The organism is Mycobacterium sp. RTGN4 (genome assembly GCF_033804635.1).
GTDB lineage: Bacteria > Actinomycetota > Actinomycetes > Mycobacteriales > Mycobacteriaceae > Mycobacterium.
Window position 1 is genome coordinate 57,672 of sequence record NZ_JAPZLB010000002.1, and the last position, 115,343, is coordinate 173,014.

Consider the following 115,343-nt stretch of genomic DNA (forward strand, 5'->3'; position numbering starts at 1 on the left):
GATGTCGGATGAGTCTTGTTGCGGCGCAGCCGATCGAGGCATGCATTGACGACGATGCGGTACAGCCAGCTGCTGACCGACGCGTCGGATCGAAACGTTGGCGCGTTGCGATGTGCCGACAACATCGCGTCCTGGAGTGCATCGGCGGCGTCGTCGCGGTTGCGGCTGGTGATGTGCGCGAGCCGATACAGCTGCCGATGGTGACGGTGGAACAGCGCCTCGAACGCATACTGGTCGCCCGCGACGTGCGCCCGCAGCAACTCCTCATCCGACTGGCTTGGATCAGCGTGCCCCCGATTGCTTCCCACAGCCGAACGATAATGAGCTCACAGCGCACTCCTAGACACCAATTTTGCCCGCTAGGTCAGACAATGCCGGTGACCTGCGCAGACGGCGGTGTCGAGGCCGCCGAAGAGCTGGGGACAGAGCCGGCTGAGCGCTCAGGAGGTGGACTTGAGCGTGATGTCGGAGATCGCCGTCTCGCTCTTTCCGTCGACGTTGCCTAGCGTCGTGATCCACACCAGCACATACGACGTGGGTTGCGCATTGTCGATGGTGATGGTGTTCGGACCCGTCTTCATGGGCGCCGGCTGCGTCATGGCGGTGGTGTCCTCCAACGACGCGGGAGTGGCCGAGTTGGCAGACCGAAGCTGGATGAACGTGCCCGTGCTGTTGAGGTCGAGTGACACCGACGCGAGCGTGGTGGGCTGCGGCAACTGCAGGATGAGGCCGACCCCGCTCTTGAAGCCGGGGAACGGCACCGGATCGCTATACGTGTCCGTCTGCCACACCGTCGCCGAGTTGCCGTCGATGGCGTTGGCGGCCTGACCCGGGTTGTCCGCCTCGCCACCAGGCGAGAACACCACGGCCTTAACGGGTTTCACAACGCCGGTGTTCGCATTGGACCCGGACCCGGCGCCGGCGCTACTGGACGGAGCATTGAGGCCGAGTTCGTCCTTGTCGAGCGACCCGCCGACGTCGCCGAAGATATTGCTGAGCACCGACGCCAGTACGACGAGCGCGACGACGATGATCGCACCGCCTACGGAGAGCCCGATGATGAGCGCCTTACGCTTGCGGGCCTGTTCGTCGGGGTCGGAGGTGGGGGTTGCGCGGAAGCGTTCCGGCGGGTGGTCGGGCTCGTCGATCGGCGCGATGAGCTCGGTGCGGTCGGCGACGGCGGTGGCCTGTTGCAACAGATTGAGCAGCGTGGGAGCGCTCCGGATACCGCCGTTGTCCTGGACGGCCCGCGCGGCCGCCGCAGAGATCTGGAAGGGGATGGATCGGTCGACGGAGCGCGGCTCGACCGGCTGGCCTGCCGCGTCCAGGTCCGCGGCTTCCATGCCGCTGCGGACCCCGGACTCGGGTAGCGGCCAGCGGTTGATCAGAAGTGCGTACAGCGCGGCGCCGATGCCCTTGATGTCGTCTTCCGGGGTGGCCGTCGAGAGGGTGGCAGGGAACGCAAGTGCGACGTCACCGTCGACGCTGACCCGCACCCGGCCGGGATGGTCGATCGACAGGGCGACACCGGACCGGTGCGCGGCCTCTGCGGCGGCGGCGAGCGATTGAATCGCGCGGGCGCCACCGATGGCCGACGGGGCGGTCTCCGCGACCTCGGCCAGCGATCCGCCACGGATCCACTCAGACACGATCAGTCCGCCCGACCCGGTGTGCGCAACGTCGAGCACCCTGGCGATGCCGGGCTGCTCGATACGGCTCAACTTCATTGTGCGGGCCAGGATTTCGGCGAGTTCGTGCTCGGGCAACACGGCATCGGGGTCGACGAAAGTCAGCGCGACCTGCCGGTCGTAGGAGATGTCCATGGCATGCCAGAACTGCAGGTGCGGCGGCCCGCCGTGAAAGACAAGCAACCGGTAGCGGCCACCGGCGATGGTGGCACCGGGGATCAGGTGGACGTCATCGTCTTGCGTGGCCGTCTCGAGCGGAGGCTCGTGCGGCACGTCGAACGCCAACGCTTCGCGGGCGGGGTCGGCGCCATAGTCGGAGGGCGGACGATCGGCCACCGGATGCGACGGCTCGTCGGGCACGTCGGGGCGGAAGTCGTCGGCGGCCGGGGGGCGAGGGACGTCGTTGGCTGGGGGACGAGGCAGGTCGGCGGCGGGCGAACGTGGGACGTCGGCAGCCGGGGGACGGGGGATCCTGGTAGTCGCGCCGCTCTCGGATCCAGGCCCGCTTGCGGAGTCGTCGGTCACCGCTGGCCCCTTCCGCATCATCACCTCGGCAACCTCTGCCGGAGTGTCGCGCCGCTCGACCGCCGGACGTTGCCGCAGGTATAGCGGACGCGTGATGTCATCAGCGTACGGCAGGGGCGGCAGGCCAGGAGGCCTGTCGGAGACTCCCATCGGTTGGGCCGTCACGGAGTGGGTTCCGGCCCCGCGAGCGAATCGCCGCCGAACGGCCTCCACCGCGGCGTGCGCGTCGGGGACCCGCGCGGCCCACAGCACCGCCCCGACGATGGGCAGCATGATCAACCCGATCACCAGCAGCCGTAGCACCGAACCACCGCCGCCGAACCGCGTCGTCAGCGTCTCGAGCCCGAATAACCTGTCCACGACATACGCGGCCAGCCCCGCCGCCAGCGAACCGGAAATGGTCACCAGGATCGTGCGAATGACCGATAGCTCGATGAGCCTGCCGCCGGGTGGCTTGAGGACGGCGCGCAGGACGACGTGGCCGACGACGGCCCCGGCCAGGAAGCCCAGTCCGTTCGCCAGGCCCAGGTAGCCCGCAACGAGTTCGGGGTCGTCGGTGAGGTGCGGAGCAACCAGAGAGCACGCGATCTTGACGATGGTGATGACGACGATCAGTGCGATCGGGGTCCACGGTTGTTCGCGGGCGTAGAAGACCCGCAACTGCAGCAGCACCAACGCGTACGGGATCAAGGTGAACGCCGACAGCGAGATCGCGGTGCCGAGATAGCCGGCGTCGACCGCGCCGAAGTTGCCGTAGGCGAACAGCGCGCTGCCAATCGCGGGGCCGCCGACGGTCATGAACGCGACGATCGGGATCAGCGTGATCATCGTCAGGCGCGTCGCCAACGCCAGGTCGGCCAGTACCGCCGGGGTGTCGTCGGCGGCGGCGTTGCGTGACAGCCTCGGCATCACCACGGTCAGCACCGTCACGCCGATCATGCCGAACGGCAGCATCAGCACAAGCCACGTGTAGTTGTAGATGGCCGGCCCGGAAGCCGCTGCGGTACTTGCGATTTGGTTGCCGACGATCAGCCCGGCCTGACTGATCAGCACGTAGAGCACCATCGCGGCGGCCATGGCACCGAACTTCTTCAGCCGGTCGTCGAGCCCCCACAGCGGGCGCAGGCTGATCCGCTCGCGGCGAATCGCGACCAGCAGCACCGCGGCCTGTGCGAACACGCCAAGCGTGGTGCCGAGGCCGAGCACCAGCAGCTTGGCATTGCCCATCTCGACCGGATTCACGGAGAGCTCGCCCGGCACGGCCAGGTAGACCAGCAGCGTCCCGATGGCCACCACGTTGTTGAGCACCGGCGCCCAGGCCGGCGGCCCGAACACGTTGCGTGTGTTGAGGATGGCCATGAACACCGACGACAGCCCGTAGAAGATGACCTGCGGCAGCAACAGATAGGCGAACGCCGTGGTCAACGACCGGTTCACCAACGGGTCGTCGCCGAGCATGAGCCGCACCAGCAGCGGCGCGGATGCCACCGAAATCACGGTGGCGACGAGCAGCAGCACCGTCGCCAACGTGACGAGCCGACGGACGAACGCCGTTCCGCCGTCGGGATCGTCGCGCTCGGCGCGCGCCAGCACGGGCACGAAGATGGCCGTGAACGTCGCCTCGAGCACCAACGCGGCCACCAGGTTCGGCAGCTGATTGGCAATCGAGAACGCACTCGACAGCGCCGCACCGAGGATCGCCGCTAGCAGGACGATACGGATGAACCCCGTGATCCGGCTGATCAGCGTGGCGAACGCCATGCCCCAGGACCGCGACACCACCGCAGCGTCGGAGAGTTGTTGCGGTCCGGGTCGCCCGGTCGCGTTCACGAGTCGTCCGGGGCGTGGGCGATGGCGGTGTCAAGCGGATCGGGGGGAGCGGGCGGATCAGCCGAACCCGACGTGTTGCGCGGACTCGGCCGGTCCAGATCAGCGCGGTCGGGCTGGCCGCGGAACCGATGCCACAACCGTCGCCCGGCGAGTAGCACCAGCACTGCGCCCGCCGACAGCGTGATGAAGAAGAGCACCTTCCCGTACGCGTTGGAGTGCACCGAGAGGCGAACCGGATCGCCGAGCGGCAGCCCGTCGGCGGTGCGCAGTGACACGTCCACGGCCACGCGTTGGGTGAAGTGCACTTCGATCGGGACCCGTAGCGGGAGGAAGCCCGGCGGCAACTCGAGCTCGCCCATGTCGGTCACCGTCATCCCCGGCGGGGCGTCGATCGCGAGTCGCACCCGGATCGGGACAGGCAGATCGTTGCGCAGCGCCAACGGCAACGGGCTGCGCTCGGTCGCCAAAGTGTAGGAACCGCCGGGGTTGACGACGGTGACCGCGTGGAACAGATCGTTGACGGTCGCGGAGGTCGTGTGAATTCGTTGCTCCGCCAACCCGTTTCGCGTGTCGGCCGGTACCGACTGGCTCAGCGCGCGCAGCATGTCCTCGCGTAGCGGCGCCGTGTACTGAGTACCGGTCAGCCCGGTGCGGGGGTCGACGGTGAGCGCCGCCGTCAGCCCCCAGAGCCGGCCGGTCGTGCCTGCGATGTCGCTGACGATGCCGTCGCTGAAGCGTGCGTTCGGGTTGCTGGAGGGTTCGTCGGGCGGCGGCACGACGTCCCGCGGGGGCACCGCGGTGCTCTCGGCGATGACTGCCGTCAGCGGCCGCGGCATCGCCAGCCCGGCGTGTATCGACGTCGCCACCGCGGTCAAAATCGCCTGGGCGTCGTCCGGTGCCAAGTCCCACATCAGCGGCGGCATCAGCAGCTGCGTGCGCGGCTCAGCATCCGGGCTCAGCCCGCGCCACAGAGTGGCGGCCACCGCGTCCTGTCTGCGCGCGACGTCGGAGTCGTGCTTGACGGGGACGGCGAGCGCCGAGGGCAGATACGTCGGCACCGTCGGCTTGCTGCCAGCGCCTGCGAGGGCCGCCCCGACGGTTGGGTCGAACGGCGCCGCGACCACTTCAGGGCTGTACCGATGGGTGGCCGCGTCGATGAGTGGAGGCCCGCCCCTCGCGGAGTCCTGTTCGGTGACCTCGCCCGCGCCGATCGCGACAGTCTGGCCCTGCGCGGACTGCTGAGAGAGCAGGTCGACGACCGGACCGCTCAGCGTTCCGTCGCCGAGCAGCGTGGCACCGCGGACCGACTTGATGCCAAGGATCTGATCCACGATGTCCGCGGGGTCGTTCGTCGCGATGGAGCCCAAGCCGGGGTCGCCCACGCGCTGGAGTGCCGACAGGTCGGCCTGCGCATAGACGGTCGGTGTCACGCACATCCGCTGCGCCAACGCCCTGAGCCGGTTCATCCAGCCGATGGCCGCCTCCTGCCCGGTGCCAGGATGCGACGGCGAGCCGAGCCCACCGGCGGGATCGTCGTTGACCACGTAACCGGGCGTCATCGCGTTGACGGTGACCAGCAGGTCGGGGTCGACCGCCAGACACATGGCGCTGCGGACCTCGCCTCCGGGGTCGACGGGCGCGCTGGTTGCGAAGTCCGCCGCGGCCAGCAGCGTGTCCAGCCGACCGCCGCTGGCCAGCGACGTGGCCAGGTCGTCGTCGGTCAGTCGGACCGGAGTGGTCCCACCTGGCACCCCGGCGGCCAGCCGAGGCCTGTCGGCCAGCGGCCAGAGCATCGTCACGCGTGTCGGCTGAGAGGTGTCGGGCGCAACGACCGCCGAGACGGGATCACCACCTGCCTTGAGCGGGTCGGGCGGCACGCCCAGCACAGGCAGCAGGAAGCGGGCGTCGTCCAGCCGGGCCGGCGCACCGTAGTCAGGCGTCCCGTTGACGTTGACGAGCATGGGGTAGACGCCGGGCTCCGCGATGTTCAACGACGGCCGGTCCTGCGAACGCACGGGATACGACAACGCGAACGGGAGCTTCTGACCCTGACCCAGTTCTGGCGTCATCGTGATGAAGTCTGCGACCGCCTCGTACTGGTCGACCGGACCCGTCAGGTTGGTGCGCAGTCCGGCAGGCGTCGTGACGGCGGGGGCGTGTTCGAGGCGGATGATCACGTCGCGCACCGGTCGGTCGCCGACGTTGGTCACGGTGCCTGTGACGGTGACGACGGACTCGCTCGTCGTGGTGACGACGTCCGGGGTGACCCGGTCGATGCTGAGTTGGAGGAAGGGTGCGGCCCCGGGTTCGCCTGCGGCCGCAGGTCCCGCGCCTGGCACGGCAATCAACGTGACAAGTGCGACGGCGGCCAACACGCGCAACCCGGCTGCCCAAACCGTCGGTCGACGCCTCATGGGCCTTGGCCGCGACCGTTCGCCCGTCGCCCGGGCTGGGGTGGTGCGGAGTCGTCGGGCCGCCGGTTGCGGGTGTGGGAGTGCGTCTGTGGGCGCCGCCGTGGCGAGGTCTGCGGCAGCGGAGGCAGCGCGCTGGTGCCGCCCTCGTGAAGCTTGTCGATCAACTCGTCGGCCACTTCCGCGAGCTTGCGTTCGTCGGCGTACGCCAACCGCGAGGGGAGATCGCGCAGTGGTACCCAGGCCACCTCGCTGACCTCGACGTCCTCGTCGGAGAGCTCACCACCTAGGAATCGCATCAGGTAATGGTGCACGGTCTTGTGGACGCGGCGCCCCTCAGTGACGAACCAGTAGTCGATGCTGCCGAGCGCGGCCAGTACGTCGCCCTGGATGCCGGTCTCCTCCGCGACTTCGCGGATGGCCGTCTGCTCGGCTGTCTCGCCGAGTTCGATGTGTCCCTTCGGCAGCGACCAGAGCACGCGGCCACGGCGATCCGTGCGTCCGATGAGGGCCGCCACCTGGCCGTCCTTGGGGCCGTCGAGACCGTCGATGACGAGTCCACCTGCAGACGTCTCATGGACGGTGCGAAGGCGGGTCGGCGCCTGGCGTCCCGGTCGTGGACGGGGGATCGGTGTGGTGGGAGGGCCTGCGCCGTCCTCGCCTGAGCCTGCCGCGACGGGGTGGTCGCCGTTGACGGAGTTCGGGTTCTGCAGGCCTGCCTCGGGCGGACCGGCGGAGCGTCGGCCGCGGCGCCGTCCCCGGCGCCGTCTTGGTTTGGCCCGTTCGCCCTCCGACACCCAAGCGATAGTAGCTGCCACTCGCGTTTCTCCCGCCTTCGCACTGGCCGCGACGCACTACCTATGCCGAGTCGTTACGGTGCTGTGAGCCCAGCGGACACAGCGCTGGACGGCTGATGGAAAGATCAGCGCACGTGCCGAACGACTCCCATGCCGATGCCGCGCAGTTGGCCGCGGCCGCGGTGGCGCTCAACCAGCACGCACCCGTGCTCGGAGAACTCGGTCGTTTGTTTGCCGATGCGGGTCATGAGCTGTACCTCGTCGGGGGCAGTGTGCGCGACGCACTGCTCGGCCGGCTGGGCACGGACCTCGATTTCACCACCGACGCGCGGCCCGCGCGCATCCAGCAGATCCTCGGCTCTTGGGCTGACGCGCTGTGGGACACCGGTATCGAGTTCGGCACCGTCAGCGCCTCCAAGCGCGGTGACCACCTCGAGCTCACGACGTTCCGCGCCGACTCCTACGACGGCGTGACGCGCAACCCGGAGGTCCGGTTCGGGGATTCGCTCGAGGCCGACCTGGTGCGCCGCGACTTCCGGGTGAACGCCATGGCGGTGCGCATCGTGGCGACCGGATTCGACGAATTCCTCGACCCGCTGGGCGGTTTGGCGGATCTCGCGGCCGGCGTGCTGGACACCCCGGCCGCGCCGGAGGTGTCATTCGGCGACGACCCACTGCGCATGCTGCGGGCAGCGCGGTTCGTCGCCCAACTCGGGTTCACGGTTGCGCCGCGGGTACGTGAGGCGCTGGAGCGCATGGCACCGGAACTCGGCCGCATCACCGCCGAACGGGTGGCAGCCGAGCTGGACAAGCTGTTGCTCGGCTCCGACCCGGTCGCCGGGCTGGATCTGTTGGTGCAGACGGGGCTCGGTGCGGTGGTGTTGCCGGAGGTGGGCGCCATGCGCATGGCCATCGACGAGCACCACCAACACAAGGACGTCTACCAACATTCGCTGACGGTGCTGCGGCAGGCGATCGATCTGGAGGAGCCGCTTCCTCAGGGCGGCCCGGATCTGGTGCTGCGCTGGGCGGCACTGCTGCACGACATCGGGAAACCGTCGACCCGTAAGCACGAGGCCGACGGAGGGGTGAGTTTTCATCACCACGAGGTCGTCGGCGCGAAGATGACCCGCCAGCGGATGCGCGAGCTGAAGTACTCCAAGCAGATGGTCAGCGACGTGTCACAGCTGGTCTATCTACACCTGCGCTTCCACGGCTACGGCGAGGGCAGGTGGACGGATTCCGCGGTCCGAAGGTACGTGACCGACGCTGGCCCGTTGCTGGCCAGGCTGCACAAGCTGGTCAGGGCGGACTGCACCACCCGCAACCGGCGGCGGGCGCAGCGGTTGCAGGCCGACTACGACGACCTGGAGCATCGCATCGCCGACCTGGCCGCCAGGGAGGACCTGGCCAACGTGCGGCCTGACCTCGACGGCAACGAGATCATGAAGCTACTCGGCATTCCCGCGGGTCCTCAGGTAGGCGAGGCGTGGAAGTTTCTGAAGGAGCTTCGGATGGAGCGGGGACCGCTGAGCCACGACGACGCCATCGCCGAACTCTTGAGTTGGTGGAACGCCAGGAGCTAGCCGCGCGTCAAAGCAGGTATGGATTACTGCCTTGGTAATGGAAGTGGCGACGCGGGCATCTGGTCGGCAGAGCTGGATCTAGACACCGACGGCGACGGGGACTTCGACGCCGTCGCGCTCGACTTCGACGGGGACGGCCGCATCGACGACGCCATCGCCGATCTCGACGGTGACGGGCACGCCGACCACGTGCTGCTGGACCTCGACGACGACGGACTCGATGAGGCGATCTTCACCGACGACGGCTCGGGGACGTGGGCGGTCAGCGTGGAGCGGGGCGGGCAGCTGAGGTGGTTCGGATTGGACGGCGTCGAGTCGACCGGTGGCCCGGTAGTGGACTTCGACGGCGATGGCGTCTCCGACGACCGGCTGATGGATGCGAACCGCGACGGCTTGGCCGACCGGGTGCTGACGGGCGAACAGGCCTACGTCGACACCGACGGCGACGGACGTTGGGACGTCAAGCTTTCCGATTCCGATTCCGACGGTGCGGCCGACGCGGCTAGCGCCGTCTAGCTGCGCCCGGAGCCGGGTGGCCCCGCGAACGCCTGCGCGATGGTCAGCCAGCGTTGCGCGTCGGGGCCAACGGCCGTCACATCCAGTTCGGCGTGGGGGCGGCGCTGTGTCACCAGCATGCAGAAGTCCTCCGCGGACCCCGTCACGCGTTGCGCCGCGTCGGAGGGACCCCACGACCACGCCGCGCCGTCCGGGGCCTGCAGCTCGACCAGAAATGGCTCCGCGGGCGCGGGCAGCCCGTTCACCGCGAAGGCGAAATCCCTTGTGCGGACACCGATGTGGGCGATCGACTTCAAACCGGGACTGGGCGCCCGCTTCATCCCGAGCGCATCGGCCACATCCAGGCCGTGGGCCCACGTTTCCATCAGCCGCGCGGTCGCCATGGACGCCGCGCTCATCGGCGGGCCGAACCACGGCAGCTTGCGGCCGGCTTCCACGCGCAACAGTTCCTGGTGCAGCTGCGTGCGCGTCTGCCGCCACGCGGCGAGCAGTTGCGCCGGTGGGGTGACGGAGAGTTCCTCGGCCCCGTCGTCGACGAAACCGGTCGGGTTCTTGGCGGCCAAGGTGAGCAATTCGGCGAAGCCGGCTTCATCGGTGACCGCGACGACGGCTACCCGGTCGGTCCAGTGCAGGTGCGCGATCTGGTGGGCGATGGTCCAGCCGGGCGCGGGCGTCGCAGTCTGCCAACCCCGTTCCGGCAAGGCGGCGACGAGCGCATCCAGTTGGTCGCTCTCCGCAGCAAGCTCGGCCACGATCGACTCGGCACCAGCCATGGCGTCACCCTAGCGGGGCTTAGGAAGCGCGCGTCGGCCGACCGAAGCGTGCGCGGCGAGCCCGACGAGGTAGACGATGCCACCGGCGATGACCAACGGCGGGCTGTGCCCGTCCGCTGGTATCACGGCCGCACACGCGGTGACCGAGCCGACGAAGGCCAGCCAGAACACCGAATCCTGAACGGTGAAGACGTGACCGCGAAGAGCGTCGTCGACGTCGAGCTGCATCGCCGAGTCTGCACACAGCTTCACCACCTGGCCGGCGGCGCCGAGCAGGAATCCGCAGGTGACCATGACGGGAAGTTCGAGCCCGGCCGCGGCGAGTTGGATGAACGCGGCCAGCACCAACGCGACATTCACGGTCGCGTACCTGCCCCAGCGCCGCACCGCGGCCGGGGTGAGGAAGTTCGCAATGAACGCACCGGTCCCGGCGCCCGCGGCGAAGAGCGCGGCCACGCCAAGACCCGCGACGCTGGCCGAGCCGGTGTGCCGGAGCAGCACCAAGATCAGGAGCGTGTTGATGCCGAACACGATGCGGTGCGCGACGACACCCGACAGGGTCGCCGCCACGGTCCGCACGCCGAGCGCCGTCCGCAGCCCGTAGCCCCAGCCGGTGGCCACCGCGTATGCCACCGAACCGTGCACGGCCCGGGCTGTGTCGTCGGGTCCGAGCACGTGGGGGGCGAACCGCACGGACAGGAACCACGCCAGCGCTACCGGCGCCGCGGCAAGGAAGATGACTGTCGCAGAGCCACTGTCGCCCGCTCCGAACAGCCAGCGCGGCACCAACATGAAGATCGCCCCGATGAACAGCGCCCCCGCCCCGGTGGCGTTCTGCACCGAGTTCATCTCGACCACCTGATCGCGGTGCACGACGTGCGGCAGTGCCGCCGACAGTCCGGAGGACACGAATCGGGTGAAGCCGTTGACGACCAACGCCCCGAGCAGGATCCACCGGTCGCCGGCCCCGAACGACAGCAGCAGTGCCACCGCGACCATCAACACCAGCCGGGCCAGGTTGGCGCCGATCATCACGCCGCGCCGGTCCCATCTGTCGAGCAGCGCCCCGGCGAACGGGCCGAGCAGCGAATAGGGCAGGTACAGCACTGCGAACGAGCCGGCGATCTCCCACGGACTGGTGGCCCGATCGGGATTGAAGAGCAACGCGCCCACCAGTCCGCCCTGGAACAGCCCGTCGCCCAGTGAACTCACGGCGCGCAGTTCCAGCAGTCTGCGGAATTCGGGCAGCGCACGGATCGACCGCCACAGGGCGATGGGGGCGCGGGGGCCGGCCACTTGGGGTCCGCTCTCGTTCGAGGGTGCGTCGCGTTGACGGGGAACCCGACCCAGCCTACAAATATCGGCAAAACATGCCGGCTTGGCCGCGCCTGTTCGCGACGACGGATGCACCCTGGTGTCATTATGGACGGGTGGCGCATTCAGACGACCCGGAGGACTACATCGCTCCTGCCACGCACCGGGTACGCGCGGGCACGCTGCTGTTGGCCAACACCGATCTGTTGGAGCCCACGTTTCGTCGCAGCGTCATCTACATCGTCGAGCACAACGACGGCGGCACCCTTGGCGTGGTGCTGAACCGGGCCAGTGAGACGGCCGTCTACAACGTGCTGCCGCAGTGGGCGAAGCTGGCCAGCAAGCCGAAGACGATGTTCATCGGTGGGCCCGTGAAGCGGGATGCGGCGCTGTGCCTGGCCACGGTTCGGGTGGGCGTCGACCCCAACCAGGTGCCCGGGTTGCGACACGTCCAGGGCCGGATCGCGATGGTCGACCTCGATGCCGAACCCGAGTCGATCGCGCCTGCCGTCGAAGGGCTCCGCATCTATGCGGGTTACTCAGGTTGGACCATCGGCCAGCTCGACGGCGAGATCGAACGCGACGACTGGATCGTGTTGTCGGCCATGCCATCCGACGTGCTCGTCGAGCCGCGGGTAGATCTGTGGGCGCGGGTGTTGCGCAGGCAACCCTTGCCGCTGTCCAAACTGGCGACCCACCCGATCGACGTTAGCCGCAACTAGCTCACGACCCTCTGGTCATCGCGCCGACTTCTGCACAGTGGTCGCTCACTGAGGGCTCCGCGACATCTTCGCTGCGATCGCCGCGCACACGATCAGCTGAAGCTGGTGAAAGATGATGAGCGGCAACATGATCAACCCGGCCCCCGAACCGAACAAGACGAGCGTCATGGGCAGCCCGGACGCCAGGCTCTTCTTCGAACCGCAGAACAGCAACACAATCGTGTCGGCCCGGTTCAGCCGGACGAGCCGGGCGGTCCCGACCGTCACTCCGATCATGATCGCCAACAGCACCGCGCACACCGCCACGACCGCGAGCAGTCGCCACACGCTGACCGTGCCCCAGACGTGCTCGGTCATGCTCAGCGAGAACGCGGTGAAGACCACCAACAGGATCGAGCCGCGGTCGAAGGTCTTCGTCACCACCGGGTGGCGTTCGACCCAGCCTGCGAGCCAAGGCCGCAGCAGTTGCCCGACGACGAACGGCAACAACAACTGAGCCACGATGTCGAGCACTGCCGTGCCGTCGACGCGTGGCGCGCTGCCGGTGTGCACCAGTAGCACCATCAGCAATGGGGTGAGTACCACGCCGAGCATGTTCGACACGGTGGCGCTGACGATCGCCGCGGGCACGTTGCCGTGAGCGATAGAGGTGAATGCAATGGACGACTGCACCGTCGACGGGACGAGGCACAGCACCAGCACACCGGTGTACAGGCCGGGGGTGAGCACCGAGGGGACAAGCGCACCGGCGGCAAGGCCCAGCAGCGGGAAGGCCACGAACGTCGCCGCGAGCACCAGCAGATGTAGCCGCCAATGGCGCAGCCCGTGCCACGCCTCGGTGGGCGAGAGCCGGACCCCGTACAGCGCGAACAGCAGCGCGATCGCGACCTTGGTGGCGACGGCGAGCGCATCGCCGAACGATCCCGAGGCAGGAAACAGCGCGGCGAGTCCCACCACGGTGAACAGGGCGAGCAGGAATGGGTCCGCGGGCAACCGCGTTAGTCGGCCGGGCATGGAATCCGCGGGCGTCGGTCAGTCAGGTCAGTGGCAGGACAACGTGCAGGAGGCGCACGCGCCGGAGCCGGAGCAGCTGGCCGCCGCCTCCCGTTGCGCCACGATTCTGGCGTTCTGGTAGCAACCGGCCGCGACCGTACCGACCGCGCCGACTACGCACACCACCAGCATCAGGACGCCGGTGTGCGGCGGAGCGGCCAAGGCCACTGCGCCACCGGCTGCCAGCATCACGGCGGCCGCGAGTTGGGTCGGCGCGACGGCGCGCAACACCTGGCCGACGGGATCGCCCGCACGCGGCCGCGTCAGGGACCAGAGCCCCAGAGCAGCGGTCACGGCCGCAGCGCAGAGACTCAGCACGGCAGCGATCAGCATGCGGCTCACAATACTGAGCCGCCCGCGGTCCGTCTTACCGCGGTAAGGCCACCACCTGATTGAGCGGCTGGCCGACGCCCGCGGCGGCTGCGGCGGTGGCCGGCGGTCCGGCAGCAGGTGCTGCCGGCGCGGGGGGCGCGGGGGGCGCGGGGGGCGCGGGGGGCACAGCCCCCGGCACGCTGACCCTGAACCCGTTGACGATGGCGTCGGTGGCGGCGCCCGCGGCCACCGAGACGGTGGCGCTGGTGGTCACCGACAGTGTCACCAGGTACTTGTCCGGGCCGACCGTCGCCAGGACGTGCCTGCGGGAGCTGTTGAGCGTCAGGTTGTTCTGGCGGTAGGTGCCCTCGATGATCGACGACGGCATGCCGCCGAAGTCGCTGAGCGAACCATCGGTGGGGCGCCAGGCGGCCTCTTGCTGGCTGTCGATCAACCCGTGGCTGATGGCTTCCTTCGGGTCGAAGTCACCGTGCAACTTGTAGACGACCAGCGCGGCGTTGGAGGTGTACAGCCCGTCGCCCGCTCCGGCGCGGTCGGCGAGGACGGCGAAGGCGTCGGGCACGTTCGGATCGGGCACCTGCGTCCAGCCGGCAGGCATCGGAAGCACGATGTTGAGCGCCTTGAAGTCGGCGACCTTCTGCGGCTCGAGCGTCACGTTCTTGCTCTTCAGGAAGTCGACGATCGTGACCGACGAGGCCGGCACGATCGTCGAAGGCGCAGGAGCGGGTACGGCAGGTACGGCTGGTGCGGCCACGTTCAGCCCGGCAGGTTGTGGCACGCCCGCGGCGGGTGCCGTGGCGAGTTGGCCCGGCGCTTGCGGCATCCCGGCCTGGACGGTGACGGTCTGCGTGACGGTGGCGGGGGCGGGCAGCGGAGGCTGGGGCAGGCCAGGTTCGGCCGAGGCAGTGGTACCCGCGAAGCCGACGACGCACGCCACCCCCGCGGCCATACCTCCTGCTAGAAGTCCCCAACGGCGGGTGGTCTGGAACATCTGTCGGCGGTCCTTCCGAGCTCTCGGGGTGGATTGCGGGCTCATGTGCCCTTGCTCAGGCGCCGACTGTATCCACGGTGAACTCCTCGCCACTAGGCCCGGGGACGACCTGCAACCATGCGCTGACCGGTCTGCAACGGAACCGAGACCAAGACGGGGCCGACGTCGGCGATTCGGCGCCCGAGACCCCGTTGACTACCCTGTTCACGTGACTGATGGGGACGCCGTGGAGCAGGTCCAAGACCTCCCGCAACACCGCTACGGCGCAGAGTTGGCCGGCGAGCTCGAACGAACGTGGCAGGAGGAGTGGGCCCGGTTGGGCACGTTCCACGTGCCAAACCCGGTCGGTTCGCTCGCGCCGCAGGACGGGTCGGCGGTGCCTGCCGACAAGATGTTCGTCCAGGACATGTTCCCGTACCCCTCGGGCGAAGGCCTGCACGTGGGGCATCCGCTCGGCTACATCGCCACCGACGTCTACGCCCGCTACTTCCGGATGACGGGGCGCAACGTATTGCACGCATTGGGGTTCGACGCGTTCGGCCTGCCCGCCGAGCAGTACGCCATGCAGACCGGCACCCATCCGCGGACCCGCACCGAGGCGAACATCGTCAACTTCCGCCGCCAGCTTGGCAGGCTGGGACTCGGGCATGACGCGAGACGCAGCTTCTCCACCACCGACGCCGACTTCTACAAGTGGACGCAGTGGATTTTCTTGCAGATCTTCAACGCATGGTTCGACCCGGAGCTCAAACGGGCCCGCCGCATCGATGAATTGATCGCCGAATTCGACTCGGGCGCAAGGACACCGGCGGACGGCCGAGTGTGGAAGCAGCTCGATGCGGCAGGCCGCGCTGATGTGGTCGACGGCTACCGGCTGGTCTACCGGACGGACTCGATGGTCAACTGGTGCCCGGGCCTGGGCACGGTGCTGGCCAACGAAGAGGTCACCGCCGACGGCCGCAGCGACCGGGGCAACTTCCCGGTGTTCCGAAAGCGACTGCGGCAGTGGATGATGCGCATCACCGCGTATTCCGACCGGTTGCTGGACGACCTCGACGTGCTGGATTGGCCCGACAAGGTCAAGGCCATGCAGCGCAACTGGATCGGCCGTTCGATGGGTGCCTCGGTCATGTTCTCCGTTGGTTCGGCACGCGACTCCTCCGACGTCGAGGTGTTCACCACTCGGCCGGACACCTTGTTCGGGGCGACGTACCTGGTGCTCGCACCCGAGCACGAACTCGTCGACGGGTTGGTCGCGGGACAGTGGCCGGAGGGCACCGACGAGCGCTGGACGTTCGGTGCGGCCTCGCCCGTCGAGGCCGTCGCGGCCTACCGGGCGTCGGTCGCGGCCAAGTCGGATCTCGAACGGCAGGAAGGCAAATCGAAGACGGGTGTCTTCATCGGCGCCTTCGCCACCAACCCGGTCAACGGCGCGCACGTTCCGGTCTTCATCGCCGACTACGTGTTGGCGGGATACGGCACCGGCGCCATCATGGCCGTGCCCAGCGGCGACCAGCGCGACTGGGAGTTCGCGACGGCGTTCGGCCTCCCGATCGTCGAGGTGGTCAGCGGCGGCGACGTCACGCAAGGCGCGTACCACGGCGACGGCGTGCTGGTGAACAGCGGCTACCTCGACGGGTTGAGCGTCGCCTCGGCCAAGGAGGCCATTGTCGCGCGGCTGGAGGCCGACGGCCGCGGGTACGCGCGTATCGAATACAAGCTGCGCGACTGGCTGTTCGCCCGCCAAAGGTATTGGGGTGAACCGTTTCCCATCGTGTGGGACGACGAAGGGCGGGCTCATGGGCTGCCCGAGTCGGCGCTGCCGGTGGAATTGCCCGACATCCCGGACTATGCGCCGGTGCTGTTCGACCCCGACGACGCCGACACCGAGCCGTCCCCGCCGCTGGGCAAGGCCACCGACTGGGTCAACGTCGAACTCGACCTCGGCGACGGGTTGAAGCACTACACCCGCGACACCAACGTGATGCCGCAGTGGGCGGGCAGCTCGTGGTACGAGCTGCGCTACGCCGACCCGCTGAACTCGCAAGAGTTCTGCGCCAAGGAGAACGAGGCCTACTGGATGGGCCCGCGGCCCGCCGAGCACGGGCCCGACGACCCCGGCGGCGTCGACCTGTACGTCGGTGGCGTCGAGCACGCGGTGCTGCACCTGCTGTACTCGCGGTTCTGGCACAAGGTGCTCTTCGACCTGGGACACGTGAGCTCCCGCGAGCCGTTCCGCCGGCTGGTCAACCAGGGTTACATCCAGGCGTTCGCCTATACCGATGCGCGCGGCAGTTACGTGCCCGCTGCGGAAGTCGTTGAGCGCGAAGGCAAGTTCTTCTGGCCGGGTCCCGACGGCGAAGTCGAGGTGGCTCAGGAGTTCGGCAAGATCGGCAAGAGCCTGAAGAATTCGGTGTCCCCCGACGAGATCTGTGACGAGTACGGCGCCGACACGCTGCGCGTCTACGAGCTGTCCATGGGCCCGCTGGAGGCGTCTCGGCCATGGGCCACCAAAGACGTCATCGGTGCTCATCGCTTCCTGCAACGAGTTTGGCGGGTGGTCATCGATGAACAGACCGGCCTCGAGCGGGTGTCCGACCACGAAGCGGTCAGCGATGAGACGCTGCGGCTGCTGCACCGAACGATCGCGGGCGTCGCCGAGGACTACCCGGCGCTGCGCAACAACACCGCGGCCGCCAAGCTCATCGAATACACGAACCACCTGACGAAGGAAGGGGTTTCGGCCCGCGCCGCCGTCGAGCCGCTGGTGCTGATGGTGGCGCCGTTAGCCCCGCACCTGGCGGAGGAGTTGTGGAAGCGGTTGGGCCACGACACGTCGTTGGTACACGGGCCGTTCCCGCAGGCCGACCCCGCCTTCCTGGTGGAGGACACCGTCGAGTACCCGGTTCAGGTCAACGGCAAGGTGCGCGGACACATCATGGTGGCCGCCGACGCGGACGCCGATGCGCTCGAGGCCGCCGCGCTCGCGGACGAGAAGGTCGCCGCGCTCTTGGCTGGCGCCACGCCGAAGAAGATCATCGTGGTGGCCGGCCGCCTGGTGAACATCGTCCTCTAGCGATTTCGGCGCGCTTTTCGGAGTTCAACCCGGAATTCCGCGCCGAAATCGCGAGGGGGGTTAGAGCGGCGGGGTGCGCGGCGGCGGCGTGCGTCTTTTGGCAGTGGCCTCGATGGCGGACCCGTAGCGAAGCAGCGCGACGTCGTCATACCCGCGACCGGCCAGCGTCAGCCCGACCGGCATGCCGATGTCCGCCATCGTGCCCATCGGGACCGTGACCGTCGGGATGCCGAGGTGACGAATCGCCAAGTTGCCGTTGGCCACCCACACCCCGTTGCGCCAGCCGAGGTCGGCGGACGCCGGATTGACGTCCATGTCTGCCGGCCCCACGTCGGCCACCGCGGGGAAGATCACGGCGTCCAGCCGCAACTCGTCCATCCACTCCTCGAGGTCTACCTGCCGGGTGCGCTCCAGCCCCTGCACGCCCTCGGGAATGGAAGGGATGGCGAGGTAGGAGTCGATGGGGTTGGCTCGGATGAACGCCGGATACTCGGCGATGTCGTCGTCGAAGCCGTGGTAACGATCGGCCAGTGCGCCCGGCGGATGCGGGAAGATCCGGCTGCCGTCGACGTCCGCCAGCCGGCGCAGTGCGGGATCGCCGTTGGCGGTGAGGAAGTCGTCCCACGCCCATGCCGAAAGGTCCACAAGCTCGCGACGCAGGTACTCGGCGCTGACCAGGCCGCGGGTCGCGATGGTCGGGGCGCCGGCTCGGTCGCCCTCGTAGTCACTGACGACGGGGAAGTCGACGTCGATCACCTCGGCGCCCGCGGCGAGCAGGTCGCGTCGCATTGCGTCGAACAACTCCAGCACCGACGGGCGGGTGTCGATGCGTTGGCCGGTGGGTCCTCCGATGCCGGTGGCGCCAACGCCTGCGTCGACGTCGGTGTTGACGTACATGCGGGGCACGCCGAACCGCTTACCCGCCAGTGCTTCTCGACCCGCGGCGAGCGCGGGGTACGACGGCGGCCGGACTTCGTCGACGCGTGGAATCGACACCCACGGCTGCGACCGCCAGAAGTCGCCGCGGACGTCCGGGTCCTCGGACACGACGACGTCGAGCACCTCGAGCAGATCGGCCATCGAACGGGTATGCGGCACAACGACGTCCATCGTCGGCACCAGCGGCCACCCGCCGCGCGTAGAGATAACGCCCCGTGATGGCGTGTAGGCACACAGGGCGTTGTTGGAGGCAGGCCCGCGGCCCGACGACCAGGTCTCCTCGCCGATGCCGAACGCGCAGCACGACGCCGCGGTCGCGGTACCGGAGCCGTTCGACGAGCCCGATCCGAACGGCGCGGTGAGATACGCGGCGTTGTATGGGCTTTCGGCGCGACCGTAGAGGCCGCGCTGCATGCCACCGTTGGCCATCGGCGGCATGTTGGTCAACCCGATCAGGACTGCGCCCGCCGCGCGAAGGCGTTCGACGACGTATGAGTCACGCTGGGCGACGAGGTCGGCGAACGCTGGGCTGCCCGCCGCCACGGTCAGGCCCTTGGCCAGGTAGCTGTCTTTCACCGTGTACGGGATGCCGTCCAGTGGGCCGATGGTCCGGCCCGCCGCGCGCCGCTCGTCGGAGGCGGCGGCGTTGGCGCGCGCGCCCGGATCGAGCACCACCACGGCGTTGAGCTCGCCATCGAAAGCCGCGATGCGGGCCAGGTACGCCTCGAGTAGCCGCAGGGCGGTCACGTGCCCGCGTTCGAGCGCGTCGCGAAGGCCGGCGATGGATGCCTCGTGCACCTCGAACGTCATCGGCGCTACCTCGGTCTGACCACTACTTCGTGGACGTGCGCGTCGGGCGGAGCGTTGACCGCTTGCGCGACCATCGCCGCCACGGTCTCGGGCGCCAGGAACTGCTCGGGCACGTAGTCGCGGCCTTCGTAGGCGATCAGGTCCTCTTGCATGGGCGTCGCGATGCGCCCAGGATGTATCGACGTCACCCGCAGGTCGGGCTCGTCGGTGCGCAGCGAGTCCGCGAACGACCGCAGCGCAAACTTGCTCGCCGAATAGGACGCCAGGCCAGGGGACGCATTGATGCCCGCGCCCGAATTGATGAAGACCACCTGACCGCGTGCCGCGCGTAGCGCCGGAAGCAGCGCGAGCGTCAACGCCACCGCGCCGACGACATTGACGGCCATCGTGGCGCGCCACTCGTCGACCGAAGACTCTGCGACCCGGCCCGGGTACGCGGCTCCGGCGTTGTGAATGAGCACGTCGAGTTCGACGATCGGTTCGACGACCGCTTCGATGTCGTCGGGATCAGCCAGGTCGATCGGCCAGGTGGTGGCCCCGAACTGTGCGGCGACGGCATCGAGCCGTTCCGACGGCCGGCCTGCGAGGAACAGCGTGTGGGTGGGCGCCAGCGCGGCGGCGATCGCCTTGCCCAGCCCGCCGGAGGCACCCGTGATCAGTGCTGTTTGCACGGGAATTGACCCTACCGACCTGCGTTCTCCGCGCCGACGCCGCATCATTGAACCAATGCCACCCGATCCCAGCTTTGCGCCGACACAGCTCGCAGCCCGCGCTGCCTACCTGCTGCGGGGCAATGACCTGGGCGCGATGACCACGGCGGCCCCGCTGCTATACCCGCACATGTGGAGTTGGGACGCGGCGTTCGTAGCCATCGGGCTGGCCCCGCTGAGCGTGGAGCGCGCCGTCGTCGAACTGGACACACTGCTCTCGGCGCAGTGGCTCAACGGGATGATCCCGCACATCGTCTTCGCCAACGGGGTCGACGGGTACTTTCCCGGGCCCGCCCGCTGGGCGACGTCGGCGCTCGCGGCCAACGCGCCACGCACCCGCCATACCTCTGGAATCACCCAGCCGCCGGTGCATGCGATCGCCGTGCAACGGATCCTCGACCACGCAAAGACGCGTGGACGGTCGACGCGCGCGGTCGCCAGTGCGTTCCTCGACAGGCGGTGGCCCGACCTGGTGCGCTGGCATCGCTGGCTGGCCGAGGCGCGCGATCCGCAGGCGCGCGGGCGCGTCACGCTGTACCACGGCTGGGAATCCGGGATGGACAACTCGCCGCGCTGGGACAGTGCGTACGCGAATGTGGTGCCAGGCAACGTGCCCGAGTATCAGCGCGAGGACAACAAGATCAACACCGACGCCACCCAGCGCCCGTCGGACGTGGAGTACGACCGCTACCTGTGGCTGCTCGAGGAGATGAAGTCGGTGCGCTACGACGACGAACTCCTGCCCAAGGTGATGAGCTTCCAGGTCGAGGACGTCTTCGTCTCGGCGATCCTGTCGGTGGCGTGCACCGTGTTGGCCGAGATCGGCGAGGACTACAAGCGTCCCAACTCCGACGTGCGCGACCTCTACGAGTGGGCCGAGCGGTTCCGCAGCGGAGTCGTCGCCACCACTGACGAACGGAGTGGTGCCGCAAGGGATTACGACCTACGGGCGGAGAAGTGGGTGGCCACCGAGACGGTCGCCCAGTTTTCACCGCTGCTGTGCGGAGGGCTCCCGCACGACAGGGAGCGCGCGCTGCTGCGACTGCTCGAGGGCCCGCGCTTCTGTGGGCATCCGGACCTGAGGTATTCGTTGATCCCGTCGACGTCGCCGGTCTCGCGGGACTTCAGGCAGCGCGAGTACTGGCGCGGACCCGTGTGGCCGGTCATGACGTGGCTGTTCTCCTGGTGTTTCGCCAGACGTGGCTGGGCCGAGCGCTCGTCGATGCTGCGCCGGGAAGGGCTTCGTCAGGCCAGCGACGGCACGTTCGCCGAGTACTACGAACCGTTCTCGGGGGAGCCGCTGGGCAGCATGCAGCAGTCGTGGACCGCCGCAGCGGTACTGGATTGGCTGGGCTAGCGGCCGTTCGGTAACCGACGGCCCCTCCGCCGTACAATTCGGCCTGTGGCGACACGACGCGGCCGGCCGACGCAGGCCGAGGCGAAGAAACTCGACCTCGCGGTCCGTGAGGCCGCCGTGGCGACGTTCGTCGAAATGGGTTATGCCGGAGCCAGTATGGAGGCGATCGCCCGCGCGGCGGGCATCACCAAGAGGTCGCTGTACGCGCGCTACGCCGACAAGCGCGCGGTGTTCGCCGACGTGATCCCTTGGGCGTTGGCCCGTTACACCGACGACGGCGTGCCGGAGCACGTCGACGACGAGGACGTGGAGACCGCGCTGCTCGCGCTCGGCCGGGCGTCGTTGGCCCGCGCGACGCATCCGCAGAACGTGCGACTCAAGCGCATCGCATTCAACGAGGCAGCCTCGTTCCCCGAGTTCAACGTCTCCGCCGAGTCGATGATGTGGGCGGGCCGCCTGCGTGCGGCCACCGAGGTGCTACGCCGCTACGACGAACGCGGCGCCATCAAGATCGACGACCTCGAACTGGCCGCCGAGCACTTCCTGGCGATGGTCGAGGCGGTGCCCGCCCGGATGGCGGACTTCGGGGTCTTCCGGTCGAAGAAGCAGCAGGAGCGCCATCTTCAGTACGCGGTGAAGCTCTTCCTCCAAGGCGTCGTGCCCCGCTAGCTGCCCGAGATCGACTGACTCGCCAGGTAACCCTCCAAACCTTCGCGGCCGAGTTCGCGACCCCAGCCGCTGGCCTTCATCCCGCCGTATGGGGCGAGCGGATCCATGATGTAGCCCTCGTTCACGCCGAACGATCCGGCGCGCACCCGCGCGGCGATGCCCAGCCCGCGCTCGGAGTCGGCCGTGAACACCGCTCCTGCCAAGCCGTATTCGGAGTCATTCGCGATCGCGACGGCCTCCGCCTCGTCCGAGTAGGAGATGACGGTGAGCACCGGTCCGAAGATCTCCTCGCGGGCGATGCGCATGTCGTTGTCCGCGTCGGCGAACAGCGTCGGTCGGACGTACCAGCCGCGGTCGACGCCGTCGGGCAGCGCGCTGCCTCCGAGCACCAGTCGGGCGCCTGCGCGCTGGCCGTCCTCGATGTAGTCGCGGACGGTGGCCTGTTGGCGCTTGGCCACCAACGGTCCGAGCTGCGTCGTGGGGTCGGACGGGTCGCCCACCGTCAGCGCGGCCAGTTCGGCTTCCAGCGCGCCGACGAATTCCGTTGCCCGCGAGGCAGGTACGAGCACCCGGCTCAGCGCGTTGCACACCTGGCCGCTGTTGGCGAGGCTGGCCATCTGGATCGCCTTCGCGGTGGCGGCCGCGTCGGCGTCGGCGAGCACGATGGCGGCGGACTTTCCGCCGAGTTCGAGGGTGACCTGTCGCAGGCCCGCAGCGCAGGCCATCGCCACCTGTCGCCCGGCTGCCGTCGACCCGGTGAACGACACCTTGTCGACGCCGGGGTGCGACACCAGGTGGGCGCCGGCCGCGCGATCGCCCGGCACCACGTTGAGCACGCCGGGCGGCAGGTCGACCGACGCCACGATGTCGGCGAACAGCAGGGCGTCGAGCGCCGACTCGGGAGCCGGTTTGAGTACGACGGTGCACCCGGCGAGCAGCGCGGGGATGACCTTGCCGATGGTGAGGAACTGCGGCATGTTCCACGGCACGATGGCGGCCACGACACCGACGGGCTGCCTGACGACGCGAATGTCGTTGCCGTAGAAGCCAGGTCGGGCCTCGTCCCACGGATAGTCGGTGGCCACTTGGGCGAACGCGGCCATCGCCGTCAGCGGTAGGCGGGCCTGGACGTGCTTGGCGAACGTGATCGGCGCACCGATCGTCGCGGAGATCAACTCGGCCAACTCCGCCCGCCGCTCCTTGTATGCGGCGGCGAGCCGCTCGACGGCGGCGATGCGCTCACTTGGCGTCAGCCGCGGCCACGGGCCCTCGTCGAACGCTGTCCTGGCAGCTGCGACCGCACGGTCGACGTCGGCGGGTGCGGCCGCGGCGGCGTGCCCGATCACCTGCTCGGTGTGCGGTGAGATGACCTCGATGACGGCGTCGGTGCTCGGTGCGACCCACTTCCCGTCGATGAACAGTTCTCTGCGTTCGTACATCTGGTCTCCTTGAGTTAGGTGCAGCGTCCGCCGTTGACGCCGACGATTTGTCCGGTGATGTACCCGGCCTCCTCCGAGACGAGGAACGAGCACGTCGCCGCGATGTCCTCGGGGAGGCCGATGCGCCGGACCGGAATCCGCGCGGCGATGTCGTCCACCGTTCCGCCGAGCAGGCCTTGGGCCTCGGCCTTGCGCAGCATCGGGGTGTCGATGGAGCCCGGCGGGACCACATTGGCCGTGATGCCCTGCGGACCGTATTCCAGCGCAAGGGTTTTCGTCAGCCCGTTGACCGCGGACTTGGCGGCGACGTAGGCCGCCTGGAACGGTGAGCCGGAGTGGGTGCTCGACGACGAGATGTTGACGATGCGGCCCCAGCCGGCCTCGAGCATGTCGGGCAGCACCGCCTGGGTGACGTGAAAGACCCCGTTCAGATTGACGTCGATGACCTTGGCCCACTCGTCGGGGCGGATGTTGGTGAACTTGCGAAACGAGGTCATGCCCGCCGCGTTGACCAAAATCGTGATGGGTCCCAGCGCAGCCCGGACGGCCGTCAGGGCGGTGTCGAGTTCGGCCCGGTCGGTGACGTCCGCGGTAAAGCCGAAGTCGGTGTCAGACGGCGTCAGGTCGATGGTCGCCACGTGGTTGCCGTCGGCCCGCAGCCGGTCGGCGATGGCTCGCCCGATGCCAGAGGCGCCGCCGGTGACGAGCGCGGTCTTCATGCCCAGGCCTCCCGCCCCTTGACGTGCGTGCGCCGCAGCATGCGGTCCGAGGCCGGGTCGTACGGCAGCGCGCGGTGCAGGACGCCGGTGTTGTCCCACAGCACGGCGTCGCCTCTTGCCCAGTCGTGCGCGTGGCAGAACCGCGACTGCGTCGCCCACGCGAGCAGCTCATCGAGCAGCTCCCGGCTCTCGGCCGCGGGTACGCCGACGATGTGGTCGGCCGTCGCGCCGATCACCAACGAGCGCCTTCCGTCGCGACGTTTCCACACCAGTGAGCTTTCGTGAGTGGGTACGGCGCGCCAACTGGCCAACTCGGCGTCGGTCGGTTCGGGGTTGACCTTGAGTTGGGCGGCCGCGAAGCTGTGCACGACCCTCAGCCCGTCGTACCGCTTGCGTTCGTGGGCAGGCAGATTCTCGTACGCGGCATAGGTATTCGCGAATTCGGTGCCGCCGCCCTCTTCGGAGAGCCTGCGCCCGGTCAGCATCGTCGCGCTCGAGGGGACGTCGCTGGTGGTGTCGTCGAGGTGCCAGTTGAACGCACCCTTGAGGTATTCGGCGAGCTTGTTGACCTTCTTGTCCATCGAGATGGTGGACAGTTCCGTGCCGCCTGCCGTTCCGCCTTCGCCGCCGAACTTCCTGCTGAACGCCAACTGTGCGTCGTCGTCGAAATGCGCCCCGCGGATCAGCAGCACGCCGCGCCACTTGAGCGCCTCTCGGCACTGGGCGATCACGGCGTCGGCGAGCAGATCGCCCGGAGCTCCGAAGTCGACGAGTTCGGCTCCGAGTTCCGCGCTGAGCGCGATGGTTTCGGCCATCTGGAGCAGCCTTTCGGTCGGTGCGGCGGCCGTGGTGGCACCGTGTCACTTCAAATATACTCATGCGTATACTTATGTGGCAATCGCGGGTTCGGTACGGAAGGGCGTGGACGTCACATGGGCCAAACTGACGGCACCGGCCGCCTCGACGGCAAGGTCGCCCTGGTCACGGGGGCCGGGTCGGGCATCGGGTGGGCCACCGCGAAACTATTTGCCGCAGCGGGGGCGCGGGTGGTCTGCGTCGACGTCAGTGGTGCGGAAGCGGATATCGCGGACGCCATCGGCGACCGTGCCGTCGCGGTGCACGCCGACGTCACCAGCGCGGTGGACGCCCAGCGCATGGTCGACGTCGCCGTCGAGCAGTTCGGCGCGCTCGACGTGCTGTTCAACAACGCGGGCATCGGCGCGCCTGCGGCCAAACTCGCCGACACCGACGAAGAAGTGTTCGACCGGCTCGTCGCGGTGAACCTCAAGGGCGTCTTCCTCGGAATGAAGTACGCGATTCCCGCGATGCTGCGGTCCGAACGGGCGGCGATCATCAACACCGCGTCCGCCTCCGGGCTGGTGGGCTGGAAGGGGTTGGCGTGCTATTCCGCGGCCAAGGCGGCCGTGGTGCAGATGACGAAGTCGGCCGCGCTGGACTACGCGCGAACGGGCCTGCGCATCAACGCGATATGTCCCGGCATGACTTACACGGGACGGGCGGGCGCGGCTCCGGACGCTGAAATTCCTTCTGGCGCACACCTGCCGACGCCGATGGCCCGCTGGGGGGATCCGGCCGAACTGGCTGCCGCGGCGCTCTTCCTGGCCAGTGACGAGGCCTCCTTCATCACCGGTGCGGCACTTCCCGTCGACGGTGGGTACAGCGCCAGCGGGCCGATGCTCGCCAGGAAGCCATGACGCGCGCCGCGGTGATCACCGGCGCAGGCAAGGGCATGGGGGAGGCCATCGCCCGCAGGCTGGCTCGGGACGGGTTCGCCGTTGCCATCCTCGACGTCGACACCGAAAACGCTGAACGCGTCGCCGCGGACATCGCGGCGCAGGGCTACCCGGCGCTCGCCGTCGGCGGCGTCGACATATCGGACCGGCAGCAGGTGAACGCGGCGATGGAGCGTGTCCGCAGCAGGCTCGGCCCCGTGCTGGTGCTGGTGAACAACGCAGGCATCACCGGATTCAAGAAATTCCTCCACATCACCGACGAGGCGTGGGATCGCATCCATGCCGTGAACCTGAACGGCACCTTTTACTGCACGCAAGCCGCGCTGCCCGACATGATCGCCGAAGGGTGGGGCAGGGTCGTCAACATCTCGTCGTCGAGCGCCCAGGGCGGCCAGGAATTCATGGCGCACTACGTGTCGTCGAAGGCGGCGATGATCGGGTTGACGAAGTCGCTCGCCCACGAATTCGGACCCATGGGGATCACGGTGAACACGATCCCGCCCGGGTCCATCGTGACCCCGATGATGGAGGGCTCCGCCTCGGACGGGTTGCTCGGCGACCTCGACGAGTTGGCCGCGCGACTGCCGGTACGCCGACTTGGTCAGCCCGACGACATCGCCGCGGCATGCAGCTATCTGTGTTCTGACGAAGCGGGTTATGTCACGGGTCAGATCATCGGAGTCAACGGCGGTCGCGTCACCTGAAATTTAAATATACAAAAGCGTATACTTAACCCGGAATCACGGGTACGCTCACCAACGTGGACAGCCAGCCATTCCGCTTTGCGATCCAGGCGACCAACGCCTCGGGCGGCCGCGCGTGGCGCGAATTCGTCACCAAGGTAGAGGATCTCGGCTACTCAACCTTGTTCCTCGCGGATCACTATCTCGGGCCGGGGCCGGCGCAGAAGGCGGCGCACACCCCACGACAGGACCTGGCTCCGATCGCGGCGATCGCGGCGGCGGCGGCGCACACCACCACCCTTCGGCTCGGCTGCCGCGTCTTCTGCATCGACTATCACGTCCCCGCGGTACTCGCCAAGGAGATCGCGACGCTTGACCTGCTGTCCGATGGCCGGCTCGAGGTCGGCATCGGAGCGGGCTGGAGCGGCGTCGAGTACGAGGCGATGGGGCTCGAATTCGATACGCCGGGGCGGCGCATTGCCAAGCTCAAGGAAGTCGTCGCCCTCGTCATGGCGCATTGCGCGGGCGACGAGCTCGCCATCACCGGAGACTACGTCAACGTCAACGGCTACAAGGGAACTCCGGCTTCAGTTCAGCAGCCTCACCCGCCGATCATGATCGGCGGAGGACGCAAACGGGTACTGACCTACGCCGGCCGCGAGGCCGACATCGTCAGCATCAACACGGTGCCGTTCGCACTGCGCAACGACGACGGTCTGACGCCCCAGGAGGAAGCCGAGCGGCGGTTCTCCTACGTCCGGGCGGCCGCCGGTACGCGCATCGGTGACCTGGACATCGAGAGCTCCCCGTACTTCGTCTCGATCAGTGAGTTCGCAGACGGCGCGGCAGGCGCCTACGACCGGATTGCCACCAAGACGGGCATGGCCCTCGATGTGCTGCGCGGCCATCCGAACGTGCTCGCCGGCTCACCCGACACGGTCGCCGAAACCCTGCAGGAGCGCCGAGAAACCTTCGGCATCAACTACGTCACCGTCCAACAGAACCAAGCCGAACGATTCGCGCCCATCGTGGCGCGACTAGCCGGAACCTGAGCAAGGAGAGGACCACCATGGCCAAGCGATCGAGGTTCACCGAATACCAAAACAGCTATGCCAACTACAAATTCGAACTCACCGAGGACGGCATTCTGTTCATGCAGTGCCACACCGACGGCGACAGCCTGGTGTGGAGTTGGAAGGCACACGACGAGATGTCGGACGCGTTCGCCGACATCGCGGGTGACCGCGAGATCAAGGTGCTGATCCACACCGGCACCGGCGAGAACTACAACGCCAACTGGGGGCTTCTGCCCAACGGCGAACCGCCTGAGGTGCCCATCTACCAGGCCATGCCCGATACCCGTGGGCTGAACAAGCTCGACGAGAAGGCTTGGTACGCGCGACATTTGATCTTCAACGTGCTCGACGTCGACGTGCCGATGATCAGCGCTGTGAACGGGCCCTGCAACATGCACTCCGAGGTGCCGATCATGGCCGACATCGTGCTGGCCTCCGAGGACGCCTACTTCCAGGACGCCTCGCACTTCCCGCGCGGCCAAGTGCCCGGTGACGGCCAGCACGTCATCTGGAGCGTCCTGGCTGGGCACAACCGGGCCCGTTACTTCCTGCTCACCGGCCAGAAGGTCAGTGCTCAGGAGGCCAAGGAGTGGGGCGTGGTCAACGAGGTGCTCCCGAAGGACCAGCTGCTCGATCGCGCCTGGGAACACGCGCGCGAACTAGTCAAGCGACCGCCGCTGACGCTGCGGTACACCCGCCAGCTGTTCACCAACCCGCTCAAGCGCGCGTTCGTCAACGAACTCGGACACGGCCTCGGCCGTGAGACCTATGCGCAGCGGGCGTTCTTCCCCTTCGGCGGCGAAATGGAGCCACTCGACCGGCCGTGGGACCAACAACCCTGGAGCAACGGACAACTCACAGACAAGGGAGCCAAGCAATGACGAGTATCCAACAGAAGCTCGCCACCGGGCGTGGCAAGTACACGCCCGAGTACCCCGAGCTGGGCACCGGCCCGGTGAACTACGAGGACTCCATCTCCGAGGAGTTCTTCGTCGCCGAGCGCAAGGCGGTGTTCGAGCAGAACTGGTTGTGCATCGGCCGCAGCGAGCGGTTGCCGAAGAAGGGTTCCTTCTTCACCCGTGAACTCCCGGGCGGACTGGCCTCGATCGTGGTTACCCGTGGGCTCGACGACAGCGTGTATGCGTTCCACAACGTGTGCGCGCACCGCGGCAACAAGGTGGTGTGGCAGGAGCATCCGGCCGAAGAGCTCTCGGGCACCTGCCGCCAGTTCTCCTGCAAGTACCACGGTTGGCGGTACGGCCTCGACGGCGGCGTCAGCCACATCACGAACGAGGGCGAGTTCTTCCACCTCGACAAGAGCAAGCTGCAGATGCCGCCGGTGCACTGTGACGAGTGGGCCGGGTTCATCTTCGTCAACCTGGCCAAGGATCCGGAGCCGCTGCGCTCCTTCCTCGGCGAGGGCCTGCTCGAAATAGAGAAGTACCCGTTCCACCTCATGACGCAGCGGTACGGCTTCTCCACCCGCATCAAGGGCAACTGGAAGCTCGCGGTCGACTCGGTGTGCGAGTGGTATCACCCGCCGTATGTGCACGGACGATTCATCGACCCCGACGTCGCCAAGGCCGAGCAGTTGGTGCCGCCCATCGACTCCTATCACTACGACTTGTTCAAACCGCACATGCTCACGTCGGTCCCCGGACCACCGCAGCTCAAGCCGCGGGAGCCGGGGAATGCCGGGGCGGCGCGCCAGGAGCAGAAGTGGGTGTACCGGCTGTTCAGGGCGGGCCTCTTCGGACCCGACGACGTCCCGGACATCGGCCCGCTGCCGGAGTTCCTGAACCGTGGTGACATCGCGTCGTGGGGTAACGACCAATTCTGGGTGTTCCCGAACATCTCGATCCAGATGTGGGCGCGCAACTTCTACATCACCTACACCTACTGGCCGGAGACGGTCGACACGCACATCTACGAGATCGACATCTACTTCGTTCCGCCGGCCAATGCGCACGAACGGCTGGCGCAGGAACTGGTGGTGGACAGCACGATCGAGTTCGCGATGCAGGACGTCAACACCATCGAGGCCACGCACTCGGCCCTGAAGACGCGGGCGCAGGACACGTTCTTCCTGAGCGACCAGGAGTTGCTCATCCGGCAGTTCCACTCCGTCATCCGCGAAACCGTCGCCGCTTACCAGTCGGGAGAGCCCAAGTGACCACCGAACACTCACTGCCCGAGGGCTTCTCGGAGCTCGAACCGTACGTCGGGGACTGGGCGCTGGCCACCCGCAAGGAACGGTATGCCGCACGCCTGGACCGTCCGTTCGACGACCTCGTCGTGTTCTACGACGCGGTCGCTCCCCGCGCGGAGGAGGCCATCGCCTATCTCGACGGGCTGAACATCAACGCGCTGCCTGCGGACGCCACCAGGCTGCTGCACCTGTTGTACTCCTTCATCCTGGTGTCGTACGCGGTGAACGTCTTCCACCAGAACAGGATTCCGGATTCGGGCGCCGCGTTCTTCGACATGGTCGCCGAACCGGCGGTGTGAGCGCGCTCAGCGGACTGCGGGTCGTGGACGCCGCCACACTCGCCGCGGGGCCGCTGGTCGCCACCAACCTCGGGGAGTACGGCGCCGAGGTGATCAAGGTGGAGCAACCCGGTGTCGGTGACCCGCTGCGCACCTGGGGGGCTCGCCGCGAAGGCATCGGGTTGGTGTGGAAGAGCGTGAGCCGCAACAAGAAATGCGTCACGCTCGACATGCGCCGGCCCGAGGGCAGGGAACTGCTCCACGGATTGCTCGCCGAGAGCGATGTGTTCGTGATCAACACCCGACCGAGCACGCTCGCGCGGTGGGGCTTGGACTATGACTCCGTGCACGCGCGGCATCCGCGACTGGTCATGCTGCACGTGACCGGCTACGGCGCGGACGGGCCCGCGAGCGACCGGCCGGGCTTCGGCACCTTGGCCGAAGCCATGAGCGGTTTCGCGCACGTCACCGGGCAGGCGGGTGGGCCGCCGACGCTGCCACCGTTCATGCTCGCGGACGGTGTCGCCGCCCAGTACGCCACCCACGCCGTCATGACGGCGCTCTATCATCGCGACGTCCACTGCGCCCCAGGGCAACTCGTCGACATCAGCTTGATCGAACCACTGGCCCGGCTCGTCGAACAGGCCACTCTGGCCTACGACCAGCTCGGGCAAGTGCAGGGCCGCACCGGAAATCGCGCCGACGCCAGCGCACCGCGCAACGCTTACCGAACGTCTGACGATCGCTGGATCGCCATCTCGAGTGCGTCCTCCAGCGTGGCGGCCAGGGTGTATCGCGCCATCGACAGACCCGACCTCGCGGAGCGCCCGGAGTACGTCGACCCGATCCCGCGCCAGGAGCGGGCCGACGAGATCGACGCGTTGGTGGCGGCCTGGATCGGCGCGCATACGCTTGAGCATGCGATGAAGGTATTTCTGGCCGGAGACGTTGCGGCCGCACCGATCTACGATGCGCAGCAACTGATGGGCGACGAGCACCTACGCGCACGAGGCACTTGGAAGAAGTTCGAGGATCCGGAGCTTGGCGCGGCGACCGTACAGGGCACCGTCGCGAAGTTGAGCGAAACGCCCGGCCGCACCAAGCATCTCGGGCGCCCACTCGGCGCGGACAACGACACCGTGTACTCCGAGCTACTTGGCCTGAGTGCTGACCGGCTTGCCGAACTCCGTGCCGCAGGCACCATTTAAGGATGGTTATGACCCGAAGTCGTCCGCGCAGAAGCGAACTCGCGACCCCGGCGAGCAACGAGCACATGTGCGAAGTGGCCGCGAAGGCGGGCGCCGACCTGGTGTTCCTCGACCTCGAGGATGCGTGTGCCCCGGCGGTCAAGGAGTCCGCGCGCGCCACCGCAGTAGCCGCGCTGACTGAACTGGACTGGGGCGACACCATCCGGGCGATCCGGATCAACGGCCTCGACACGCCATGGTGCCACGGTGACATCGTCGAAGTGGTCACCGGAGCCCGCGACGCACTGGACGTCATCATCATCCCGAAAGCGCTTAGCGCACGCGAGGTCTGGTGGGTCGACGTATTGCTCACTCAGCTGGAGACCCAGCTGGGCTTGACGCGCCCGATCGCGCTGGAAGCGCTGATCGAGGAGGCCGAGGGGCTGCTGAATGCGCAAGAGATTGCGCGCTCGAGCCCTCGCCTCGAGGCCATCATCTTCGGCGCGGGTGACCTCTCGGCGTCGTTGCGCGGCCGGGTGGACGGAAACTTCCAGCCGGTCGGGGACTATCCGGGCGACTACTGGCATGCCGTGCGTGTTCAGGTGTTGGCGGCGGCCCGCGCGGCGGGCGTCGCCGCGATCGATGCGCCGTACCCCAGTTACCAGGACGGAGCGGGTTACCGACGGGCGGCGACGCACGCGAGTCAGCTGGGCTTCGACGGCAAGTGGGCCATCCACCCCGATCAGGTGCCCATCGCTCACGAGGTCTTCACGCCGACGGCGGAGGAACTTTCCGAGGCTCGCGCCATCGTCGCTGACTACCGGCGCGCGGAGGCTGAGGGCATCGGGGCCGTGGGTCGGGAGGGCAAGCTCGTCGACGCCGCGCTGATGCGGCACGCCGCGAACGTGCTTCGGCGGGCAGTGCCGCCGGAGGCGGTGGAATAGCAGAAGCCGCCGGACTAGCTCTGAGTTTGCTCGGCCAGTCGAGCCAGCGGCGCCAAGGCCTTCGCCAGGGTGTCGCGCTCCTCGATGGTCAGATGGCTGAGCATCGCGGCCAGCGCGGCCCGACGGGTCGCGAGCGCCTCGCGGTGTTGGACCAGACCCCGCGGGGTCACGTCGACGAGCACCGCACGCAGGTCGGAAGGGTCGCGGGACCGCTTGACCAGGCCCAGCTTCTCGAGTCTGCGGATGGCGACCGTGGTGGTGGGCGTCCGGACGCGTTCATGGGCCGCGAGCTCGGTCATCCGGATCGGGCCCTGGTCGAGCAGGGTCAACAGGATCGACAGCTGAGCCAGCGTCAGGTCAGCGCCGCCCTCGGGAGCGTTGCGATTGGCGTCGGTGCGCCGCAGTACCGAAAAGAGCTTGGAGAGCACCTGTTGGAGCTCGCCTGCGAGCTCGGTGACCTGTGGCTCGGTTTCGACCATAGTTTGGCAGTCTAACCTGTCGGCGCCTGCCAGAAGCTGAATGCGTCGGGTTTATAGCACCTGTGAAAGGAATCGCTGGAGTCGCTCGGTTTCGGCCGCCTCGAAGATGTGCTGCGGCGGACCCGACTCCACCACCTGCCCGCGATCCATGAAGACCACGGTGTCCGACGTCGACCGGGCGAAGCCCATCTCGTGGGTGACGACGACCATGGTCATCCCGTCGGCCTTGAGCTCGGCGATGAGCGCCAGGATGCCCTTAACCAGTTCGGGATCGAGGGCCGAGGTCGCCTCGTCGAAGAACATCAGCTGGGGTGACATGGCGAGCGCGCGAGCGATGGCGACGCGCTGTTGCTGCCCACCCGAGAGCGTGGCGGGACGCGCATCGGCCTTGTGCCGCAGGCCAACTCGCTCCAACTGCGCGAGCGCGAGTTCGCGGGCCTCATCGGCGGAGAGCTTCTTCAGCTTGCGAGGCCCGAGCGTGACGTTGTCGAGCACGCTCTTGTGGGGGAAGAGGTTGAACTGCTGGAACACCATGCCGATGCGCTGCCGAAGTTCGTCGGGGTCGTCCTTGAGCACCGATCGCCCGTCGAGCAGAATGTCGCCGCTATCGGGTTCGTAAAGCCGGTTCAAGGCGCGCAACAGGGTCGACTTACCGGAACCGGACGGCCCGATCACGGCGACGGTGGCGCCCGCGGGCACGTCTACGTCGACACCCCGCAGGACCTTGTTCGTTCCGAACGCCAGGTGAATGTCCTTGCCAGTCAGGGACACCGGCTCGATGCGCGTGGGCGGAGCCGTCTGTGACGGTGCGGACATCAGCTCATCTCCTGGGTTGCGGTCGGGGCCAACGGATCCTCCGGCTCGGCGACCGTCCTGCCCCGCCGCAGCCTGGCGTCGATGTAATTCACCAGGTGCGTCAAGGGGATGGTCAACACCAAGTAGAAGAGGCCCGCCGCCACCAGCGGAGAAAGGTTTCCGGTCTGCGCGTTGAGGTCGCGGCCGACCTGGAACAGCTCGCGCTGGCTGGCGATCAGGCCGAGGAAGTACACCAGCGACGAGGCCTTCAGCAGCGAGATGAACTGGTTGACCAAAGCAGGCAGTACGCGGCGGATGCCCTGGGGCACGACCACCAGCCGCATCGACGACGAATAGCTGAAACCCAGTGCGCGCGAGGCCTCGAGCTGGCCTGCCTCGACACTCTGGATGCCGGAGCGCAGGATCTCCCCGATGTAGGCCGCCGCCATCAATCCGAGTGCCGCGATGCCAAGGGGGTAGGGGTTGTTGCCCGTGAGACCGCCGACGATCGGTCCGACGCCAAGGCCGATGATCAAGATGATGACCACTTCGGGCAGTCCGCGGAAGACGTCGGTGTAGACCCTGGCCGGCCAGCGCAGCCAGCGGGCCCGGGAGATGCCCGCGACGGCCAGCAGCAGGCCGAGCACCAGGCCGATCACGCTCGCACTGACGGTCAGGATCAGCGTGTTCGGCAGGCCCGTCTTGAACAGGTCGGGGATGGCCTTCTTGTAGAGCCCCCAGTCGAGGAACGAGTCCTTCAGTTGTCGCAGTACCGATTTCGGTGCGACGGCCGAGTTGTCGGCCCCGGGTTCCTTGCTTGCGGCGATCGCCGCGAAGTCGGGAAGCACCGGCGCGGGTGCGGCCTTGCTGCCGGGCTTCCAGCCGGGCGGTAGTGCACGCGGCACCCAGTCGGAGTACAACTTCGCCCACGTTCCGTCGGCGATCACGGCGTCGAGCCCGGAGTTCAGCGCGTCGATGAGCGGCTTGTTCTCGTTCGCGACCGCGTAGGCGACGAAGTTGTCGAGGCTGAAGGTGTTTTCGACGATCTGCGCGGCGTCGCCCGACTTCACGGTGCCGACCGCCTGCTGCGACGGCGCCACCCAGGCGTCGATCTGGCGCGTCTTCAGGCTGGCGTAGACGGTGTTGTAGTCGGGGAACTTCACCGGGTCGAGATGCAGGGTGTCGACGACGTAGGCCTCCTGCACCGTGCCCTGCACCACGCCGATGCGCTGCCCGGGGGCCAGCTTGTCGAAGCCGGTGATCGGTGAGCCGGGAGGGACGACCAGCGAGAAGTAACCGAAGTCATAGCCGTTGGTGAAGCCGACCGTGCGGCGCCGGGCGTCGGTGGTGGTGATGGACGACGAGCCGACGTCGAAACGGCGGGCCGCCACCTGTGCGAGCAGACCGGAGAAGTCGGTGCCGACGAAGTTGATCTTCAGCCCGAGCTTGTCGGCGATCGCCCGCAACAGTTCGTTGTCGAAGCCCGTGAACTGACCTGCGGCGTTGATGCAGATGCTCGGTGGGGCGTCCGACAGCGTGCCGACGGTGAGCACCCCGGGGGTGCCGAGGCTGAGCGTGTCGAGCTTCACCGAACTCAGCGGTTGGACACCCGGGGTCGTGTACTTGTCTTCGCCAGGACCCTTCGCCGCCGATGCGAGGTTGGTCGGTAGCGCGCTCGCGCTCTGCACGCCGGGCGGCGCGCACTGGTCGTTGTCGGCGCCTGCCGGCGGGGCCCAACCGAGCGTGACGACCAACAGGGCCACCAGCGTGGTCACGGCAGCCTTGAGTAACCGCGTCATCCTGGCAACGTATCGGTCGCCGCGGCCGCGTCGAAGCATTGCGCTCATTCAGAGTGTGTTCGGCAGCGCATGCGTGTTCGAGCCGGGACCAAGCACCCGGCGGCGGACCAACTCGGCGAGCATGATCCGGCCCATCACCTCGGAGCGGCCGGTGCACGCCGCGCGCGCGCCATCCGGATCGCGATCGCGGAGCGCCGCGAACTCATCTTCGTAGTACTGAAGCAGTTCGCGGTGGTTGTCCTGGTAGGTCGACCAGACGGCCGGTGGCATGAAGATCTGAGATGCGCGGATGGCGGCGCTCAGCCGGGGGCCTGCGTGCGCGTCGTTGATCTTCTTGCGGAAGCGCCTGGCGTGTTCGGGAAAGACCCGCGTACCGGCGCTGCTGCGCAAGCCCTTCAGCTGAATATCGAGGTCCTCGAGCAACTTCGGCGTGGGATTGGCAGCCGCATGGGCCGACGCCGTGCCGTTCAGCACTCCGTACAACTCATGGTGTTCGAGCACCACGCTCTCGTCGAATCGTGCGACGTAGGCGCCCCGGTGGTAACGCGTGGTGAGCACGCCAACGTGCTCGAGCTGGATCACGGCCTCCTGCACGGGATTTCGGCTCAGTCCCAGCTGCTCCGCGATCTCGTTGCGGTCCAACCGATCTCCGGACCGCAGCTTGCCAGTCAGGACCAGGTTCACGACGTGCGAGACGACCTGGTCCTTCTCTTTGACACCGTAGTTCTTGGGCATGCCGGGGAGGAGTCTCTCACGGTTTTCACAAATTTCGACGCGATCCTCCGATTCGAGCTAGCCGCCCGCGCGCTCGTCACGCCATCGGCAAAGGGCTTCGGCGTTGCTCAGGTCGTAGTCGGGGCCGTTGACTCCGACGGTCAGCAGGCTGACGCCGAGTCCGACGAGCGCTTCGGCATTGGCGAGCAAGGCCGCCTTACCCTCGCCGCGCGCCACACCACTGTTGTTCTCCACGCCGGCCGACCGCTCGATGGTCGAGGGATCGCGGCCAAGATCGGCACAGTGCTGGTCGAGCACCGTGGCTTTGCCGGGGTAGGTCTCGGCAGTCGTGAAGCCGTGCCACATGGTGGCGTACTCGGCGACCAGCCGCAGCGTCTTGCGCTCGCCCTGTCCGCCGATCAGGATCGGGATGTCGCGTAGCGGGGCGGGGTTGAGCTTCGCCAACCGCGACACGATGCGGGGCATCGACACGGCAAGGTCATCGAGTCTGCTACCGACGGTGCCGAACTCGTAGCCGTACTCGACGTAGTCCTTGTCCTTCCAACCCGAGCCGATGCCGAGGATCAGCCGCCCGTCTGAGATGTTGTCGACGGTGCGGGCCATGTCGGCCAGCAGTTCCGGATTGCGGTAGGAGTTGCAGGTCACCAGCGCGCCGATCTCGATGCGCGACGTCTGTTCGGCCCACGCGCCGAGCATGGTCCAGCATTCGTAGTGGGCGCCGTCGGGATCGCCGTACAGCGGGTAGAAGTGGTCCCAGTTGAACGCGACGTCCACACCGATGTCCTCACAGCGCCGGACGGCGTCGCGGATGTGGCCGTAGTTGGGTGAGTGCTGCGGTTGAAGCTGGACGCCGATGCGTGTTGGGAAACTCATGCCGTCCACGGTAATGACACGGCGCTGAGGCTCAGGCACGAACGGGAATCAGTCCGCCGGGGCTAGCCGCTCGGGTGGCTCGGTGGGTGTCAGGCGCTCGGGCGTCTCCGCGGGTGTCAGGCGCTCGGGAGTTTCAGCGGGGGTCAGCGGCTCGGCCGGTTCGGTGGGGGCGGTCATGGAAGTGGGTTACCCGTAAGCCCCACGAACCAAAAGTTCAGCCCCCGAGCACGCCACGCAGCAGCTCGACCAGTGCGGCCGGTTGGTCGCCCTGCACGGAGTGGCCGGAGTCGGCGACGACGTGCGTGCGCTTGAACCCCGGCGCACCCTTGGCGAACGCTGCGGCGTCCTCATCGTTGACGAAGAACGAGTTGGCCCCGCGGATCAGCGTGGTCGGCATGGTGATCGACGGCACGTCGTCCCACAGATTCTCGAACCCCTCGCCCTTGCGGAACGAGTCGTAGCGCCACGTCCAGGCACCGTCGTCGAGTTGCTTGGAATTGTGGAAGACGCCGCGCCGCAATGAGTTCCGGTCGCGGTGTGGCGCGGCCGCTACCGTCACGTCGAGCATGTCCTGGAACGTGGCGAACGTTCGGTCACCCTGCACCAGCGCGACCGTGCCCATCTGCGCCTTGGTCATTTCCTCGTGGCGCTCCGGGGCCGACGGTGTCACGTCGACGAGCACGAGTTCGGGCACCAGGGCGGGCTCGGTGGCGGCGATGCGCAGCGCCGTCAGTCCTCCGAGTGACATGCCGACGAGCAGCCGCAAGTTAGGTGCGTACTCGTGCAGCACGGGTAGCACCTTCTCGGCCGCGAGCTTCGGGCCGTAGTCGCCGTCCTCGCGCCACGCGGAACGGCCGTGTCCGGGCAGGTCGACGGCCAGCGCTGGTAGGCCGAGGCCAAGGATGACGGTGTCCCAGGTGTGGGCGTTCTGGCCGCCGCCGTGCAGGAACACCACCTGGGGTGACGCAGTTCCCCACTTGAGTGCGCTGACGTCGCCGGACTCGATCCGCTCGACGGCGGGCAGCGGGCCCGTCACGCCAAGCTGTTCGGCGTTCTCGCGAAGCAGCGCGAATTCGTCGAGGCCCGAAAGTTCGTCGTCGGAGATCTGCACCATGACACGACCCTACAAACTCGCGGAAATTCACATGCGATCGCAGGGGCGCCCTTGGGTACAACGCGTTGAGATAGCACTGGCGGCGAGGAAGTTCGAGTAACCCTCGCCGTCAGTGCTACCTCAACGTAAGAAGCGGTGGTGATTAGCCCTCGATGAAGGTTTCCAGCTGCGTGCGCGCGATGTCGTCGGCCAGCTGCTTGGGCGGGCTCTTCATCAAGTACGCCGAAGCGGCCTCGACCGGTCCACCGATGCCACGGTCCAACGCGATCTTCGCGGCACGGACCGCGTCGATGATGACTCCTGCGGAGTTCGGCGAGTCCCAGACCTCGAGCTTGTACTCAAGGTTCAGCGGCACGTCACCGAAGGCGCGACCCTCGAGGCGGACGTAGGCCCACTTGCGGTCGTCGAGCCAGCCGACGTGATCGGACGGACCGATGTGCACGTCCTTGGCGTTGAATTCCTTCTGCAGGTTCGACGTGACGGCCTGGGTCTTGGAGATCTTCTTGGACTCCAGCCGCGAGCGCTCGAGCATGTTCAGGAAGTCCATGTTGCCACCGACGTTCAGCTGCATCGTGCGGTCGAGCTGCACGCCGCGGTCCTCGAAAAGCTTGGCCATCACGCGGTGGGTGATGGTGGCGCCGACCTGGCTCTTGATGTCGTCGCCGACGATCGGGACGCCGGCGTCTTCGAACTTCTTGGCCCACACCGGGTCGGAGGCGATGAACACGGGCAGCGCGTTGACGAACGCGACCCCGGCGTCGATGGCGCACTGCGCATAGAACTTGTCGGCCTCTTCGGAGCCCACCGGAAGGTAGGACACCATGACGTCGACCTTCGCGTCCTTGAGCGCCTTGACGACGTCGACGGCCTCGACGTCGGAGATCTCGATGGTCTCGGAGTAGTACTTGCCGATGCCGTCAAGCGTCGGTCCGCGCTGCACGGTGACATTGGTGGGCGGCACGTCGGCGATCTTGATGGTGTTGTTCTCGGAGGCGAAGATGGCCTCGGAAAGGTCGAAGCCGACCTTCTTGGCGTCCACGTCGAACGCGGCGACGAACTTGACGTCCCGCACGTGATACCGGCCGAGCTTGACGTGCATCAGGCCGGGGACGGTCGAGTTCTCGTCGGCGTCGAGGTAGTACTGCACACCCTGCACCAGGGAGGACGCGCAGTTCCCGACACCGACAATGGCGACCCGGACGTCGTTCGACGTGTTTTCGGACATGAGACTGTCTCCTTCTTCCACTGATTACTTCGGTGCTGTTGTCGGGTGCTGCTCAGGGCTGGTTTTCGGCGCGTCCCTGCGCCACGCGTTCAGCCGCGATCAAATCGTTTAGCCACTTGACTTCGCGCTCGCTGGATTCCAAGCCAAGTTGATGCAATTGGCTGGTGTAGCGGTCGAACGAGCTACTGGCCCGTGCGACGGCTTCACGCAAGCTCTCGCGACGTTCCTCCACTTGACGACGGCGCCCCTCGAGAATCCGCATCCGGGCTTCGGCCGGCGTGCGGTTGAAGAAGGCCAGGTGAACCCCGAACCCGTCGTCGGTGTAGTTCTGTGGGCCGGTGTCGGCGACCAACTCGGCGAACCGTTGCTTGCCCGCGTCGGACAGCTGGTAGACGCGGCGGGCGCGGCGCACCTTCGTGCTGCCGAGCGGGGCGGCGTCCTCGACGATGAGTCCGTCGGCCTGCATGCGGCGCAGCGCGGGGTACAGCGAGCCGTACGAAAAGGCGCGGAACGCACCGAGTAGTCCGGTGAGCCGTTTGCGAAGTTCGTACCCGTGCATCGGTGATTCGAGCAGAAGGCCCAGTACCGCGAGTTCCAGCATTCGAATCACCTCCTGAACGGCGCGTAGCTCAACCGCTACGACGACTCAACACCTCGGCCAACTGTATCGCACCGATATATACGACGTTACATCGGCGCCACGGGTTCCGCGCGGCTTTTGGGCGTCGCTGCAGGTCAGGAAGTCTTCACGGGGGTGATGGACTTGATGGCGCCGTCGGGAGCCAACTCCAGGGTTCCGTTGCCGAACTCGCCGTCCACGGCAATCCGGATGTTGACCGCGTCAGGGGTCAACGGGTCCCGTGACGGGTCGATGTTGATGGTGACGTCGTCGATCCGCTGCGATCCCATTTCGAGGGTCTGCGGCGCGCCCTTCACCAACCCCATGACCTTGGGCCACTCGAAATTGGACAGGTCGACGACGCGTTGACCGTCGCTCTTCGTGCCCTCGGACGGATCACCCCAGCCGCCCTGGTAGCGGTAGTTCAGCACCCGCCGGTCGTCGCGGGGGTCGGTCCGTTGCAGGTAGGCGTCGTCGGGGTTGATCGACAGGGAGTAGCCGGTGGTGTCGCCGAACTTCGTGCGCATCTGCGCGAACAGTCCGCTCAGCCCGCCGAGCGACTGCAGTTCCTTCGGAGGCGTGACCACGACGGGTACGACGCCGTCGGGCTTCGCCCCGGGATCGGTCGTGAAGTCCAGCGGCGACGTGGAGTTGCCGTAGAGCCCCCATCCGATTGCAATGCCCAGCACGACCAGCACCGCCGTCACCGCAAGCGGAATCCCCCAGGCCCGCTTCGTGCCGTCGGCGCGTAGCCGCGACTCCTTCTTCAACTCGGGCAGGGCCTGCTCGGTCTGTAGGTCGCCGACGAGCGATTGGAGGTCGCCGAGCGTGGCGGCGGTCGTCGCTGCCGCCACGCGCTGGCGGTGCTCTTCCATCGACAGCTGACCGTCACCAAGCGCACCGTCGAGAATCTGGCACGTCCTCGTGCGGTCGTCGTCCTTGGCCCGTGTCCCTGCCGTCTGCCGCGTCGCCACGCGCTGATCGTAGGAGTTCACCGGCCATCACCGCAGACCAGATGGCGAACTGAAAGGCGCGCCGTGGTCGAGCTGGCCCCGTCGCACCTCCGCCGCCAGGGTGCCGACGTACTCTGGTCAACGTGCGATTGCAGCGACAGGTGGTGGACTACGCGCTCAAGCGGCGGTCCCTGCTGGCTGAGGTCTACTCGGGCCGGACCGGTGTCTCCGAAGTGTGCGACGCCAATCCGTATCTGCTGAGGGCGGCGAAGTTCCACGGTCGGCCGAGCAAGGTGATGTGCCCTATCTGCCGCAAGGAGCAGCTCACGCTGGTGTCGTGGGTGTTCGGCGACAGCTTGGGCGCTGCTTCGGGCTCGGCCCGCAATACCGAGGAACTCGTGATGCTGGCCGCTCGCTTCGACGAGTTCAAGGTGCACGTCGTCGAGGTCTGCCGCACCTGCAGCTGGAATCATCTGGTCAAGTCATATGTGCTCGGCGCGCCTGCCCCTCGAAAGGGAGCGGCGCGCACGAAGGGCACCCAGCCTGCGCGCACCGGCGCGCGCACGGCCAGTGAATAGCGAAGGGCGCCACAGCAGGTCACCCAGTGATGCCCCGCAGGGGCCCGCGGTTGACCAGGCTGGGGCGGCGCCAAACAGGCCGTCACCGTCGGCCGCCGATGACCGCGTGACCCAGGCCCTGCCCCCTCGACGGCCCGATCCTGCGGTGCCGGCCGATGACCGCCGGACCATGCTGTTGCCCCCGGTTCCACCGCTGCCGAGCGACGGGATGCGCGACCCGATCGACATCGTCAAGGCGGCGCTCGACGGGACGCCGCCACCCAGGCCGCCCGGCGGACCCCCGCCCCGCGGCGGCCCACCCGGCGGTCCGCCCGGGAAACCTGCCCAGCCGCCGAGGAAGATCAACTGGAAGTGGGTGCGCCGCAGCGCCTACGCGGGGCTCGCAGCCTGCCTGTTGCTGCCGATCATCACGTTCGCGATGGCGTACTTCATCGTCGACATCCCCAAGCCCGGCGACATCCGGACCAACCAGGTCTCGACCATCCTTGCCAGCGACGGCAGCGAGATGGCGAAAATCGTTCCACCGGAAGGCAACCGGGTCGACGTCGGCATCGACAAGATCCCGCAGCACGTGCGGGACGCGGTGATGGCCGCCGAGGATCGCGACTTCTATACCAATCCCGGGTTCTCGTTCAAGGGCTTCTTCCGCGCGTTCAAGAACAATCTCGTCGGAGGCGACCTGCAGGGCGGGTCGACCATCACGCAGCAGTACGTGAAGAACGCGTTGGTCGGCGACGCGCGCTCCGGGCTTGGCGGGCTCGTGCGCAAGGCCAAGGAACTCGTCATCTCCACCAAGATGTCGCGCGAGTGGTCCAAGGACCAGGTGATGGAGTCCTACCTCAACATCATCTACTTCGGCCGCGGCGCCTACGGCATCTCTGCGGCGTCGAAGTCCTACTTCGGCAAGCCCGTGGACCAACTCAACGTCGCCGAGGGGGCGCTGCTGGCCGCGCTCATCCAGCGCCCGTCGGGACTGGACCCGGCCGTCGACCCCGAAGCGTCCGCCGAGCGGTGGAACTGGGTGCTCGACGGCATGGTCACAATCGGGGCGCTTTCGCCGGCCGACCGTGCGGCGCAAGTCTTTCCGCCGACCGTGCCACCCGATCAGGCTCGCAATCAGGACCAGACGACAGGACCGAACGGCCTCATCGAACGCCAGGTCACCAAGGAACTGCTTGACCTGTTCAACATCAACGAGCAGCAGCTGAACACCGAGGGACTGCAGATCACGACGACCATCGACCCGGAGGCCCAGCAGGCCGCCGAGGACGCCGTCGCCAAGAACCTCGACGGCCAGGATGCTGACATGAGGTCGGCGGTCGTCTCTGTCGACCCGAAGACCGGAGGCATCAAGGCCTACTACGGAGGCACCGACGCCAACGGCTTCGACTTCGCGCAGGCCGGGTTGCCGACGGGTTCGTCGTTCAAGGTGTTCGCACTGGTGGCCGCGTTGGAGCAGGGCATCGGACTCGGCTACCAGGTCGACAGTTCGCCGGTCACGGAGAACGGCGTCACGATCACCAACGTCGAGGGCGAAGGGTGTGGCACCTGCTCGATCGCGGAGGCGTTGAAGCGCTCGCTGAACACCAGCTACTACCGGCTGATGCTCAAGCTGAAGCACGGCCCACAGGACGTCGCGGACGCCGCGCACCAGGCCGGCATCGCTGAAAGCTTCCCCGGCGTCGAGCACACGCTCTCCGAGGACGGCAAGGGCGGGCCGCCCTACAACGGGGTTGTGTTGGGGCAGTACCAGACCCGGGTGCTCGACATGGCGTCCGCCTACGCCACACTGGCCGCCTCGGGCGTATATCACCGACCGCATCTCGTGCAGAAGGTCGTGAGCTCCGACGGTCAGGTCCTGTTCGACGCGTCGCAGCAGGACAACACCGGGGAGCAGAAGATTCCAAAGGCGGTGGCCGACAACGTCTCCGCCGCAATGCAACCCATCGCCGGCTGGTCCAACGGGCACAACCTGGCCGGCGGCCGGGCTTCCGCGGCCAAGACGGGCACCAACCAGCTCGGCGACACCGGAGCCAACCGCGACGCCTGGATGGTCGGATACACGCCGTCGCTGTCGACGGCGGTCTGGGTCGGCACCACGCAGGGCACCAAGCCACTGGTCAACAAGTCGGGCGGGCCGGTGTACGGGTCGGGCCTGCCGTCCAACATCTGGAAGTCCACGATGGACGGCGCCCTGAAGGGCACCGACAACGAAACGTTCCCGAAGCCAACGGAGATCGGTGGCTATGCCGGTGTGCCGCAGGCCCCGCCGCCTCCGCCCGTTGCGCCGCCTCCGCCGGCGGAGACGGTGATCCAACCGACTATCGAACTCGGGCCGGGAATCACCATCCCGTTCGGTCCGCCGACGACGGTGACGCTGACGCCCGCGCCGCCACCCGGTGAGCAAGGGGCCGGGGCGCCACCACCGGTACCCGAAACCGTCACCGCCCCGCCTCCGCCGCCGTGACCCCGGAGGACCTGGATCAGGCGACGGATTCACCGGTGACCGAAGCCGAATCGCCCGCTCCGCTGGCCCGTGATCTGCGCAGCGACGACGAGCGCGACCTGCCCAGCCGGACCGACGTCATCGGACGGGCGCTTTCCAACGTCATCGGCGGACCAGTCGGCCGACACGCGCTGATCGGACGCCAGCGCTTCTTCACGCCGTTGCGGGTGATGCTGGTGATCGCGCTGATCTTCCTGGCACTCGGCTACACCACCAAGGCAGCCTGCCTGCAGTCCAAGGGCACCGGTGCACCCGACCAACGCGTGGCGGTCTGGGAGAACAACCGGGCCTACTACGAACTCTGCTACTCCGACACCATGCCGCTGTACACGGCGGAGATGCTGAACCTTGGGAAGTTTCCGTACAAGTCGAGTTGGGTGGAAAAGGACGCCAAGGGTGTCCCGCGCACGCAGTACGACGGCAGCACGGCGATCCGCTACATGGAGTATCCGGTGCTCACCGGCGTCTACCAGTACGTGTCGATGGCGTTGGCCAAGACCTACACCGCGGTGACGAAGGTGGTGGCGGCGGTGCCCGTGGTCGCCGAGGTGGTGATGTTCTTCAACATCGCGGCGTTCGGGCTCGCGTTGGCGTGGCTGGTGACGGTGTGGGCGACGGCGCAGTTGGCCGGGCGACGCATGTGGGATGCGGCCGTCGTGGCTGCCTCGCCGGTGCTGATCTTCCACGCGTTCACCAACTTCGACGCGTTGGCGACGGCGTGCGCCGCTGGGGCGATGCTGGCCTGGGCGCGGCGGCGGCCGGTGCTGGCTGGCGCGTTGATCGGCGTCGGCGTGGCCTTGAAGTTGTACCCGCTGCTGTTGTTCATCCCGCTGCTGATCCTGGGGCTGCGCACCGGTCGACTGCGCGACGTCGGCAAGTCAGCGCTCGCCGCGGTGGCGACGTGGCTGGTGGTCAATCTGCCGGTCATGGTCATGTTCCCAAGGGGTTGGGCGGAGTTCTTCGTCCTGAACACACGTCGTGGCGACGACATGGACTCGCTGTACAACGTGGTGAAGTCGTTCACGGGTTGGAGTGGATTCGATCCGGCGCTTGGGTTCTGGGAACCGCCGTCGATGCTCAACGCGGTCTCCGCTGCGCTCTTCATAATCTGTTGTATCGCAATCGTTTACATCGGGCTGACGGCGAAGCAGCGGCCACGGCTGGCGCAGTTGGCGTTCCTGGTGGTCGCGGCGTTCCTACTCACCAACAAGGTGTGGAGTCCGCAGTACTCGCTCTGGCTGGTGCCGCTGGCGGCGCTCGCACTTCCGCACCGTCGGATCCTGTTGGCGTGGATGACGATTGACGCACTGGTTTGGGTGCCGCGCATGATGTTCCTGCACGGTGAACAGAACATGGGATTGCCCGAGCAGGCGTTCACCACGACGGTGCTGCTGCGGGACCTCGCGGTGATGGCGTTGTGCGCGTTGGTGATCCGTCAGATCTATCGCCCCGACCTGGATCTGGTCCGCGATCATGGGCGGGTCGACGACCCGTCGGGTGGTCCATTCGAGGGGGCCCCCGATGCCCCGCCGTCATGGTTGCGCATCGGTTGGCGCCGCCCCCGCCAGGAGCAGCCTGGGCATTTGCTGTCAGAACAGCCGAAGGACGTCATGCTCGACGCGTGATTCCCACTCGGTGCACGACGAGCGCGCAGGGCGCCCCATCGCCGATTTCTCTGGTCAGCGCTCTTTCCTGTAACCTAGCCCGGTTGCCGACGCAGGCGACCCTCCTGCCACGGATACGCCGTGGCCGCACACGACCATAGGAGGTGATGGGTTCCTTATGCGTCCATACGAAATCATGGTCATCCTTGACCCCACGCTCGATGAGCGGACAGTAGCCCCGTCTTTGGAGACGTTCCTCAACGTCATCCGCAAGGACGGCGGATCTGTCGACAAGGTCGACATCTGGGGCAGGCGCCGCCTGGCCTACGAGATCGCCAAGCACGGCGAGGGCATCTACGCCATCGTCGACGTGAAGGCCGAACCGGCCACGGTGTCCGAGCTGGATCGCCAGCTCAACCTGAACGAGTCCGTGCTGCGGACCAAGGTCATGCGGACAGACAAGCACTAGTCGTCAACCGCACGTGCGCGTCAGCGGTGTTCCGTAGGCTCGCCTGCGACCGCTAGTTCAAGCACGCCGCCCAATCTGCAGGAGGACCCCGTGGCTGGTGACACCATCCTCACCGTCGTCGGAAACCTGACCGCCGACCCGGAGCTTCGCTTCACCCCGTCGGGTGCAGCCGTCGCGAACTTCACCGTCGCGTCGACGCCGCGCACGTTCGATCGTCAAACGAACGAGTGGAAGGACGGCGAAGCGCTGTTCCTTCGATGCAACATCTGGCGCGAAGCGGCCGAGAACGTCACCGAGAGCCTCACTCGCGGCTCGCGGGTGATCGTGACCGGGCGGCTCAAGCAGCGTTCGTTCGAGACCCGCGAAGGTGAGAAGCGCACCGTCGTCGAGCTCGAGGTGGACGAAATCGGTCCCTCCCTGCGGTATGCGACGGCCAAGGTGAACAAGGCCAGCCGCAGTGGTGGAGGCGGCGGCGGCTTCGGTGGTGGCGGAGGTGGCGGCAGTGCCCGTCCGGCGGCCAGCAGCGAGGCGCCCAAGGACGATCCGTGGGGCAGTGCCCCAGCGTCCGGTTCGTTCAGCGGTGCCGACGAAGAACCGCCGTTCTGACAAGACCCTTTAGCGAATCCCTTAGCGAATCAAGGAAGAGATAGGCAAGAAAGCAATGCCCAAGACAACGAAGAGGCGCCCGGCTCCCGAGAAGCCGATCAAGGCCCGCAAGTGCGTGTTCTGCTCTAAGAAGGGCAAGCTGCAGACCATCGACTACAAGGACACGCAGCTGCTGCGCACCTACATCAGCGAGCGCGGCAAGATCCGTGCCCGCCGGGTGACCGGTAACTGCGTGCAGCATCAGCGTGACATCGCGATCGCGGTCAAGAACGCCCGCGAAGTGGCGCTGCTGCCGTTCAGCGCGGCGACGCGGTAGAGGAGACAGACATGAAGCTGATTCTCACTACTGAGGTGGAACACCTGGGCTCGGCTGGCGACACCGTCGAGGTCAAGGACGGCTACGGCCGCAACTACCTGCTGCCCCGCGGACTGGCCATCGCCGCGTCCCGCGGAGCCGAGCGTCAGGCCGACGAGATTCGTCGTGCCAGGGACACCAAGTCCGTCCGCGGGCTCGAGCACGCCAAGGAACTCGAGACGGCCATCACGGCCCTCGGTCCCGTGAAGCTGCCTGCGCACACCGCAGGGGACAGCGGCAAGCTGTTCGGCTCGGTCACCGCTGCCGATGTCGTCGCGGCCATCAAGAAGGCCGGCGGGCCCAATCTGGACAAGCGGACCGTGGTGCTGCCCAAGGCGCACATCAAGTCGATCGGGACGCATCCGATCACCGTGCGGCTGCATCCCGACGTGAACGTCGCGGTGTCGCTGAGCGTCGAAGCGGAGTAACTCGAACGCCGACGACAATTTAGAAGTGCCCGGGTGAGGGGCTTGATCGATCCTCGCCCGGGCCTTGTCGTTTCTGCTGGCGAACTTTGCTCTCTGTTCACTACCCAGCGAACATAACGAGCCGTTAACCTGGGCGCTGCAACGGCGCAACACAACACGCCCGAGACGGCAACCCCGGCCGACACGCCGAGGCAATTCACATCCACAGTTCCATAGGCCACCTGTGGTGCCCTTATCTGCAGGGATGGATTCTGTGGGGCAATTGCTCCACAAGTTGTCCCCAGCGACTCAACATGGGCGACCACGGCTATGCACACGCCATGCACGAGTTCATCCACAGGGTCGCTTTGCGCGGGTTCTAGCAACGTCTAGCGTGAGCCGTCGGAGCCGCACCGGGCAGTGGGCTCAGGCCAGCGCCAACGTCCTTGATGGAGTGGACGTCGGTGGCTTGATTTACTGTCGCGGTGACGGAGTCGAATGGATGTTCGACGGTGACCCCGGGGGAGGTGGAGCGCTTCGTGGCTGTCGTAGACGACCTTGGCCGTTCGGACATGGAGGCCTCGCAGCCCAGCGAGGATTACGGACGTCAGCCACCGCAGGACATGGCTGCCGAGCAGTCCGTGCTCGGAGGCATGCTGCTGAGCAAGGACGCCATCGCCGACGTGTTGGAGCGGCTACGCCCCGGCGACTTCTACCGTCCCGCCCACCAGAGTGTCTACGATGCCATCCTCGATCTGTACTCCCGCGGCGAGCCGGCCGACGCGGTCACGGTGTCCGCGGAGCTGGACCGTCGGGGCCTGCTGAAGCGAGTCGGCGGAGCGCCCTATCTGCACACGTTGATCTCGACGGTGCCGACTGCGGCTAACGCCGGGTACTACGCGGGCATCGTGGCGGAGAAGTCGCTGCTGCGCCGCCTCGTGGAGGCCGGCACCCGCGTCGTGCAGTACGGGTACGCGGGCGCCGAGGGGGCCGACGTGGCTCAGGTGGTCGACCGGGCCCAGTCCGAGATCTACAACGTCACTGAAGGCCGCACCACCGAGGATTTCGTTCCGCTGGAGCAGCTGCTGCAGCCCACCATGGACGAGATCGACGCCATCGCGTCCCAGGGCGGTATCGCGCGCGGCGTGCCAACCGGTTTCACCGATCTCGATGAATGCACCAACGGCCTGCACCCCGGCCAGATGATCGTCGTGGCCGCCAGGCCCGGTATGGGCAAGGCGTTGGCGCTCGACACGCCGCTGCCCACGCCCACGGGCTGGACCACGATGGGCGAGGTTCAGGTCGGTGATGATCTGGTCGGTGCCGACGGGCTGCCGACGCGCGTCGTGGCCGCCACCGAGGTCATGCTCGGCAGGCCGTGCTTCGAAGTGGAGTTCTCGGACGGGACGATCATCGTCGCGGACGCCGATCATCAGTGGCCCACGGAGTCGGGCATCCGTACGACGGCTCAGTTGCGTAGCGGTTCAGACCGGCTCATCCGGGCGAGTGCTTCGGTCGGCTCGGCCGGTCGGACCGCGTTGCTTGCGCCGCCGGTGTACGTGGCGTGGGTACGTCGCGTCGGGACCGTCCCGGTGCGCTGCGTCCAGGTCGACAACGAGTCGCACCTCTACCTCGCAGGCGAAGGCATGGTGCCGACGCACAATTCGACACTCGGACTGGACTTCCTGCGGTCGTGCTCTATCAAGAACCGGCATACGAGCATCGTGTTCTCGCTCGAGATGAGCAAGGCCGAGATCGTCATGCGGCTGCTGTCGGCCGAGGCCAAGATCAAGCTGGCCGACATGCGGTCGGGCCGGATGAGCGACGACGACTGGACCCGACTGGCCCGTCGCATGAGCGAGATCAGCGAGGCGCCGCTGTACATCGACGATTCGCCCAACCTGACCATGATGGAGATCCGGGCCAAGTCGCGGCGGCTCGCCCAGAAGTCGGATTTGCGGTTGATCGTCATCGACTACCTGCAGCTGATGACGTCGGGCAAGAAGGTCGAGTCTCGCCAGCAGGAAGTGTCGGAATTCTCTAGGCAGATCAAGCTGCTAGCAAAGGAACTTGAAGTCCCGGTGGTGGCCATGAGTCAGCTGAATCGCGGGCCTGAGCAAAGAACTGACAAGAAGCCAATGTTAGCTGATCTACGCGAGTCGGGGAGTATCGAGCAGGATAGTGACATGGTGATTCTCCTGCATCGACCCGATGCCTTCGAACGAGATGACCCCCGCGGCGGCGAGGCGGACCTCATCATAGCAAAGCATCGCAACGGTCCAACCAAGACGATCACGGTGGCACACCAGCTACATCTATCGCGCTTCACGAACATGGCGCATTGACCCATGTCGTCGTCGTCGGGTCTGGTCGGTAGCGCGCGAATTCTGCGGGCCGACAACGGCGCCGAAGTGACGTGCGAGGAACTGCGCCGAACCGGCGAGCGGCCGCTTGTGTGGGCGCTCGATCGGCGCAAGCGGCTGGTGGCGCGGTCGGTGACCGACGTGGCTTCCGCCGGACGTCAGGAGGCGTTCACGCTACGGCTGGCGTCTGGCCGAGAATTGGACGTGACCGCCGACTGCGCGTTCATGACGCTTGACGGATGGATGCGGCTCGCGGATCTGGAAGTTGGCGACCGACTGGCGGTTCCGCGCCGCGTGCCCGAGCCTTTTCGCACGCAACGCATGGCAAACGATGAGGTCGTCTTGCTGGCCCACATGATCGGCGATGGCTCATGCGTCAAGAACCAGCCGATCCGCTACGCCAGTATCGATGAAGCGAATCTCAGAGCAGTCACCAACGCGGCCAAGCACTTTGGTGTCACCGCGAAGCGCGATGACTACGCAGCGGCCCGGGTCACCACGCTGAGACTGCCTGCGCCGTACCATCTGACGCACGGCAAGCGGAACCCGATCGCGGCGTGGCTCGACGGTCTGGGCCTGTTCGGAAAACGCAGCTATGACAAGTTCGTGCCGGCACCAGTCTTCGCCGGACTGAACGATCAAGTCGCGCTGTTCTTGCGACATCTGTGGTCGACCGATGGATGCGTCATTTGGGACGCGAAGCAAGGGCTAGCGCAGATCTACTACGCCTCGACAAGTCGGCGTCTTGCCGACGACGTAAGGCAGTTACTGCTGCGCCTCGGCATATCGTCGCGGCTCTACCGTGCTTCGAAGGCGGGTTACCGGGATTCCTGGCATCTGCGTGTCTACGGCGTCGCGAACCAGACCCGGTTCCTCCGCACGGTCGACGTGCACGGGGAGAAGTTCTTCGCCGTGCGTGAGGCGCTCACTAACCTCGCCCAAGTCAAGAGCAACGACAACGTCGACACGGTTCCGCGTGTAGTTTGGGACCGCGTACGGCAAGCGCTGACCGATCGACGAATGACTCACCGTGCCTTCGCAGAGGCCATGGACACCAAGTTTTGCGGGTCGACAATGTGGAAGCACTCGCCGAGCCGAGGCCGGCTTCATCGTGCCGCTGCGATCCTCGACGATCGAACGTTGCACGACCTGACCAACAACGACGTCTTCTGGGTCAAAGTCGTAGAGATCACCAGCATCGGGGAGCAAGACGTCTACAGAGTGACGGTGGCTGGTTCGGACAACGTTGTGGCTCATAGCATTTCATGTGGCGTCACGACGGCTCCCGTCGAGCCGGATGGCGCTGTTGACTCGGCCCTGGTCCGGCGAAAGCATTCAGCTCATCTGTGCACCCCGAATCCACCTTCGGCACAGTGCGTTTGAAGACCGATTGAGCCGAGGGTCCTGAATCGGGGCGGACGGGCCGGCCACGGCCTACAACCTGACCGACGCCGCGTGACCCCCCGAGAAGTGCGGTCTTACGGTGCCCGGTGGACGTCGGATAGCTTCCGTGGTGTCCCTCGCCGGCGGCGACCAGTCCGGCCAGGCCCGCCCCCACAACAATGACGTCAGCGTCCATGGGGGCTGACGCTATTCGACTATGGTCAACCACCTCTGGCTCAGACGTTCACTCCAATGGCTCGGGCGTGAAGGTGACGTCGACGCCGCCCACGGTCATCGTCACCTGACCTTCCATCACCATCACCTGCGCCGAGACCCGTCGATCAACAGTCTGAGCCAGCTGCTGCACCGGCTCATGCGGTATCTGCACAACACATAAGTTCGGCAGCCCTGCCACTTTGGGGCCGACGGTGCGCCACCAGGTGGCCACTCCGGCGGCGAACGGGAACAGCAGCACTTGGTCTGCCTGGCTGGCCGCCTTGCCCAAGGCGCGTTCATCGGGCTGGCCGACGTTGATCCACTCCAGGATCCGGCCCGTGTAGTCGGCGAGCCGCAAGTCCGGTACACCAGGGGTCGACAGGCCCGCCCCGAACGCCAACTCACCGTCGACTTCGCTTAGCCGGTGTGCGCGCAGCCCAAACGCCAACAACCGCACCACCATCCGCTCATCGGTCTCACTGGGATGACGGGCTACGGTCAGCGTGTGATCGGCGTAGTAACCGTGATCGACATCGGAGACGCCAAGTTCGACTTTGAACACTGTTGCAGAAAGGGCCACGTCATAGTGTCCACCCTGGTGGTGTTCCCCGAGCAGTCAGGCCGCTTCGAGTGGTCGGGCCGCCACGGTACAAGGAAAACAGCAAAGAGGCGTCACGATGGACGGTCTAGCGACAAGAACTTCCGCGCGTGCATCGCTCGATGCTGTCTCAGAAACGAACCGTTCGGTGAAGAGACAACCTATGCAAGAGATCAGAACGGAGTCTCGGACGGCCCGAGCAGAGCGCGCAGGTTCGAAACGATTGCGGTCGATATATCGCACGGTTCGGCCGAACGTAACGTAGCTATAGCGCTCACCACCTCATGCGTGTCACCGGGTTCAGCGGGCCGTAGATCTTCAGACATCGCGAACGGTCCGTCGGTCTCGGTGAGTAGTCGACTCAGCGGCAGACTCTTGACAAGCGCCTACCCCTTTGCGGTGCGAGTCATCGCGCGGTACTCATTGCAATGAGACACGTTGCGCGTCTTCGATTCTTGCTGGACATGGGTCCCCTCGTTCTTCGTTGATGTCGAGCTGGATCCCGTGCCTCGGTAGACGTGACCGTCCCGCGTCGTGAACAGGTCAAACACCGAAACTGCGGCATTGCCCGGTGGTAACTCCGCGTGCGTCCCGCCGGGCGCGGGTTTTAGTGGCTGTGGTGCTGCTCGTTGCTGCCCTTGTGGCCTTGGCCCTCGTGGTCGCCGTGCGGGGCAGAATCATGGGGGAACGGGGCGTGGTGCTGGGTGTTGGCGCTGCCGGGTGCGGGGACGGCGGTGACGTTGGGGCCCCGCGTCGCGTCTTCGAGCGCGTGGGTGATCGTGCTGGCGTCTTCGACGGCCGGTCCGGCGGTGCCGGTCATGGGGGTTCCGTCGACCTGGGTGATGGTCGCGGTGTCGGCGTGGGCTGATGCGGCGATGGCCACGACCGTTCCGCCGAGGCCGGCGAGGCCGAAGGTGAGGATGGCCGCGGCGGTGGCGATGCGGGTGGTGATCATGTGTGACTGCATGAGATAGAGCATCGGGCGCGGTCCTCAACGAAACCTCAACGCCGACGAAAGTGTTGCCGGGCCGATTACGGGGCGGGTGGCTCGGCGGGTGCGAGCTCGAACGTGAACTGGTAGCCGGCGATGGTGATGACGTCGCTGTCGGAGAGCGTTGCGCTGCCGCGAATGCGCTGGTTGGCCACCTGCACTCCGTTGGCCGACCGGAGGTCGTTGATCACGAAGCTGGCGCCGGTGTCGATCACCGTGGCGTGGTACCTGCTCACCCTGGGGTCGTCGATCACGACGGCGTTGTCGTCGCGGCGACCGATCCCGGTGGCCACCGTCTCTAGCGGGTAGCAGCGTCCCGCGGCGTCACGGAGCTGCGCCCTGTGGGTCGGCGCGGGACTGGACGTCGACGTGTGAAATTCGAGCATGGTGAAGACGGCGGATGCGTCGCTCTGCGCGATTCGTAGGACGTCCAATGGCTCTTGGCGCAGGATCTGCTGGTGCAGGGTGTGGAGGGTCGGACCGGGGTCGATGCCGAGTTCCTCGGACAGCGTGGATCTCAATCGGCGGTACGCGTCGAGGGCATCGGTTTGCCGCTCGGACACGTAGTAGGCCGTGATCAGCTGGGCCCACAGGGGCTCGCGATAGGGATGTTCGGCGACGAGGGTCTCGAGCTCGCTGATCACCGAAGCGCCGCGCCCGCAAGCGATTTCAGCCTCCGCGCGCATGACTTGGGCCACCACCTTGTCCTCGACGAGTGCGGTGGCGAACAATTCGGCGAATCGGAACTCACGCAAGTCGTCGAGGACGGGGGCGCGCCACTGTGCAAGGGCGGCTGAGAGTCGGTCGCTGGCCTGCCCGAACCGGCCTGCGGCGGCCGCTTGCACGCCCGCCGCCTTCTCTGTCGCGAATCGCCCTAGATCACACGAGAGCTCGGGCACGTTGAGCCGGTAGCCCGGCCGCGCGCTTGCCAACACGGTGCGTGGGTCGACCCCGGCGGAGCCGAAGATCTTGCGCAGGTTCGCTACGTAGACATGCAGGTTGTGGGTCGCGTCGGCGTGCCCCGAATCCCCCCATATCGCATCGATGATCGAGTCCCTCGGCACCGGGCGGTTGCGGTTGATCAGAAGCAGCGCGAGCACCGCGCGCTGCTTCGGGGTGCCCAGCGGTACCGGCTGGCGGTCCACGCTGACCTGTAGTGGACCCAGCACCCCAAAGTCCAGACTCATTGGGCGGCAGTAAGTTTCACCACGGGATTGGGGCCCGCGTCGGTCACATAGACGTTGCCCGCCCCGTCGACCGCCACCCCTTGAGGGTCGTTCAGGCCAGTGAAGGGCAGCGGGATAGCCGCGGTCGCGCCCGGCCGAAGTTCGACGATTGCGGCGTTGCCGCGGTCGGTGACGTAGACATTGCCCTTCGAGTCGACGGCCACGCCCTGGGGATCGTTGACGCCGGTGAACGGTAGCGCGTGGGCGATCGTCGAGCCTGCCGCCAGCTGCATCACTCGGTTGTTACCCGTGTCGGTGACGACGACACCGCCTGCCGCATCGATGGCGACGCCGCGGGGGTCGTTGAGGCCGATGAAGGGCAGTGTGGTCGCCGTCGTCGCACCTGCCGCCAGAAACTGCACCCGATTGTTTCCACTGTCGACGACATAGACATCGCCCGCCGGACTGACGATGATGCCGCGAGGATCGTTGAGGCCGGTGAACGGCAGCGTGGCCGCCGCAGACGCGCCCGCAGGCAGCCACACCACCCGGTCGTTACTCGAGTCGGCGACGTACACGCCGCCCTTCGCATCGACCGCCACATCTCGCGGGTTCTTGAGCCCGCTGACCGGCAGCTGGGTCGCCGCAGTCGCGTCGACGTCCAGTCGCAGCACCCGATCCCTGCCGATGGCGGTGACGTACGCGGTCCCGGCAGGATCGACCGCGACCCCGCCAGCGACGCGAATGTCCGTAAACGGCAACACAGCCTGTGAGGAGTAACCCTGGCCGACTGGTGGGGCTGAAGTGCCGCCATCGTCGGTTGATGGCTGAGCGGTATCGGATGACGGCTGCGCGGCGATGATGACCGCGGCCAGAACGATCGCCACCACCGCTGCGGCGAGAATGGCGATGATCTTGCGCGACGGCAGTTTTAGTTGCTTTAGCGGCACGATCGCCGCGGTGTCGGTGGCGCCCGTTGCCGTGCGTGCCGCGGTGGCGAGGTCCCGAACGGTCGGGTAGCGCTCGTCGGGATCCTTGGCCATGCCCTTGGCGATGACAGCATCGAGAGCGGTTGGTACGTCGGGAACGCTGGCGCTGGGTCGTGGTGGCGGAGTGTGTAGGTGGTGGGCGATCATGCCTTGTATGCCCATGTCGCTTGAAAACGGTGGCTTGCCCGTCAAGCATTCGTGTAGTACGCACGCCAGCGCGTACACGTCCACGCGCGCATGGGTTTTCACGGCGGCACCGATGGCCTCCGGCGCCATGTACGCCGCGGTGCCGATGGTCTCGCCGGCCCTCGTCAGCGTGTGGTCGCCGGATGCGTGAGCAATTCCGAAGTCGATCAGGTAGGCGAAGTCGTTGTCGGACACCAGAATGTTCGACGGTTTGACGTCTCGGTGTACCAGTCCGACGTCGTGGGCTGCCTGAAGTGCGCCGGCCACCTGGACGATGATCGCCACCGCACGGGTGGGCGTCAGTGCACCTTCCTGTTTGATCAACGTGCGCAAGTCGATGCCGTCGACCAACCGCATGTTGAGGAAGAGCCGACCGTCCAAGTCGCCGAAGTCGTGGATCGGAATGACGTGCGGCTCGGTCAGCTGTGCCACCGCCTCGCACTCCCGCCGGAACCGTTCACGCGGTTCCTCGTCCTCGGCGGAGTGCTCCGGCAACACCTTAAGCGCGACGATCCGATTGGTTTGCCGGTCGCGTGCCCGCCACACCTGGCCCATGCCACCCGCGCCCACCAGTGACAACAGTTCGTAGCGCCCAAAGGTGCGGACCGGCTCCGTGCCTTGGGTGGCGTTCCCGGCCGGCGGCGTGCCTTGGGTAGCGTCCCCGCCGGTCGGCGAACCCTTGGTGGCGTCCCCGCCGTCTACGACCGTGTCATCCATGGTGCTGCGCACTCCCGCGAACGGCCGACCCCTGTGTGCGTCCATTCAATCAGCCGAAACGTCAATATGGCGGCTTATAGGCCGACGGGCCTCGTCGGCGTTGAGGTTTCGTTGAGGACCGCGCCCGATGCTCGTTCTCATGCAGTCACACATGATCACCACCCGCATCGCCACCGCCGCGGCCATCCTCACCTTCGGCCTCGCCGGCCTCGGCGGAACGGTCGTGGCCATCGCCGCATCGGCCCACGCCGACACCGCGACCATCACCCAGGTCGACGGAACTCCCATGACCGGCACCGCCGGACCGGCCGTCGAAGACGCCAGCACGATCACCGACGCGCTCGAGGACGCGACGCGGGGCCCCAACGTCACCGCCGTCCCCGCCCCCGGCAGCGCCACCACCCAGCAGCACGCCCCGTTCCCCCATGATTCTGCCCCGCACGGCGACCACGAGGGCCAGGGCCACAAGGGCAGCAACGAGCAGCACCACAGCCACTGAACCACGACGCCAGTCCTGTTGTGATGCAGGGTGTTTGGGGCACTGCTCAGGGATGTGAGGTGGAAGGTTCGGGCACACCTCTGCGTGGATCGGCCGAACACTTGCCCACCTCGGGATCGAACCCCACCGTTACCCGATATCGGTGAGAAGTCTCCAGGGTCGCATGCCGAGGAGGCCCGCAAGGTGCCCCTGCATCTGGACGCCGGACGGCAGCGGGCGCCACCATATGGTCACCTCGGCGATCTTGCCGTCCGAGTCGAGCTGGATGTAGTCCATCCCGTCGACCACGGTGTCTTCGATCTGCAGCCGGAAGTACGCGGCGTGGTGCGTCTCTCCGCTGAGGACCTCCTTGTAGGTGAGGTCGGACGCCATCGCGCCGACCCCTCGGATGGCTTCCAGAACTGCCGCGCGGCCAGTGAGTGGCTCATCGCCGAGCGGGCCGTAAAGCACCACGCCCTCGGCGAGGATTCCGGAAAGCGCGTCTTTGTCTGCGCCGCCGTGCATGCAGTCGACGAAGAATTCCACCGTGTCGCGGTGCGGGGCGAAGGAGGTCATCAGATCGCCGCGACGCCGCCATCGACGACCAATTCCACGCCGTTGATATAGCTCGAGTCATCGGAGGCGAGGAACAGTGCGACCGAAGCGATCTCGTCGGGGCTGCCCATCTTTCCCCGCGGGATCATTGCCTCGAATTGCGCCTTCGTCTCCGCATCGAACAACTGCTCCTGGATCGGAGTGGCGACCTGGCCGGGGGTCAGCACGTTCACCCGGATCCTGCGGTCCTTCAACTCGGACACCCACACCCGTGCGTAGGCGGGCAGTACGGCCTTGCTCGCTGCGTACACGCTCCACTCGGGGTAGCCCTTGAGCGATGCGTTCGACCCTGTCATGAAGATCGATCCGCCGTCGTTGAACAGCGGCAGTGCCTTCTGGACCGTGAACAGGGTGCCGCGCGCGTTCAGCGAGAAGGCGGCATCGAAGTGCTCCTCGGTGATCTCGCCGAGCCGGCTCTGCTCGCCCGTCCCGGCACTCGCCCACAAGACGTCGATCGCGCCCTTCTCCCGCTTGACTTCGTCGAACAGTCGGTCCAGATCACCGAGGTTGGCCGAATCGCCTTGCACGCCAGTCACGTTCCGGCCGATCAGCGCGACCGCCTCGTCCACCGCCTCCTGCCGTCGGCCCGTGACGAAGACGTGAGCTCCTTCGTCGACGAATAACTTCGCACCGGCCAGCGCCATACCGCTTGTCGCGCCGGTGATCACTGCGACCTTGCCATCGAGCTTTCCCACGGTTGCTCCTCCTTCGATGCCGCCGATGCTATGTACACCGATCTGCGTACTTAACGTATAGAGCGCTTACGTCGATTGCAAGCTATGTACACAGATCGGTACCCAACTGGGCTACGCTCGGTGCATGACAGAGTTGGAGAAGGGGCCCCGCGGCCTGCGCCGCGGCAGGGGCGCACGCGAGCGCATCCTCAGCGCCTCACAACAACTGTTCCGCGACCAAGGCATCAACAGCACCGGCCTGGACCAGCTCTGCGCGGTGGCCCAGGTGTCCAAGCGCACCTTCTACCAGCACTTCGCCAGCAAGGATGAGCTGATCGCCGAACACCTGCGCCGATTCGATCCCGACCTTCTTCCCGAAGTGTTCGACCGCACTGACCTGACCCCCCGCGAACGGCTCCTCGCCGCGTTCGACCTTCACGGGCCGCTGTGCCCGTTCATCGCGGCGGCCGTCGAAATCCACGACCCGGCCCACCCGGCTCGCGTGCACGCCAGCGACTACAAGAAAGCCTTTGCCGCGCGGCTAGTCGACACCGCGCGTGAGGCAGGCGCCACCAACCCCGAACAGCTCGGCGAACAACTGGCGCTGCTATTGGATGGCGCTTCGGCCCGCAACCGAGTCCTCAACTCCGACACCTTCGCTACCGCCGCCGCTATCGCAGTCGTCCTCATCGACAGCGCCCTTCCCGCGGCAGGGGCGCCATCCAATTGACATGTGCGTCGAAAAACAAAGCGCGCATTCGGCTTTCGCGGACCGCACCACGTCATAGGATCTGCCGTGCGGAGGCGGCACACGCTGCCACTCGTTCGGAGGAGCATTGTATGGACTCTTTGACGGCGTCGGGGTTGTGCAAGAAGCTGTTGACAACCGCTGCGGCGGGGGTGATCGCCGGGATGGCCCTGATGGGTGCAACCGTCTCGGCGAACGCGACGCCCGATGATCCGGGATGCGACGTGTTTGGGTGGCGGCATCCGATGTGCGCCGGCGGCGCCTGGGATGAGTCGCCTTCCCACGAATGGGGTCCGGCGAACACTGGAATCAACCCGCTGCCGGGCGGCGGCGGGCAGATGGTGCCCAATACCGACGGTGGGCTCAGCCTGCCCGGCACACCCGGAGCCATCTAGAACGCGAGTCCCCCGTCAGGCACCCAGCCTGACGGACGAGTGGACATCGGCAATGCCACTTCGTAGCCTGTCCGGGACGCACGTGCCGGACCAGATCGGTCCCCAACGCGAAGGATCGTGACAAGCCGAATGACCCGGGTGCGCCGTTCACTTCGGCGAACGGCATACGGCTCGGCAGCCGCGGCACTGGTGCTGGCGATGTCGATGAGCGGCGTGATGGCGGATCCGGCGGCTGACGCGATGTCCACCCTCAACGAGTTGTCCCGTCAGGCGGTGCAGACTCGCGAGGCCGTCACAACGGCCCAACGCGATGTCGACGCCAAACGTGCTGCCCAGACAGCTGCCGAAGAGCGCCATGGCGCTGACCTGACCGCCCTCGAGGTCGCGAACACCGAACTCGAGCCCTTTCAGGCCGCGGTCGACCGATTGGCTGCCATGACCTACATGGGTGGAGGCACCAATCAATTCGCGGCGATGCTGACCGCGACCTCGCCGCAGCAGCTGATCGACCAGCTGTCGCTCCAGCGGGTGGTAGCCGAGCAGATGGCCGACGAGTTGAAGGCCCTTCGCTCAGGGCGTGAGCGGGCGGCCGCCGCCGCCGCGGCGTCAGAGATGTCGGCCTCCGACTCCCGCGCCGCCGCCGAGCAGGCCTCCGCGGTGCGCGCAGACCTGCAGACCAAGTGGCGCGAACTAATGCGTCAGATCGCCGCCGCGGAGGCGCAGTACGCCGGGTTGACACCGCAACAGCAGGCGGTGGTTGACGCTGCCGCCGCACCTCCGACACCGGAGGCTGCGCCCCCGATCCCCGCCGACCTCGCGGCGGCCGTCGATATCCCGGAGGCGTTGCCCATCGGCGTCGCATCCGAGGCCGGGTTACAGCCCAACACGATCATGGCGGCCAGGGCCGTGAGCGCGAGGTTCCCCCAGATTGCCACCATCGACGGAGTTCGGCCGGACTCGAAACCGTGGCATCCGAGCGGTCTGGCGATCGACATCATGATTCCCAACCCCTCGAGCCCAGAGGGCATCGCGCTCGGAAACGAGATCCTCGCGTTTGCGATGTCCAACGCGGCCCGATTCGGGTTACAGGATGTGATCTGGCGTGGCACGTACTACACGCCGGGCGGTCCGGCTGGCTCGGGTTACGGCCACTACGACCACGTGCACATCACCACGACACCACGTCGCTAACCAGCGGGCGTTATCTCCCCGCCCGACCCCTTCACCGTCGACTTCGCCCGATTCTCGGCGCGCACCGACCTGCCGCTACGCACGAACCCGGTCGCAGAGATCGACACCGACAACAGGGCATCCTCGCCGGCCACGAATGGATGGAATCCCACACCGGCGCCGCCGCGGCCCTTCACTGGGATATCCGCGACTTCGGTTACCTTCCAGCCCTTTTCAGACCTCGACAGGATCGCCTCGCCGTTCGCACAGGTGACTGGCAACGCGGCGACGATCTCGTCACCGTCACCTGCCAGCTTCATGCCCGCCACTCCGTTGCCTGCCGCGCCCTGCGGATTCACCGCGGCGGGATCGATACGGAGAATCTTCCCGCGCCGGGTCACCAGAGCCAGGTGGTTGCCATCGGCCAGCACCCCCGAACGCACCAGCCCGATGATGTCCGGAGCCACCGGGATGTCGCGGATCTTGTAGGGCAGACCGCTTCCCGTGGTGAACTTGATTCGCCCGTCGGACCACACCGCCCAACCCAGACCCGAGGTGAGCAGGTCTCCGTGGCTGTCGGAGAACACACCCCGATCGTCAAGCCGCCAGGACGCGTTGACTTTCCGCTCGCGCGGGCCGTCCTCGTCGGAGCCGGACGCCACGGGGGTGGCGTCGAAGTCCAGCACGGTGCGCCGGTCGAACTCGGGGCCTTTGAACAGTTTGGCGGTCTCCACGAGCTCCTGGTCGATCACCTTCCGGCGGGCTTCGGGGTTGGACACCAGCTCGGTGAGCGCCGTGAACTCGGCGTCCAGCTTCTCCGCTTCGGCCTGCAATTCGATCACGTCGAGCTTGGTCAGACGCCGAAGCTGAAGTCCTAGAACATAATTCGCCTGTTCCTCATCGATCTTGAACCGGTCTTGCAGCCCCTGGCGTGCGTCGTCGACGGTCTCGGAGCCGCGGATGACCGCCACCGCTGCGTCGATGTCCAGGTGAATGGTCATCAGACCGGCCACCAAGTGACGCCGCGCTGCGACCTTCTCGAGGCGGTACTCACTGCGCCGCAACACCACCGAATCGCGCAGGTGCAGGAACGCGCCGATCAACTCCCGCACCGTCCACCAGCGGGGCACCCGATCCTCGTCGAGCGCGACCAGGCTGGCGGCGAACGTCGATTCCAGTGGAGTCAGGGCGAGCAGCTGGTCGCGGATCGTCTCGGCGCTGTGTCCGCGCTTGGCAGTGACCACGATGCGCAGCCCGTTACGCCGGTCGGTCAGATCGGACATATCGGCCACCCCCGACATTTCGCCGGATTCTACGAGCGCCCGGATCCTTTCCTGCACAGTCGAACTGGCGACACCCGGCGGGAGCTCGGTCACGATGACGTTCTTCCCGTCCACCGACACCGTGCCGCGTACCGTAAACAGCCCCCGCCCGGTGGTCATGTACTCGCGCAGTCCGGTCGCGCCGACAACCGTGGCACCGCATCCCCAGTCGGGCCCTGGAATGAGCTTCATCAACGTGTCGTCAGTCGTGTTCGGCCTGGCCAGCAGCGCTCGGCAGGCCGCCATGATCTCGCGGGGATTGTGCGCGGGCACCTTGGTGGCCCAGCCTTCGGCGATGCCCACGGCGCCGTTGCACAGCAGCACCGGCCACTGCGCCGGCAGCATCGTCGGCTCGGTCCATTCACCGTCGAACGTCTGCACCATCGGTACGGCGTGATCGTCGAGCTCGGCGGTCAGCGCGGCACCGGGTGCCGACAACCGCATCTCGGTGTAGCGGTCGGCCGCGGGGATGTCGCCTTGGATGCGGGGAAAGGCCCCTTGTCCGTCAATGACTTTCACACGCTGGAATTCGGCGGCCATCAGCGCCGCGGCTCCGTACATCGACGCGCCGCCGTGGGGATGCAGGTTGCCTGTCACGGCCGAGCAGACCTTCGAGGACTTCTGCGGCTTGTTGCCGGGCAGCAGTCGGGAATCGTGCATCTGGTAGAGCAGACGGCGCTGGCCCGGCTTGAGCCCGTCGAACGCGGAGGGGATGGCGCGGTCGCTGACGCTGTAGAGCGCGAAGGTCAGCTGATACCGGTTCCAGTAGTCGTCGGCGCTCTGGTCGAGCACCAGGTCGGGGTTCTGGTCGATGACGGAGGTCACGAAGTTCTCCTAGCTGAGGTCGAGAGCGAGGGTGTCGACACGGGAGGCGATATCCGCCATCCACGAGCGCCTGCCCTCCGGTGGCCCACCGAACAGAGTGTGATGCAGCTTCGATTCACCGTCATCGAGGTGCACGCGAATCACGGTGCGCCGCTGCGGATCCAGCACGGTGTTCCAGAAATCGTCGGCGTCCATCTCGCCGAGTCCCTTGTTGCGCTGTACTTCCACCCTCCGCTTGGAGGCGGCTTTCATCTGAGTCACGGCGGCGTCGCGCTCGGACTCGTCCTGGCAGTACACGCGCTGAGTCCCGTCCTTGACGACGAAAAGTGGTGGCAGCGTCACGTAGACCATCCCGGCTTCGACGAGTGGCCGGTAGAAGTCCAGGAACATCGAGATGAGGCTCGAGTTGATGTTGCCGCCGTCGGGGTCGGCGTCGGAGGCGAACAGGATCCGGTCGTATCGGCACGATTCGGGGTCGCAGTGGTCACGCACCCCGCAGCCCAGGATGCGTTCGATCGAGTCGAACTCGTCCTTGATCCGTGCCTTGCTCACAGTGAACCCGTACACGTTCGGCGGCTTGCCCTTCAGCGGGAACGCCGCCTGGAAGGTGGCGTCCCTGGCCGCCTTGATCGTGCCCAGTGCAGAATCGCCCTCACACAGGAACAGTTCGGCACCCGACCCACGACCGGTCTCCTTGCTGGGCAACAGCTTCGGCGGGAGCGACAGATTCGTACCCAGCCCCTTGGCCTTCGACGCCGCCCTGGACCGGGCCTTCGCGCCCTCGGCGCTACGCCGAGCCCTGGCGGACTCGAGGGCCAGCTTGGTCCACAGCGTCACGGTATCGCCGTTGCCGGGGTTGGCGGCCCAGATGTTGACGCCGCGGGCCACGTCGGGGGCCATCGCCACGTTCAGTGACCGCGACGACACCGCAGTCTTGGCTTGGGAATCCCACGACACGTCGGGCGCGCGGGTATCGACGGCCAGTGCGGTGACCGCGGCGAAGTCCTGCGGTTCCGGGCCTTCCTCGCCCTTGGCCAGTCCCAGGTCTCGGATCCGGGAAGCCCGTTCCGCCAGGGCCTCCGACAGCCCCTTCACCGCGGCGGTCAGGTGGGATCCGCCGCCGGGGGTGCGGACGGTGTTGCAGAACGCGGCCACGGTGGCCGGTTCAGCGGGTCCGGCGGTCAACGACCACCGGAACGGCGTCGGGCCGCGGCCGGTGGTGTACTCCCCACGACCCTCCACGACAGCCCGCACACCGGGGGCGGGAGTGCCCGCGGCGGCGCACATGAGGTCGAGCAGCGTGTCGGTGCCCCACGGGCCGCTGAACGGTTCGAGCAACTCGGGCCGGATGTCCTCGCCGGGCCAGCCTTCGTCGACGACGACGAGGTGCACCCCGGGTGACATCCGCGCAGCGGCGTGCGCTCGCAGCAGCACTTCGTTGATGTCGACGGTCGAGTCCGGCACGACGATCGGGTCGAACAGGATGCGCACCGTGGTGCCGTGCGCGTCGGGCTTGCGGTTGCCGGTGCCACGTAACTTCTGTGTGTCGGCGCGGGTGAACGGAGCGTCCGGATCGAAGTCCTTGCCCTCGAACACACCGGGGTAGCCGCCGCCGAAACTCTGCAGGTAGGTCTTTCCGGCTCGGCGCACCGCCACGTCGGTACGTGCCGAGATGAACACTGCTGCCGCGGCACCGATTCCGTTCAGTCCGGCACCCGTGCTGGCGGCGTCGGTATGCGCGGAGAACTTGCCGCCGGCGCGTGCGGTGCCGAGCGTCTTGACGATGCCGTTCTTCCCGTTCACCGGATCCGAGTCGACGGGCAGGCCCCGGCCGTCGTCGGCGACGCTGACAGATCCGTCGACGTGCAGGGTGATCGTCACCGCGGCACCGCCGTGGCTGGGGTCGGCGACCTCCTCGATCGCGTTGTCCACCAGCTCCCGCAGCGCGGTGTTGAGCACGTCCAGACCGAGATTCACCGCAGGCCGCAGGCGAGTGTGCTGGACATCGTCGAGCTCGGTGATGTCGGCGGCGGTGTAACTCACTGCAGATCCCTTCATCAGGTGGGACATGGACGCGTCCATTCTCCCCCGGGGCCCCGACACCGGGCGTCGTCGTGTGCCCCCGTGTCGGCGCGATTTTGCTCTCAGTTCATGGCGTGTGCGGTCGCGATGTCCGAATGGAGCTCGGATACCGGCCACCTGCGCCTCGCGCGCGACACGTCTGCCAACTTTTGCTTCTCGAAACATGTAGCCGCAGCGCGTTGATTTCGCTCAAGGACTTGACAGATGCTTGCTCCGGGCTCGTGCACCAGGACTTCAGTCCGGTCACGCGCGCTCACATACGCCTGCCCAGTCCAGAAGCGTTCGGTGACAACGTTTATAGCGTCGCCAGCGGACCGTGTAACCGTTAGATGAAAGGCGGTTCCGTGGCCAAGTTCTCCTACACACCGACCAGGCTCGGAAAGTTGTATCAGGGCAACCCACTTCCCGTGGTCGTCGAGGCCACCACCTACTACCCCGCGGGCGCGGTGACGTTCGGTGTCGAAGGCAGGGCTCTGTTCGAGGACGGCAGCGATGCGCCGTGGGCCGGCGGGCCGAGCTGTTTCGGTTCGCCGGTGCGACCGCACTTGCCGATGAGATCGACCCCGGTGTGATCGACTCGGTCATCGTCGACGTCGAAGCCCACCTGCGCAGCCGCGAGCTCCAGCTCGCGAAGTAGCAGAACGGATGTGGACACCAAGTTTGAGGATCGAATCCAGCGGCGTTTAGATCTTGCCGCCCGGGAACATCGTCTTGACGGCCTGAGTGACGGTCTCGCGGGCTGCGGCGGCGTCGTCGGGTTCTAGCGAGCTGATCGCCATCACGTAGCGGCGTTCGGGTCCGATCACGCCGGTGGACACGTGCAACTGGTTGGCGCCGTTCCAGCAGCAGAACCAGCCCTGCTTGACTGCAACAGGCTCGGCGTAGAGCCCCTCGGGGATGCCGAACCGCTGCGGATACCCGTCGGTTCCCGTCGGTGTGGATTGCGCGAGGTTGCCGATGATGACGTTGGCCTGTTCGGGTGGCAGCCCGCCGCTTCCGTTCAGCAGCATGTCGTAGTAATGAACCAGATCGCTTGCGGTACTTGTGGTCACGTCCCAATGCCCGTTGGACGGTGCCGTCGTGCCCGGCAACCCGTACCGCGCCTTGACGCGCGCGATGACGGCGTTACCGCCGCTCCGGTCCCAGAAATTCTGGGCCGCGCCGTCGTCGGAGGAGCGCAGCATGATGTCGAGTGACTGGCGGTCGGCAGCGGAGAGTTTGGTCTTGCCCTGGGACTCCTGCAGCAGCAGGTCGTCGGCGATGAACAGCTTCACCACGGACGCGATCGGGAAGGGCTTGTTGTCCCCGTTGGAGACGAGCTGGCCGGTGTTGCGGTCCAGCACCACGGTCTCGATGTCGGCCCCAGACTTCGCCGCGTCGGCGGTAGCTTGACGGACGCGCGCGTCGAGGCCGTCGAACGACGCCGCCGACTGGCCGGGTGGCGCTTCGGGCAGCGCAGGAAGCGAGGCCTCCGGGGCGCTGACCGTTGCTTGCGGGGTGTTCTCCGCGGCCGGCGGGCTACCCCCGGCCTGGGCCTCACAACCGCTTACGACCAGCGCCACACAGACGATCGCCATTCCCGCCATTGCCTGATTCGACAGCCACCGACGCATAAATTTCCTCCGAGCAGGTCCTGAACCAGGGGAGCAGGGTCAACGCTGCGCCCATCGGTTACCTAGCCTAATCGGCCACCCCAGTCGGTGTGGGGGTGAGGCCGAAGGAACCTACTCACGCCGTGCGCGCGCTCCATTCGGACGTTCGCTCGGGCGTCGCCTCGGCGAGCGCCTTTAGGGTGTCGTCCGAGTCGAAATCCTTGCCGTACACCGGCGTTCCTGGCTGCTGGCGCCACGATTCGGAAATCGGACCGGCATCGACGGGCTCGAATCCGAGTTGTTCGACGATGCCGTGGACCAGTTCACGGCCCGGTCCGTCCTCGCCGGCGATCGGCAGCGCGATGCGGTTCGGTGTGCCGTTCGGCGTCCCCTTCTCGAGCAGATGCTTCCACCAGATCCCGTTGAACACCTTGTACACCGGTGCACCGATCTGCTCGGCGACCCACGCACTCTCGAGCTGACCGTCCTCGATCCCCGCGATCTCACCGTCACGCTGCTGGGGGTAGTAGTTGTTCGTCTCGATGACGGGGGCACCTGGCTTGCGGGCATCGACGATTCCGTCGGCGAGGTCGGGGACGTTCTTCTGCGGAATGCTCACGACGACGAGGTCGGCATCAGCCGCGGCGTCCGTGGCCCACACCGCCGTCGCACCCGTTTCATTCGCGAGGTCTGCAAGTGTTTCAGGAGAACGCGAGTTCGACACGCTGACTTCGTGTCCAAGTTCGCGGAACCGACGCACCAGCGTGCCGCCAATCTGACCTGCCCCGATGATTCCGATTCTCATGCATTGCCTCCGTATGGTGTTTCCATCTCCGAGGAGCAACCTCCGACATCCGGGGCGCTATTCCGCCCCGGTACGGACAAAAGAGCGCTCGACGGTCTAGAGCGCTATGTTCACCGGTAGTGACCAGCGGCAAAGTGATTGTCGCAGTTGGTCCTTGACTACTCAGACATGCAGGGTGGGGCAGTAGATGAGCTCCTGGATATTGCCGTCGAGCGTGCGGCTCTCGATCATCTCGAGGTCGAAGTCGGCCGCACCCTGAAAGATCGGATCATCACCGGTCTGACCGGTGATGACGGGAAAGAGTGTCACCTGCACGCGGTCGACCAAGCCGGCGGCCATCAGTGCCCGGTTCATCGACAGGATGCCGTGCGAGCGCAACGGGACTTCGGACTCCTTTTTGAGGCAGGCGACGACGTCGACGGCATCACCGCTCACGACGGTTGCGTCGGGCCAGTCGAGAGGTCCATCCAGGGTGGTCGACACCACCGTCGCCGGTAGGTTCCTCATCCGGGTGACCCATGGGTCACGCACCGAGTCGTCGGTGTTCGAGGCGATCATCTGCGCGAATGCCTGATATGTGTTGCGCCCAAACACCATCCGCTGTTCCTCCTCGTATAAGGCGAGGCGGTGGCTGAGCAGTTCCGGGCCTTGCTTACCCCAGTAACCGCCCCAGTCGCCGCTGCTGACGCCGCCGAAGCCGTCGAGGCTGGAAAAGGCGTCGAACGTGTAAGTGGCGGCCATCATGCTCTCCTCGAATGTGGGTCATGGGTATGTGAATGCAGACGGGAAAGGGCGGCGAAATTCATCGCCGTGTCCGACCATGCGCTAACGCTGCGGCTGTGACCGTCGATAACAGAGGCATGACTCCGCTCCGTGTCGCCTGCGCGCTCGCCGTCGCGGTGACTGTGCCTTGGTTGTGGGTAGCAACGGCCCACGCCGATGCCTTCGCGCAACTCGGTCGAGTTCCGGTGGTGGCGTCCCCGACGTGTGCCGGTAGCGTCAGCGCCGAGGCTCAGGTGACGCCAGTGCAGGTCGACGACCGTCTCGAGAACGGTGTTCGCGTCGCGATTCACTACGACGCCGGCATCTACGACGGTTCCTGTGCGCTTACCGTGACCGCCGCCTGGGCGAATCTCGACACTGGCGCCTCTGGAAGCAGGGACATCACCGCGGTATCGACGATCGATGGGCACTACGGATTCATCGGTTACGCCAACACGACGTTCGAAACGGGTAGCGGCACGGTGGTCATCACGCTGAGTTCGCATCCGGGTGCCGAACTTCGAATCACGGCGTGAGGTCTGCTGGCCCGGATCACGATGAGGACGGGCTCACCCAGCTGGATGCCAACCCTGCATCGCCGCGTCCATCTGCTCGTCCTCCAATGCGTTGACGGTGAGCCGCTTTTGGTGCTCGCAGTACCGCATCCCATCGAGTAGCAGCGCGACGTATCGTCGCCATAGATCGGACTCGACGTGGCCTGCCCATTCGCTCACGGTGCCGGCCAGCAGGCCCACGATCGGCATGTCCGTCGGCGCGACGTCGGGTCGTAGATACCCGTCGGCGCGCGCTCGCTCGACGAGTTTCGAGACCAGCGGGTCGAGTCGCAGTCGTGCGCAGTCGACGCGGTATCCGCCGTAGGCCTTGCTGTAACACATCTCGCGTAGGCCGCGATCGGTCGCGGTCAGTTCGCAGAGCTGCTCGACGAACCACACGAAGCCGTCCCAGGAATTCTCATGCTGCAGGGCGGACTCCGCGAGTCCGACAATTTGGTCGATGCCGTCCTCGAAGATCGCCTCGAGGAGTTCCTCCTTGGTGGCGAACCTCCGGTAAACCGTTCCCACCCCGACGTTCGCGTGGTGGGCCACGTCGTTGAGCGTGGCCTCAAGCCCCTTGGCCGCGAACAACTCCCGCGCAGCCTCGAGTACGCGCTGCCGATTGCGCTCGGCGTCCTTGCGCAGCGCGCGGCGCGGCTCGTCCTCGACACTCACGAAATGCAGTGTAAGTGATCCGCGTCATAAGTGGATTGACCTTATCCGCTTCAGTCCTTTAGGTTGGCTACTCAGACCGGCCCGATCCGGCCGTTCGTGGTTCCATGTGGAAAGGCTCGACTTTGACCGCCGCCCTCGACCACTTGCGTACGTGCACCCGATCGCTGTCGTATCAACGCATTTCGACGTCGAGGCCACCGTGCTGATCTCGGTAGTCAAGCGCGTGTGGTTGCCCGTGCTCATCGTGGCGGCGGTGGTCGTCGGCGCCGTCAGCGTGTCCCACCTGCGGTCGGTATTCGGTTCCGATGGGGCCATGGTGACACCAATCGGCTCGGATACCGCGGACAAGTTCAACCCCAAGGTCGTCGTCTACGAGGTCTTCGGATCGGGCTCTGCCGCCATCATCAACTACACCGACCTCAAGGGCCTGCCGCAGCGCACCGGGGAAGTGCCGCTGCCGTGGTCCTTACGACTCGAGACCACAGTGCCGTCGGTCATGCCCAACCTGCTCGCTCAGAGCGACGGCCAATCCATCAGCTGCCGCGTCACCGTCGATGACGAGGTCAAGGACGAAAGGACGGCTCAGGGCGTGCATCCCGCGACGTACTGCTTGGTGAAGGCCGCATGAGTACCTCTCTCGACGACGCCCCTACCGACGCCATTCCGCCTGCCCGCCATGCCGCGCGTCCCCGGCTGCCGCGGTTCATCCGTACCTTCGCCATCCCGATCGTGTTGCTGTGGATCGCGATCGTCGCGATCCTCAACACCACGGTGCCGCAGCTTGAAGAAGTCGGAAAACTGCGCGCCGTTTCGATGAGCCCCAACGACGCGCCCGCGCTGATCGCGACCAAGCGCGTCGGCGAGGTGTTCGGTGAATACAACACCAGTAGTTCGGTGATGATCGTCCTCGAAGGCGACAATCCGCTGGGCGCCGACTCACACGCCTTCTACGACGACATGGTGCGGCAACTGCGCGCCGACACCACACACGTGCAGCACGTCCAGGACTTCTGGGGCGACACGTTGACCGCGGCCGGCGCCCAGAGCATCGACGGCAAGGCCGCCTACGTGCAGGTGTACATCGCCGGCGACCAGGGCGAGACCATCGCCAACGAGTCGGTGGAGTCCGTTCGCCACATCGTCGGCGGCATCAAGGCACCGCCCGGTGTGAAGGCGTACGTCACGGGTCCGGCGGCGACGACGACGGATCAGAACGTCGTCGGCGACGCGAGCATGAAGATGATCGAGGGGCTGACGTTCGGCGTCATCACGATCATGCTGCTACTCGTCTACAGGTCAGTCGTCACGGTGGCGATCACGCTCTCCATGGTGGTGGTCGGCCTGCTCTCGGCGCGCGGAATCGTCGCCTTCCTCGGCTATCACGACGTCTTCGGGCTCACCACCTTCTCGACCAACATGCTGGTGACGCTCGCGATCGCCGCCGCCACCGACTACGCGATCTTCCTGATCGGTCGATATCAGGAAGCGCGAAGATCAGGCGAAGACCGAGAATCGGCCTACTACACGATGTTTCACGGCACGGCGCACGTCGTGCTGGCGTCGGGCATGACCATCGCCGGGGCGACGCTCTGTCTGCACTTCACCCGGCTCCCGTACTTCCAGACGATGGGTATCCCGCTGTCCGTCGGCATGACGATCGTGGTCGCCGCAGCACTCACGCTCGGACCCGCGCTCATCTCGCTCGTCACCCGCTTCGGCCGGGTGTTGGAGCCCAAGCGGATGCAGCGGTCCCGCGGCTGGCGTCGCGTCGGCGCCGCCACCGTGCGCTGGCCCGGCGCGGTGCTCAGCATGGCAGTCGTGTTGGCCCTCGTCGGCCTGTTGACACTGCCCGGCTATCACACCACCTACAACGACCGCATCTTCCTGCCCGACGATGTAGCCGCGAACGTCGGCATGGCGGCCGCCGACCGGCACTTCTCCGACGCCAAGATGAATCCCGAACTGGTGATGGTGGAGGCCGATCACGATCTGCGCAATCCCGCGGACTTCTTGGTGATCGACAAGATCGCCAAGGCGATGGTGCGGGTGCACGGGATCGCGCAAGTGCAGACGATCACGCGGCCCGACGGCAAACCGGTGGAGCATGCATCCCTTGCCTACACGATGAGCCAAAGCGGCACAGGCCAACTCCTGAACAACGACTACCAGCAGACGGTGCTCGCGAACACGCTCAAGCAGGCCGACGAGATGCAGGTGACCATCGACTCGATGACGAAGATGCAGGGCATCACCCTGCAGATGGCCGACGTGACGCGACGGATGGCCGACAAGTTCAAGAACACTTCGACCGACACCAACGAGATCCGTAATCACCTCGCCGACTTCGACGACTTCTTCCGGCCGATACGCAGCTACTTCTATTGGGAGCCGCACTGTTTCGACATCCCGGTCTGCTGGTCGCTGCGGTCGATCTTCGACACTCTCGACGGAATCAGCACGCTGTCCGACGACTTCCAGGATCTGGTGCCCGACATCGAAAATCTGGCCCAACTCACACCGCAACTGGCGGCGCTGATGCCGGCGATGATCCAGACGATGAAGAACCAGAAGCAGTACTTGCTCAACCAGCACCAGGCGCAGAAGGCTCAGCAGGACCAGAACATGGCCATGCAAGAGGACTCCACCGCGATGGGTCAGGCGTTCGACGCCGCCAGAAACGACGACAACTTCTATCTGCCGCCGGAAGCGTTCGAGACGGCCGACTTCCAGCGGGGCATCAAGTTGTTCCTCTCGCCCGACGGTCACGCCGTCAGGTTCACCGTCTTCCATCAAGGTGATCCGTTGAGCGAGGAGGGCACCTCGCACATCGAGCCGCTTCGCATCGCCGCCGCGGACGCCATCAAGGGCACACCGCTGGAGGGTTCGACGGTCTACGTCGGCGGCAGCGCGGCCATGTACAAGGACATGCAACAAGGTGCCGACTACGACCTGCTCATCGCAGCGGTCGCCGCGCTGATCCTGATCTTCCTCATCATGGTCTTGCTGACCAGGGCCGTGGTTGCCTCGGTGGTCATCGTCGGGACGGTGGTGCTGAGTCTTGGTGCATCCTTTGGCCTTTCGGTTCTGATCTGGCAGCACCTCATCGGTATCCCGCTGCACTGGATGGTGTTGCCGATGTCGGTCATCGTGCTGCTCGCGGTCGGTGCGGACTACAACCTCCTGTTGGTCTCCCGGATGAAGGAGGAGATTCACGCCGGGTTGCACACGGGCATCATTCGGTCCATGGCAGGCACGGGTTCGGTGGTGACGTCCGCGGGCTTGGTGTTCGCCTTCACGATGGCGGCGATGGCGGTCAGCGACCTGATCGTGATTGGCCAGGTCGGCACCACCATTGGGCTCGGTCTGCTCTTCGACACGCTCGTGGTGCGCTCACTCATGACGCCGTCCCTGGCAGCACTGCTCGGACGTTGGTTCTGGTGGCCGCTGCGCGTACGCCAACGCCCGGTGCCACAACCTTGGCCCAGCCGCGTTCCGGTCTCCGTACCACCTGGTGCGACGACGTAAGAGCCAGACGCCGCAGCGTGATTCGTGACCGAGCTGCTGCGCAGCGTCAGGAATGCGTTGCGAAAAGCAGTACTAGCTCACCGACGGCAAGAAGGCCCAACACGGCCGCTGGCGCGACGTTCTTGGTGTCTTTGACGCGAAGATGAGAGATCACGGCGCCGGCGAAGTAGAGGACGACTCCGACGGCGGCAGCGACACCGACCGGCCACCAGAAGAACCCGGCGATCAAGCCGACGGCGCCAGCGATCTCAGCCGCCGCCAACAGTGGAAGCGCGCTCTCGGGGACTCCCACCGTGGACATCGTGTCGAGGATCTGAGCGGATTTGGCGAGTTTGGCGCCGGCAGAACCGAGGAGCACGATCGCAAGCAGGACGGTAAGGACGATGAGTGCAATGTGCATGAGATTTCCGATCGTTAGGTGTGGTTCAGCAGACGCAAGATACTCGAATCAATAGACAAGGACATCAACTCGTTTGTTGCATAGGTGAATTGACGAATCCGGCTTCGCGGCCGGTAATGAAGCCTCCAAAACTGGTTCCCCTGGGTCGATCCCGATCACGGGTGTGTCGGCACCGCGTCGTGGAGGTCAGGGTGTGGGCGAAACAAGCTGCAATCCGGGTCTGGTTGACCAGGATTGGATCGGCGACGCAGCCCGCGAGATATAAACGGACTGTAGTCCTGTTAGGTCGCATTGTCGACCTGCCTTGGAAGCGATCAGCTATGGCGCGGCTACCCCATGCGGCCCGACCTAGCTCAGATTGGTGCGCACCGTCAGTGCCGAGCTTCGATGACGACGGTGGGAGTCGTCGGTAGTGGGTTCGGTGCACCCGAGTTTCATTCTGCATCAACCCATTTGTGTGTCGATGCCACGCCAGCGGTGGCCCAGTCCGGGCCGACTTAGTTGTTGGCTGGTGGTGGTTGTGGTTGGAATGGGTCGTACCACCACCAGTCGGCGCGTTCGCCGGTCGGCCCGGGGCAGGGTGGGACTGCGGGTGGCGGTGTCGTGGGTGGGCGGGCCAACGAACCCGGGTGCAGAACTCGGCCTTCGCTATCGGTGACGACGAGGTGTTGGGCGGGTCCGGTGATGGTGATGACACCCCGGTGATGGGCCCGGTGGTGATACGGGCAGACCAGCACCAGGTTGTCCAGTTCGGTGGGGCCGCCGTCTTCCCAGTGCCGGATGTGATGGCCATGCAAACCGCGGGTGGCCCCGCACCCGGGTACCACGCAGCAGCGGTCGCGGTGCTCGAGCGCGCGACGCAGTCGGCGGTTGATCAGTCGGGTTTCGCGCCCGGATCCGATGACCTGACCGTGGCGTTGGAACCAGACCTCGCCGGTGGCATCACAGGTCAGGTACTGGCGGTCGTCGTCGGAGAGCAGCGGGCCCAGATGCAGTGCCCCGAGGTGGGCGTCGAGGTCGACGTGCACGATGACGGTGGTGCGCTGCCCGTGCGGGCGGCGGGTGACCTCGGTGTCCCAGCCGGCCTCGATCAGACTCATGAACCCGTCGATGGCGCCCGGCAGCGGTGGGGTCTGCTCGGAGGCGCCGTCGGCGTGGTCGCGTTTCCACGCGGTGACCAGCTTGTCCTGGTGTGATTGCAGGGCGGCGTCGAAGGTGGCCGCTTCGTGGTGGGGCAGGGTGATCCGCCAGGTGGCCGACTGCTCGTCGCTGGTCTTGGTGATCGAGCGCAGCGGCTCCGGCCGGGGATCGGGGTCGGGTCGGGGTTCGAGCTTGATCGCGGTGCGCAGTTGGCTGACCGTGGCGACCGCGGCCAGTTCCGCGTAGTGCTCGTCGGATCCGTCGGCGGCGCGCTCGGCGATGACACCGACCTGATCCAGTGACAGGCGGCCCTCCCGCAGGCCCTGGGCGCACTGGGGGAACTCCTGCAGCCGGTGTGCCACGGTGGCGATGGTGTGGGCGTTGTTCGGTGACACCCCGGTCTTCCAGGCCACCAGTGCTGCCACCGACCGCGCGCCGGTGGCACCAGCCAACTCGTCGCGGTCGATCTCGGCCACGATGTCCACCACTCGGCCGTCGATCGCGTTGCGCTGACCGCTCAGCTCCGCCAACTCCTCGAACAACACCTCGAGACGCTCAACGGGGCTCAACCCAGGAGCGAAAGCGGCTGCCGTGGACGACATACCACCCATCAAAGCAAAGGGGTCCGACATTTCCGGGCCACCCGGCTCCCACCAGCCGTAGAAGCTATCAGCCCTTACACCGGTCACGGCTCGGCTACCCCATGCGACGACGCCGCCGCGTCCAGGTCAGGACGTAGCGGCGGCGTCGCCAACAGGCTCGCTCGCTACCCGTTCTTCGAGCCGAATCGCAAGCGCAGGGCGGACGCCAAGAAGAACAGTCCACCCCAACGCGTAACCGCAGATCTTTTGGAGCGACGGAACGGGATCGAGCGAGCCGAGGTAGAAGGACACGCCGGCGAGCACGGAGATCGAGCCGCTCAGGATCATCGGCCAGTGACCGGCAACGTTGCGACGGCCCACGCCGACGACGAGATGGACGGCGCCCGACGCCACGGCCCACACGCCCCAGACACGCAGGACTGCTGGAATGCCGTCTGCTGTTCGCCACTTCGTCGTGCTGCGCGATGGCGCGATGGCGGCAGGGTGTCTTGGCGAAGCAGACGCGGCATGTGAAACCTTCCTCCGCGGGGTCGAAGGTCTTCTGGTGCGTGGGCTCGATGACTCCATTGTTGGGACACACCAGTAACTTTCGAATGCGCCCTCCGGGCGCGGTCACGCCGTAGGGTCCGGATGGGATGCGCTCGCAGCGGGTACGCGCGCACCTCAGCCGGACCGACCACGGAGGCGTCATGTCGCTGATCGCGCTCGAGGAACACTACGCATGGGATCCGGCGAGTGCGGGCAACACCGTCGCCACCTGGCTGCGATCCAACAACCGTGTCGCCTACGACCGGTTGTACGACAGGGGCCCGCTTCGGCTCGAGCAGATGGACGCGGCCGGGATCGACTTCCAGATCCTGTCGCTGTTCGATCCCGGCGTCCAGGAGAAGCCGGACGTCGCGCAGGCTACCGCCCTCGCCCGCCGCGCCAACGATGACCTGGCCGAAACGGTGCGCGCCAACCCGAATCGATTCGGCGGCTTCGCCACCTTGGCGACGCAGGATCCGGACGCCGCGGCGGCCGAATTAGGGCGTGCAGTAACGGAACTGGGACTCGTCGGCGGCCTGATCAACGGGCACTCTCAAGGCCGGTACCTCGACGACCCGGCGTACGAGCCGCTGTTCGCGATCGCCGAGGCGACGGGTGCGCCGATCTATCTGCATCCCACGACGCCGCATCCGGCGGTGATGGAGGCGTGGTTCGCTCCGTACGTTGAGGACGGATTGCACCTCGCGTCATGGGGGTTCGCCGCCGAAGCCGGGACGCACGTGTTGCGGCTCATCTACTCCGGCTTGTTCGACAAGTTCCCCCGGTTGCAGATGATCATCGGCCACCTCGGCGAGATGTTGCCGTTCGCGGCCTACCGGATCGATCGCTACTACGGGCTCGGGGGCGACGGCGGTTCGAGCAGAGGGCTGAAGCGGCTGCCGTCGGAATACCTCCGGAACAACTTCCACGTCACGACGAGCGGCAACTTCTGCCCGCCGGCCTTCGCGTGCACGCTCGAGGTGATGGGCGCCGACCGCGTGATGTTCTCCGTCGACTACCCCATGGACGACAATGCGACGGGCGCCGAGTTCATGGCGTCATATCCAATGGACGACGCGACCCGCCGGAAGGTCGGCTTCGAGAACGCTGTTCGGCTCTTCGGTGAACGGATCCCGAATTCGATTGGGGCGTAACGGGGGTTCAGAGTGCGAAGACCTGGCCGTCGCGGGCAACCGTGACCTTCCCCGAGTAGTGCTTGCCGATGGCGTTCTGCCATTCGGAGTCGGGCAGATCGGTCGGCGAGTAATGGCTCAGGATCACGTGCTTGGCGCCCGCCGCCGCGGCGACTTCACCGACCTGCTCGGCCGACGTGTGCGAGTTCACCAGATAGTTCGGTGGGAACCTGTTGCCGTAGTAGGCGTCATCGAGGCTGAACTGCGCCTCGTGCACCAGGATGTCGGTGTCCTTCGCGAGGGCGATGAGGTTGTCGGACTTCGTCGTATCGCCCGAGAACGTCACCGAGACTCCGGACTTCTTCAGGTCGAACCGGAAACCGAACGCCGGGTACACGTCGTAGTGGGACACCAGCGTCGCCGTGACGGCGACGTTGTCGTCCGACGTCACGGGGAAGGGCACGGTCTTCGGTGCCCTGTCGAGGTAACTCGATCCCGGTGGCACCGCGAGCTCGACGACGTCGATCAACCCCTCGATGTCGTCAGTGCCCATGTCGCGGATGAAGATGTTGTTGGTGTACGCGAACGCCTGCTGCAGCGCCTCGGTGGTCGCGGCCAACCCTGGCGTCGGGTGTGCTGCGTCGATCGTGGCGGGATCCGCGCTTCCCACCCGGCTTGGTGGAAGCCCGCCCGCCGAACCCGGGCCGTAAACGGTGACCGGAGCCTTCCCCTTCGCGGCCGTGTAGCCGCCCGAGAGGAAGAAGCTCCAGTAGTCGACCATGTGGTCGGTGTGCAGGTGGGTGATGAACATGCTCTTCAGGTCGTCGAACGTGAAGCCCGCATTGGTGAACGCATTCAAAGAGCCCAAGCCGCAATCGATCTGGTAGAGGTCGGAGCCGATCTTCAGGGTGGAAGAGATTCCGGTCCGGTTTGGAACAGGTGGTGGACCGGCTTGCACACCCAGCGTGACCAAGGCGTTCTCGGGCAGGGCAGCAGGACCGCTCGGCGGTGTCGGTTCGGCCGAACCACATGCCGAGGCACTTAGCACGGCCCCGCCGACGGCCGCCGCCATCGAAGCCGTCAGCAGGGACCGTCGCGATATCGAGCCCTGTTCGACGGTGCCGTCACCGCAGCTGCAGCCCACGCTGTGAGGTTAGCTGGACAGGGGTACGAAGCGCTTGAGTTTGCCGCTGGCCGAGTTGCGGCCCAGGGTCTGGACCGACCGGATGCGAATCGACGGGTGGGCAACGCCATGGCGCTGCATCGCCTGGACCAAGGCGGGGACCATGTCTCGAACGCTCGCGTCCGCAACCGCCAGCACGTCCACACCGTGCTCGGTCTGCTGCACCTGGTACTCGAGGATGCGGGGATCCGTACCGAGCACGTGTCGGAAAGCGCTGGCGGGCACCGTGTGTGAGCCGTAGACGAAGTCGTCGTCACGACGACCGCTGATGTCGGCCACCCTGGCGAACGCGCTGCCGCAGACACACGGCTCGGACATCAGCGCGATCTCGTCGCCGAGGTCGTACCGGACGAAGGGGAACGTGCGGTTCGACAGGCCAGTGGCCAGCGTTCGCACCGCCGGTTCGTTGGGACCCACGGGTGCGCCGGCGTCGTCGACGCGTTCGAGGATCACCTCGTCCTCACAGATGTGCAGTCCCGATCCGTACCCGCAGCCGACCGCTTGCACACCGAGTTCCGTTGAGCCCCAGAGATTGTGCAGCGGCGCGTGCCAGGCCTCAATGATCGCGTCGCGGTCTTCTGGCAAGAGCGGTTCGGAGTTCGTGCTCACCCGGTGGGGTCGGATGCGGAGGTCGCCGGCCAACGACGCGCGGGCCAGTCGGCCGATGACGCTGGCATACCCGACGAGGTGGGTGGGAGCGTAAGTCTGGACCGCCGCGAGGACTTCGTCGAACGGTGCTCCGGCTTCGATGACGGCAGTGTCCATACCCGTGACTGTCGGCACGTCGAACAGCGGTGTGCTGGCGTGCGGTGGCCCACCAGCGGTGAGGACGGCCAGCCGCGCAGGCGGCGCCGAGTCGTCGCGTCGTTCGGCACGGGCCTGCATGCGCCATGCCAGGCACGCGGTGGTGACGAAGAACTGCCAATCCCAGACGTAGACCCCACGCACCCCGCTGGCGCCGCCGGAACTGAACACTTGCTGATCGTGTGGGGTATAGGAGAACCCCGTCTGCTCAGTGAGCACTAGTTCGGCAGCTTCGCGATTGAGATCGGGCGTCGTCACGATCGCATCCCACTCGCTTTGCGCCTCGGCCTTCGTCAGCATCGGAATCGACGCCAGGTCGGACGCCGTCACCGCCTCGAAGTCCACGCCACGCAGCCGATCGGCATAGAACGTCGAGCGCTCGCGGGCGTACGCAAGCACCGAGCGCAAGCGCTCGTCGCGGTGCTGGCGAATCTGCTGTGCCGACCAGTCGAGGCGCTTCACGTGATCGGTGAGTGCCGCTTGCACGGCATGGAGGTGCGCGGCGCGGATGCGTTGGTATGCCGACTGTTCCATCGCGGCTCCCTTCTCCGCCTGCCAGTGTGACCCAGCACGTGGCGAGCGCGCTGCTGCGCTGCTCAATTGGTGACGGCCGTCCGCGCGGTGCGCGACATCAGGTGCAGGTGGCGGGGGAGGTTGTCGAGGCACCACCGGCCGGTTTCGATCCACCCGCACACCTGCACGACATCGGAATCCGAGGTGATCGGTCCGATCCACAACGCCGGCCCCGCGGCGCGCCGGTCGACCGCGCAGGGCTGCAGAATCAGCACCGGCCCGGCGGCGCTGCGGTGGCTCGTGCACGCGAGCTTCCCGAGAAGGCACTCGGCGAGCACCAACATGCCATGGTCGCAGCGCCGCACGGTAGCCCGCACTCGCTCTAGGAGCACGGGGTCAGTGCTGGTGCGGCACCGCGCGCACAAAGCGACAGTGAACGGCAGGCCAGTGCCCCGGGGCGGGCATGGCGTCATCGCAGACCCTGCCCGGGGTAGGGCAGCAATGCCATTTCGCGGGCGTTCTTGATCGCCTGGGTGAGCTGGCGATGCTGTTGGACGGTCAGGCCAGTGACGCTGCGGGATCGGATCTTGCCCCGCTCGGAGATGAAGGTGCGCAGCGCCGCGGTGTCCTTAAGGTCGACCGCCGTCAGAGCCAACGCAGCGAGCTGATTCCTTCGCGTCTTGACCTCGGGCTCGCCCAACCGCCGCCGGCGGGGGATCTTGCCGGCCATTACCAGCTCGCCTTGCGGATGCCAGGCAGCTGCCCGTCGTGGGCCATCTCACGGACGCGGATGCGGGACAGTCCGAACTTGCGCAGGTGCCCGCGGGGGCGCCCGTCGACGGCGTCGCGGTTACGCAGCCGCACTGGGCTGGCGTCGCGGGGCTGACGGCTCAACTCGGCTTGCGCGGCAAGCTTTTGTTCGTGGCTGCTCGCCGGTGAGCTGATGATCGCCTTGAGTTCGGCGCGCCGGGGAGCGTAGCGGGCCACGATCGCGGCGCGCTGCTGATTCTTGACGATCTTGGATCTCTTGGCCATGGGTCGTCAGCGTTCCTCTCGGAATTCGACGTGGCGGCGGATCACCGGGTCGTACTTGGTGAGCGTCAGCCGATCGGGGTCGTTGCGGCGGTTCTTGCGGGTGACGTAGGTGTAGCCGGTGCCTGCGGTGGAGCGCAGCTTGACGATCGGTCGGATGTCGTTGCCCGCCATCAGAGTTTCACGCCCTCGCGTCGCAACCGGGCTACCACGGCTTCGATGCCGTCGCGGTCGATGACCTTGATTCCCTTGGCGGACACGTGCAACCGAATCCGTCGGCCCTGCGAGGGCAGGTAATAGGTCTTGGACTGGATGTTGGGGTTCCACCGGCGTCGCGTTCGGCGGTGCGAATGCGACACCTTGTTCCCGAAACCCGTTGTGCGGCCGGTGACTTGGCAGTGCGCCGACATGCTGACTCCTCCTCGCGTCCGTTGGCTTAATGAAAATCATTGTCGACAAGCGTCCTCGCAGACTGTACCGTCGAAGTCGCATTATTGAAAATCATTACCATTAAGGGCAGGTATGAGACGCACTCCGGTGATGCTGGTCGGCGGCCACGGTGACACCGACGCGGTGACGGGCGCGCTGTTGCGCGGCGCGGGCACGTTAGTGATTGAGCACCGTTTCGACGGTCATGTGGTGCACCGCAACATGATCACGCTGCAGCACGGGGTGGTGACTACCGCGCACACCGCATTGGAGTTGGCTCACGGGTGCGTCCCCTGCACGGTGCGCAACGACCTGCTGACGTTGCTGCGTAAATGTCACCGACGCGACGACGTGCACCGCATCGTGGTTCACCTGGCGCCGTGGCTGGAGCCGGAGCCGATCTGCTGGGCGATCAACCACGTCCGGGTCCGCCTCGGGCCCGGATTCCTCGACGGTCCCGCGGCCCGCGACGTCGAGCTCGCCGCGGTGGTGACCTGTGTGGACACCGGCACCTGGCTGGATCGAGCGCTCGGCGAGGACGAGCTACCCGATGGGCGCACAGTGGCCCAAGTGGTTGTCGGTCAGGCCGAATTCGCCGATGTCGTCGTCTGCAACCAGCCCGACCCCGACACCCTCGCCGTACTGCGGCGGCTGACCCCGCGGGCCCGCATCACCGTCGGGTTCGAACGTGTGGAGATGGCCCTGGCGCACCTGGAGCCCGACTCGCGACGCGGCCGCAGCGACACCCCGCACGATCCGCTGCTGGCCGGGCAACCACCGCTGCACGCCGACGGCCGGATCGGGATCGTCGAATTCGCCGCCCGCCGTCCGTTTCACCCGCAGCGGCTGCACGATGCCATCGATCTGCTGTTGGACGGCGTCGTCCGCACCCGCGGGCGGATCTGGCTGGCCAGCCAACCCGATCACGCCATGTGGATCGAATCGGCCGGCGGTGGCATGCGTACCGAATCCGCGGGCAAGTGGGTCGCCGCCATGCCCTTCTCGGAGGCGGCCTACGTCGATTCCCAGCGCCGCGCGTTGGCCGACTTGATGTGGGAGGACGGCATCGGTGACCGCCACACTTCGCTGACCGTCCTGGTCTGTGGAGCTCAGCCCGCCGAGCTCCTCGACGCCCTCGGAGGCGCACTGCTCACCGACGAGGAACTAGGCGCCCCGCACACCTGGGCCAGCTACCAGGATCCGTTCGGCGACTGGCACCGTGATCCCTGTGACGAGCAGCAGGCCCGCGTCCCGTCACCGAAAGCGGACGTCCAACGTCGCCAGCCCGAAGATCTTGCGGCCAGCGGACTTCGCCCCGACGAGGACGACACCAGTGCGGGTGGCCGGGTCCAATGACTTGATCCGGCCGCTGAACTCAATATCGGCGCCTTCGGTGGCCGACACGATCGCTGGCGCAGACAGCCGCACCGCGTAGCGGGTGACCGAACCCGGGTCGCCCGACCATGTAGAGGCGAATCCGGCACCCAATCCCATGGTGAGCATTCCGTGGGCGATCACGTCGGGCAGCCCGGCCAGTTTGGCGATGTCCTCGTCCCAGTGAATGGGGTTCGCGTCGCCTGCCACGCCGGCATAGTTCACCAGGTCGCCGCGGGACAGCCGGGTGTGGTGCACCGTTAGCTCGTCGCCGACCTTGACCTCATCGAAGGACGGCGTGCCCGGCGTGCGGCCGGCGTCCCCGGCGATCCGAACCTCGCCTTCCGGGCGCACCGTCTTGTGGTACTCGGATTCTCCGACTCCGAAGATGTCGACGTCGTGCATCATCGCGTAGTGCACGGCCGTCTTGATCTCCGGATTGAGATCTTCGGCGGTGACGCCGACGACGGTGGTGTGCAGGGTGTGCACCCGCTCGCCGGCAGTGTCGGTGAAGGTGTTGGTCACGGTGATCAGGTCTCGGCCTGCGATCCTGCGGACGGACGTCAGTTCGACGTCGACGTGCAGTTCGTCGCCGGCCACGATGGGGCGGTGTTGCTCGAAGACCTCTTCGGTCTGCATGTAGGTGTCGTAACCGACGACCACCTGTTCGAACATGTGGCGATTGCAGTTCATGCCTGGGGTCGACGTGAACGTCAGCGGCGCCACCAGATCTGAATAACCGAGCTCGGCGGCGGCGGCCACGTCCCAGTGCGCGGGGTGATAGTCCTGCACCGCGCGGGCGTACTCGCGTACCTTCTCGCGCCCGACCAGGTAGGTACCGTCCATCTGGTAGTAGTGGCCAACCCGGGCCTCGAGCGCCGGCGCGTCTGATGGTGCAGTCATGAATGTGCTCAACTTTTCTATCGGCCTGTTCGCTGGCGCCGACCAAAGCACAGTAACGCGCAGGCTCCGGTCGTCACACGATCGGCTCGTCCTCGGGACGCAGCACCCGCAGCCACCGGTAGCCGTACGGTTCGAGGTCGATCTCGACCCGACCGTGGGCGTCGAGCGCGATCTCCGTGAGGTCGTTGAGCAGGTCGACGAGGATGGAGCCCGGCGGCACGTGCTCGAGTTCGATCGCGACGAGGCAACTGTCCGGCCCGAAGTTGTGCAACGCCGCCATCGCCCACCCCGACTCCTCTCGGCACACGTGAGCCAAGACCGCGCGGTTGGGCTGATTGAGGACTTCGATGTTCGACCAGCCGGTCTCCGGCTGCTCGCGGTAGGTGTAGATGAGGTTGCGCATGAACCACCAGAAGGAGCCGTGATCGCGACGTTGGTCGCCGGCGTTGACCCGTTCCGGCCCGTACAGGCCCTCGGGAAGTGGCCGGGTGAGCCGCCGCTTCGGCGCCCGTGAGAAGCCGCCGTTCGCGCCCCCGGTCCACTGCATCGGTGACCTGACCGCGAGTCGCCCGGGTATGTCGAGGTTCTCGGCCATGCCGATCTCCTCGCCGTAGAACAGGACGGGAGTGCCCGGCAGTGAGAAGGCCAGCGAGTAGGCCATCTTCATCCGTCGTTCGTCGCCGCCGAGCATCGACGGAAGCCGACGACGGAGTCCGCGGCCGTAGAGCTGCATGTCCGGGTCGGGGCCGAAGGCGTCGAAGACCTCTTGACGCTCGCTGTCGCTGAGCTTGTCGAGGGTGAGCTCGTCGTGGTTGCGCAAGAAGTTGGCCCACTGGCTGGTGATGTCGAGGCTCGGTCGCTGCCGCAACACCTTGGCGATCGGGCGCGCGTCGCCGCGGGCCATGGCGAGGTAGATGTTCTGCATCCCGATGAAGTCGAACTGCATGTTGAGCCCGTCGCCGTCGGACCCGCCGAAGAAGGCCTTCTGGTCCTTGTAGGCAAGGTTGACCTCGCCGAGCAACACTGCGTCCCCGACCCGTCGGTTGACGAAGTTACGCACGTCGCCCAAGTACTGGACGGGGTCGAAGCCGTCGGGCTTGCCGGGCACGTCGTCCTTGGCGAACAGGAAGGGCACGGCGTCGACCCGGAAGCCCGACACACCCAGCTCGAGCCAGAAGCCGAGCGTTCGTGAAATTTCCTCCTGCACTTGCGGATTCTCGATGTTGAGGTCCGGCTGGTGCTTGTAGAAGTGGTGCAGGTACCACTCGTTGGTCTTGGGATCGAGTTCCCAGATGCTGTCCTCCTGATCGGGGAACACGACGTCCTTGGGGCTCGACTTGGGCTCCGTCGCGCTCCACACGTAGTAGTCGCGATAGGGATGGTCTGTACTGCGGCGGGCTGACTTGAACCAGGGGTGCGCATCGGAGGTGTGGTTCATGACGAAGTCGACGATGACCCGGATGCCGTTGGACCTGGCCGTGCGAACGAGCTCGACGAAGTCACCGAGCGTCCCGAGCCGGGGATCGACCCCGAAGAAGTCGGTGATGTCGTAGCCATCGTCCTTGCGGGCAGTGGGATAGAAGGGCATGAGCCACAAGCACGTCACGCCGAGGTCGGTGAGGTACTCGAGGCGATCTGTCATGCCGCGGATGTCGCCGGTGCCGTCGCCGTCCGAGTCGTAGAAGGTTTGGATGTCGGCGCAGTAGAAGACCGCGTTCTTCCACCAGAGGTCACCGGTGTCCGCACGTCTCATGCGTTCACCGCCGGAGCAGTCTGCTCGAGCGAACAGTGGAATTCGATGACCGTCATGCCCTGCGCATACCCGTTATGCAGGGACGTGATTGCTACTTCGGTCGGCCACTAGTCGCTTCGGCCGCACGGTTGAGATGGCGCTGATGGCGAAGAAGTGCAAGCGGGTCGCCGTGAGTGCCAGCTCAACGGACTGGCATGGGGAACGGACTCGACTGGATCCCCGATCGCATCCTGCGCAGTGCCTGTGTACTGGTTGTGGACTCTGCTCCCGGATCGTGCCGTCAACCTAGTTGATATAAGGTTTTCGGCGAGGAGCTGTCGCACCGTGCGCGCGTGGTGCCGCTCGTCGAAAGGGGCACGGATGCAACGGATTTCGATCGCACGAAAGCTGAGCAGACGCTGGATGCTGCTGGTGGCGGTCGTAGTCGTCGCGATCGCTGGCTTCGCGGTGTATCGCCTCAACGGCATCTTCGGTTCCAAGGACGTCGTCTCCACACCCAGCGGAGCCGAGAACAACATCGTCCCCTTCAACCCCAAGCACGTGGTCATGGAGGTCTTCGGCCCGCCTGGCACCATCGCCACCATCACCTACCTCGACGTCGACGCCCAACCCCAGCGCGCCGACGCCGTCACGCTGCCCTGGGCCTACGACAAGACCACTACGCTCCCTGCGGTTTTCGTCAACATCGCCGCCCAGGGCAACAGCGACTCGATCGGCTGCCGAATCAAGGTTGACGACGTGGTCAAGGACGAAAGAGTCGCCAACAACGTGAACGCCTACACCTACTGCCTGGACAAGTCCGGATGAGCACGAACACTGACCAAGCCGAAGCCCGGTCCTTCACCGATCGGGCCGGCCACTCGATCCGGACGTGGTCGGTCCTGATCGCGGTCTTCTGGCTCGGACTTGCGGTGGTCACGAATGTGTTCGTGCCGCAATTGGAGACTGTTGCCGAGGCGCACAACGTGTCGCTGAGCCCCCAGGACGCGCCGTCGCTGCAAGCGAGCAAGCACATCGGCAAGAAATTCCAGCAGTTCGACTCCGACAGTGCGGCGATGATCGTCCTGGAGGGCGACCAGCCGCTCGGCGCCGACGCGCACCACTACTACGACGACCTAGTCAAGAAACTCGCCCAGGACACCACGCACGTCGAGCACATCCAGGACTTCTGGGGCGATCCGCTGACGGCGGCCGGCTCGCAGAGCAACGACGGCAAGGCGGCCTTGCTGCAGGTGTATCTCGCAGGCAACCAGGGCGAGTCCTTGTCGAACCAGTCCGTGGACTCCGTCCGCAAGATCGTGAACGAGTCGACACCACCGCCTGGGGTGAAGGCCTATGTCACCGGCGCCGCGCCCCTGGTCACCGATCAGTTCGAGGTGGGTAGGCAAGGCACGCTGAAGACCACGCTGATCACCCTCGGGGTGATCATGATCATGCTGTTCTCGCTGTACCGACGATTCACCACGGTGATCCTCGTCATCTTCACGGTCATGATCGAGTTGACCGCGTCCCGCGGAGTCGTCGCCGTGCTGGCGAACGCCGGCATCATCCAGCTCTCCACGTACTCGACCAACCTGCTCACGCTACTGGTGATCGCGGCAGGAACCGACTACGCAATCTTCCTTCTCGGCCGCTACCACGAGGCACGTCACCTCGGGCAGGACCGCGTGGCCGCCTACGAGACGATGTACCGAGGCACTTCACACATCATCTTGGGTTCGGGCCTCACGATTGCCGGCGCCGTGATGTGTCTGACCTTCACCAGGCTGCCGTACTTCAACAGTCTCGGCATTCCCGCGGGCACCGGCGTCCTCGTCGCGGTCGTGGCGGCGTTGACCCTGGCGCCGGCGCTACTGAGCATCGGACGCCACTTCGGGCTGTTCGAACCCGCACGCCCGATGCGCACCAGGGGCTGGCGTCGTATCGGAACGGCGATCGTGCGCTGGCCCGGACTCATCCTCGTCGCCACCGTCGCGATAGCCCTGATCGGACTGCTGGCCCTGCCCGGATACAAGACCAGTTACGACGCCCGCAATTACATGCCTGCCGGTGCGCCAGCGAACGTCGGGTACGCGGCGGCCGAGCGGCACTTCTCGCAGGCGCGGCTGAATCCCGAACTGTTGATGATCGAAGCCGACCACGATCTGCGCAATTCCACCGACATGATCCTGCTCGAACGCGTCGCCAAGGCCGTGTTCCACACCGACGGCATCGCCCAGGTGCAGGCGATCACCCGGCCGCTCGGCACGCCGCTGGACCACACCTCGATCCCGTTCCAGATCAGCGCGGGCAGCTCGGCGCAGATCAACAACCTGCCCTTCCAGCAGGCCCGCGCCGCGGACCTGCTCAAGCAGGTCGGCGTCATCGACGACACCATCGACGTACTGCGCAAACAATATGCGCTGCAACAACAATCCAGCGCCGTCACCGACGAGCAGGCCAAGGCGTTTCAGCAGACCGTCGCCACGGCCCAGGACCTGCGCGACAAGATCGCCACCTTCGACGACTTCTTCCGACCGCTGCGCAACTACTTCTATTGGGAGCCACACTGTTTCGACATACCGTCCTGCACGGCCTTCAGGTCGTTGTTCGACGCCCTTGACGGCATCGACGCGCTGACCGACCAATTGGCCAGCGTCTCGGGCAGCATCGACAAGCTCGACAAACTGCAGCCCAAGCTGCAGTCGCTGATTCCACCCCAGATCAAGAACCAGCAGACCAACCGTGACCTGACGATGACGAACTACGCCACCACCTCGGGCATCAACGACCAGACCGCGGCCGCGCTGCAGAACTCGACGGCGCTGGGTAAGGCCTTCGATCAGTCGAAGACCGATGACTCGTTCTACCTACCGCCGGAGGCGTTCACCAACCCCGAGTTCGTCCGCGGGATGAAGCTGTTCATGTCTCCGGACGGCAAGGCCGCGGAGATGATCATCACCCACGAAGGCGATCCCGCGACCCCCGAGGGCATTGCGCACATCGATGCGATCAGGCACGCCGCGCAGGAAGCCGTCAAGGGCACGCCATTGGCAGGCTCCAGGATCTACCTTGCCGGTACGGCGGCGACCTACAAGGACATCCAGGACGGCGCCAAGTACGACCTCATGATCGCCGGGATCGCTGCGCTCAGCCTGATCTTGCTCGTCATGATGTTCATCACCCGAAGCGTCGTGGCCGCGATCGTCATCGTGGGCACCGTGGCGCTGTCGTTGGGCGCTTCCTTCGGGCTGTCCGTGCTGATTTGGCAGGACCTGCTCGGCATCAACCTGTACTGGATCGTGCTGGCGCTGGCCGTCATCCTGCTGTTGGCCGTGGGGTCGGACTACAACCTGTTGCTGATCTCCCGATTCAAGGAGGAGACCCACGCCGGATTGAACACCGGCATCATCCGCGCGATGGCCGGCTCCGGCTCGGTGGTGACGGCGGCCGGCCTGGTGTTCGCGGCCACCATGGCCTCGTTCGTGTTCGCCGACTTGCGGATTCTCGGTCAGATCGGAACGACGATCGCGCTCGGGCTGCTGTTCGACACGCTGATCGTGCGGTCGTTCATGACACCGTCCGTCGCTGCGTTGATGGGGCGATGGTTCTGGTGGCCGCTGCGGGTGCGTCAACGTCCAGTGCCGCAGTCGTTTTCGACCGACGACCCGGATAAGCGCCAACTGTCCCTGTTCTAGGTCGAGACCCTCTAGACCGAGGCGGTGGCGAGCTCATGGGTTGACTCGGGCACCGTCACCGAAGCCTGCCGCAGCCGTCCCTTCAACCCCGCCACCCTGCGCAACTGCGCGGCGATGTTCATGGACGTCAGCATGGGGATCCCGCCGATGAACGTGCGGAACGAGGGGTTTCCGCCATCGCGATGCAACATGTACATGCAGCCGACCACGTAGAAGAAGCCCATGGTGAAGAGGGCTGCGGGAATCGCGAATGCGAGTGGCGAGCGTGCATCGGTGACCAGTTCGGTCGCATAGTCCAACTCACGCTGCGTCATCGGTTCGCGCTTGCGCAGTTTGGCCAAGATCGCCTTGTGCGCGCCAACTTCTTCCCCCAACGGCGCAGGCTTTCGCGCTTCCAGCCGTGTTACGTATACGAATACGCAAGCGGCGAAGAATATTTCGGCTAGTGCAGCAAGGATCGTGAGCGCGCCCCACAGCTCGAATTCCACCGGCTCGCTCCTTTACTGCCCCCGGAACGTCGAGAACCTTCCGAAAACGCTACCTCAACTAACTATCTTGTGCGTCGGACGACGATGGCGCGCCCACCGCGGGCCGGTGCCGAAGCCACTCCGCGTGAGCGTCGGCGCTCGGCGCGTTCGCCAGTCGGGACCAGGGTGAAGTCCCGGAGCAGTGCGCGCAGGACGAGTTTGAGCTCCATGGTTGCGAACGCGGCGCCGATGCAGCGGCGAGCTCCGCCGCCGAAGGGGATCCACGCGCCCGCGTCGGGCTTCGCCGAGCCGAAACGATCCGGGTCGAACCGGTGGTAGTCGGGGAAGAGCGCCTCGTCGTCGTGGACCAGGCCTATCGCGATCAACACCGTCTGGTCCCGCGGCAAGGTCCACGGTCCGAGCTGGTACGACGGCGCCGTCACGGCCCGAAAGGTGATGTCGACGACGGGTCGGCAGCGCTGCACCTCGGCGATCGTTGCCGTGAGCAGCTCGTCTCCGCCATCGTCGAGTTCGGCGACAAGGCGCGCCAGCAGTTCCGGATGGCGGCGCAGCCGCTCGACCGTCCAGGCCAGCGTCGTGGCCGTGGTCTCGTACCCGGCGGTGAGCAGCGTGACGAGCTGGTCGGCGATCGCATCGCGCGTCATCGCAGAGCCGTCGTCGTAGCGGCTCTGCAGCAGTACCGCCAGCACGTCGGTCCGGTCGCCGAGCGCAGGGTCGGCCCGCGCGGAGGCGATGAGTTCGTCGACGATCGAGTCGTAAGTACGGCGGGCTGCGAGGAAGCGGCCCCACGGGCTCCAGCGGCCCCAGTTCCATTGCGGGATGGGCATCGTCGACAACTGCGAGCCCAACGCCACCGCGTCAGGTAGCAGCTGTTGCAGGCGTAGCAACTGGCTGCCCTCGGCGCCGAACACCGCCCGCAGGATGGCGTTCAGGGTGATGCGCATCATCGATGGCAGGGTGGCGAACTCACGGTGCTCTTGCCACGTGGCGAACTCGCGCAGCGCCTCTTCGTCGACGACCGCCGCGAAGGACCGGAGTCGGTGTCCGTGGAATGGCGGCGTCAGCAGTTTGCGCTGCGCTCGGTGCACCTCACCTCTCAGCGCGAACAGCGAGTTGGGGCCCATCACCCGGCTGAGGCTTCCCTCGACGGTATCGAGCTCGGACGGCGCGGACCGGAAGATCTGCCGCACGTGATCGGGCTGGCTGATCACGACAACGCGGCCGAAGATGGGCACGTCGATCGTGAAGTCGGGACCGTAGCGCCGCGCCAACATCCGTAACCCGGTGCGCCTGTCCGCCACCCCGGCGAGCCCTTGAATGACGCGGGGCAGCGGTGGCCCGGGAGGAAGGACCGCGTCGACGACTGCCTGTTCGTGCTCGCGCAGTGTGGTGATGTCGGCCTCCGAGTGACGTGACTGAACGGAAGCCCTGGTGGACCCTTCGACAAGGTACCGAGCGCTCGGGGGAACGTTCTCCGGAGAATTGGTGAACAGTGCGCGGCTGGCTCCTACTCGTCGGGCACCAGGCGTCCAAGGGAGTCGAGTATCGACTGGGCGGCCGAGAGGTCGCCGCGGAGATCGCGATCCTCGTCGTTGCGGGGCAGGCCCGTCGACAGTTCGAGTGCGCTGCCCATGGCACCGGAGAACTGACCCTCCAGGCCACGTTGACGGAGTAGGCGCACGGCACCGACGAGTTCACAACAGAGCAGGACTCGGTAGGCGGCGACGGAGCGCTCGAGTTGAAGGGTGGCCTGCGGGGCGAAGGTCGCGTCCTCCTCGGCGCCCCGCGACAGCACCAGCGAGCCCACGGAGGCGGGTTGCGCGGCATTGCGGATCTCCGCGATGGCGCCTGCGGCGACGTACTCGACCATCATGAGTCCCGACGAGCCCTCCGGTCCGGTCGCCAGGAATGCGGTGCCCCCGTTGCTGTCCGGGTCGTTGAGCATGCGAATTCGCGAGTAGGTGATGGGCGATGTCAGCGCAAGGGCCAACGTCATCCCGTCCAACTCGAGCGACAACGACGCCTGGTAGAACGCGCCGTGATGAATGACCTCGTGGGCTTCGCCGTCGAACAGCGGATTCTCCTGCGCGGTGTTGAGCGTCCGCTCCACCTGTCGGGCCAGGGACTGCAGCGATGCGACCACGCTGGCCTGTGCCACCGGGTAGACCCGCAGCCCGTAGGGATCCTGGATGCGTGCCGGCGGCCGAGCACCGCCGTTCGTGTCGGCGTGCAAGTTCCGCAACCGCGATGCGACGTGCTCGACCCGCGGTGCGGCCGCCGCGCGAGCCGCCGCTGCCGAGAACGTCGACGTATTGCCCTCGAGGGCAAGGAAACTGAGTATGTAGATGACGCTGGAGGCCTTGTCGAGCCGGGCCAGCTCGTCGAGCGCCAGACACGTACGACCGATCGTCAGGGCGCTGCTGCTCATGAAGGGGAGTGCGCTGTCAGCCCCCCACGGCGCCATCAACGTCAGCGGCGCGGACGCAGGCCGTTCGCCGATCAGCGTCAACGCGGTGCCCGCGAGCGCCGCCAAATCGCCTGTGCCGATGGAGGCGTACTGAAGGATCTCGGGCAGGGCGTCGCCGTTGAGCATCCGCACCAGTCCGTCCAGGATCGCGGGGTCGAGCCCCGCCCCTGGTTTGCACAGTTGAACGAGCCGCGCGGCGAGCATCGCGCGGACGGTCCGATCGTCGAGCGGGTCGCCTGCATCGACGGCGTGGCTGCGCAGCAGTCTCATGCCGTACTCGGGATCGTCAGCCGGAACTGGGGTGACGCGGTTGGCTCCGACGCCGGTCGTCCGCCCGTAGGTGGGGAAGCGGGCACTCAGTTCGGCGGCCGACGCGTGCATCCGCTCGACCGCCGCGACGACCGCAGGGGCGACCGATACCTGGTAGCGGCCCTCGGCGAGCGCCACGATGTCGGCGATGGTGCCGTTCCCGCTCAACTCGATCATCAAAATCTCCTCGTTTTCGATCGCGGACGGTCGGCAGGATCTATAGTCGCCGACAGACCCGGTGTTCCGCTAGATGGCAGACAGATTTCATCTGACGGAAACACGAGGCGCGTCCCGCGAAACAAGCGGGTCGTAGCTTTCGGCTGGAGAGGAGGTGACGGTGACCGACACACCCACCCGGACCGTCGAGCGTGCACTGTCGCTCCTGGCGACCGTCTGTGACCGGCGCGGCGCGAACCTTGCCGACTGCGCCAGGGATTGCGAACTGCCACCGAGCACCGCGTTGCGGATTCTGCGGACGCTCGAAACGTCCGGCTTCGTCGCCAAGGAGGAGTCGGGCCTCTACCGACCCGGCAGTCGGCTCATCCAACTCGGCGCCCAGTCCCTGTCCAACGAGTCGTTGATCGACATCGCACGGCCCGCGATGGAGAAGTTGGCCGAGCACACGGGCGAGTCGGTCTACCTCAGCGTCGAAGGACACCGCGACGCTGCGTTGTACATCGGCATCGTGGAGGGCACGCACTCGGTCCGGCACACCAGCTGGGTCGGCAGAACCGTCCCGCTCGAGTTGTCGGCGGCGGGGCGCGCACTTCGCGGCCAGGTGCCCGACGAAGGCTACGTCGTGGTCGAACGCGGCGTGGAGGCCGACGTCACCGCCATCGCGTGCCCGGTGCATTCCGAGGCCCGAGTCGTCGCGGCGCTGAGCCTGGTGGTCCCTAGCTACCGCCTCACGGCCGAACAGGCCCATGAACACGGCAGGCAGTTAGCCGTCGCCGCCGGCTGCGTGTCGGCCCGGCTGAGTACGTCGAAACCCCAAGAAGGACAGCCATGATCACGTTCGACAACGTCTCCAAGGTCTACCCCGACGGCACCGTGGCGGTCGACGACCTCACGCTGACCGCACCGAACGGCAAGATCACCACGTTGGTCGGCCCATCGGGATGTGGAAAGACGACCTCGATGCGGATGATCAACCGACTCATCGAACCCAGTTCGGGCACGATTACCCTCGACGGCGTCGACACCAAGACCCTCGACCGTGTCGCACTACGGCGCAGGATCGGTTACGTCATCCAGAACGCCGGGCTCTTTCCCCACCGCACCGTCGTCGACAACGTCGCCGCGCTGCCCCGGCTGCTAGGCGGCGGCAAGAAACAGACGCGGGCCACGGCGATGGAACTCCTCGAACGTGTGGGCCTCGATGCGAAGTTCGCCAAGCGGTATCCGTGGCAGCTCTCCGGCGGCCAACAGCAACGCGTCGGAGTCGCAAGGGCATTGGCGACTGATCCGCCCTTCCTCCTCATGGACGAGCCTTTCAGCGCCGTCGACCCCATCGTGCGCAACCAACTGCAGGACGAGTTCCTGCGGTTGCAGGCCGACATCTCCAAGACCATCGTGATGGTCACGCACGACATCGACGAAGCGTTGAAGCTCGGCGACCAGGTGGCGGTACTCCGAGCGGGCGGGACGTTGGCCCAATTGGCCAGCCCTGCCGGGCTGCTCGCGGCGCCGAAGGACGCCTTCGTGGCCGACTTCGTCGGGTCGGCCCGAGGCTACCGCGCGCTCGGCTTCGATACCGTCGATGACCGGCTCGAACTGACCGAAGAGCCCACCATCACAGTGGGACAAGCCATTTCGACGATCCCGCCAGGGTCTGCGCGGTGGATCCTGGTGGTCGACGCCGGCAATGCTCCGATCGGGTGGGTCGACACGACCAACGTCCGCGGCGACTCGGTGAGCGACGCCGACGTAAATCTCAGCGCCACCTCGGCGACTCGCGGAGCCCCGCTGCGCGACCTGCTCAACTCGGCGCTGTCGAGCCCGGCCGGCCGATGTGTGGTCACCGACGACACCGGAGCGCTCATCGGCACCGCGACCGACCACGACGTCATCGATGCGATCGCGCGGGCCAAGGAGGCGCGCTCGTGAACTGGATCTCGTCGAACGTCGACCGCATCATCGAGCTGACGATCAGCCACATCTGGCTCACGTTGGTGCCAACCATCATTGGGCTCGTCGTCGCGTTGCCGTTCGGCTGGTGGGCGCATCGCTGGGGGCGCGGATACGCGGCGATCGTCGGGACCGCCGGCCTGCTGTACACGATTCCATCCCTCGCGCTGTTCATCCTCCTGCCGGTCGTCCTCGGCACCAAGATTCTCGATCCGATCAACATCGTCATTGCGCTCACGCTCTACACGGTGGCGCTGTTGGTGCGGGTCGTCGCCGACGGACTGAGCTCGGTGCCCCACGACACCGTCGCCGCGGCCGAGGCGATGGGTTACCGCAGCTGGCAACGATTGTTGCTCGTCGAACTGCCCGTCGCCGTGCCCGTCATCGCCGCGGGACTGCGCGTGGCGGTGGTGTCCAACGTCAGCATCGTGACCATGGCCGCACTGCTCGGCATCCCGCAACTCGGGTCGCTGTTCACCCAGGGCTTTCAGCTGCGGCTGTTCGCCCCGCTCGTCACCGGCGTCGTCATGTGCGTCGTGCTCGCGGTCATCTTCGACGGCCTGATCATCTGGGGCAACAAACTCCTAACCCCTTGGCGGCAAAGGACGGTCACCTCGTGAACATCATCGGGTGGTTCACCGATCCGGCTAACTGGACCGGTTCGGACGGCATCCCCATGCAGCTCGGCTACCACCTGCTGTACTCGGCCATAGCGTTGGCGGCGGCCATGGCGCTCGGGGTTCCGCTCGGCATCGTCATCGGGTACACGGGGCGGGGCGAGGCGGTGGTGGCGGGCTTCGCCAACGCGTTGCGCGCGCTGCCATCACTCGGTCTGCTGGTGCTGCTCTTCCTGATCATCTCACCCGTCGTCGCCGGGCAGCTGGTGTACGTCCTGCCGACCATCGTCGTGCTGGTCCTGCTCGCGGTGCCGCCGATACTCACCGGAACGTATGCGGGCATCCAGAACGCCGACCCGGACGCCGTCGGAGCCGCGCGCGGGATGGGATTCACGAAGCGGCAGATCCTGTTTCGGGTTCAACTCCCGTGTGCGCTGCCGCTGATGATCTCGGGGGTCAGAAGTTCGACCCTGCAGATCGTCTCCACCGCGACCATCGCCGCATACCTCGGCCTCCAGGGCCTCGGCCGGTTCATCCTGGATGGGCGCGCTCAGGCCAACTTCGCCGAAATGGCAGGCGGCGCAATACTCGTCGCGCTGCTCGCAATCGCCCTCGAGTTCGGCTTCGCCTGGCTCGGGCGGATCATCGTGTCGCCGGGTCTGCGGCGCGTTGCTGCGAAATCCACCACACCGCTCGCCACTGCGGTGCTCGAGCCGGCCGCCCGCTAGGCGTTCGGCATTTCCATCACATCAGGAGAAGGACATGAAGAAGCGCTCCATCATCTCGGCCCTGGCAGTAACGTCCGTGCTCGCGCTCTCGGCATGCGGTGGCGGTGGAGGTGACCCGTTGTCGTCGGGTGGCGACAACAAGGGGTCCTCGGGATCGCAGGTGATCGTCGGGTCGGCGGACTTCACCGAGAGCCAGCTGGTCGCAAGTATCTACTCACAGGCGTTGCAGGCCAACGGCGTAAGCGTCAAGGAACAGTTCAACATCGGCAGCCGCGAGGTCTACATCGCGGCACTCAAGGACGGCTCCATCGATCTGGTGCCCGAGTACACCGGCGCGCTGCTGAGCTACCTCGATCCGAAGTCGACCGCCGCAACACCCAAGGCGGTGCAGGACGAGCTTGCGAAGAAGCTCCCGGACGGCACCAGCATGCTGACGCCGTCGCCCGCGGAGGACAAGGACGTCGTGGCCGTCACCCAGGCCACCGCCGACAAGTACAAGCTGAAGACCGTCTCGGACCTCAAGCCCGTCGCCGGTGAACTCGTGCTCGGTGGGCCGCCGGAATGGAAGACGCGCACCCAAGGCGTCGTCGGCCTGCGAGACGTGTACGGGCTCAACTTCAAGGACTTCGTCAGCCTCGACGCGGGCGGCACCTTGACGATGACGGCACTGACCAACGGTCAGATTCAGGCCGGCGACCTGTTCAGCACCGACCCGGGCCTGCACTCCAACCACCTCGTCGCGCTAACCGATGACAAGAATCTGTTCGCCGCCGAGAACGTCGTTCCGCTGATCAAGTCGGGCAAGCAGAACGACGAGGTCACCAAGACGCTGAACGCCGTATCGGCGAAGCTCACCACCGACGATCTGATCTCGATGAACGCCGAGGCAGCCACCGGGACCAACCTGGCCGACATCGCCAAGAAGTGGCTCGCAGGAGCAGGCATCAGCAGCAAGTAGGCGTCCGCCGCGGCGAGCTCACACGGCCGTGATGGGACGATGGACCGATGACCGCCACGCTCGTCGCCAAGAACGTGGCAGGCGGGTTCGCCCATCGCACGCTTTTCGAGGGGCTCGACCTGACCGTGGCTCCGGGCGACGTGGTCGGAGTCGTCGGCGCCAACGGCGCAGGCAAGAGCACGCTGCTGCGGATCCTTGCCGGGGAGCTCGAGCCGCTCGCCGGGACGGTCAGCGTCGCGCCAGCCGACGCGTTCGTGGGGTGGCTGCCGCAGGAGCACGAGCGGGTACCCGGGGAGACCGTCGCCGGCTATGTCGCGCGCCGCACCGGATGCGCCGAGGCGACGGAGGCCATGGAGGCGGCGGCTGCGGCGTTGGCCGACGCGGACCAAGACTCCGCGGCGACCGACGCTTACTCTGCGGCACTGGATCACTGGCTGGCCACCGGTGCGGCCGATCTCGACGAGCGGCTGCCCGCGGTGTTGGCCGACCTTGGCCTCGACATCGGAGGGCTGGAATCCACCCCGATGACGGCGCTGTCGGGCGGACAGGCGGCGCGCGTGGGCTTGGCGGCGTTGGTGCTGTCGCGGTTCGACGTCGTCTTGCTCGACGAGCCGACCAACGATCTCGACCTCGACGGCCTCGCCCGGCTGGAGCAGTTCGTCCACGAGCTTCGTGGTGGGGTGGTGCTGGTGAGTCATGATCGGGAGTTCTTGGCCCGCAGCGTGACTCGCGTGCTCGAACTGGATCTGGCCCAGAACACCACCACAGTCTTCGGCGGTGGATACGAAAGCTACCTGGAAGAGCGTGAGGTCGGTCGCCGACACCGGCGCGAACAATACGACGAGTTCGCCGACAAGAAGGCCGACCTGGTGGCGCGGGCACGCACTCAGCGAGAGTGGTCGAGCCAGGGCGTCCGCAACGCGATGCGCAAGGCTCCCGACAACGACAAGAACCGGCGCCGCGCGGCGACCGAGTCCAGCGAGAAGCAGGCGCAGAAGGTGCGTCAGATGGAGAGTCGGATCGCCCGCCTCGAGGAGGTCGTCGAACCCCGCAAGGAATGGGTGCTCGAGTTCACCATCGGCGCCGCGTCGCGGTCGAGTTCGGTCGTGGCGACACTCGACAATGCCGTTGTGCGACAAGGGGAATTCGTCCTGGGGCCGGTCTCGGTACAGGTCGATGCCGGCGAGCGGATCGGCATCACCGGTCCAAACGGGGCAGGCAAGTCGACATTGCTGCGGCTACTCCTGGGCCGCCAGCAACCCGATGAGGGCCGCGCGAGTCTGGGCGCCAACGTCGCGATCGGCGAAATCGACCAGGCCCGTGCCGATTTCACGGGTCCAGGGGTGCTCGTCGACCGCTTCGAACAGCGGGTGCCGTCATGGACCACCGCCGACGTGCGCACCCTGCTCGCGAAGTTCGGGCTGCGCGCCGACCACGTTGAGCGTGCCGTCGACGAGCTCTCGCCCGGCGAGCGCACGCGCGCAGGCCTCGCCCTGTTGCAGGCCGAGGGCACCAACGTGCTGGTGCTCGACGAGCCGACGAACCACCTGGACCTCGCCGCCATCGAGCAGCTCGAGCGGGCGCTCGAAACTTATGACGGGGCACTGTTATTGGTGACCCATGACCGCCGGATGCTGCAGAACGTTCGGTTGGACCGCAGGTGGCTGGTCGAAGGTGGTCGGGTAGCAGAGTTGTAGCAGGAGGTGGCATGACGAAACCATTTGAAGCGCACCCCTCGGGTGCATATCTCCACGGCACCAAGGCTGACCTGGCGCCGGGCGAGATGCTGGTGCCTGGACACCAGTCGAACTATGAAGAAGCGCGCCGCTCCAATCATGTGTATGTCACCCAGACCTTGGACGCCGCAGCGTGGGGAGCGGAGCTGGCCGTAGGCGAAGGGCCGGGCCGCATCTACGTAGTGGAACCCGAAGGGGCACTTGAAGACGACCCGAATGTGACAGACAAGAAGTTCCCCGGAAATCCCACCCGGTCCTACCGCACTCGCGAACCCGTGCGGATAGCCAGCGAGCTTACCGACTGGGTGGGGCATTCACCCGAACAGCTTGAAGCCATGCGGGCCGGCCTGGCGGACCTCAAGCGCAGGGGGCTTGCGGTCATCTACGACTAGTTGGCTCTGCTTCGTTCGGCGGGACTCGCGACGCGGCCGGCCGTCATCCAGCCAGCGGCGCGTGGATTCGGTGGCGGGTCCGACGTCGCCCTGAGTAAGCCATAGAGTCGTGGCCCAATAAGCGCCGATCACCGCACGGTGATGGCAGTGAGGACTCGCATGGCCGGACTGTCGAGGAGGGCTCGGTCGCGCGGCCTCGGAAAACGCGCATGGTTGGTGACGTGGTCGATTCGCCTTGCCCTGTGGACGCTGGGCTTCACGCGGATCATCCGGACTGAGATCGTCAACGCCGACGTCGTGCCGAACGAGGGCGCGGTAATCCTGGCCGCCAACCACACATCCATGATCGACGTGTTGTTCATCCTTGCGGCGCTCCGCCGTCAGGCGATCGCCATGGCGATGGCGGAACTGTGGAAATCGCCGCTCACCCGCTGGCTCGTGGAAGTGCTTGGTCAGATACCCGTCGTCCGCGGCGACTCGGAGTCTGGAAAGCAGGCGATGGAAAGCGCGGCCCAGGCCTTGCACGATGGGGCGCTGGTCGGGATCTTTCCCGAACAGAAGTGCGTGAAGCCGGGAGAGGCCGCGCCGTACCGACCCGGCGTCGCAGTCTTGGCGAAGCGCACGGGTGCGCCGATCATCCCGGTCCGCCTCGTCGATGCCAACAAGGTCCTGCCGCTCGACAAGAAGCTTCCGTCCTTCGGACACACCGTGCACGTGATCTTCGGGGACCCGATTCATCCCGGCGAGTTCGAATCGGTCCCCGAACTACTCGACGAGGTGCGGTCGCGCATCACCACCCTGGAAGCGCCGCGGTAACCGGACATGCGCGTCGCTGTTTCGGTGCTGTGAGCGTCGTCAGGTGATCGGCGTACCGTCCGGACTCGATGGGACGCCGACGTGGAAGGGCTCACGATGCCGCGAACAGACGACGACACTTGGGACATCACCGAGAGTGTGGGAGCGACGGCACTGACCGTGGCGGCAGCGCGTGCGGCGGAAACCGAGAGTGCGCAACCCCTGTTTCGTGACCCCTTTGCCCGCGTCTTCCTCGACGCCGCCGGTGAGGGCACGTGGAGCATGTTCGACCGCTTGCCTGCGGCTGACGTGGACGCCGAACTCGCCGCGCAGCTGCGGGCACTGTGGGACTTCTTCGCGTCCCGGACGGCGTTCATCGATGACTTCTTCGGCGCCGCGGCCGATGCGGGAATCCGCCAGGTGGTGATCCTCGCGGCGGGGTTGGATGCGCGGGCGTGGCGACTGGCGTGGCCCGATGGCACCCGCGTGTATGAACTCGATCAGCCCAAGGTGCTCGACTTCAAGTCATCGACGCTCCGCGCGCACGGCGCATCGCCGACCGCCCAACGTATCGAGGTGGCGGTGGATCTGCGCCGAGATTGGCCAACGGCGCTGCGACAGGCCGGATTCGACGTGGCGTCGCCGACGGCATGGTCGGTTGAGGGACTGCTGCGGTACCTGCCGGCGCAGGGGCAGGATCTGCTCTTCGAGCGTATCCACGAGATGAGTGCTGTCGGAAGTCGGATCGTCGCCAATGCACCCACCGAAGAGGCGTCGGAGCCGGGACGTTCGGCGCGCGAACGGGAACTGAACCAGCGCTGGCGAGCGGCGCTGGGCGCTCAGGCCGGGGCAGAAGTTCCCGACGTCGACCAGTTGTCGTACGCCGAAGCACGTAGTGACGTCGTCGAGTGGCTAGCCGAACACGGCTGGGACGCGTCAGCCACCACGGTGCCGCAAGCAGTCGCCCATTATCGGGGTGGCTCCACCGGCGTCGGCGAGAAGAGCCCGGTACCAAGCTATTACGTCTCAGCGCGCCGCTCGCGCTGAGCCAAGCTTGACCGGTACTAGTGCCCTGCGTTCTGAACGAGTGAGACGGCGTACTGGTTGACGAAGGTGCCTGCGGACGGCTCGCCCTGCCCACACGAGCCGTCGGATTCGCCGGGACGCTTCACCCACAGGAAGGCGTCGACGTTTCCGTTTCCGGTCGCGGTGGTGGGCGCGGCGCCGAGCGCCCGGCCGCTGGGGTTGCACCAGTAGTACTCGCCGTCGGCAGGTCCGGCGCCGTTGCGCGAGGTGTCGATGACGTAGGGCTTGCCGCCCGTCATCCCGGAAATCGCATCGCCGTAACCGATTTCCTCACCAGTGGTGAAGAAGTTCGCGGTGTTGAGGCTGAAGCCCCGCGCCTTGGCGACGCCGACTTGGTTGAGCCTGTTGGCCATTTCGTCGGCGTTCACCCAGCGCGAGTGGCCGGCGTCGACGTATAGCGCCGTGCCCGGATTCCGGGTCAGCGTGTCGACGGCGTAGCTCATCAGGTCGAAGCGCTCCTGACGCTGGGCACCGGACAGGCAGTCGGCCATGGCCAGCGCGTCGGGTTCGAGGATGACCGCAGCAGGGCCGCCGCCGATGGCGGCTGCGACGCCGTCGATCCAGCCCTTGTAGGCATCGGCCGATCCGAACCCGCCGGCGGCGTAGCTCCCGCAGTCCCGATGCGGGATGCCGTAGAGCGCCAGGATCGGCATGGTGCCCGCGGCCTGGGCGGAGGCGATGTACTTCGCGTCCACCGCGGGGGTCGAGGCCTGATCCATCCAGTACGCCGTTGGCGTGTTGGCGATGGCGGTCAATTCGGGACTGGGCGCGCCCGCTGCGGCGCGCATCGCCTTGGAGTCGGGATTGACGTAGAAGTTCTGCCCGTCCAACGGGTTGCCGTCACTGGCCAGGCGGACCGCAGGTGCGCGGACGTCCGGCACCGGATCAGAAGCCAGGCCGAGCGCGGCGACGGCCGCCACTGCGACGAAGGGGGAGATCCACCGGGCGACTGTGCCAACAGCTGAGGACGTCACCGAAGAAAAAGTAGTGCCATGACGCGATAAGCGCCAATCACCGACCGAAGTTCGTCGCCAACGGCAGGAAGACCTCGTCGACGATCTCGACGAGGGTGGCCGGCGCCGCCGCCGTCATCGTCATGAAGATTTCGTGGCGGAGCAGATCGCCAGGGAGCGACCTGATGCGGGCGGGTAGCGGCGCCGAGCCAAGCTCGCCACGCACGACGGCGCGCTCGACGATCGTGTCCATGACCGACGGGCCGTCCGGGAGGAACAGCCTGCGGAACTCCGCAGGCGAGCCCCCTTCTTCGTCGAAGTAGGCGCCCAGTCGGACGGTGAACAATCCGATGAGCCCGGATCGCCGGTCGTTGATCTCGGTCAGGAGCACGAGCACGTCCTCGCGCAGGCTGCCTGTGTCCGGTGCCGATATCTCATCGGCCTCGCCCCGATGGCGGATCGTGGCCCTGAGCAGGTCCAACCGCGACGGCCAGCGCCGGTATAACACGGAGCGGGCCGTCGATGACCGGGCCGCGACTGCCTCGATCGTGAAGTGCTCGTACCCGGCCTCGAGCAGCTGATCCCAGGCCGCGTCGAGGATCGCGGACTCCAGCACGGCGCCGCGGCGACGTGAGCCGGCGGGCGGGTTAGAGGACACTTGTGTAGCTTATCGCACGTTGCTAGCGTGGCGGACATAAGCAACACATGTGTAGCTAATCTGACACCAGAGGATCGCCATGACCAACCGCAGCGTCCTGATCTCCGGCGCCAGCATCGCCGGTCCGACACTGGCCTTCTGGCTGGCGGAGGCCGGCTGGGACGTCACCGTCGTCGAACGCGCCGAGCGCCTGCGCACCAGTGGTTACCCCATCGACATTCGGGGGACTGCGGTGGACGTCGTCCGCCGGATGGGACTGCACGAGCAGATCGCGGCGGCGCACTATCGCCACGTTCCGGTCGACCTGCTCGCCCCCAGCGGGCGACGGTTGACCACGCTGGACTTCGGCGGCCTGCTCAACGACGGCGAATCCGGCGACGTCGAGCTCAGCCGGGGCGCGCTCAGCGCGATTCTGTACGGCGCTACCGCCGACCGGGTGAAGTACGTCTTCGGAGACTCGATCAGCGCGCTGACGCAGACCGACTCCGGCGTCGACGTCACGTTCGACCACCGCCCGCCCGAGTCGTTCCACGTGGTGATCGGGGCCGACGGGATCCACTCAAGAGTTCGGGCCCTGGCGTTCGGCGACGAAGCCCAATTCGTCCGGCATCTTGGTCCGTACGCGGCGATTTGGGATCTGCCCGAGGATCAATTCGCCCCGGGCGCCGGATACATGTACTCCCATCCCGGACGCACCGTGCTCGTCGAACGCCCCACCGACGGCACGCCCGCGCGGGCATTTCTGGCGTTCGTCCACGAGACACCGGGTGCGGTGAACACCCGCGACAGCGCCGAACTCGCCCGCAGTGTCCGCACCGCGTTCGCCGAAGATCGTTGGCGCACTGCGGAAATCATCGACACCCTGCCGCGCGCCGACGACGTCTACTTCGACACCGTCAGCCAGGTCCGCATGGACGACCGATGGAGTTCCGACCGCGTCGCGCTGGTCGGAGACGCCGCCTATGCACCGGCGTTCCTGTCCGGTCAGGGCACCAGCATCGCGATCGCCGGTGCCTACGTACTGGCCAGTGAACTGGCCTGGCACGATGATCCGCAGCAGGCCTTCGCGAATTACGAGCACCGGCTGCGCGACTACGTTGTCAAGAACCAGGACTTGGCGCTGCGGACCGATTCGACGGTGATATCGCGCACCCGCGGCCAGCTACTACGCCGCAACCTCCGACTGCTATTCGTGCCGTGGCTGCAGCGGCTCGGACTCGGTGCCCTACTGCGACCCAAACTCCGAGAAGCTGCCACCGACCTGCAGCTGGTCGAACATGACCTTCGGTGCGCAGTGCGCCGTTAGGGCCCGACGACGCGGCCTAGCCACTTCTGGCTGAGCGTCGCGTAGGTGCCGTCGTTGGCAACTACGTTGAGCCACTGGTTGACCCACTGTTGGGTCAGTTCGGCGTCGCGGGGCAGCAGGTAGGCCTTCTGCGTGAACGTGAACGGATGGTCGACGCCGACGCCGCACAACTGCGGCTTTTGTGTTGTCTGCCAGCGGACTTCGCTGGCATCGGTGATCATGGCATCGGCCTTGCCGTCGGTGAGCTGGTCGAAAATCGAGTTGTTGTCGGGGTATTGGATGACCGTGGCGTGGTTCAGCTGAGCCTTGTCGAAGTCGGCGTTGGTACCGCCCGGGTTGACGACGACCCGTACTCCCGGCTGGTCGATGTCGGCGAGCGAACGGTACTTCGCCGTGTCCGCGCATCGCACCGCGGCGGCCTTGCCGTCGCGCAGGTAGGGCGCGGAGAAGCGGGCCTGCTTGGCGCGATCGAGGGTGATGGTTATGCCTCCCATTGCCAGGTCGCACCGGCTGTCGAGGTCGTTCATCAGCGCTGACCAGGTGGTCGGCACCAAGTCCAGCTTCACACCAAGCTGCGCGGCAAGGTTGCCTGCCAGGTCGACGTCCATGCCACTCCACCGACCCTCGGGATCGCGATAGGTGAAGGGCCGGTAGTCACCCGTGCTGCAGACCCGCACCACACCCGCGGTGAGGATGCGATCGAGGTCGGATGGCGTGGGCTGTTGATGGCATGCGCTGACCGCCGAGGCGACCAGGAGTACGACGGTGGCGATGGGGCCGAACGACTTCACCCAGCCAGCGTCGCACGGCGGTCAGTACGCGCTGAGCCTCGGCGTGCACGGCCGAACAGCCAGGACAGCCAAGCGAAAACCGGAAGACTGATGTTCACAGCGTAATACCGCACAGCAGAAAGCAATTGGGCTCCGGCGGAGCCTGCTCGACGGGCATCGGGTCTGGAATGGGCGGCGCGATCTGATTGCCCGGCGCGGGCATGAGCGGCGCCTGTGGCGCAGGCAACGTCGTGCCTGCCGGAGGCTCCGGGGCCGCAGGAGGTGACAAGGAAACCTCAGCGGTGTCAGGGGCGGGTGCTGGCGGCGGCTCAGGAGATGGGACTTGCAGCACGGGGGCGGAAGATGCAGGCACCACAACCGGGCCGCCCGGCGTGGTGTCCACTTGTGGTTGGTGAGCAGGTGGTCCCGACGGGTGTCGCAGTTCGGTACTCAGGGACAGCGACACGAGAAGGGCCAACCCGCAAGCAAACAACCCCGCCGTCGTGCGCGTCTGCCGCCATGGCCAGTGGCGCCAGGTGCTGCGCGCGGCCGACGCTCGAGGTGGCCGTGCGCCGTGGGCCGCGGCGACGGCCGCGCCCATCGCGAGCTCCGACTGAGCTTGGGGTGCAGCGCTGGCTGGATGCCTAGCGACGACCGCGTGCAGCCAGCCAACGAGACCGTCGGCGGCTGACGCCACCGGATCGGAAGCGGGCGCTCGTGCGCGCGCCAATTCCCTGCTGGCTTCGCCGGCTTCGATGGCGACGACATTAGCGAGGCCTGCGGCCGTGAGCGCTTCGACGAGCAGCGTGGCCTCGTGATCGGCGCCTTCGGTCCACGTCACCCCGACCGCGCGCACCGGGTGCTCGTCCACGTGGCTGAGCCGCCGCATGCGGAACCAGACGCGGGCCGTCAGATGCGCATACGCGTCGCCAGCTGTGTCCCCGCCGAGCGGCGCAGCATGGAGCGACTCACGAGTGACGCTCGCGTCACCCACCCCGGACTTCTCGATGCGAACGCACTCGATGGAGGACTTGGTCGTCGCGAATCCGAGTACCGTGTGCAACCCACACTCCTCGTCGCCGGATGACCCTCGCGTTGCTGGTCAATCGGCATCACTGGCGAATGCGTTACTGGGTACATCGTGCGCCTGCACCAGGCCTACGGCTTGATAAGCGTCCCCGCCTGTGAAGCGGCCAACTCGAGTTGCGGAATCGTCATGTCCCCGTAGCCCGCTTCGATTGGCCCCATGGTGGCCCCCAGCCACGGCACCACACCGGGATCCGGGCTGACGCCCAGGTTGTAGGCCTGCATGCCGGGCAGGTGATGCTCGAGGAAGTTGCCGAGGATGTCGACCGCGAAGATTGCGTCTCCGACGAGGCTGGTGCCCCAGAGCGAGGAGGCGTTCACCAGCGGGTTGGTGGCGTCGGGGTCCCCGAGCATCACGATCGAGCCGTAGTGCGGCTTGCTTCCCCCGGCGGGCACGTAGGCCGGCATGAACGGCTGCAACGCGGGCAGATCGGTGGCCAGATATGCCGCCGTGTCGCCATAGGTTTCGACGTTGACGAACCCCGAGTCGACGCCGTTGCCTTCGACAATGGTGTTGATGCCGGGACTCTCGAATCCGATGCCGCCCACACCGGCTTGCTGCGCGACGTACTCAGCTTCCCAGCCGCCCAGTGAGTGCCCGGTGACGAAGATGTCGCTCTTGTCGTAGCCCTGTTCGGCGGCCGCGGCCTCCACCTGCTGCTCGAAGGTCAGCGAGTCGGTGAACGCCTGCGGAGTCGTGTCGGTGAAGATCACCTGTGCGTCGGTGACGACCTGGGAGATGGCGATCAGCGGGTTGAACAACAGGTTGGTGCCGCCCGTCGTGCCCTGATAGGCGATGATGACCTGCTTCTGCGGCGTCACCCAGACCTGTGCGGATTCACCGGTCAGCACGTTGGTGGACGTCATCTGCTTGCCGTCGACGGTGAACGGCTGCAGCCCGTCGGGGGTACCTCCGAGTACGTACTCCGAGGCCGCTGCGTTGAGGAACTGCGCCACGGTCGGCGTCTTCGCCGTCGTGGACCCGTCGTACGTCTCGGCAGGAGGCACAGGTTGCGCGACCGGCGTTTTGTCCAGTCCCACAGCAGCTTCCACCCGTCGGAAAGCCGCGAACAACGCTTCGTCGATTGGTGCGAAGTTGAGCGGGCTCTTGGGACCGGTCGACGAGACGGTGATGTCCAGTGTTTGGAGCACCGTGTTGACGATGCGGCCCGGCAGGGCGGCGATCTTGGCGATCGGCGACAGCGGTTCCGGGTCGCTCGGTGTCGTAGTTGGATCCGTCGCCGAGGTGCTTGGTGCCGACTCCGACTTCGAGGAGATCAGTGCGGCAACCTCGGCGGGCCGCGCGGTCGGCTTCACGGTGGTTTGACGGTCCGCCGCTCGCGCAAAGATGCGCAGGTGCGCCTGGTCGTTCACCGCCAGGTGGGGTGACGATCCGGTTTTCGTCGTACCAGCCCCAGCGGTATCGAACAACCGGATCCGCTTGGCGGCGCGAGGCGTCGAGTCGTGTTGCGATGGTTGTGAATTCGATTCGTGCTCAGACGGTTTCGCCGTCTCGGCCGCGCTGTCAGCGTCCGGGCTCTTCGGGGTGGTTGACGACCTGTCGCGCTGATGACGGTGGCCGCCTTGAGCCTTTCTGGGTCCGCTGCTGGTTCCGGACTTCGAATGGGTGGATGTGTTGCCCGACGAATCTGAGTGTCCGGTGTCAGCCCACGCCACGTCGTGTCCGGCCGCCGCCGCGATTCCCACGCCAACCGCGACTACGGCCACGCGGGAGAGTCGTGGCGCGCGAACGCCATTGTTCGGGCTGCGACGAGCAGGCACCACCATCGATGTCTCCTTTGACATTTCGGTGTGCGCACTCGCGGTCGGAAGGCTCCGGGCGCACGGTGGCGCCAGCCTATGACATCGCGTGAAGTCAGTCTGAAGAATTACCTGTGAATCTCTGCCGGTCCGGCAGCTCAGGCGGCGGCGAGGTAATTCGCGCCGCCGACGTAGGCGATGCTTCGGGGACCTGGCGTGTTGGTCGCGTTGACGATCGCACCGGCGAACTCGTTGATCGCCCCGATCGTCCCGTCGATCAGGTCACCGGAGACGACGGTGAGATGTACACCGGCGTGGCTGAACGCCGAACGCATTGCGTACAGCGCCGTCTCGCCGGCGCGCTTGCTCGCGGCCACGGCCGAATACCCCTTCGGCACTGCCTTGTTGGGGAAGAAGTGGGCTTGATTGCTGGTGACGTACACGATGCGTCCGCCCACGGGCATCAGCGGCATGGTCAGCCGTGCAAGGTGACGCTGCGCGTCGCGGTTGAGCCGCATGGCATAGCCGGGGGCCACATCGGTGTCGAGGCCGGCTGACGCGTTCAGGATGAGGGCGTCCAATCGGCCGAAGCGGACGGCGATGGATTCGATCATCGCCGCTGCGTCGGCTTCATCGGAGATGTCGGCCGCAAGAGTCGACGCGTGTCCGCCTGCGCGCCGGATGGCCTCGGCGATGTCGTGCGCCTGCGTTGAGTGTTCGCGGTAGTTCACGATGACGTGGGTATCGGGACTGGCGAGCTGTTGCGCGACCTCCGCGCCCATACCCCTGGACGCTCCGGTTACCAAGACGATGCGTGCGGCTTCGTGGTGCATGTGCGTCCTTCCGACGATCGGGCGGTTAGTAGGGGCAACCGTACACCAATATTAAGAAAGGTAAGGGAAAGATAAGGTCACGATAAGGCGTAGGTGTGGGCGGGCGCTGCGGGCACGAATTCTCGCTTTACCGATACGCCATGGAACTAGTAGTTGAAAAAGCCAACAGCAAAGTCGATTTGTATCGATTGCAACAACCTGGAGTATCCGCCGACGGCATGACGGCCTTTCTCCGTCTGCGGGGTAAAAACAATCGCGGTCGGACCTTCAACAGGCCTGGTCGGCCATACGTCGGGGGCGAACTCGATGTTTGCTCGACGAGCTATGCGTGCGACCCATGTGTTGTTTTCCGAGTCGCTGGGTCGATGCGGTGCGCCGCTGCCGAGTTCATTGCTTCCTGACGGCGTCGACACCTCCGGAACCCGTCGGCCCCGGCACGGTCGCTGATCGTGGACGGACGCCGGGCCGGATCGGTGACGGCTTGCGTTCTGCGCCAACGCAGTTCGAATGCCGTAGTCGTTCGATCCCGTCTCGTCTCAATGCACGTACGGCTTCGACGTTGGAACCCGAGGCCGACATTCGCGCGGATCGGCCCACGGGGGCTCGAGCCCGTTTGTCCCTGCACCAGGGGCCATCGTGGGCGTGCTGGGACGCAGATCGAGAGACTCGAAGGTCGAGGCGAGAGGGCCACACGGCACCCGTCGGGCGTCCCCATAGACCACCGTCAGTCTTCTGACAGAACTTGGCCGAGACCTGGTCACCGGCCCATCGGTGACGGCAGTCCGTCTGCTGCCCGTGACGCTTTGGTAACGCCGGGGCTCCCTGATTACTTGCTGTCGGCGTCGAGACTCGATAGCGGGCTCAACCTACGTCGCCTCGACAGTTATCGGCCAAAAATTCGCCGGTCCGGAGCATTTAGGGAGATTGTCAATGCAAACGCAAATATCTAGGCGCCGCCGGGTATTTGCTGAGTACCCGCACCTGCGTTTGCGATCGCGCCGCCGGATTTCCTTTGCCCGACTTGAGGGAAGAACAAGTACGCGCGTACCCGTTATGGAGCGATCGTTCCGATCGCATCTCGCCTCGAGAACAACACCGAGTGCACATATCTGGCATGGGTTAGTCTTCATCGATCGAGTTGCGCCCCCGGGCGGGCCGAGCGTTTGCGATCGTGCGGCGGCATGCCGCAGCATGGGCCGGGGAGTGACGACATGGGAGGAGCTCTAAGATTTTCGGAATCTTGAAGCGGCTGTGGATTCCGCTGCTCATCGTAGTGGTCGTCGTCACCGGCGGGTTTGCTGTCTCACGCTTACGCGCTGTCTTCGGCACGGACAATCGCGTGTCGTACGCGGACACCAAGAACGCCGACACCAAGCCCTTCAACCCCAAGCATCTGACGTATGAGGTGTTCGGAGCACCGGGCACCGTGGCGAGCATCAGCTACTTCGACGTGAACGCCGATCCGCAACACATTCAAAGCGCAAGCTTGCCCTGGACTCTGGATTTCGCGGTGACTGGCAACTCGGCAGTGGGCAGTGTGGTCGCGCAGGGCGACACCAACAACATCGGATGCCGGATCATGGTCGATGGCAAGGTCAAGGCCGAAAAGACGTCCAATGAGGTCAACGCCTTCACCTCCTGCCTGTTGAAGTCGGCATGAGCAATCAAGACATAGACGAGCGACCCGTCGTGCGGCCACGGATCGCCCGGACGATTCATCGCTTCTCGGCGCTCATCATCCTGGCCTGGCTGGCAATAGCAGTAATCGTGACCGTCGCCGTACCTCCGCTCGAGGTGGTGGAGCAAACTCATTCGATATCACTGAGCCCTCAAGATGCGCCGGCGATTCGGGCGATGTCGCGCATGGGCAAGCTTTTCGGGGAGTCCAATTCCGAAAATATGGCAGTCCTGCTCATCGAGGGTGATCAACCACTCGGCGACGACGCGCACAAATTCTACGATTCAATCGTTAGTCAATTAAACGATGATTCGACGCATGTGCAACACATTCAAGATTTTTGGGGTGATCCGCTTACCGCGGGCGCCGCTCAGAGTGCCGATGGCAAGGCGGCGTATGCACTGGTGAGCCTCGCCGGTCAAATGGGTCAGGCCTTGGGGAACCAGTCGGTCGACGCCGCTCAAGACGTGGTGAACCGCACGCCCGCGCCACCTGGTGTAAAGGCGTATGTCACGGGTCCGGCGGCAGTCGTGGCGGATATGGGCAAGAGTGGCAATAGCACGGTTCTCCTCATCACCGCAGTGAGCATGGCCGTGATATTCGTGATGCTGCTCCTCGTGTTCCGTTCAGTGATTACGACGGTCCTCATCTTGGTGATGGTCGGGATGCAATTACAGGTGGCCCGGGGAGTGGTCGCATTCCTCGGATTGCACGGCTATGTGGGCCTCACTACGTACGTCGTCAATCTGTTGGTGTCGATCGGGATCGCGGCGGGAACCGATTACGGCATCTTCTTCGCCGGCCGCTATCAAGAGGCGCGCCAGGCAGGCGAGGATCGAGAAGCGGCCTTCTACACGACCTATCGCTCTGTCGCCAAGGTCGTCTTGGCGTCCGGGCTCACGATCGCCGGCGCAATCTTCTGCCTCAGCTTTACGCGGCTACCGTTCTTCCAACCCCTGGGAGTGCCGGGTGCGATCGGCATCCTGGTCGCGGTCGCGGTGTCCCTCACGCTGATGCCCGCAGTCATGGCCGCCGGCAGTCGATTTGGTTTGTTCGAGCCCAAACGGGCGATCAAGACTCGCCGGTGGCGGCGCGTAGGCACGGCGATCGTTCGGTGGCCTGCGCCCATCTTGGTGGCCTCACTGGCAGTCGCGCTGATCGGGCTATTGGCATTGCCGGGCTATCAACCTAGTTACAGTGATCAGAAATTCATCCCGAAGGACATCCCCGCCAGTGTGGGACTGACCGCCGCCGCACGACATTTTCCCACGTCGCTGATGGCGGCGCCCGATCTGCTCATGATCGAGTCCGATCACGACATGCGTAACCCCGCTGATTTTCTAGTCTTGAACAAGTTGGCGAAGGCTGTCTTCGCGGTTCCAGGGATTGCCGAAGTACAAGCGGTGACTCGGCCCGAGGGTAAACCGCTCAGCCACACGTCGTTGCCAGCCATGATTAGCAACAGCAACGCTTCGCAGCAGCTATTTCTGCCGTTTCAGAAGGACCGCATGGATGACATGCTGAAACAGGCCGATGAGATGACCACCACGATCGCGCTGATGCAGCACATGTACGACGTCATGAAACAGATGGTCGACATCACCCACGGCCTGACCGAATCGACGCATGAGTTGCAGCGGACCACGAACGAGTTGAGGGATCACATCGCGGACTTCGAAGATTTCTTTCGGCCGATCCGCAATTACTTCTACTGGGAGCCGCACTGCTACGACATTCCGCTCTGCTTCTCGTTTAGGTCGATCTTCGACGGGCTGGACGGCGTCGACATGATCACTGACCAAATGGTGGAATTGGTCAAGGACCTCGATAAGTTAGACGCAATCTTGCCGGAGATGCTGGTGACCTTCCCGACCATGATCGGGACCATGGAGAGTCAGCGCACCATGATGCTGACCATGCACAGCACAATGTCCGGCATCATGGCCCAGCAAGACGAATCAGGCCAGAACGCCACTGCGATGGGCAAAGACTTCGACAACGCCGAGAACGACGATTCCTTCTACCTGCCGGCGGAGGTGTTCAAGAACGAGGACTTCCAGAGAATCATGAAGATCTTCATGTCTCCGGACGGCAAGGCTACGCGGATGCTGATCACGCAGCGGAGCGATCCCGCGACGCCCGAGGGCATGTCGCGCGTAGAGCCGATAAAGGCGGCCGCCGAGGAAGCGCTGAAGGGAACTCCTCTCGAGAGCGCCAAGATCTACGTCGGTGGGACCGCGGCCGCCACGAAGGACATTGTGGATGGCTCCAAGTACGACTTGATGATTGCGGGCGTCGCTGCGCTGTGCCTCATCTTCATCATCATGCTGATCATGACGCGAGCGTTCGTCGCCGCGCTCGTCATCGTCGGCACGGTGGCGCTTTCCCTTGGTGCGTCCTTCGGACTGTCCGTGCTCGTCTGGCAGTATCTGGTCGGCGTGCAGATCCACTGGGTGGTGTTGGCCATGTCCGTCATCGTCCTGTTGGCGGTGGGCTCTGACTACAACTTGCTGCTCGTCTCACGGATGAAGGAAGAACTAGGCGCCGGCATAAACACCGGCATCATCCGGTCAATGGGCGGTACCGGAAAGGTGGTCACCGCCGCCGGCCTGGTCTTCGCATTCACCATGGGGTCGATGGTCGTCAGCAACCTGCTCAGCATCAGCCAGATTGGCACCACCATTGGCATGGGTTTGCTGTTCGACACCCTGATCGTGCGGGCTTTCATGACGCCGTCGGTTGCCGCACTGTTGGGGCGCTGGTTCTGGTGGCCGCTACATGTCCGGCAGCGTCCCGCAAGTAGCCTCCTGCGGTCGGTGGGTCCCCGTCCGCTGGTGCGCTCGCTGTTGCTGAGGGACTAACGAAGGCGTATGAGCAACGACACCCCTCGGCCGCCCTTCATGGCGCGGACAATACGGCGACTTGCGCTGCCCATTGTCTTGTTTTGGCTGGCGATCATCCTGCTGTCCAATCTGGCCTCCGTCGGATGGAATTGGGCGTCGGCCATCCCTTCGCTCGAGCAGGTCGGGCGAGAGCATTCGGTATCGGTGATGCCTGCGGACGCACCATCGGTGCAGGCCTTGACGCGCATGGGCAAGGTCTTCAAGGAGTCCGAATCCGACAGCTCCGCGATGATCGTGCTGGAAGGACAAGAGCCACTCGGCGAGGATGCTCACTCGTACTACGACAATCTGGTACGCGAGTTACGAAGCGACACAACTCATGTCGAGCACGTGCAGGATCTCTGGGGCGATCGCTTCACATCGTCGAGCGTACAAAGTCCCGATGGCAAGGCTGCGTACGTTCAGCTGAATCTGGCTGGAAACCAAGGTACGACGCTCGGGGACCAGTCGGTGGCGGCGGTCCGCAACATCGTGAGTCGGATACCTGCGCCGCCCGGAGTCGGGACCTATGTCACCGGCCAAGCGCCACTGGCTTCGGATATGCAGCACAGTGGCAACAACTCCATCCTGAAGATCACCCTTGTCACCGTCGTCATCATCTTCACCGTGCTGCTCCTGGTGTACCGCTCGATCACCACGGTGATTCTGCTGCTGTTGATGGTTGGGTTCGAGTTGGCGGCCGCCAGAGGAGTGGTGGCCTTCCTGGGCCACCACGATCTTCTCGTGCTGTCTACGTTCGGCGTCAACATGCTGGTCTTCCTCAGCATTGCAGCCGGAACCGACTACGGGATCTTCTTCTTCGGCCGATATCAAGAGGCTCGCCAGGCTGGTCAGGATCGGGAGGCGGCCTACTTCACCACGTATCGGAGCGTGGCTCCGGTTGTGTTTGCATCCGGTGTGACGATCGCCGGGGCGATCCTCTGCTTGAGCTTTACTCGCCTGCCCTACTTCCAGACCATGGGCGTGGCGTGTGCCATCGGCCTGCTCACGGCTGTCGCGGTCGCGGTGACGTTGGTTCCGGCGGGCATCGTGATCGCCAGCGGTTTCGGGCTATTGGAACCCAAGCGCAAGTTGCGGATTCACCGCTGGCGCGGGATCGGCACGGCGGTCGTACGGTGGCCCGGGCCGATACTGGTGGCGTCCCTCGCGGTGGCACTGGTCGGCCTGCTGGCGCTCCCAGGCTACGAAACGAGCTACAACGACCGGAACTACATACCGAAGAACATTCCTGCCAACGAGGGATTCTCGGCTGCTGAACGGCATTTCTCTCAGACGCGGTTGATGCCGGATGTGCTCATGGTCGAATCCGACCGCGACATGCGTAATCCGTCCGACCTGCTGGTGCTGAACAAAGTGGCCAAGGCCATCTTCAAGGTTCGCGGAATTTCGCGGGTGCAAGGAATAACCAGGCCCGACGGAACGCCCATCGACCACACTTCGATACCGTTCATGCTCAGCTTGCAATCTGCCGGTCAGGCTCAAGTGTTGAAGTTTCAGCAGGCCCGCATAAGCGACATGACCAAGCAGGCTACCGATTTGTCGACCATCATGAATGTCTTGCAGCTGCAGTACAACGCGACGATGCAGCTTGTCCAAATCCAGCATGATCTGAACGGCACGATTCACGAGGTGCAGGCGACAACCGAGGAACTGAGAAGTGGTTTCGCGGTCTTCGACGATTTCTTCCGGCCAATCCGTAATTACTTCTACTGGGAGCCCCACTGCTACGACATTCCCATTTGCTTCGCGTTTAGGTCCGTCTTCGACTCGCTCGACGGTACCGACGCGCTTACGGATGAATTGGGTGAGATGGTCGTGCAGATGGATAGATTGGATCAGGTGACGCCGCAGCTGGCGGCTCAACTCCCTAAATTCATCGATTCGCTAAAGCGCATCCAAAACATGTTGTTGACAATGCAGAGCACCTACTCGGGCTTGCTCGACCAGATGGTCGACTCGAGCAAGGACTCAGCCGCCATGGGGCAGGCTTTCGACGCCTCCAAGAACGACGACACCTTCTATCTTCCGCCTGAAGTGTTCGAGAACCCCGACTTCAAACGCGCGCTGAAGTCGTTCCTGTCTCCGGACGGCAAGGCCGCCCGGTTCATCATCTCGCACAACGGTGACCCCGCGTCGCCGGAGGGCATTGCACGGATCAATCAAATAAAGACGGTTGCCGACGAAGCACTCAAAGGCACACCGCTGGTAAACGCCAAGACATACCTCGCTGGCGCCGCCTCGACCGCCAAGGATTGGCAGGACGGCTCCAAGTACGACCTCTTGATCGCGGGCATCGCTGCGCTATGCCTCGTCTTCATCATCATGCTCATCATCACGCGAAGTCTCATTGCCGCCCTGGTGATCGTCGGCACGGTGGCACTTTCGTTGGGCGCATCCTTCGGCTTGTCTGTGCTGGTGTGGCAGTACATCTTGGGCATCAATCTGCACTGGATGGTGCTGGCGATGTCCGTGATCATCCTGCTGGCGGTCGGGTCTGACTACAACCTGCTGTTGGTCTCACGGATGAAGGAAGAAATCGGCGCGGGCATCAATACGGGCATCATCCGAGCCATGGGTGGTACCGGCAAGGTCGTCACGACGGCCGGGGTGGTCTTCGCGTTCACCATGGCCTCGATGGTGGTCAGTGATCTGCGCATCATTGGTCAGATCGGCACCACCATCGCGCTAGGACTGTTGTTCGACACGTTGATCGTGCGCTCGTTCATGACCCCCTCCATCGCGGCCCTGCTCGGCCGATGGTTCTGGTGGCCGCAACGTGTGCGCCCCCGCCCGGCGAGTGCCCTGCTCGAGTCGCAGGGACCCCGTTGGCTTGTCCGGTCGCTGCTGTTGGGGGAGACGCGGCGCCAAGACGATGAAGCGCCAACCGTCGAGTTTCAAAGGCCGTCTGTCTAAGCCGTGTCCGTCGAGCGCGGGACACAGTCGGTTTTGATGCCGGCGAGGGTGACTGGGCGTCACCGAGGGGAAACATGAGACTGGGACAGCAGTTCGATCCACGAAACAACGCGCTGAACGCATGGCGATTGGTCTTGGCAACGGGCGTGATCTTTTGGCACTCCTATTTGAATACCGGCCATGACGTTACTTTCGAGCCCGTTCACCAATTTCTGCGCGATGCATGGGTTGACGGTTTTTTTGCTATTTCAGGGTTTCTGATCGCGTCCAGCTGGTTCCATAATCCGCGATTGCGCGAGTATTTCGTCGCACGGGCTCTGCGAATCCTCCCCGGGCTGTGGGCCTGCCTGATTGTCACTGCGTTTGTGATCGCTCCGATCGGTGTGGCGATTCAGGGTGGCTCAGTCTCTAAGCTGTTGCTGTCAACTGCGCCAATCGTGTACGTGTTAAAGAACAGCGCAGTGGCGATGGTCCAGACCGACATCGCCGGAACTCCGCTCGGGATCCCGTGGCCGCACATGTGGAACGGATCTCTTTGGACCCTGCTGTGGGAGATGTTCTGCTACGTTGCCATCGCTGGCCTTGGCGTTGTCGGACTTCTTCGTCGCCGATGGTTCATCCCGCTGCTGTTGGCGCTGGCTCTGTTTTGGTCATCGCAGCTACCGTCGTTGACCTCGTTCGGAGAACGGCCGCCAGGGGCGGAAGAGATCGACGTCGCAACCGTTGTGCTCTACGCGCAGGCGACGGCCGCGCGATTTGCCGTCATGTTCGCGGCTGGCGTGCTCCTGTTTCAGTTCAGAAATGAGATTCCCGCTCGCTGGTCGCTCGTCGCGGTGAGTGTGGCCGTCGTCATGGCGTCCACCTTTATGCCGAATTACCGCTTGATTGGCGCGATTCCGCTGGCTTACGCGATCATTGTCTCGGGTGCACTCATCCGTAACAGATGCTTGAGGCTCCGTACAGATTTGTCT

At 66.0% G+C, this 115,343-nt stretch carries 106 protein-coding genes and 1 pseudogene (2 of these 107 cut by a window edge); 49 read left to right on the top strand and 58 right to left on the bottom strand.

Annotated features, from left to right (window positions below; all coding sequences use genetic code 11):
* The 4 genes from sigM to SLQ30_RS04360 form a co-directional block, all read right to left on the bottom strand.
* Positions 1 to 308, bottom strand: the 5' portion of a protein-coding gene (gene sigM / locus SLQ30_RS04345) for an RNA polymerase sigma factor SigM (protein WP_319448924.1). Its footprint begins 283 nt before the window's first position; the window shows 308 of its 591 coding nt (coding positions 1-308); the start codon lies at positions 306 to 308; the stop codon falls past the left edge of the window.
* A gap of 132 nt (positions 309 to 440) precedes the next feature.
* On the bottom strand, positions 441 to 4,043 hold the full coding sequence (gene murJ / locus SLQ30_RS04350) for a murein biosynthesis integral membrane protein MurJ (RefSeq protein WP_319448923.1): 3,603 nt from the start codon (positions 4,041 to 4,043) through the stop codon (positions 441 to 443).
* Positions 4,040 to 6,457 carry a DUF6049 family protein gene (locus SLQ30_RS04355; RefSeq protein WP_319448922.1) on the bottom strand — a complete coding sequence of 806 codons (2,418 nt, stop codon included), beginning with the start codon at positions 6,455 to 6,457 and terminating at the stop codon, positions 4,040 to 4,042. Before SLQ30_RS04355 ends, murJ begins: the two co-directional genes overlap by 4 nt.
* A complete protein-coding gene (locus SLQ30_RS04360; protein WP_319448921.1) occupies positions 6,454 to 7,251 on the bottom strand; it encodes an NUDIX hydrolase in 798 nt (265 codons plus the stop codon). Before SLQ30_RS04360 ends, SLQ30_RS04355 begins: the two co-directional genes overlap by 4 nt.
* Positions 7,252 to 7,385: 134 nt before the next feature.
* Between SLQ30_RS04360 and SLQ30_RS04365 the strand changes: the two genes are divergently transcribed.
* Together SLQ30_RS04365 and SLQ30_RS04370 are read left to right on the top strand one after the other, a co-directional pair.
* Complete coding sequence (locus tag SLQ30_RS04365) at positions 7,386 to 8,837, top strand: CCA tRNA nucleotidyltransferase (RefSeq protein WP_319448920.1); 1,452 nt, start codon at positions 7,386 to 7,388, stop codon at positions 8,835 to 8,837.
* A gap of 18 nt (positions 8,838 to 8,855) precedes the next feature.
* Complete coding sequence (locus SLQ30_RS04370) at positions 8,856 to 9,353, top strand: pullulanase (protein ID WP_319448919.1); 498 nt, start codon at positions 8,856 to 8,858, stop codon at positions 9,351 to 9,353.
* Here SLQ30_RS04370 and SLQ30_RS04375 read toward each other — a convergent pair.
* Complete coding sequence (locus SLQ30_RS04375) at positions 9,350 to 10,126, bottom strand: TIGR03084 family metal-binding protein (RefSeq protein ID WP_319448918.1); 777 nt, start codon at positions 10,124 to 10,126, stop codon at positions 9,350 to 9,352. The genes SLQ30_RS04370 and SLQ30_RS04375 overlap by 4 nt on opposite strands.
* Before the next feature lie 9 nt (positions 10,127 to 10,135).
* Complete coding sequence (locus SLQ30_RS04380) at positions 10,136 to 11,422, bottom strand: MFS transporter (protein ID WP_319448917.1); 1,287 nt, start codon at positions 11,420 to 11,422, stop codon at positions 10,136 to 10,138.
* A gap of 74 nt (positions 11,423 to 11,496) precedes the next feature.
* Between SLQ30_RS04380 and SLQ30_RS04385 the strand changes: the two genes are divergently transcribed.
* On the top strand, positions 11,497 to 12,162 hold the full coding sequence (locus SLQ30_RS04385; RefSeq protein WP_413467928.1) for a YqgE/AlgH family protein: 666 nt from the start codon (positions 11,497 to 11,499) through the stop codon (positions 12,160 to 12,162).
* A gap of 45 nt (positions 12,163 to 12,207) precedes the next feature.
* Here SLQ30_RS04385 and SLQ30_RS04390 read toward each other — a convergent pair whose 3' ends face one another.
* From SLQ30_RS04390 to SLQ30_RS04400, 3 genes are read right to left on the bottom strand one after another with little or no spacing between them, the layout of a single operon-like run.
* On the bottom strand, positions 12,208 to 13,176 hold the full coding sequence (locus SLQ30_RS04390) for a bile acid:sodium symporter family protein (protein WP_319448915.1): 969 nt from the start codon (positions 13,174 to 13,176) through the stop codon (positions 12,208 to 12,210).
* A 27-nt stretch (positions 13,177 to 13,203) separates the two neighbouring features.
* A complete protein-coding gene (locus SLQ30_RS04395) occupies positions 13,204 to 13,548 on the bottom strand; it encodes a hypothetical protein (RefSeq protein ID WP_319448914.1) in 345 nt (114 codons plus the stop codon).
* 34 nt (positions 13,549 to 13,582) lie between these two features.
* Positions 13,583 to 14,539 carry an LpqN/LpqT family lipoprotein gene (locus SLQ30_RS04400; protein ID WP_319448913.1) on the bottom strand — a complete coding sequence of 319 codons (957 nt, stop codon included), beginning with the start codon at positions 14,537 to 14,539 and terminating at the stop codon, positions 13,583 to 13,585.
* A 208-nt stretch (positions 14,540 to 14,747) separates the two neighbouring features.
* Here SLQ30_RS04400 and leuS point away from each other — a divergent pair, with 208 nt between their 5' ends.
* Positions 14,748 to 17,615 carry a leucine--tRNA ligase gene (leuS, locus tag SLQ30_RS04405; RefSeq protein ID WP_319448912.1) on the top strand — a complete coding sequence of 956 codons (2,868 nt, stop codon included), beginning with the start codon at positions 14,748 to 14,750 and terminating at the stop codon, positions 17,613 to 17,615.
* Positions 17,616 to 17,675: 60 nt separating this feature from the next.
* Here the strand turns inward: leuS and SLQ30_RS04410 are convergent, their stop codons facing one another.
* Both SLQ30_RS04410 and SLQ30_RS04415 read right to left on the bottom strand, forming a co-directional pair.
* On the bottom strand, positions 17,676 to 19,364 hold the full coding sequence (locus SLQ30_RS04410; protein ID WP_319448911.1) for an amidase: 1,689 nt from the start codon (positions 19,362 to 19,364) through the stop codon (positions 17,676 to 17,678).
* Between the two features lie 5 nt (positions 19,365 to 19,369).
* On the bottom strand, positions 19,370 to 20,035 hold the full coding sequence (locus SLQ30_RS04415) for an SDR family oxidoreductase (RefSeq protein ID WP_319448910.1): 666 nt from the start codon (positions 20,033 to 20,035) through the stop codon (positions 19,370 to 19,372).
* Positions 20,036 to 20,090: 55 nt separating this feature from the next.
* On the opposite strand from SLQ30_RS04415, the gene ggh reads away from it, so the two are divergent.
* Both ggh and SLQ30_RS04425 read left to right on the top strand, forming a co-directional pair.
* On the top strand, positions 20,091 to 21,431 hold the full coding sequence (gene ggh, locus SLQ30_RS04420) for a glucosylglycerate hydrolase (protein ID WP_319448909.1): 1,341 nt from the start codon (positions 20,091 to 20,093) through the stop codon (positions 21,429 to 21,431).
* Between the two features lie 45 nt (positions 21,432 to 21,476).
* Positions 21,477 to 22,100 (top strand): TetR/AcrR family transcriptional regulator, encoded by a 624-nt coding sequence (locus SLQ30_RS04425; protein ID WP_319448908.1) that lies wholly within the window; start codon positions 21,477 to 21,479, stop codon positions 22,098 to 22,100.
* Here the strand turns inward: SLQ30_RS04425 and SLQ30_RS04430 are convergent.
* The 3 genes from SLQ30_RS04430 to SLQ30_RS04440 are packed head-to-tail and all read right to left on the bottom strand — an operon-like array spanning position 22,097 to position 25,073.
* Positions 22,097 to 23,539, bottom strand: coding sequence for an aldehyde dehydrogenase (locus SLQ30_RS04430; protein ID WP_319448907.1), 1,443 nt, complete (start codon positions 23,537 to 23,539; stop codon positions 22,097 to 22,099). The genes SLQ30_RS04425 and SLQ30_RS04430 overlap by 4 nt on opposite strands.
* Before the next feature lie 14 nt (positions 23,540 to 23,553).
* Positions 23,554 to 24,258, bottom strand: coding sequence for an SDR family NAD(P)-dependent oxidoreductase (locus tag SLQ30_RS04435; protein ID WP_319448906.1), 705 nt, complete (start codon positions 24,256 to 24,258; stop codon positions 23,554 to 23,556).
* Positions 24,255 to 25,073: a TauD/TfdA family dioxygenase gene (locus tag SLQ30_RS04440; protein ID WP_319448905.1), complete on the bottom strand. Its 819-nt coding sequence runs from the start codon at positions 25,071 to 25,073 to the stop codon at positions 24,255 to 24,257. Before SLQ30_RS04440 ends, SLQ30_RS04435 begins: the two co-directional genes overlap by 4 nt.
* A gap of 117 nt (positions 25,074 to 25,190) precedes the next feature.
* Between SLQ30_RS04440 and SLQ30_RS04445 the strand changes: the two genes are divergently transcribed.
* From SLQ30_RS04445 to SLQ30_RS04480, 8 genes are read left to right on the top strand one after another with little or no spacing between them, the layout of a single operon-like run.
* Positions 25,191 to 25,973, top strand: a complete 783-nt coding sequence (locus SLQ30_RS04445) for a glucose 1-dehydrogenase (RefSeq protein WP_319448904.1) — start codon at positions 25,191 to 25,193, stop codon at positions 25,971 to 25,973.
* Positions 25,970 to 26,716: an SDR family NAD(P)-dependent oxidoreductase gene (locus SLQ30_RS04450; RefSeq protein ID WP_319448903.1), complete on the top strand. Its 747-nt coding sequence runs from the start codon at positions 25,970 to 25,972 to the stop codon at positions 26,714 to 26,716. The genes SLQ30_RS04445 and SLQ30_RS04450 overlap by 4 nt, the downstream gene beginning before the upstream one ends.
* Positions 26,717 to 26,772: 56 nt before the next feature.
* Entirely contained in the window at positions 26,773 to 27,747 is a 975-nt protein-coding gene (locus SLQ30_RS04455; protein WP_319448902.1) for a TIGR03621 family F420-dependent LLM class oxidoreductase, read from the top strand.
* A 17-nt stretch (positions 27,748 to 27,764) separates the two neighbouring features.
* Entirely contained in the window at positions 27,765 to 28,652 is an 888-nt protein-coding gene (locus tag SLQ30_RS04460) for an enoyl-CoA hydratase/isomerase family protein (RefSeq protein WP_319448901.1), read from the top strand.
* Positions 28,649 to 29,944 (top strand): aromatic ring-hydroxylating dioxygenase subunit alpha, encoded by a 1,296-nt coding sequence (locus tag SLQ30_RS04465; RefSeq protein WP_319448900.1) that lies wholly within the window; start codon positions 28,649 to 28,651, stop codon positions 29,942 to 29,944. Before SLQ30_RS04460 ends, SLQ30_RS04465 begins: the two co-directional genes overlap by 4 nt.
* Entirely contained in the window at positions 29,941 to 30,279 is a 339-nt protein-coding gene (locus SLQ30_RS04470; protein ID WP_319448899.1) for a hypothetical protein, read from the top strand. Before SLQ30_RS04465 ends, SLQ30_RS04470 begins: the two co-directional genes overlap by 4 nt.
* Entirely contained in the window at positions 30,276 to 31,466 is a 1,191-nt protein-coding gene (locus SLQ30_RS04475; protein ID WP_319448898.1) for a CoA transferase, read from the top strand. Before SLQ30_RS04470 ends, SLQ30_RS04475 begins: the two co-directional genes overlap by 4 nt.
* A gap of 8 nt (positions 31,467 to 31,474) precedes the next feature.
* On the top strand, positions 31,475 to 32,389 hold the full coding sequence (locus SLQ30_RS04480; RefSeq protein WP_319448897.1) for a CoA ester lyase: 915 nt from the start codon (positions 31,475 to 31,477) through the stop codon (positions 32,387 to 32,389).
* Between the two features lie 14 nt (positions 32,390 to 32,403).
* On the opposite strand, the gene SLQ30_RS04485 is transcribed toward SLQ30_RS04480, so the two are convergent.
* From SLQ30_RS04485 to SLQ30_RS04530, 10 genes are all read right to left on the bottom strand, one after another.
* Positions 32,404 to 32,868 carry a MarR family winged helix-turn-helix transcriptional regulator gene (locus SLQ30_RS04485; protein WP_319448896.1) on the bottom strand — a complete coding sequence of 155 codons (465 nt, stop codon included), beginning with the start codon at positions 32,866 to 32,868 and terminating at the stop codon, positions 32,404 to 32,406.
* 51 nt (positions 32,869 to 32,919) lie between these two features.
* Positions 32,920 to 33,684 carry an amino acid ABC transporter ATP-binding protein gene (locus tag SLQ30_RS04490; RefSeq protein ID WP_319448895.1) on the bottom strand — a complete coding sequence of 255 codons (765 nt, stop codon included), beginning with the start codon at positions 33,682 to 33,684 and terminating at the stop codon, positions 32,920 to 32,922.
* A complete protein-coding gene (locus SLQ30_RS04495) occupies positions 33,684 to 35,462 on the bottom strand; it encodes an ABC transporter substrate-binding protein/permease (protein WP_319448894.1) in 1,779 nt (592 codons plus the stop codon). The genes SLQ30_RS04490 and SLQ30_RS04495 overlap by 1 nt, the downstream gene beginning before the upstream one ends.
* Positions 35,463 to 35,510: 48 nt before the next feature.
* The gene (locus tag SLQ30_RS04500) at positions 35,511 to 36,197 is read right to left on the bottom strand and encodes a GntR family transcriptional regulator (protein ID WP_319448893.1); all 687 of its coding nucleotides are present in this window, start codon (positions 36,195 to 36,197) and stop codon (positions 35,511 to 35,513) included.
* 57 nt (positions 36,198 to 36,254) lie between these two features.
* Positions 36,255 to 37,070 carry an LLM class F420-dependent oxidoreductase gene (locus SLQ30_RS04505; protein WP_319448892.1) on the bottom strand — a complete coding sequence of 272 codons (816 nt, stop codon included), beginning with the start codon at positions 37,068 to 37,070 and terminating at the stop codon, positions 36,255 to 36,257.
* A 48-nt stretch (positions 37,071 to 37,118) separates the two neighbouring features.
* Positions 37,119 to 37,247, bottom strand: coding sequence for a hypothetical protein (locus SLQ30_RS04510; protein WP_319448891.1), 129 nt, complete (start codon positions 37,245 to 37,247; stop codon positions 37,119 to 37,121).
* Between the two features lie 37 nt (positions 37,248 to 37,284).
* Positions 37,285 to 38,184, bottom strand: coding sequence for an alpha/beta hydrolase (locus SLQ30_RS04515; RefSeq protein WP_319448890.1), 900 nt, complete (start codon positions 38,182 to 38,184; stop codon positions 37,285 to 37,287).
* A 142-nt stretch (positions 38,185 to 38,326) separates the two neighbouring features.
* Positions 38,327 to 39,409, bottom strand: coding sequence for an inositol-3-phosphate synthase (locus SLQ30_RS04520; RefSeq protein ID WP_319448889.1), 1,083 nt, complete (start codon positions 39,407 to 39,409; stop codon positions 38,327 to 38,329).
* 52 nt (positions 39,410 to 39,461) lie between these two features.
* A complete protein-coding gene (locus SLQ30_RS04525) occupies positions 39,462 to 40,010 on the bottom strand; it encodes a PadR family transcriptional regulator (RefSeq protein ID WP_319448888.1) in 549 nt (182 codons plus the stop codon).
* A gap of 134 nt (positions 40,011 to 40,144) precedes the next feature.
* Positions 40,145 to 41,002 carry a DUF1707 domain-containing protein gene (locus SLQ30_RS04530; protein WP_319448887.1) on the bottom strand — a complete coding sequence of 286 codons (858 nt, stop codon included), beginning with the start codon at positions 41,000 to 41,002 and terminating at the stop codon, positions 40,145 to 40,147.
* Between the two features lie 122 nt (positions 41,003 to 41,124).
* Here SLQ30_RS04530 and SLQ30_RS04535 point away from each other — a divergent pair, with 122 nt between their 5' ends.
* The 9 genes and pseudogenes from SLQ30_RS04535 to SLQ30_RS33085 all read left to right on the top strand — a co-directional run.
* On the top strand, positions 41,125 to 41,559 hold the full coding sequence (locus tag SLQ30_RS04535; protein ID WP_319448886.1) for a DUF5318 family protein: 435 nt from the start codon (positions 41,125 to 41,127) through the stop codon (positions 41,557 to 41,559).
* Positions 41,552 to 44,026, top strand: a complete 2,475-nt coding sequence (locus tag SLQ30_RS04540) for a transglycosylase domain-containing protein (RefSeq protein ID WP_319448885.1) — start codon at positions 41,552 to 41,554, stop codon at positions 44,024 to 44,026. Before SLQ30_RS04535 ends, SLQ30_RS04540 begins: the two co-directional genes overlap by 8 nt.
* A 35-nt stretch (positions 44,027 to 44,061) precedes the next feature.
* A complete protein-coding gene (locus SLQ30_RS04545; RefSeq protein WP_319448884.1) occupies positions 44,062 to 45,690 on the top strand; it encodes a glycosyltransferase family 87 protein in 1,629 nt (542 codons plus the stop codon).
* A gap of 157 nt (positions 45,691 to 45,847) precedes the next feature.
* Positions 45,848 to 46,138, top strand: coding sequence for a 30S ribosomal protein S6 (gene rpsF, locus SLQ30_RS04550; RefSeq protein ID WP_319448883.1), 291 nt, complete (start codon positions 45,848 to 45,850; stop codon positions 46,136 to 46,138).
* 90 nt (positions 46,139 to 46,228) lie between these two features.
* Positions 46,229 to 46,744 carry a single-stranded DNA-binding protein gene (locus tag SLQ30_RS04555; protein WP_319448882.1) on the top strand — a complete coding sequence of 172 codons (516 nt, stop codon included), beginning with the start codon at positions 46,229 to 46,231 and terminating at the stop codon, positions 46,742 to 46,744.
* A gap of 55 nt (positions 46,745 to 46,799) precedes the next feature.
* The gene (gene rpsR, locus SLQ30_RS04560) at positions 46,800 to 47,060 is read left to right on the top strand and encodes a 30S ribosomal protein S18 (RefSeq protein ID WP_319448881.1); all 261 of its coding nucleotides are present in this window, start codon (positions 46,800 to 46,802) and stop codon (positions 47,058 to 47,060) included.
* Positions 47,061 to 47,071: 11 nt separating this feature from the next.
* The gene (gene rplI, locus SLQ30_RS04565) at positions 47,072 to 47,527 is read left to right on the top strand and encodes a 50S ribosomal protein L9 (protein ID WP_319448880.1); all 456 of its coding nucleotides are present in this window, start codon (positions 47,072 to 47,074) and stop codon (positions 47,525 to 47,527) included.
* Between the two features lie 518 nt (positions 47,528 to 48,045).
* Positions 48,046 to 49,851 carry a replicative DNA helicase gene (dnaB, locus tag SLQ30_RS33080; protein ID WP_413467929.1) on the top strand — a complete coding sequence of 602 codons (1,806 nt, stop codon included), beginning with the start codon at positions 48,046 to 48,048 and terminating at the stop codon, positions 49,849 to 49,851.
* 21 nt (positions 49,852 to 49,872) lie between these two features.
* Positions 49,873 to 51,135, top strand: a pseudogene (locus SLQ30_RS33085) (LAGLIDADG family homing endonuclease); the annotation flags it as partial.
* A gap of 361 nt (positions 51,136 to 51,496) precedes the next feature.
* Here SLQ30_RS33085 and SLQ30_RS04575 read toward each other — a convergent pair.
* From SLQ30_RS04575 to SLQ30_RS04590, 5 genes are all read right to left on the bottom strand, one after another.
* Positions 51,497 to 52,048: a YaeQ family protein gene (locus tag SLQ30_RS04575; RefSeq protein WP_319448879.1), complete on the bottom strand. Its 552-nt coding sequence runs from the start codon at positions 52,046 to 52,048 to the stop codon at positions 51,497 to 51,499.
* Between the two features lie 191 nt (positions 52,049 to 52,239).
* Positions 52,240 to 52,437 carry a TatD family hydrolase gene (locus tag SLQ30_RS33090; RefSeq protein ID WP_413467943.1) on the bottom strand — a complete coding sequence of 66 codons (198 nt, stop codon included), beginning with the start codon at positions 52,435 to 52,437 and terminating at the stop codon, positions 52,240 to 52,242.
* A gap of 236 nt (positions 52,438 to 52,673) precedes the next feature.
* Complete coding sequence (locus SLQ30_RS04580) at positions 52,674 to 53,033, bottom strand: hypothetical protein (RefSeq protein WP_319448878.1); 360 nt, start codon at positions 53,031 to 53,033, stop codon at positions 52,674 to 52,676.
* A gap of 65 nt (positions 53,034 to 53,098) precedes the next feature.
* The gene (locus tag SLQ30_RS04585) at positions 53,099 to 54,244 is read right to left on the bottom strand and encodes a BTAD domain-containing putative transcriptional regulator (protein WP_319448877.1); all 1,146 of its coding nucleotides are present in this window, start codon (positions 54,242 to 54,244) and stop codon (positions 53,099 to 53,101) included.
* Complete coding sequence (locus SLQ30_RS04590; protein ID WP_413467930.1) at positions 54,241 to 56,160, bottom strand: serine/threonine-protein kinase PknD; 1,920 nt, start codon at positions 56,158 to 56,160, stop codon at positions 54,241 to 54,243. The genes SLQ30_RS04585 and SLQ30_RS04590 overlap by 4 nt, the downstream gene beginning before the upstream one ends.
* A 94-nt stretch (positions 56,161 to 56,254) precedes the next feature.
* On the opposite strand from SLQ30_RS04590, the gene SLQ30_RS04595 reads away from it, so the two are divergent.
* The gene (locus tag SLQ30_RS04595) at positions 56,255 to 56,614 is read left to right on the top strand and encodes a hypothetical protein (protein WP_319448876.1); all 360 of its coding nucleotides are present in this window, start codon (positions 56,255 to 56,257) and stop codon (positions 56,612 to 56,614) included.
* Positions 56,615 to 56,743: 129 nt separating this feature from the next.
* Here SLQ30_RS04595 and SLQ30_RS04600 read toward each other — a convergent pair whose 3' ends face one another.
* Positions 56,744 to 57,169: a nuclear transport factor 2 family protein gene (locus tag SLQ30_RS04600; RefSeq protein ID WP_319448875.1), complete on the bottom strand. Its 426-nt coding sequence runs from the start codon at positions 57,167 to 57,169 to the stop codon at positions 56,744 to 56,746.
* A complete protein-coding gene (locus tag SLQ30_RS04605; RefSeq protein WP_319448874.1) occupies positions 57,169 to 57,903 on the bottom strand; it encodes an SDR family NAD(P)-dependent oxidoreductase in 735 nt (244 codons plus the stop codon). The genes SLQ30_RS04600 and SLQ30_RS04605 overlap by 1 nt, the downstream gene beginning before the upstream one ends.
* A gap of 124 nt (positions 57,904 to 58,027) precedes the next feature.
* Between SLQ30_RS04605 and SLQ30_RS04610 the strand changes: the two genes are divergently transcribed.
* From SLQ30_RS04610 to SLQ30_RS04620, 3 genes are all read left to right on the top strand, one after another.
* Positions 58,028 to 58,612, top strand: a complete 585-nt coding sequence (locus SLQ30_RS04610; RefSeq protein ID WP_319448873.1) for a TetR/AcrR family transcriptional regulator — start codon at positions 58,028 to 58,030, stop codon at positions 58,610 to 58,612.
* Positions 58,613 to 58,722: 110 nt separating this feature from the next.
* Positions 58,723 to 59,025 carry a hypothetical protein gene (locus SLQ30_RS04615; RefSeq protein ID WP_319448872.1) on the top strand — a complete coding sequence of 101 codons (303 nt, stop codon included), beginning with the start codon at positions 58,723 to 58,725 and terminating at the stop codon, positions 59,023 to 59,025.
* A gap of 129 nt (positions 59,026 to 59,154) precedes the next feature.
* Positions 59,155 to 60,216 (top strand): glycoside hydrolase, encoded by a 1,062-nt coding sequence (locus tag SLQ30_RS04620; RefSeq protein ID WP_319448975.1) that lies wholly within the window; start codon positions 59,155 to 59,157, stop codon positions 60,214 to 60,216.
* On the opposite strand, the gene SLQ30_RS04625 is transcribed toward SLQ30_RS04620, so the two are convergent.
* Complete coding sequence (locus SLQ30_RS04625; RefSeq protein WP_319448871.1) at positions 60,213 to 62,342, bottom strand: DNA gyrase subunit A; 2,130 nt, start codon at positions 62,340 to 62,342, stop codon at positions 60,213 to 60,215. The genes SLQ30_RS04620 and SLQ30_RS04625 overlap by 4 nt on opposite strands.
* A 9-nt stretch (positions 62,343 to 62,351) precedes the next feature.
* Positions 62,352 to 64,385, bottom strand: coding sequence for a toprim domain-containing protein (locus tag SLQ30_RS04630; protein WP_319448870.1), 2,034 nt, complete (start codon positions 64,383 to 64,385; stop codon positions 62,352 to 62,354).
* Between the two features lie 383 nt (positions 64,386 to 64,768).
* Between SLQ30_RS04630 and SLQ30_RS04635 the strand changes: the two genes are divergently transcribed.
* Complete coding sequence (locus tag SLQ30_RS04635; RefSeq protein ID WP_319448869.1) at positions 64,769 to 64,996, top strand: hypothetical protein; 228 nt, start codon at positions 64,769 to 64,771, stop codon at positions 64,994 to 64,996.
* A 111-nt stretch (positions 64,997 to 65,107) separates the two neighbouring features.
* Here the strand turns inward: SLQ30_RS04635 and SLQ30_RS04640 are convergent, their stop codons facing one another.
* The 3 genes from SLQ30_RS04640 to SLQ30_RS04650 form a co-directional block, all read right to left on the bottom strand.
* Positions 65,108 to 66,037, bottom strand: coding sequence for a serine hydrolase (locus SLQ30_RS04640; RefSeq protein WP_319448868.1), 930 nt, complete (start codon positions 66,035 to 66,037; stop codon positions 65,108 to 65,110).
* 115 nt (positions 66,038 to 66,152) lie between these two features.
* On the bottom strand, positions 66,153 to 66,836 hold the full coding sequence (locus SLQ30_RS04645) for an NADPH-dependent F420 reductase (RefSeq protein WP_413467944.1): 684 nt from the start codon (positions 66,834 to 66,836) through the stop codon (positions 66,153 to 66,155).
* Between the two features lie 147 nt (positions 66,837 to 66,983).
* Entirely contained in the window at positions 66,984 to 67,562 is a 579-nt protein-coding gene (locus SLQ30_RS04650; protein WP_319448866.1) for a dihydrofolate reductase family protein, read from the bottom strand.
* Between the two features lie 119 nt (positions 67,563 to 67,681).
* Between SLQ30_RS04650 and SLQ30_RS04655 the strand changes: the two genes are divergently transcribed.
* The gene (locus tag SLQ30_RS04655; protein WP_319448865.1) at positions 67,682 to 68,119 is read left to right on the top strand and encodes a hypothetical protein; all 438 of its coding nucleotides are present in this window, start codon (positions 67,682 to 67,684) and stop codon (positions 68,117 to 68,119) included.
* A gap of 33 nt (positions 68,120 to 68,152) precedes the next feature.
* On the opposite strand, the gene SLQ30_RS04660 is transcribed toward SLQ30_RS04655, so the two are convergent.
* On the bottom strand, positions 68,153 to 68,812 hold the full coding sequence (locus SLQ30_RS04660) for a helix-turn-helix domain-containing protein (protein WP_319448864.1): 660 nt from the start codon (positions 68,810 to 68,812) through the stop codon (positions 68,153 to 68,155).
* Between the two features lie 202 nt (positions 68,813 to 69,014).
* Here SLQ30_RS04660 and SLQ30_RS04665 point away from each other — a divergent pair, with 202 nt between their 5' ends.
* Positions 69,015 to 69,440 (top strand): MmpS family transport accessory protein, encoded by a 426-nt coding sequence (locus SLQ30_RS04665; RefSeq protein ID WP_319448974.1) that lies wholly within the window; start codon positions 69,015 to 69,017, stop codon positions 69,438 to 69,440.
* Complete coding sequence (locus SLQ30_RS04670; RefSeq protein ID WP_319448863.1) at positions 69,437 to 72,337, top strand: MMPL family transporter; 2,901 nt, start codon at positions 69,437 to 69,439, stop codon at positions 72,335 to 72,337. Before SLQ30_RS04665 ends, SLQ30_RS04670 begins: the two co-directional genes overlap by 4 nt.
* Positions 72,338 to 72,383: 46 nt before the next feature.
* Here the strand turns inward: SLQ30_RS04670 and SLQ30_RS04675 are convergent, their stop codons facing one another.
* The 3 genes from SLQ30_RS04675 to SLQ30_RS04685 form a co-directional block, all read right to left on the bottom strand.
* Positions 72,384 to 72,737 (bottom strand): DoxX family protein, encoded by a 354-nt coding sequence (locus SLQ30_RS04675; protein WP_319448862.1) that lies wholly within the window; start codon positions 72,735 to 72,737, stop codon positions 72,384 to 72,386.
* Positions 72,738 to 73,234: 497 nt separating this feature from the next.
* Entirely contained in the window at positions 73,235 to 74,479 is a 1,245-nt protein-coding gene (locus SLQ30_RS04680; RefSeq protein ID WP_319448861.1) for an HNH endonuclease signature motif containing protein, read from the bottom strand.
* 126 nt (positions 74,480 to 74,605) lie between these two features.
* Complete coding sequence (locus SLQ30_RS04685; RefSeq protein ID WP_319448860.1) at positions 74,606 to 74,872, bottom strand: hypothetical protein; 267 nt, start codon at positions 74,870 to 74,872, stop codon at positions 74,606 to 74,608.
* Positions 74,873 to 75,168: 296 nt separating this feature from the next.
* Here SLQ30_RS04685 and SLQ30_RS04690 point away from each other — a divergent pair, with 296 nt between their 5' ends.
* A complete protein-coding gene (locus tag SLQ30_RS04690) occupies positions 75,169 to 76,161 on the top strand; it encodes an amidohydrolase family protein (protein WP_319448859.1) in 993 nt (330 codons plus the stop codon).
* Between the two features lie 7 nt (positions 76,162 to 76,168).
* Here SLQ30_RS04690 and SLQ30_RS04695 read toward each other — a convergent pair whose 3' ends face one another.
* From SLQ30_RS04695 to rpmB, 7 genes are all read right to left on the bottom strand, one after another.
* Positions 76,169 to 77,212, bottom strand: coding sequence for an MBL fold metallo-hydrolase (locus SLQ30_RS04695; protein ID WP_319448973.1), 1,044 nt, complete (start codon positions 77,210 to 77,212; stop codon positions 76,169 to 76,171).
* An 81-nt stretch (positions 77,213 to 77,293) separates the two neighbouring features.
* The gene (locus SLQ30_RS04700; RefSeq protein ID WP_319448858.1) at positions 77,294 to 78,661 is read right to left on the bottom strand and encodes a phenylacetate--CoA ligase family protein; all 1,368 of its coding nucleotides are present in this window, start codon (positions 78,659 to 78,661) and stop codon (positions 77,294 to 77,296) included.
* Between the two features lie 62 nt (positions 78,662 to 78,723).
* Positions 78,724 to 79,032, bottom strand: a complete 309-nt coding sequence (locus SLQ30_RS04705; protein ID WP_319448857.1) for a hypothetical protein — start codon at positions 79,030 to 79,032, stop codon at positions 78,724 to 78,726.
* Between the two features lie 77 nt (positions 79,033 to 79,109).
* Positions 79,110 to 79,370: a 30S ribosomal protein S18 gene (gene rpsR / locus SLQ30_RS04710; protein WP_319448856.1), complete on the bottom strand. Its 261-nt coding sequence runs from the start codon at positions 79,368 to 79,370 to the stop codon at positions 79,110 to 79,112.
* Complete coding sequence (rpsN, locus tag SLQ30_RS04715) at positions 79,370 to 79,675, bottom strand: 30S ribosomal protein S14 (protein WP_319448855.1); 306 nt, start codon at positions 79,673 to 79,675, stop codon at positions 79,370 to 79,372. The genes rpsR (SLQ30_RS04710) and rpsN overlap by 1 nt, the downstream gene beginning before the upstream one ends.
* Before the next feature lie 6 nt (positions 79,676 to 79,681).
* Complete coding sequence (rpmG, locus tag SLQ30_RS04720; protein ID WP_319448854.1) at positions 79,682 to 79,846, bottom strand: 50S ribosomal protein L33; 165 nt, start codon at positions 79,844 to 79,846, stop codon at positions 79,682 to 79,684.
* Complete coding sequence (gene rpmB, locus SLQ30_RS04725; protein WP_319448853.1) at positions 79,846 to 80,082, bottom strand: 50S ribosomal protein L28; 237 nt, start codon at positions 80,080 to 80,082, stop codon at positions 79,846 to 79,848. The genes rpmG and rpmB overlap by 1 nt, the downstream gene beginning before the upstream one ends.
* 112 nt (positions 80,083 to 80,194) lie before the next feature.
* Between rpmB and mrf the strand changes: the two genes are divergently transcribed.
* Positions 80,195 to 81,457, top strand: a complete 1,263-nt coding sequence (mrf, locus tag SLQ30_RS04730) for a ribosome hibernation factor-recruiting GTPase MRF (RefSeq protein WP_319448852.1) — start codon at positions 80,195 to 80,197, stop codon at positions 81,455 to 81,457.
* On the opposite strand, the gene SLQ30_RS04735 is transcribed toward mrf, so the two are convergent.
* Together SLQ30_RS04735 and SLQ30_RS04740 are read right to left on the bottom strand one after the other, a co-directional pair.
* Positions 81,356 to 82,378, bottom strand: coding sequence for a fused (3R)-hydroxyacyl-ACP dehydratase subunits HadA/HadB (locus SLQ30_RS04735; RefSeq protein WP_319448851.1), 1,023 nt, complete (start codon positions 82,376 to 82,378; stop codon positions 81,356 to 81,358). The two genes, mrf and SLQ30_RS04735, sit on opposite strands and share 102 nt — an antisense overlap.
* A gap of 73 nt (positions 82,379 to 82,451) precedes the next feature.
* Positions 82,452 to 84,131, bottom strand: coding sequence for an alpha-amylase family protein (locus SLQ30_RS04740; RefSeq protein ID WP_319448850.1), 1,680 nt, complete (start codon positions 84,129 to 84,131; stop codon positions 82,452 to 82,454).
* Between the two features lie 360 nt (positions 84,132 to 84,491).
* Between SLQ30_RS04740 and SLQ30_RS04745 the strand changes: the two genes are divergently transcribed.
* Together SLQ30_RS04745 and SLQ30_RS04750 are read left to right on the top strand one after the other, a co-directional pair.
* Positions 84,492 to 84,938: an MmpS family transport accessory protein gene (locus SLQ30_RS04745; RefSeq protein ID WP_319448849.1), complete on the top strand. Its 447-nt coding sequence runs from the start codon at positions 84,492 to 84,494 to the stop codon at positions 84,936 to 84,938.
* Positions 84,935 to 87,808: an MMPL family transporter gene (locus SLQ30_RS04750; RefSeq protein WP_319448848.1), complete on the top strand. Its 2,874-nt coding sequence runs from the start codon at positions 84,935 to 84,937 to the stop codon at positions 87,806 to 87,808. Before SLQ30_RS04745 ends, SLQ30_RS04750 begins: the two co-directional genes overlap by 4 nt.
* Before the next feature lie 11 nt (positions 87,809 to 87,819).
* Here SLQ30_RS04750 and SLQ30_RS04755 read toward each other — a convergent pair whose 3' ends face one another.
* The 3 genes from SLQ30_RS04755 to SLQ30_RS04765 all read right to left on the bottom strand — a co-directional run bounded on the left by SLQ30_RS04755 (position 87,820) and on the right by SLQ30_RS04765 (position 91,249).
* Positions 87,820 to 88,296 (bottom strand): hypothetical protein, encoded by a 477-nt coding sequence (locus tag SLQ30_RS04755; protein WP_319448847.1) that lies wholly within the window; start codon positions 88,294 to 88,296, stop codon positions 87,820 to 87,822.
* Positions 88,297 to 88,358: 62 nt separating this feature from the next.
* Positions 88,359 to 89,690: a cytochrome P450 gene (locus SLQ30_RS04760; RefSeq protein WP_319458310.1), complete on the bottom strand. Its 1,332-nt coding sequence runs from the start codon at positions 89,688 to 89,690 to the stop codon at positions 88,359 to 88,361.
* 113 nt (positions 89,691 to 89,803) lie between these two features.
* A complete protein-coding gene (locus SLQ30_RS04765) occupies positions 89,804 to 91,249 on the bottom strand; it encodes an aromatic amino acid lyase (RefSeq protein ID WP_319448846.1) in 1,446 nt (481 codons plus the stop codon).
* Between the two features lie 160 nt (positions 91,250 to 91,409).
* Here SLQ30_RS04765 and SLQ30_RS04770 point away from each other — a divergent pair, with 160 nt between their 5' ends.
* The 9 genes from SLQ30_RS04770 (at position 91,410) to SLQ30_RS04810 (ending at position 99,472) form a co-directional block, all read left to right on the top strand.
* Positions 91,410 to 92,081, top strand: coding sequence for an IclR family transcriptional regulator (locus tag SLQ30_RS04770; protein WP_319448845.1), 672 nt, complete (start codon positions 91,410 to 91,412; stop codon positions 92,079 to 92,081).
* A complete protein-coding gene (locus SLQ30_RS04775) occupies positions 92,078 to 93,178 on the top strand; it encodes an ABC transporter ATP-binding protein (RefSeq protein ID WP_319448844.1) in 1,101 nt (366 codons plus the stop codon). Before SLQ30_RS04770 ends, SLQ30_RS04775 begins: the two co-directional genes overlap by 4 nt.
* On the top strand, positions 93,175 to 93,819 hold the full coding sequence (locus SLQ30_RS04780) for an ABC transporter permease (protein WP_319448843.1): 645 nt from the start codon (positions 93,175 to 93,177) through the stop codon (positions 93,817 to 93,819). Before SLQ30_RS04775 ends, SLQ30_RS04780 begins: the two co-directional genes overlap by 4 nt.
* The gene (locus SLQ30_RS04785; RefSeq protein ID WP_319448842.1) at positions 93,816 to 94,544 is read left to right on the top strand and encodes an ABC transporter permease; all 729 of its coding nucleotides are present in this window, start codon (positions 93,816 to 93,818) and stop codon (positions 94,542 to 94,544) included. Before SLQ30_RS04780 ends, SLQ30_RS04785 begins: the two co-directional genes overlap by 4 nt.
* A 34-nt stretch (positions 94,545 to 94,578) precedes the next feature.
* Positions 94,579 to 95,502, top strand: coding sequence for an ABC transporter substrate-binding protein (locus SLQ30_RS04790; RefSeq protein ID WP_319448841.1), 924 nt, complete (start codon positions 94,579 to 94,581; stop codon positions 95,500 to 95,502).
* A 47-nt stretch (positions 95,503 to 95,549) separates the two neighbouring features.
* Entirely contained in the window at positions 95,550 to 97,199 is a 1,650-nt protein-coding gene (locus SLQ30_RS04795; RefSeq protein WP_319448840.1) for an ABC-F family ATP-binding cassette domain-containing protein, read from the top strand.
* Positions 97,200 to 97,210: 11 nt separating this feature from the next.
* Complete coding sequence (gene arr, locus SLQ30_RS04800) at positions 97,211 to 97,630, top strand: NAD(+)--rifampin ADP-ribosyltransferase (protein ID WP_319448839.1); 420 nt, start codon at positions 97,211 to 97,213, stop codon at positions 97,628 to 97,630.
* A 147-nt stretch (positions 97,631 to 97,777) separates the two neighbouring features.
* Positions 97,778 to 98,446 carry a lysophospholipid acyltransferase family protein gene (locus tag SLQ30_RS04805; protein WP_319448838.1) on the top strand — a complete coding sequence of 223 codons (669 nt, stop codon included), beginning with the start codon at positions 97,778 to 97,780 and terminating at the stop codon, positions 98,444 to 98,446.
* Between the two features lie 96 nt (positions 98,447 to 98,542).
* Positions 98,543 to 99,472: an SAM-dependent methyltransferase gene (locus SLQ30_RS04810; RefSeq protein WP_319448837.1), complete on the top strand. Its 930-nt coding sequence runs from the start codon at positions 98,543 to 98,545 to the stop codon at positions 99,470 to 99,472.
* A 17-nt stretch (positions 99,473 to 99,489) separates the two neighbouring features.
* Here the strand turns inward: SLQ30_RS04810 and SLQ30_RS04815 are convergent, their stop codons facing one another.
* Positions 99,490 to 100,485, bottom strand: coding sequence for a glycoside hydrolase family 6 protein (locus tag SLQ30_RS04815; RefSeq protein WP_319448836.1), 996 nt, complete (start codon positions 100,483 to 100,485; stop codon positions 99,490 to 99,492).
* A gap of 37 nt (positions 100,486 to 100,522) precedes the next feature.
* A complete protein-coding gene (locus SLQ30_RS04820; protein ID WP_319448835.1) occupies positions 100,523 to 101,122 on the bottom strand; it encodes a TetR/AcrR family transcriptional regulator in 600 nt (199 codons plus the stop codon).
* Positions 101,123 to 101,201: 79 nt separating this feature from the next.
* Between SLQ30_RS04820 and SLQ30_RS04825 the strand changes: the two genes are divergently transcribed.
* Positions 101,202 to 102,428 (top strand): FAD-dependent monooxygenase, encoded by a 1,227-nt coding sequence (locus SLQ30_RS04825; RefSeq protein WP_319448834.1) that lies wholly within the window; start codon positions 101,202 to 101,204, stop codon positions 102,426 to 102,428.
* Here the strand turns inward: SLQ30_RS04825 and SLQ30_RS04830 are convergent.
* The 4 genes from SLQ30_RS04830 to SLQ30_RS04845 all read right to left on the bottom strand — a co-directional run bounded on the left by SLQ30_RS04830 (position 102,425) and on the right by SLQ30_RS04845 (position 106,878).
* A complete protein-coding gene (locus tag SLQ30_RS04830) occupies positions 102,425 to 103,219 on the bottom strand; it encodes a transporter substrate-binding domain-containing protein (protein ID WP_319448833.1) in 795 nt (264 codons plus the stop codon). The two genes, SLQ30_RS04825 and SLQ30_RS04830, sit on opposite strands and share 4 nt — an antisense overlap.
* A gap of 94 nt (positions 103,220 to 103,313) precedes the next feature.
* Complete coding sequence (locus SLQ30_RS04835) at positions 103,314 to 104,261, bottom strand: hypothetical protein (protein WP_319448832.1); 948 nt, start codon at positions 104,259 to 104,261, stop codon at positions 103,314 to 103,316.
* Positions 104,262 to 104,356: 95 nt separating this feature from the next.
* On the bottom strand, positions 104,357 to 106,072 hold the full coding sequence (locus SLQ30_RS04840; protein WP_319448831.1) for a hypothetical protein: 1,716 nt from the start codon (positions 106,070 to 106,072) through the stop codon (positions 104,357 to 104,359).
* A gap of 131 nt (positions 106,073 to 106,203) precedes the next feature.
* Positions 106,204 to 106,878: an SDR family oxidoreductase gene (locus SLQ30_RS04845; RefSeq protein WP_319448830.1), complete on the bottom strand. Its 675-nt coding sequence runs from the start codon at positions 106,876 to 106,878 to the stop codon at positions 106,204 to 106,206.
* Between the two features lie 1,237 nt (positions 106,879 to 108,115).
* Here SLQ30_RS04845 and SLQ30_RS04850 point away from each other — a divergent pair.
* From SLQ30_RS04850 to SLQ30_RS04865, 4 genes are all read left to right on the top strand, one after another.
* Positions 108,116 to 108,538, top strand: coding sequence for an MmpS family protein (locus tag SLQ30_RS04850; RefSeq protein WP_319448971.1), 423 nt, complete (start codon positions 108,116 to 108,118; stop codon positions 108,536 to 108,538).
* Positions 108,535 to 111,417, top strand: a complete 2,883-nt coding sequence (locus SLQ30_RS04855; protein ID WP_319448829.1) for an RND family transporter — start codon at positions 108,535 to 108,537, stop codon at positions 111,415 to 111,417. Before SLQ30_RS04850 ends, SLQ30_RS04855 begins: the two co-directional genes overlap by 4 nt.
* A 9-nt stretch (positions 111,418 to 111,426) precedes the next feature.
* Entirely contained in the window at positions 111,427 to 114,372 is a 2,946-nt protein-coding gene (locus SLQ30_RS04860; RefSeq protein ID WP_319448828.1) for an RND family transporter, read from the top strand.
* A gap of 74 nt (positions 114,373 to 114,446) precedes the next feature.
* Positions 114,447 to 115,343: the 5' portion of an acyltransferase gene (locus SLQ30_RS04865; protein ID WP_319448827.1), read on the top strand. The gene runs 243 nt beyond the window's last position; the window shows 897 of its 1,140 coding nt (coding positions 1-897); its start codon is at positions 114,447 to 114,449; its stop codon lies beyond the right edge, outside the window.

Bases quoted from the DNA above. Each gene is read 5' to 3' on its own strand.
- SLQ30_RS04355 (WP_319448922.1), bottom strand. From the start codon at position 6,457: ATGAGGCGTCGACCGACGGTTTGGGCAGCCGGGTTGCGCGTGTTGGCC.
- SLQ30_RS04370 (WP_319448919.1), top strand. From the start codon at position 8,856: ATGGATTACTGCCTTGGTAATGGAAGTGGCGACGCGGGCATCTGGTCG.
- SLQ30_RS04375 (WP_319448918.1), bottom strand. From the start codon at position 10,126: ATGGCTGGTGCCGAGTCGATCGTGGCCGAGCTTGCTGCGGAGAGCGAC.
- SLQ30_RS04385 (WP_413467928.1), top strand. From the start codon at position 11,497: ATGCCGGCTTGGCCGCGCCTGTTCGCGACGACGGATGCACCCTGGTGT.
- SLQ30_RS04390 (WP_319448915.1), bottom strand. From the start codon at position 13,176: ATGCCCGGCCGACTAACGCGGTTGCCCGCGGACCCATTCCTGCTCGCC.
- SLQ30_RS04395 (WP_319448914.1), bottom strand. From the start codon at position 13,548: ATGCTGATCGCTGCCGTGCTGAGTCTCTGCGCTGCGGCCGTGACCGCT.
- SLQ30_RS04400 (WP_319448913.1), bottom strand. From the start codon at position 14,539: ATGTTCCAGACCACCCGCCGTTGGGGACTTCTAGCAGGAGGTATGGCC.
- SLQ30_RS04410 (WP_319448911.1), bottom strand. From the start codon at position 19,364: ATGACGTTCGAGGTGCACGAGGCATCCATCGCCGGCCTTCGCGACGCG.
- ggh (WP_319448909.1), top strand. From the start codon at position 20,091: ATGCCACCCGATCCCAGCTTTGCGCCGACACAGCTCGCAGCCCGCGCT.
- SLQ30_RS04430 (WP_319448907.1), bottom strand. From the start codon at position 23,539: ATGTACGAACGCAGAGAACTGTTCATCGACGGGAAGTGGGTCGCACCG.
- SLQ30_RS04435 (WP_319448906.1), bottom strand. From the start codon at position 24,258: ATGAAGACCGCGCTCGTCACCGGCGGCGCCTCTGGCATCGGGCGAGCC.
- SLQ30_RS04440 (WP_319448905.1), bottom strand. From the start codon at position 25,073: ATGGCCGAAACCATCGCGCTCAGCGCGGAACTCGGAGCCGAACTCGTC.
- SLQ30_RS04445 (WP_319448904.1), top strand. From the start codon at position 25,191: ATGGGCCAAACTGACGGCACCGGCCGCCTCGACGGCAAGGTCGCCCTG.
- SLQ30_RS04450 (WP_319448903.1), top strand. From the start codon at position 25,970: ATGACGCGCGCCGCGGTGATCACCGGCGCAGGCAAGGGCATGGGGGAG.
- SLQ30_RS04460 (WP_319448901.1), top strand. From the start codon at position 27,765: ATGGCCAAGCGATCGAGGTTCACCGAATACCAAAACAGCTATGCCAAC.
- SLQ30_RS04465 (WP_319448900.1), top strand. From the start codon at position 28,649: ATGACGAGTATCCAACAGAAGCTCGCCACCGGGCGTGGCAAGTACACG.
- SLQ30_RS04480 (WP_319448897.1), top strand. From the start codon at position 31,475: ATGACCCGAAGTCGTCCGCGCAGAAGCGAACTCGCGACCCCGGCGAGC.
- SLQ30_RS04485 (WP_319448896.1), bottom strand. From the start codon at position 32,868: ATGGTCGAAACCGAGCCACAGGTCACCGAGCTCGCAGGCGAGCTCCAA.
- SLQ30_RS04490 (WP_319448895.1), bottom strand. From the start codon at position 33,684: ATGTCCGCACCGTCACAGACGGCTCCGCCCACGCGCATCGAGCCGGTG.
- SLQ30_RS04495 (WP_319448894.1), bottom strand. From the start codon at position 35,462: ATGACGCGGTTACTCAAGGCTGCCGTGACCACGCTGGTGGCCCTGTTG.
- SLQ30_RS04500 (WP_319448893.1), bottom strand. From the start codon at position 36,197: ATGCCCAAGAACTACGGTGTCAAAGAGAAGGACCAGGTCGTCTCGCAC.
- SLQ30_RS04505 (WP_319448892.1), bottom strand. From the start codon at position 37,070: ATGAGTTTCCCAACACGCATCGGCGTCCAGCTTCAACCGCAGCACTCA.
- SLQ30_RS04510 (WP_319448891.1), bottom strand. From the start codon at position 37,247: ATGACCGCCCCCACCGAACCGGCCGAGCCGCTGACCCCCGCTGAAACT.
- SLQ30_RS04515 (WP_319448890.1), bottom strand. From the start codon at position 38,184: ATGGTGCAGATCTCCGACGACGAACTTTCGGGCCTCGACGAATTCGCG.
- SLQ30_RS04520 (WP_319448889.1), bottom strand. From the start codon at position 39,409: ATGTCCGAAAACACGTCGAACGACGTCCGGGTCGCCATTGTCGGTGTC.
- SLQ30_RS04525 (WP_319448888.1), bottom strand. From the start codon at position 40,010: ATGCTGGAACTCGCGGTACTGGGCCTTCTGCTCGAATCACCGATGCAC.
- rpsF (WP_319448883.1), top strand. From the start codon at position 45,848: ATGCGTCCATACGAAATCATGGTCATCCTTGACCCCACGCTCGATGAG.
- rpsR (WP_319448881.1), top strand. From the start codon at position 46,800: ATGCCCAAGACAACGAAGAGGCGCCCGGCTCCCGAGAAGCCGATCAAG.
- rplI (WP_319448880.1), top strand. From the start codon at position 47,072: ATGAAGCTGATTCTCACTACTGAGGTGGAACACCTGGGCTCGGCTGGC.
- SLQ30_RS04580 (WP_319448878.1), bottom strand. From the start codon at position 53,033: ATGCAGTCACACATGATCACCACCCGCATCGCCACCGCCGCGGCCATC.
- SLQ30_RS04585 (WP_319448877.1), bottom strand. From the start codon at position 54,244: ATGAGTCTGGACTTTGGGGTGCTGGGTCCACTACAGGTCAGCGTGGAC.
- SLQ30_RS04590 (WP_413467930.1), bottom strand. From the start codon at position 56,160: ATGGACGCACACAGGGGTCGGCCGTTCGCGGGAGTGCGCAGCACCATG.
- SLQ30_RS04595 (WP_319448876.1), top strand. From the start codon at position 56,255: ATGCAGTCACACATGATCACCACCCGCATCGCCACCGCCGCGGCCATC.
- SLQ30_RS04600 (WP_319448875.1), bottom strand. From the start codon at position 57,169: ATGACCTCCTTCGCCCCGCACCGCGACACGGTGGAATTCTTCGTCGAC.
- SLQ30_RS04610 (WP_319448873.1), top strand. From the start codon at position 58,028: ATGACAGAGTTGGAGAAGGGGCCCCGCGGCCTGCGCCGCGGCAGGGGC.
- SLQ30_RS04615 (WP_319448872.1), top strand. From the start codon at position 58,723: ATGGACTCTTTGACGGCGTCGGGGTTGTGCAAGAAGCTGTTGACAACC.
- SLQ30_RS04620 (WP_319448975.1), top strand. From the start codon at position 59,155: ATGACCCGGGTGCGCCGTTCACTTCGGCGAACGGCATACGGCTCGGCA.
- SLQ30_RS04640 (WP_319448868.1), bottom strand. From the start codon at position 66,037: ATGCGTCGGTGGCTGTCGAATCAGGCAATGGCGGGAATGGCGATCGTC.
- SLQ30_RS04650 (WP_319448866.1), bottom strand. From the start codon at position 67,562: ATGGCCGCCACTTACACGTTCGACGCCTTTTCCAGCCTCGACGGCTTC.
- SLQ30_RS04655 (WP_319448865.1), top strand. From the start codon at position 67,682: ATGACTCCGCTCCGTGTCGCCTGCGCGCTCGCCGTCGCGGTGACTGTG.
- SLQ30_RS04670 (WP_319448863.1), top strand. From the start codon at position 69,437: ATGAGTACCTCTCTCGACGACGCCCCTACCGACGCCATTCCGCCTGCC.
- SLQ30_RS04675 (WP_319448862.1), bottom strand. From the start codon at position 72,737: ATGCACATTGCACTCATCGTCCTTACCGTCCTGCTTGCGATCGTGCTC.
- SLQ30_RS04680 (WP_319448861.1), bottom strand. From the start codon at position 74,479: ATGTCGTCCACGGCAGCCGCTTTCGCTCCTGGGTTGAGCCCCGTTGAG.
- SLQ30_RS04690 (WP_319448859.1), top strand. From the start codon at position 75,169: ATGTCGCTGATCGCGCTCGAGGAACACTACGCATGGGATCCGGCGAGT.
- SLQ30_RS04695 (WP_319448973.1), bottom strand. From the start codon at position 77,212: ATGGCGGCGGCCGTCGGCGGGGCCGTGCTAAGTGCCTCGGCATGTGGT.
- SLQ30_RS04700 (WP_319448858.1), bottom strand. From the start codon at position 78,661: ATGGAACAGTCGGCATACCAACGCATCCGCGCCGCGCACCTCCATGCC.
- rpsR (WP_319448856.1), bottom strand. From the start codon at position 79,370: ATGGCCGGCAAGATCCCCCGCCGGCGGCGGTTGGGCGAGCCCGAGGTC.
- rpsN (WP_319448855.1), bottom strand. From the start codon at position 79,675: ATGGCCAAGAGATCCAAGATCGTCAAGAATCAGCAGCGCGCCGCGATC.
- rpmG (WP_319448854.1), bottom strand. From the start codon at position 79,846: ATGGCGGGCAACGACATCCGACCGATCGTCAAGCTGCGCTCCACCGCA.
- rpmB (WP_319448853.1), bottom strand. From the start codon at position 80,082: ATGTCGGCGCACTGCCAAGTCACCGGCCGCACAACGGGTTTCGGGAAC.
- mrf (WP_319448852.1), top strand. From the start codon at position 80,195: ATGAGACGCACTCCGGTGATGCTGGTCGGCGGCCACGGTGACACCGAC.
- SLQ30_RS04735 (WP_319448851.1), bottom strand. From the start codon at position 82,378: ATGACTGCACCATCAGACGCGCCGGCGCTCGAGGCCCGGGTTGGCCAC.
- SLQ30_RS04740 (WP_319448850.1), bottom strand. From the start codon at position 84,131: ATGAGACGTGCGGACACCGGTGACCTCTGGTGGAAGAACGCGGTCTTC.
- SLQ30_RS04745 (WP_319448849.1), top strand. From the start codon at position 84,492: ATGCAACGGATTTCGATCGCACGAAAGCTGAGCAGACGCTGGATGCTG.
- SLQ30_RS04750 (WP_319448848.1), top strand. From the start codon at position 84,935: ATGAGCACGAACACTGACCAAGCCGAAGCCCGGTCCTTCACCGATCGG.
- SLQ30_RS04765 (WP_319448846.1), bottom strand. From the start codon at position 91,249: ATGATCGAGTTGAGCGGGAACGGCACCATCGCCGACATCGTGGCGCTC.
- SLQ30_RS04775 (WP_319448844.1), top strand. From the start codon at position 92,078: ATGATCACGTTCGACAACGTCTCCAAGGTCTACCCCGACGGCACCGTG.
- SLQ30_RS04790 (WP_319448841.1), top strand. From the start codon at position 94,579: ATGAAGAAGCGCTCCATCATCTCGGCCCTGGCAGTAACGTCCGTGCTC.
- SLQ30_RS04795 (WP_319448840.1), top strand. From the start codon at position 95,550: ATGACCGCCACGCTCGTCGCCAAGAACGTGGCAGGCGGGTTCGCCCAT.
- arr (WP_319448839.1), top strand. From the start codon at position 97,211: ATGACGAAACCATTTGAAGCGCACCCCTCGGGTGCATATCTCCACGGC.
- SLQ30_RS04810 (WP_319448837.1), top strand. From the start codon at position 98,543: ATGCCGCGAACAGACGACGACACTTGGGACATCACCGAGAGTGTGGGA.
- SLQ30_RS04825 (WP_319448834.1), top strand. From the start codon at position 101,202: ATGACCAACCGCAGCGTCCTGATCTCCGGCGCCAGCATCGCCGGTCCG.
- SLQ30_RS04840 (WP_319448831.1), bottom strand. From the start codon at position 106,072: ATGGTGGTGCCTGCTCGTCGCAGCCCGAACAATGGCGTTCGCGCGCCA.
- SLQ30_RS04845 (WP_319448830.1), bottom strand. From the start codon at position 106,878: ATGCACCACGAAGCCGCACGCATCGTCTTGGTAACCGGAGCGTCCAGG.
- SLQ30_RS04855 (WP_319448829.1), top strand. From the start codon at position 108,535: ATGAGCAATCAAGACATAGACGAGCGACCCGTCGTGCGGCCACGGATC.
- SLQ30_RS04860 (WP_319448828.1), top strand. From the start codon at position 111,427: ATGAGCAACGACACCCCTCGGCCGCCCTTCATGGCGCGGACAATACGG.